Source organism: Rhodobacter sp. SGA-6-6 (assembly GCF_011043545.1).
In the GTDB taxonomy this organism is placed as follows: domain Bacteria; phylum Pseudomonadota; class Alphaproteobacteria; order Rhodobacterales; family Rhodobacteraceae; genus Pseudogemmobacter.
Genome location: NZ_JAAKGP010000002.1, coordinates 168,018 through 278,090, shown reverse-complemented (window position 1 = coordinate 278,090; position 110,073 = coordinate 168,018). Strand labels below are relative to the sequence as shown.

General features: G+C 69.4%; 106 protein-coding genes (2 of these 106 running past the window's edge). 61 read left to right on the top strand and 45 right to left on the bottom strand.

Features of this window, described 5'->3' with window-relative positions; genetic code table 11:
* From G5B31_RS04610 to cobU, 4 genes are all read right to left on the bottom strand, one after another.
* Window positions 1-1,453, bottom strand: the 5' portion of a protein-coding gene (locus G5B31_RS04610) for a YifB family Mg chelatase-like AAA ATPase (protein WP_165014229.1). The gene continues 59 nt to the left of window position 1, outside the view; the window shows 1,453 of its 1,512 coding nt (coding positions 1-1,453); the start codon lies at window positions 1,451-1,453; its stop codon lies off the left edge, out of view.
* Window positions 1,454-1,542: 89 nt separating this feature from the next.
* A complete protein-coding gene (locus G5B31_RS04605; protein WP_165014228.1) occupies window positions 1,543-2,415 on the bottom strand; it encodes a glutathione S-transferase in 873 nt (290 codons plus the stop codon).
* Window positions 2,416-2,488: 73 nt separating this feature from the next.
* A complete protein-coding gene (locus tag G5B31_RS04600) occupies window positions 2,489-3,052 on the bottom strand; it encodes a histidine phosphatase family protein (RefSeq protein WP_165014227.1) in 564 nt (187 codons plus the stop codon).
* Window positions 3,049-3,576, bottom strand: coding sequence for a bifunctional adenosylcobinamide kinase/adenosylcobinamide-phosphate guanylyltransferase (gene cobU / locus G5B31_RS04595; protein ID WP_240904287.1), 528 nt, complete (start codon window positions 3,574-3,576; stop codon window positions 3,049-3,051). Before cobU ends, G5B31_RS04600 begins: the two co-directional genes overlap by 4 nt.
* A gap of 109 nt (window positions 3,577-3,685) precedes the next feature.
* Between cobU and G5B31_RS04590 the strand changes: the two genes are divergently transcribed.
* From G5B31_RS04590 to G5B31_RS04575, 4 genes are all read left to right on the top strand, one after another.
* The gene (locus G5B31_RS04590; RefSeq protein ID WP_165014225.1) at window positions 3,686-4,471 is read left to right on the top strand and encodes a ChaN family lipoprotein; all 786 of its coding nucleotides are present in this window, start codon (window positions 3,686-3,688) and stop codon (window positions 4,469-4,471) included.
* A gap of 62 nt (window positions 4,472-4,533) precedes the next feature.
* Complete coding sequence (gene coaBC / locus G5B31_RS04585) at window positions 4,534-5,730, top strand: bifunctional phosphopantothenoylcysteine decarboxylase/phosphopantothenate--cysteine ligase CoaBC (RefSeq protein WP_165014224.1); 1,197 nt, start codon at window positions 4,534-4,536, stop codon at window positions 5,728-5,730.
* Between the two features lie 58 nt (window positions 5,731-5,788).
* On the top strand, window positions 5,789-6,268 hold the full coding sequence (dut, locus tag G5B31_RS04580) for a dUTP diphosphatase (protein WP_165014223.1): 480 nt from the start codon (window positions 5,789-5,791) through the stop codon (window positions 6,266-6,268).
* Entirely contained in the window at window positions 6,265-7,296 is a 1,032-nt protein-coding gene (locus G5B31_RS04575) for a molybdopterin-synthase adenylyltransferase MoeB (protein WP_165014222.1), read from the top strand. The genes dut and G5B31_RS04575 overlap by 4 nt, the downstream gene beginning before the upstream one ends.
* On the opposite strand, the gene G5B31_RS04570 is transcribed toward G5B31_RS04575, so the two are convergent.
* Complete coding sequence (locus tag G5B31_RS04570) at window positions 7,280-8,791, bottom strand: endonuclease/exonuclease/phosphatase family protein (RefSeq protein ID WP_165014221.1); 1,512 nt, start codon at window positions 8,789-8,791, stop codon at window positions 7,280-7,282. The genes G5B31_RS04575 and G5B31_RS04570 overlap by 17 nt on opposite strands.
* Before the next feature lie 65 nt (window positions 8,792-8,856).
* Between G5B31_RS04570 and G5B31_RS04565 the strand changes: the two genes are divergently transcribed.
* The gene (locus tag G5B31_RS04565) at window positions 8,857-9,600 is read left to right on the top strand and encodes a hypothetical protein (RefSeq protein ID WP_346763879.1); all 744 of its coding nucleotides are present in this window, start codon (window positions 8,857-8,859) and stop codon (window positions 9,598-9,600) included.
* Between the two features lie 37 nt (window positions 9,601-9,637).
* Here G5B31_RS04565 and G5B31_RS04560 read toward each other — a convergent pair whose 3' ends face one another.
* Window positions 9,638-10,432 carry a class III extradiol ring-cleavage dioxygenase gene (locus G5B31_RS04560; RefSeq protein WP_165014220.1) on the bottom strand — a complete coding sequence of 265 codons (795 nt, stop codon included), beginning with the start codon at window positions 10,430-10,432 and terminating at the stop codon, window positions 9,638-9,640.
* Between the two features lie 164 nt (window positions 10,433-10,596).
* Here G5B31_RS04560 and G5B31_RS04555 point away from each other — a divergent pair, with 164 nt between their 5' ends.
* From G5B31_RS04555 to G5B31_RS04545, 3 genes are all read left to right on the top strand, one after another.
* The gene (locus tag G5B31_RS04555) at window positions 10,597-11,385 is read left to right on the top strand and encodes a transporter substrate-binding domain-containing protein (protein ID WP_165014219.1); all 789 of its coding nucleotides are present in this window, start codon (window positions 10,597-10,599) and stop codon (window positions 11,383-11,385) included.
* Between the two features lie 43 nt (window positions 11,386-11,428).
* Window positions 11,429-12,232: an amino acid ABC transporter permease gene (locus G5B31_RS04550; RefSeq protein WP_165014218.1), complete on the top strand. Its 804-nt coding sequence runs from the start codon at window positions 11,429-11,431 to the stop codon at window positions 12,230-12,232.
* A 118-nt stretch (window positions 12,233-12,350) separates the two neighbouring features.
* Window positions 12,351-14,360, top strand: coding sequence for a M3 family metallopeptidase (locus G5B31_RS04545; protein ID WP_165014217.1), 2,010 nt, complete (start codon window positions 12,351-12,353; stop codon window positions 14,358-14,360).
* A gap of 30 nt (window positions 14,361-14,390) precedes the next feature.
* Here the strand turns inward: G5B31_RS04545 and G5B31_RS04540 are convergent, their stop codons facing one another.
* Window positions 14,391-15,356, bottom strand: coding sequence for a GlxA family transcriptional regulator (locus G5B31_RS04540; RefSeq protein WP_165014216.1), 966 nt, complete (start codon window positions 15,354-15,356; stop codon window positions 14,391-14,393).
* A 72-nt stretch (window positions 15,357-15,428) separates the two neighbouring features.
* On the opposite strand from G5B31_RS04540, the gene G5B31_RS04535 reads away from it, so the two are divergent.
* From G5B31_RS04535 to G5B31_RS04505, 7 genes are all read left to right on the top strand, one after another.
* Window positions 15,429-16,343, top strand: coding sequence for a 3-keto-5-aminohexanoate cleavage protein (locus tag G5B31_RS04535; RefSeq protein WP_165014215.1), 915 nt, complete (start codon window positions 15,429-15,431; stop codon window positions 16,341-16,343).
* 44 nt (window positions 16,344-16,387) lie between these two features.
* A complete protein-coding gene (locus G5B31_RS04530) occupies window positions 16,388-16,717 on the top strand; it encodes a hypothetical protein (protein WP_165014214.1) in 330 nt (109 codons plus the stop codon).
* 80 nt (window positions 16,718-16,797) lie between these two features.
* Window positions 16,798-17,145, top strand: a complete 348-nt coding sequence (locus tag G5B31_RS04525; protein WP_165014213.1) for a hypothetical protein — start codon at window positions 16,798-16,800, stop codon at window positions 17,143-17,145.
* A complete protein-coding gene (locus G5B31_RS04520; RefSeq protein ID WP_165014212.1) occupies window positions 17,135-18,604 on the top strand; it encodes a carnitine 3-dehydrogenase in 1,470 nt (489 codons plus the stop codon). The genes G5B31_RS04525 and G5B31_RS04520 overlap by 11 nt, the downstream gene beginning before the upstream one ends.
* Window positions 18,605-18,608: 4 nt before the next feature.
* On the top strand, window positions 18,609-19,772 hold the full coding sequence (locus G5B31_RS04515) for an acyl-CoA dehydrogenase family protein (RefSeq protein ID WP_165014211.1): 1,164 nt from the start codon (window positions 18,609-18,611) through the stop codon (window positions 19,770-19,772).
* 264 nt (window positions 19,773-20,036) lie between these two features.
* Entirely contained in the window at window positions 20,037-22,022 is a 1,986-nt protein-coding gene (locus G5B31_RS04510) for an acetate--CoA ligase family protein (protein ID WP_165014210.1), read from the top strand.
* A 3-nt stretch (window positions 22,023-22,025) separates the two neighbouring features.
* Entirely contained in the window at window positions 22,026-22,826 is an 801-nt protein-coding gene (locus G5B31_RS04505) for a carnitinyl-CoA dehydratase (protein WP_240904285.1), read from the top strand.
* Here G5B31_RS04505 and G5B31_RS04500 read toward each other — a convergent pair.
* Window positions 22,751-23,845, bottom strand: coding sequence for a sulfotransferase (locus G5B31_RS04500; RefSeq protein WP_165014209.1), 1,095 nt, complete (start codon window positions 23,843-23,845; stop codon window positions 22,751-22,753). The genes G5B31_RS04505 and G5B31_RS04500 overlap by 76 nt on opposite strands.
* A 207-nt stretch (window positions 23,846-24,052) precedes the next feature.
* On the opposite strand from G5B31_RS04500, the gene G5B31_RS04495 reads away from it, so the two are divergent.
* Entirely contained in the window at window positions 24,053-25,666 is a 1,614-nt protein-coding gene (locus tag G5B31_RS04495; RefSeq protein WP_165014208.1) for a GMC family oxidoreductase, read from the top strand.
* Between the two features lie 266 nt (window positions 25,667-25,932).
* Here the strand turns inward: G5B31_RS04495 and betC are convergent, their stop codons facing one another.
* Window positions 25,933-27,450: a choline-sulfatase gene (gene betC / locus G5B31_RS04490; protein ID WP_165014207.1), complete on the bottom strand. Its 1,518-nt coding sequence runs from the start codon at window positions 27,448-27,450 to the stop codon at window positions 25,933-25,935.
* Window positions 27,451-27,728: 278 nt separating this feature from the next.
* Between betC and G5B31_RS04485 the strand changes: the two genes are divergently transcribed.
* From G5B31_RS04485 to G5B31_RS04465, 5 genes are all read left to right on the top strand, one after another.
* Window positions 27,729-29,321, top strand: a complete 1,593-nt coding sequence (locus G5B31_RS04485; protein WP_165014206.1) for an ABC transporter substrate-binding protein — start codon at window positions 27,729-27,731, stop codon at window positions 29,319-29,321.
* 10 nt (window positions 29,322-29,331) lie between these two features.
* A complete protein-coding gene (locus G5B31_RS04480) occupies window positions 29,332-30,288 on the top strand; it encodes an ABC transporter permease (RefSeq protein ID WP_165014205.1) in 957 nt (318 codons plus the stop codon).
* Window positions 30,285-31,100, top strand: coding sequence for an ABC transporter permease (locus tag G5B31_RS04475; RefSeq protein WP_165014204.1), 816 nt, complete (start codon window positions 30,285-30,287; stop codon window positions 31,098-31,100). Before G5B31_RS04480 ends, G5B31_RS04475 begins: the two co-directional genes overlap by 4 nt.
* Complete coding sequence (locus G5B31_RS04470; RefSeq protein ID WP_165014203.1) at window positions 31,093-32,730, top strand: ABC transporter ATP-binding protein; 1,638 nt, start codon at window positions 31,093-31,095, stop codon at window positions 32,728-32,730. The genes G5B31_RS04475 and G5B31_RS04470 overlap by 8 nt, the downstream gene beginning before the upstream one ends.
* A 108-nt stretch (window positions 32,731-32,838) precedes the next feature.
* Window positions 32,839-33,666: an alkaline phosphatase family protein gene (locus tag G5B31_RS04465; protein WP_165014201.1), complete on the top strand. Its 828-nt coding sequence runs from the start codon at window positions 32,839-32,841 to the stop codon at window positions 33,664-33,666.
* A 60-nt stretch (window positions 33,667-33,726) separates the two neighbouring features.
* Here G5B31_RS04465 and G5B31_RS04460 read toward each other — a convergent pair whose 3' ends face one another.
* Window positions 33,727-34,470 carry a class II aldolase and adducin N-terminal domain-containing protein gene (locus tag G5B31_RS04460; RefSeq protein WP_165014199.1) on the bottom strand — a complete coding sequence of 248 codons (744 nt, stop codon included), beginning with the start codon at window positions 34,468-34,470 and terminating at the stop codon, window positions 33,727-33,729.
* Between the two features lie 168 nt (window positions 34,471-34,638).
* Between G5B31_RS04460 and G5B31_RS04455 the strand changes: the two genes are divergently transcribed.
* Window positions 34,639-35,070, top strand: coding sequence for a hypothetical protein (locus G5B31_RS04455; RefSeq protein ID WP_165014198.1), 432 nt, complete (start codon window positions 34,639-34,641; stop codon window positions 35,068-35,070).
* A gap of 66 nt (window positions 35,071-35,136) precedes the next feature.
* Here G5B31_RS04455 and G5B31_RS04450 read toward each other — a convergent pair whose 3' ends face one another.
* Complete coding sequence (locus G5B31_RS04450) at window positions 35,137-35,343, bottom strand: cold-shock protein (protein ID WP_165014196.1); 207 nt, start codon at window positions 35,341-35,343, stop codon at window positions 35,137-35,139.
* Between the two features lie 147 nt (window positions 35,344-35,490).
* Entirely contained in the window at window positions 35,491-35,670 is a 180-nt protein-coding gene (locus G5B31_RS04445; RefSeq protein WP_165014194.1) for a hypothetical protein, read from the bottom strand.
* A gap of 389 nt (window positions 35,671-36,059) precedes the next feature.
* Between G5B31_RS04445 and G5B31_RS04440 the strand changes: the two genes are divergently transcribed.
* Window positions 36,060-36,455, top strand: coding sequence for a transposase (locus G5B31_RS04440; protein WP_240904283.1), 396 nt, complete (start codon window positions 36,060-36,062; stop codon window positions 36,453-36,455).
* Between the two features lie 49 nt (window positions 36,456-36,504).
* On the opposite strand, the gene ettA is transcribed toward G5B31_RS04440, so the two are convergent.
* Window positions 36,505-38,160, bottom strand: a complete 1,656-nt coding sequence (gene ettA, locus G5B31_RS04435; protein ID WP_165014192.1) for an energy-dependent translational throttle protein EttA — start codon at window positions 38,158-38,160, stop codon at window positions 36,505-36,507.
* Window positions 38,161-38,233: 73 nt separating this feature from the next.
* Between ettA and G5B31_RS04430 the strand changes: the two genes are divergently transcribed.
* Together G5B31_RS04430 and dacB are read left to right on the top strand one after the other, a co-directional pair.
* The gene (locus G5B31_RS04430; RefSeq protein ID WP_165014190.1) at window positions 38,234-38,833 is read left to right on the top strand and encodes a nicotinate-nucleotide adenylyltransferase; all 600 of its coding nucleotides are present in this window, start codon (window positions 38,234-38,236) and stop codon (window positions 38,831-38,833) included.
* 110 nt (window positions 38,834-38,943) lie between these two features.
* On the top strand, window positions 38,944-40,380 hold the full coding sequence (dacB, locus tag G5B31_RS04425; RefSeq protein ID WP_165014812.1) for a D-alanyl-D-alanine carboxypeptidase/D-alanyl-D-alanine-endopeptidase: 1,437 nt from the start codon (window positions 38,944-38,946) through the stop codon (window positions 40,378-40,380).
* Window positions 40,381-40,398: 18 nt separating this feature from the next.
* Here the strand turns inward: dacB and G5B31_RS04420 are convergent, their stop codons facing one another.
* Window positions 40,399-40,818: a tellurite resistance TerB family protein gene (locus tag G5B31_RS04420; RefSeq protein ID WP_165014188.1), complete on the bottom strand. Its 420-nt coding sequence runs from the start codon at window positions 40,816-40,818 to the stop codon at window positions 40,399-40,401.
* A gap of 109 nt (window positions 40,819-40,927) precedes the next feature.
* On the opposite strand from G5B31_RS04420, the gene G5B31_RS04415 reads away from it, so the two are divergent.
* Complete coding sequence (locus tag G5B31_RS04415) at window positions 40,928-42,511, top strand: lysine--tRNA ligase (RefSeq protein WP_165014186.1); 1,584 nt, start codon at window positions 40,928-40,930, stop codon at window positions 42,509-42,511.
* 336 nt (window positions 42,512-42,847) lie between these two features.
* On the top strand, window positions 42,848-45,139 hold the full coding sequence (locus G5B31_RS04410; protein WP_165014184.1) for a right-handed parallel beta-helix repeat-containing protein: 2,292 nt from the start codon (window positions 42,848-42,850) through the stop codon (window positions 45,137-45,139).
* Between the two features lie 67 nt (window positions 45,140-45,206).
* Here G5B31_RS04410 and G5B31_RS04405 read toward each other — a convergent pair whose 3' ends face one another.
* Entirely contained in the window at window positions 45,207-45,707 is a 501-nt protein-coding gene (locus G5B31_RS04405; RefSeq protein ID WP_165014182.1) for a HugZ family protein, read from the bottom strand.
* 112 nt (window positions 45,708-45,819) lie between these two features.
* Between G5B31_RS04405 and G5B31_RS04400 the strand changes: the two genes are divergently transcribed.
* Window positions 45,820-47,457 (top strand): SulP family inorganic anion transporter, encoded by a 1,638-nt coding sequence (locus G5B31_RS04400; protein WP_165014180.1) that lies wholly within the window; start codon window positions 45,820-45,822, stop codon window positions 47,455-47,457.
* A 60-nt stretch (window positions 47,458-47,517) separates the two neighbouring features.
* Here G5B31_RS04400 and G5B31_RS04395 read toward each other — a convergent pair whose 3' ends face one another.
* The 3 genes from G5B31_RS04395 to fabA are packed head-to-tail and all read right to left on the bottom strand — an operon-like array spanning window position 47,518 to window position 50,094.
* Complete coding sequence (locus tag G5B31_RS04395; RefSeq protein ID WP_165014178.1) at window positions 47,518-48,306, bottom strand: enoyl-ACP reductase; 789 nt, start codon at window positions 48,304-48,306, stop codon at window positions 47,518-47,520.
* A 32-nt stretch (window positions 48,307-48,338) separates the two neighbouring features.
* On the bottom strand, window positions 48,339-49,568 hold the full coding sequence (fabB, locus tag G5B31_RS04390; protein ID WP_165014176.1) for a beta-ketoacyl-ACP synthase I: 1,230 nt from the start codon (window positions 49,566-49,568) through the stop codon (window positions 48,339-48,341).
* A gap of 16 nt (window positions 49,569-49,584) precedes the next feature.
* Window positions 49,585-50,094: a bifunctional 3-hydroxydecanoyl-ACP dehydratase/trans-2-decenoyl-ACP isomerase gene (fabA, locus tag G5B31_RS04385; RefSeq protein ID WP_165014174.1), complete on the bottom strand. Its 510-nt coding sequence runs from the start codon at window positions 50,092-50,094 to the stop codon at window positions 49,585-49,587.
* 157 nt (window positions 50,095-50,251) lie between these two features.
* On the opposite strand from fabA, the gene irrA reads away from it, so the two are divergent.
* Window positions 50,252-50,668, top strand: a complete 417-nt coding sequence (irrA, locus tag G5B31_RS04380; RefSeq protein WP_165014172.1) for an iron response transcriptional regulator IrrA — start codon at window positions 50,252-50,254, stop codon at window positions 50,666-50,668.
* Window positions 50,669-50,726: 58 nt separating this feature from the next.
* Window positions 50,727-51,518 carry a DUF72 domain-containing protein gene (locus G5B31_RS04375; protein WP_165014170.1) on the top strand — a complete coding sequence of 264 codons (792 nt, stop codon included), beginning with the start codon at window positions 50,727-50,729 and terminating at the stop codon, window positions 51,516-51,518.
* 98 nt (window positions 51,519-51,616) lie between these two features.
* On the opposite strand, the gene G5B31_RS04370 is transcribed toward G5B31_RS04375, so the two are convergent.
* Window positions 51,617-52,486 (bottom strand): RNA methyltransferase, encoded by an 870-nt coding sequence (locus tag G5B31_RS04370; protein ID WP_165014168.1) that lies wholly within the window; start codon window positions 52,484-52,486, stop codon window positions 51,617-51,619.
* A 141-nt stretch (window positions 52,487-52,627) separates the two neighbouring features.
* Here G5B31_RS04370 and miaB point away from each other — a divergent pair, with 141 nt between their 5' ends.
* From miaB to G5B31_RS04350, 4 genes are all read left to right on the top strand, one after another.
* Complete coding sequence (gene miaB / locus G5B31_RS04365) at window positions 52,628-53,929, top strand: tRNA (N6-isopentenyl adenosine(37)-C2)-methylthiotransferase MiaB (RefSeq protein WP_165014166.1); 1,302 nt, start codon at window positions 52,628-52,630, stop codon at window positions 53,927-53,929.
* A gap of 210 nt (window positions 53,930-54,139) precedes the next feature.
* Entirely contained in the window at window positions 54,140-54,682 is a 543-nt protein-coding gene (locus G5B31_RS04360) for an OmpA family protein (RefSeq protein ID WP_346763878.1), read from the top strand.
* 2 nt (window positions 54,683-54,684) lie between these two features.
* The gene (locus tag G5B31_RS04355) at window positions 54,685-55,107 is read left to right on the top strand and encodes a hypothetical protein (RefSeq protein ID WP_165014164.1); all 423 of its coding nucleotides are present in this window, start codon (window positions 54,685-54,687) and stop codon (window positions 55,105-55,107) included.
* Between the two features lie 244 nt (window positions 55,108-55,351).
* Complete coding sequence (locus tag G5B31_RS04350; protein WP_394352111.1) at window positions 55,352-56,362, top strand: PhoH family protein; 1,011 nt, start codon at window positions 55,352-55,354, stop codon at window positions 56,360-56,362.
* 15 nt (window positions 56,363-56,377) lie between these two features.
* Here G5B31_RS04350 and G5B31_RS04345 read toward each other — a convergent pair whose 3' ends face one another.
* The 11 genes from G5B31_RS04345 to hemN all read right to left on the bottom strand — a co-directional run bounded on the left by G5B31_RS04345 (window position 56,378) and on the right by hemN (window position 67,593).
* On the bottom strand, window positions 56,378-57,346 hold the full coding sequence (locus G5B31_RS04345) for an ABC transporter permease (RefSeq protein ID WP_165014162.1): 969 nt from the start codon (window positions 57,344-57,346) through the stop codon (window positions 56,378-56,380).
* Window positions 57,346-58,446, bottom strand: coding sequence for an ABC transporter permease (locus G5B31_RS04340; RefSeq protein ID WP_165014160.1), 1,101 nt, complete (start codon window positions 58,444-58,446; stop codon window positions 57,346-57,348). The genes G5B31_RS04345 and G5B31_RS04340 overlap by 1 nt, the downstream gene beginning before the upstream one ends.
* Window positions 58,446-59,990 carry an ABC transporter ATP-binding protein gene (locus G5B31_RS04335; RefSeq protein WP_165014158.1) on the bottom strand — a complete coding sequence of 515 codons (1,545 nt, stop codon included), beginning with the start codon at window positions 59,988-59,990 and terminating at the stop codon, window positions 58,446-58,448. The genes G5B31_RS04340 and G5B31_RS04335 overlap by 1 nt, the downstream gene beginning before the upstream one ends.
* A gap of 115 nt (window positions 59,991-60,105) precedes the next feature.
* Window positions 60,106-61,101: a BMP family protein gene (locus G5B31_RS04330; RefSeq protein WP_165014156.1), complete on the bottom strand. Its 996-nt coding sequence runs from the start codon at window positions 61,099-61,101 to the stop codon at window positions 60,106-60,108.
* 173 nt (window positions 61,102-61,274) lie between these two features.
* Complete coding sequence (gene rimI / locus G5B31_RS04325; protein WP_165014154.1) at window positions 61,275-61,688, bottom strand: ribosomal protein S18-alanine N-acetyltransferase; 414 nt, start codon at window positions 61,686-61,688, stop codon at window positions 61,275-61,277.
* Window positions 61,685-62,350, bottom strand: a complete 666-nt coding sequence (tsaB, locus tag G5B31_RS04320; protein WP_165014152.1) for a tRNA (adenosine(37)-N6)-threonylcarbamoyltransferase complex dimerization subunit type 1 TsaB — start codon at window positions 62,348-62,350, stop codon at window positions 61,685-61,687. Before tsaB ends, rimI begins: the two co-directional genes overlap by 4 nt.
* 7 nt (window positions 62,351-62,357) lie before the next feature.
* Window positions 62,358-62,921, bottom strand: a complete 564-nt coding sequence (locus G5B31_RS04315) for a NifU family protein (protein ID WP_165014150.1) — start codon at window positions 62,919-62,921, stop codon at window positions 62,358-62,360.
* Between the two features lie 94 nt (window positions 62,922-63,015).
* Complete coding sequence (locus tag G5B31_RS04310; RefSeq protein WP_165014148.1) at window positions 63,016-63,162, bottom strand: hypothetical protein; 147 nt, start codon at window positions 63,160-63,162, stop codon at window positions 63,016-63,018.
* A gap of 374 nt (window positions 63,163-63,536) precedes the next feature.
* Complete coding sequence (locus G5B31_RS04305; RefSeq protein WP_165014146.1) at window positions 63,537-63,920, bottom strand: diacylglycerol kinase; 384 nt, start codon at window positions 63,918-63,920, stop codon at window positions 63,537-63,539.
* Window positions 63,921-64,007: 87 nt separating this feature from the next.
* Window positions 64,008-65,798, bottom strand: coding sequence for a S1C family serine protease (locus G5B31_RS04300; RefSeq protein WP_165014144.1), 1,791 nt, complete (start codon window positions 65,796-65,798; stop codon window positions 64,008-64,010).
* A gap of 439 nt (window positions 65,799-66,237) precedes the next feature.
* Window positions 66,238-67,593 (bottom strand): oxygen-independent coproporphyrinogen III oxidase, encoded by a 1,356-nt coding sequence (hemN, locus tag G5B31_RS04295; protein WP_165014142.1) that lies wholly within the window; start codon window positions 67,591-67,593, stop codon window positions 66,238-66,240.
* Between the two features lie 66 nt (window positions 67,594-67,659).
* On the opposite strand from hemN, the gene fnrL reads away from it, so the two are divergent.
* A complete protein-coding gene (gene fnrL, locus G5B31_RS04290) occupies window positions 67,660-68,406 on the top strand; it encodes a transcriptional regulator FnrL (protein WP_165014140.1) in 747 nt (248 codons plus the stop codon).
* Window positions 68,407-68,665: 259 nt separating this feature from the next.
* Here fnrL and G5B31_RS04285 read toward each other — a convergent pair whose 3' ends face one another.
* Window positions 68,666-69,511 (bottom strand): universal stress protein, encoded by an 846-nt coding sequence (locus tag G5B31_RS04285; protein ID WP_165014138.1) that lies wholly within the window; start codon window positions 69,509-69,511, stop codon window positions 68,666-68,668.
* Between the two features lie 225 nt (window positions 69,512-69,736).
* Here G5B31_RS04285 and ccoN point away from each other — a divergent pair, with 225 nt between their 5' ends.
* The 8 genes from ccoN to ccoS all read left to right on the top strand — a co-directional run bounded on the left by ccoN (window position 69,737) and on the right by ccoS (window position 77,798).
* A complete protein-coding gene (gene ccoN, locus G5B31_RS04280) occupies window positions 69,737-71,344 on the top strand; it encodes a cytochrome-c oxidase, cbb3-type subunit I (RefSeq protein ID WP_165014136.1) in 1,608 nt (535 codons plus the stop codon).
* A 15-nt stretch (window positions 71,345-71,359) separates the two neighbouring features.
* Window positions 71,360-72,109: a cytochrome-c oxidase, cbb3-type subunit II gene (gene ccoO, locus G5B31_RS04275; RefSeq protein WP_165014134.1), complete on the top strand. Its 750-nt coding sequence runs from the start codon at window positions 71,360-71,362 to the stop codon at window positions 72,107-72,109.
* 15 nt (window positions 72,110-72,124) lie between these two features.
* Complete coding sequence (locus tag G5B31_RS04270; protein WP_165014132.1) at window positions 72,125-72,319, top strand: cbb3-type cytochrome c oxidase subunit 3; 195 nt, start codon at window positions 72,125-72,127, stop codon at window positions 72,317-72,319.
* Between the two features lie 2 nt (window positions 72,320-72,321).
* The gene (gene ccoP / locus G5B31_RS04265; RefSeq protein ID WP_165014130.1) at window positions 72,322-73,200 is read left to right on the top strand and encodes a cytochrome-c oxidase, cbb3-type subunit III; all 879 of its coding nucleotides are present in this window, start codon (window positions 72,322-72,324) and stop codon (window positions 73,198-73,200) included.
* A gap of 327 nt (window positions 73,201-73,527) precedes the next feature.
* On the top strand, window positions 73,528-74,964 hold the full coding sequence (gene ccoG, locus G5B31_RS04260) for a cytochrome c oxidase accessory protein CcoG (RefSeq protein WP_346763877.1): 1,437 nt from the start codon (window positions 73,528-73,530) through the stop codon (window positions 74,962-74,964).
* 3 nt (window positions 74,965-74,967) lie between these two features.
* Window positions 74,968-75,420, top strand: a complete 453-nt coding sequence (locus tag G5B31_RS04255; RefSeq protein ID WP_165014126.1) for a FixH family protein — start codon at window positions 74,968-74,970, stop codon at window positions 75,418-75,420.
* Between the two features lie 3 nt (window positions 75,421-75,423).
* Window positions 75,424-77,640 carry a heavy metal translocating P-type ATPase gene (locus G5B31_RS04250; protein WP_165014124.1) on the top strand — a complete coding sequence of 739 codons (2,217 nt, stop codon included), beginning with the start codon at window positions 75,424-75,426 and terminating at the stop codon, window positions 77,638-77,640.
* Window positions 77,640-77,798 carry a cbb3-type cytochrome oxidase assembly protein CcoS gene (ccoS, locus tag G5B31_RS04245; RefSeq protein ID WP_165014122.1) on the top strand — a complete coding sequence of 53 codons (159 nt, stop codon included), beginning with the start codon at window positions 77,640-77,642 and terminating at the stop codon, window positions 77,796-77,798. The genes G5B31_RS04250 and ccoS overlap by 1 nt, the downstream gene beginning before the upstream one ends.
* Window positions 77,799-77,827: 29 nt before the next feature.
* Here the strand turns inward: ccoS and G5B31_RS04240 are convergent, their stop codons facing one another.
* The 3 genes from G5B31_RS04240 to G5B31_RS04225 all read right to left on the bottom strand — a co-directional run bounded on the left by G5B31_RS04240 (window position 77,828) and on the right by G5B31_RS04225 (window position 81,383).
* Window positions 77,828-78,502, bottom strand: coding sequence for a fumarylacetoacetate hydrolase family protein (locus G5B31_RS04240; protein WP_165014120.1), 675 nt, complete (start codon window positions 78,500-78,502; stop codon window positions 77,828-77,830).
* Window positions 78,502-80,478, bottom strand: coding sequence for a serine hydrolase (locus tag G5B31_RS21150; protein ID WP_346763876.1), 1,977 nt, complete (start codon window positions 80,476-80,478; stop codon window positions 78,502-78,504). The genes G5B31_RS04240 and G5B31_RS21150 overlap by 1 nt, the downstream gene beginning before the upstream one ends.
* A 200-nt stretch (window positions 80,479-80,678) precedes the next feature.
* Complete coding sequence (locus G5B31_RS04225; protein WP_165014118.1) at window positions 80,679-81,383, bottom strand: HAD family hydrolase; 705 nt, start codon at window positions 81,381-81,383, stop codon at window positions 80,679-80,681.
* A 126-nt stretch (window positions 81,384-81,509) separates the two neighbouring features.
* Here G5B31_RS04225 and clpS point away from each other — a divergent pair, with 126 nt between their 5' ends.
* From clpS to G5B31_RS04210, 3 genes are read left to right on the top strand one after another with little or no spacing between them, the layout of a single operon-like run.
* Window positions 81,510-81,875, top strand: coding sequence for an ATP-dependent Clp protease adapter ClpS (gene clpS / locus G5B31_RS04220; protein ID WP_276616103.1), 366 nt, complete (start codon window positions 81,510-81,512; stop codon window positions 81,873-81,875).
* An 18-nt stretch (window positions 81,876-81,893) separates the two neighbouring features.
* Entirely contained in the window at window positions 81,894-82,874 is a 981-nt protein-coding gene (locus G5B31_RS04215; protein ID WP_165014116.1) for a class I SAM-dependent methyltransferase, read from the top strand.
* Between the two features lie 11 nt (window positions 82,875-82,885).
* Entirely contained in the window at window positions 82,886-83,698 is an 813-nt protein-coding gene (locus tag G5B31_RS04210; RefSeq protein ID WP_165014114.1) for an SDR family NAD(P)-dependent oxidoreductase, read from the top strand.
* Between the two features lie 18 nt (window positions 83,699-83,716).
* Here G5B31_RS04210 and G5B31_RS04205 read toward each other — a convergent pair whose 3' ends face one another.
* Window positions 83,717-84,118: a hypothetical protein gene (locus G5B31_RS04205; RefSeq protein ID WP_165014112.1), complete on the bottom strand. Its 402-nt coding sequence runs from the start codon at window positions 84,116-84,118 to the stop codon at window positions 83,717-83,719.
* 123 nt (window positions 84,119-84,241) lie between these two features.
* On the opposite strand from G5B31_RS04205, the gene hemF reads away from it, so the two are divergent.
* Both hemF and G5B31_RS04195 read left to right on the top strand, forming a co-directional pair.
* A complete protein-coding gene (gene hemF / locus G5B31_RS04200; RefSeq protein ID WP_165014110.1) occupies window positions 84,242-85,108 on the top strand; it encodes an oxygen-dependent coproporphyrinogen oxidase in 867 nt (288 codons plus the stop codon).
* A gap of 45 nt (window positions 85,109-85,153) precedes the next feature.
* Window positions 85,154-85,510 (top strand): hypothetical protein, encoded by a 357-nt coding sequence (locus tag G5B31_RS04195; RefSeq protein WP_165014108.1) that lies wholly within the window; start codon window positions 85,154-85,156, stop codon window positions 85,508-85,510.
* 121 nt (window positions 85,511-85,631) lie between these two features.
* On the opposite strand, the gene G5B31_RS04190 is transcribed toward G5B31_RS04195, so the two are convergent.
* Genes G5B31_RS04190 through hemE form a run of 3 tightly spaced genes read right to left on the bottom strand, consistent with a single transcriptional unit; the run spans window position 85,632 to window position 88,490 of the window.
* Complete coding sequence (locus tag G5B31_RS04190; RefSeq protein ID WP_165014106.1) at window positions 85,632-86,531, bottom strand: EamA family transporter; 900 nt, start codon at window positions 86,529-86,531, stop codon at window positions 85,632-85,634.
* Window positions 86,531-87,454, bottom strand: coding sequence for an SdiA-regulated domain-containing protein (locus G5B31_RS04185; protein WP_165014105.1), 924 nt, complete (start codon window positions 87,452-87,454; stop codon window positions 86,531-86,533). Before G5B31_RS04185 ends, G5B31_RS04190 begins: the two co-directional genes overlap by 1 nt.
* A gap of 4 nt (window positions 87,455-87,458) precedes the next feature.
* Entirely contained in the window at window positions 87,459-88,490 is a 1,032-nt protein-coding gene (hemE, locus tag G5B31_RS04180; protein ID WP_165014103.1) for a uroporphyrinogen decarboxylase, read from the bottom strand.
* A 193-nt stretch (window positions 88,491-88,683) separates the two neighbouring features.
* Between hemE and G5B31_RS04175 the strand changes: the two genes are divergently transcribed.
* From G5B31_RS04175 to G5B31_RS04165, 3 genes are all read left to right on the top strand, one after another.
* On the top strand, window positions 88,684-89,172 hold the full coding sequence (locus G5B31_RS04175) for an ABZJ_00895 family protein (protein WP_165014101.1): 489 nt from the start codon (window positions 88,684-88,686) through the stop codon (window positions 89,170-89,172).
* 335 nt (window positions 89,173-89,507) lie between these two features.
* Complete coding sequence (gene hemC / locus G5B31_RS04170; RefSeq protein WP_165014799.1) at window positions 89,508-90,434, top strand: hydroxymethylbilane synthase; 927 nt, start codon at window positions 89,508-89,510, stop codon at window positions 90,432-90,434.
* A 4-nt stretch (window positions 90,435-90,438) separates the two neighbouring features.
* A complete protein-coding gene (locus G5B31_RS04165; protein ID WP_165014099.1) occupies window positions 90,439-91,167 on the top strand; it encodes a serine/threonine protein phosphatase in 729 nt (242 codons plus the stop codon).
* A gap of 77 nt (window positions 91,168-91,244) precedes the next feature.
* Here G5B31_RS04165 and G5B31_RS04160 read toward each other — a convergent pair whose 3' ends face one another.
* Together G5B31_RS04160 and G5B31_RS04155 are read right to left on the bottom strand one after the other, a co-directional pair.
* Window positions 91,245-93,770, bottom strand: a complete 2,526-nt coding sequence (locus G5B31_RS04160) for an ABC transporter permease (RefSeq protein ID WP_165014097.1) — start codon at window positions 93,768-93,770, stop codon at window positions 91,245-91,247.
* Entirely contained in the window at window positions 93,767-94,435 is a 669-nt protein-coding gene (locus G5B31_RS04155) for an ABC transporter ATP-binding protein (protein ID WP_165014094.1), read from the bottom strand. The genes G5B31_RS04160 and G5B31_RS04155 overlap by 4 nt, the downstream gene beginning before the upstream one ends.
* On the opposite strand from G5B31_RS04155, the gene G5B31_RS04150 reads away from it, so the two are divergent.
* A complete protein-coding gene (locus G5B31_RS04150; protein WP_165014092.1) occupies window positions 94,434-95,129 on the top strand; it encodes an arylesterase in 696 nt (231 codons plus the stop codon). The two genes, G5B31_RS04155 and G5B31_RS04150, sit on opposite strands and share 2 nt — an antisense overlap.
* An 89-nt stretch (window positions 95,130-95,218) precedes the next feature.
* On the top strand, window positions 95,219-96,625 hold the full coding sequence (locus G5B31_RS04145) for an FAD-binding oxidoreductase (RefSeq protein ID WP_165014090.1): 1,407 nt from the start codon (window positions 95,219-95,221) through the stop codon (window positions 96,623-96,625).
* A 74-nt stretch (window positions 96,626-96,699) separates the two neighbouring features.
* On the opposite strand, the gene G5B31_RS04140 is transcribed toward G5B31_RS04145, so the two are convergent.
* From G5B31_RS04140 to G5B31_RS04130, 3 genes are read right to left on the bottom strand one after another with little or no spacing between them, the layout of a single operon-like run.
* Entirely contained in the window at window positions 96,700-97,494 is a 795-nt protein-coding gene (locus G5B31_RS04140; RefSeq protein ID WP_165014088.1) for a 3-methyl-2-oxobutanoate hydroxymethyltransferase, read from the bottom strand.
* On the bottom strand, window positions 97,494-97,805 hold the full coding sequence (locus G5B31_RS04135; protein WP_165014086.1) for a MocE family 2Fe-2S type ferredoxin: 312 nt from the start codon (window positions 97,803-97,805) through the stop codon (window positions 97,494-97,496). The genes G5B31_RS04140 and G5B31_RS04135 overlap by 1 nt, the downstream gene beginning before the upstream one ends.
* 9 nt (window positions 97,806-97,814) lie before the next feature.
* Window positions 97,815-98,927, bottom strand: a complete 1,113-nt coding sequence (locus G5B31_RS04130; RefSeq protein ID WP_165014084.1) for a fatty acid desaturase family protein — start codon at window positions 98,925-98,927, stop codon at window positions 97,815-97,817.
* A 131-nt stretch (window positions 98,928-99,058) separates the two neighbouring features.
* Between G5B31_RS04130 and G5B31_RS04125 the strand changes: the two genes are divergently transcribed.
* From G5B31_RS04125 to iolG, 7 genes are all read left to right on the top strand, one after another.
* A complete protein-coding gene (locus tag G5B31_RS04125; RefSeq protein ID WP_165014082.1) occupies window positions 99,059-100,090 on the top strand; it encodes a LacI family DNA-binding transcriptional regulator in 1,032 nt (343 codons plus the stop codon).
* A gap of 134 nt (window positions 100,091-100,224) precedes the next feature.
* Window positions 100,225-101,034, top strand: coding sequence for a TIM barrel protein (locus tag G5B31_RS04120; RefSeq protein ID WP_346763875.1), 810 nt, complete (start codon window positions 100,225-100,227; stop codon window positions 101,032-101,034).
* Window positions 101,035-101,117: 83 nt separating this feature from the next.
* Window positions 101,118-102,056, top strand: coding sequence for a sugar ABC transporter substrate-binding protein (locus G5B31_RS04115; protein ID WP_165014080.1), 939 nt, complete (start codon window positions 101,118-101,120; stop codon window positions 102,054-102,056).
* 110 nt (window positions 102,057-102,166) lie between these two features.
* Entirely contained in the window at window positions 102,167-103,276 is a 1,110-nt protein-coding gene (locus G5B31_RS04110) for an ABC transporter permease (RefSeq protein WP_165014078.1), read from the top strand.
* A gap of 4 nt (window positions 103,277-103,280) precedes the next feature.
* The gene (locus tag G5B31_RS04105; protein ID WP_165014076.1) at window positions 103,281-104,042 is read left to right on the top strand and encodes an ATP-binding cassette domain-containing protein; all 762 of its coding nucleotides are present in this window, start codon (window positions 103,281-103,283) and stop codon (window positions 104,040-104,042) included.
* On the top strand, window positions 104,035-104,817 hold the full coding sequence (locus tag G5B31_RS04100) for an SDR family oxidoreductase (protein ID WP_165014074.1): 783 nt from the start codon (window positions 104,035-104,037) through the stop codon (window positions 104,815-104,817). Before G5B31_RS04105 ends, G5B31_RS04100 begins: the two co-directional genes overlap by 8 nt.
* A 22-nt stretch (window positions 104,818-104,839) precedes the next feature.
* A complete protein-coding gene (iolG, locus tag G5B31_RS04095) occupies window positions 104,840-105,844 on the top strand; it encodes an inositol 2-dehydrogenase (RefSeq protein WP_165014072.1) in 1,005 nt (334 codons plus the stop codon).
* 72 nt (window positions 105,845-105,916) lie between these two features.
* On the opposite strand, the gene G5B31_RS04090 is transcribed toward iolG, so the two are convergent.
* Together G5B31_RS04090 and G5B31_RS04085 are read right to left on the bottom strand one after the other, a co-directional pair.
* Window positions 105,917-108,010, bottom strand: coding sequence for a caspase family protein (locus G5B31_RS04090; RefSeq protein WP_165014070.1), 2,094 nt, complete (start codon window positions 108,008-108,010; stop codon window positions 105,917-105,919).
* 17 nt (window positions 108,011-108,027) lie between these two features.
* The gene (locus G5B31_RS04085; protein WP_165014068.1) at window positions 108,028-108,615 is read right to left on the bottom strand and encodes a hypothetical protein; all 588 of its coding nucleotides are present in this window, start codon (window positions 108,613-108,615) and stop codon (window positions 108,028-108,030) included.
* Window positions 108,616-108,803: 188 nt separating this feature from the next.
* Here G5B31_RS04085 and G5B31_RS04080 point away from each other — a divergent pair, with 188 nt between their 5' ends.
* A protein-coding gene (locus tag G5B31_RS04080) for a S1C family serine protease (RefSeq protein ID WP_240904317.1) crosses the window boundary here: on the top strand, window positions 108,804-110,073 show its 5' portion. Its footprint extends 116 nt past the window's final position; only the first 1,270 of its 1,386 coding nucleotides appear in the window; it begins with the start codon at window positions 108,804-108,806; the stop codon falls past the right edge of the window.

Sequence of the window (110,073 nt, the reverse complement as noted above, 5' to 3'; positions counted from 1 at the left end):
CCTGCGGCGCGCCGTCGAGGTCGGCGATGGTGCGGGCGACGCGCAGGACGCGGTGGTAGCCGCGGGCGGAGAGGCCCATCCGTTCGGCCACCTTCACCAGCAGCGCCTTGCCTTCGGCATCGGGGGTGGAGGTTTCCTCCAGCAGTCCGCCCTCCATGTCGGCATTGACCCGCAGGCCGGGGTGATCGCGGAAGCGTGCCGCCTGCACCTCGCGCGCCGTTGCCACCCGGGCGGCGATGGCGGCGGAGGTGTCGCCGGAGGCGGGCAGGTCGAGGTCGGTGAAGGCGACCGGCGGCACCTCGACCCGCAGGTCGAAGCGGTCCATCAGTGGCCCCGAGATGCGGCCGAGGTAGTCCTCGCCGCAGAGGGGCGCCTTGCCGCAGGCGCGGGCCGGGTCGGTCAGGTAGCCGCAGCGGCAGGGATTGGCGGCGGCGACCAGCAGGAAGCGGCAGGGATAGCGGATATGGGCATTGGCGCGGGCGATCATCACCTCGCCGGTCTCCACCGGCTGGCGCAGGGTCTCCAGCACGGCGCGGGAGAATTCGGGGAATTCGTCCATGAACAGGACGCCGTTGTGGGCCAGCGAAATCTCCCCCGGCTTCGCCCCCTTGCCGCCGCCGACGATGGCGGCCATCGAGGCGGTGTGGTGCGGCTCGCGGAAGGGGCGCTGGCGCGAGATGCCGCCTTCGGAAAGCAGCCCTGCCAGCGAATGGATCATCGAGGTCTCCAGCGCCTCGGCCGCGGTCAAAGGCGGCAGGATGCCGGGCAGGCGGGCGGCCAGCATCGACTTGCCGGACCCCGGCGTGCCCACCATCATCAGGTGGTGCCGCCCGGCGGCGGCGATCTCCAGCGCCCGCTTGGCGCGTTCCTGGCCCTTCACCTCGCGCAAATCGCGGCCCGGCGGGCCGGCGGTGACCTCGCCCGCCGCCGCCGGGGGCAGAGCGGCCTGGCCGGTGTAGTGGCGGACCACCGCGTTCAGCCCGTCGGCCGCCAGCACCTCGGCGGCGCCGACCCAGGCGGCCTCGGCCCCGCAGGCGCGGGGGCAGAGCAGCGCGCGGTCCTCCTCGGCCGCGGCCATGGCGGCGGGCAGGGCGCCGGCGACCGGCATCAGCCGGCCGTCCAGCGACAGCTCGCCCATGGCGACGGTATGTTCGACCTCGTCCTTCGGGATGATCTCCAGTTCCGCCAGCAGCGCCAGCGCGATCGGCAGGTCGAAGTGGGAACCCTCCTTGGGCAGATCGGCGGGCGAGAGGTTCACGGTGATCCGCTTCTGCGGCAGCGCGATGGACAGCGCGGCGAGGGCGGAGCGCACCCTTTCCCGCGCCTCGGACACCGCCTTGTCGGGCAGGCCGACCAGGCTGAAGCCGGCGGAGCCGGTGGTGACGGAGCACTGCACCTCGACCATGCGGGCCTCGACCCCCTCGAAGGCCACCGTATAGGCGCGCGCGACCATGATCCCTCCGCAACTCCGGTTAACGGGTAGCGGGGGAATGGTTAAGAAAGTGTGAGCGGCGGCGGGAGGAGACTGATTTTCGACGAAAATCAGGGGCGGTAGAGCGCCATGAATTGCGGCCAGGCCTCGGGGTCGGCTGCGGTCTTGTCTCGGCAGAAGGCATTGCAGAAGCCGAAGCGGCGGCCCGCCAGTTCCAGCACATGAGTGACGGGCTTGCCGGAATAGGGGCAGGTGGCGTTCTCGGCCTCGGCCCCTTGGACGGCGCGGGCGGCCAGTGGCTGGGGGCCGGGCCAGTCGCGCCGGGGCCAGTCGCGGCGGTAGAAGTCCTGGTCCGGGCCGTCGACCAGCCCCATCGCCCGCCAGCGGCGGAAGGAGGGATGGGCGAGATGGGCGTTGACGTAGAGCATCGCCTCGGCCCCGACGGGCAGGTTGTAACCGGCGATGCGGGCGGCGACCGGCGCGAAGAAGGCGTCGGCGGCGGAATATTCGCCGCAGAGCCAGGGGGTTGTCGTGCCGGTCGTCGCGTGGGCCCAGGACCACAGGGTTTCGAGGCGCGCGAGGTCGGCCAGCACTTCGGCCGGCGGGGCGCAGTCCTGATAGAACACCCGCAGGTTCATCGGGCAATGGTTGCGCAGCGCGGCGAAGCCGGCGTGCATCTCGGCTGCCAGCGCCCGGGCGGTGGCGCGGGCCCTGGGGGCCTGCGGCCAGATCCCGGCTTCGGGGTGGCGCGTTGCCAGTTCCTCGGCGATGGCGATGGTCTCGGGGACCACGCTGCCCTCGGGCGTGCGCATCACCGGCACGGTGCGGGCCGGGGGGAAACCGGCCAGAAGCGCGGGCAATTCGTCGGTGTAGAGCCGGGCGCTGCGGGTGCGGACCGGGATGCCGAAGGCGTCGAACAGCAGCCAGCCGCGCAGGCTCCAGCTGGAATAGGCGCGGTCGCCGATCGCGAGGTCGTAGGTCATGGGCCTCTCCGTTTCGCGGCAGGCTAGGGCGGCGGCGCCCCCGGGGCCAAACGATCAATGGTGACGCCGGTCATCACGGCCGGTGATTGATGGCGAAGGTCTGCGGCGGCGTCAGGGTCAGGGTGGTGACGGAAAGCGGCTCGATCCGGTGGGCGAAGACGGCCTCGGCCGTCAGTCCCGCGGCCCGTTGCAGGGCCGAGAGGATCGGGCCGAAATGGGCGACGACGATGATCTCGGGCGCCGTGCCTTGCAGGCGGTGGAGCGCTGTCAGGGTGCGGGCGGAAAGGTCGTTCCAGCTTTCGCCGCCGGGGGGGCGGACCTCGCCGGGCGTTTCCCAGAAGGCGCGGATCAGCGCGGGCTCCTCGGCTTCCACCTCGTCGTGGCGGCGGGTTTCCCAGCGGCCGAAGTGGATTTCCCGCAAGCCCGGGTCGTGCGGCAGCCGCCGGCGGCCGGCCAGCGCATCGGCGGTGGCGACGGCGCGGTAGAGGTCGGACGAGATCACCGGGGCCTCCGCGGGCAGGTGGGCGGAGAGGCGGGCCAGCGCGGCGGCATCCGACAGGTCGGCGGGCAGGTCGGTCCAGCCGACCATGCCCCTGGCATGGGTCGGGCCGTGGCGGACCAGCCAGAACCGGGTCATGGCAGCCGTCCCTTCAGCGCCAGCGGCAGGCCGCAGAGGACGGCGACCACCAGCCCCGCCTCGCCCGCCAGCCGCTGGTTCAGCCGCCCCTGCTCGTCGCGGAACCGGCGCGACAGCGGATCGGCAGGGACGATGCCCCAGCCCACCTCGTTGGTGACGCAGATCGCGGGGGCGGGACAGGCGCGCAGCGCCTCGGCCAGCCGGGCGGTCTCGGCCTCAAGATCATGGCCGGCCAGCAGGTGGTTGGTCAGCCAGAGCGTCAGGCAGTCGACCAGCACCACCTCCTCCGCCCGTGCCTGCGCCAGCGCGGCGGCAAGATCCAGCGGCGCCTCCACCGTGACCCAGCCCTCGCCCCGCTGGGCGCGGTGGCGGGCGATGCGCTCCGCCATCTCGGCGTCGAAGGCCTGCGCGGTGGCGATGTAGCGGCGGGGGCGGCCCGAGGCCGTGGCCAGCGCCTCGGCATAGCCCGACTTGCCGGAACGCGCGCCGCCGGTCACCAGCGTCAGTCGGGGCAGGTCGGGCAAGGCGGGCTCCTTCGGCAGGGGTGGTCCGGGTATAGCCGGGCGGGGGCCGCGGGCGGAAGGGGCGATTGCCGCTTGAGCCCGCGCCGCGGCCCGTGCATGACTGCGCGGCATGAAATGGATGATCGCGCTGACGCTGGCCCTGTTGGCCGGCCCCGGGATGGCGGAGGTAGTTCCGCCGCCGGGGATGGATGTCTATGTGTTGGGCGAGGTGCACGACAACCCCGCCCATCACGCCGAGCAGGCCCGGCTGGTGGCGCTGATCGCGCCGAAGACGGTGGTCTGGGAGATGCTGACCCCGGAACAGGTGGCGGCGATGGCGGGCGTGGACCGGACCGACCGCGCGGCCATGGCGCAGGCGCTGGACTGGGCGAACTCGGGCTGGCCGGATTTCGCCCTGTATCACCCGATCTTAGCGGCGGCGGGCGAGGCGGCGCATCGCGGCGCCACGGTGCCGCGGCCCGATCTGCGCAAGGCGATCGGCGAAGGGGCGGCTGCGGCGCTTGGCGACAGGGCCGAGGGCTGGCCGATGGGGCCGCTGGCGCCGGCGGAGCAGGAGGCGCGCGAGGCCGAGCAGCGCGCGGCGCATTGCAACGCCCTGCCCGAGGACCTGCTGCCCGGCATGGTCGAGGCGCAGCGGATGCGCGACTGGTCGCTGGCCGCGCTGGCGGTGGCGGCGGTCGAGGCCGGGAAGGGGCCGGTGGTGGTGATCACCGGCTCGGGCCATGCCCGCAAGGACAGCGGCGCCCCCGCCCTGATTGCGGCGGCGCACCCGGAGGTGACGGTCTGGAGCCTCGGCCAGATCGAGGGGGCGCCCGAGGGGGACGAGCCCTATGACGCGGTGCAGACCGCCCCCGCGCCGGAGCGGGAAGACCCGTGCCGGGCGTTCTCGGGCTGAGCGCGGCGGTTGAGTTCGGGCCGGGCCGGGCCTAACCTGCCGGCCGCAAGATGAGGTGCGGGATGCTGGCCGGAAAACGGGTGCTTCTGATCATCGGCGGCGGGATCGCGGCCTACAAGGCGCTGGACCTGATCCGGCGGCTGCGGGAACGCGGGGCAAGCGTGCGGGCGGTGATGACCGCCGCGGCACAGCAGTTCGTCACGCCGCTGTCGGTCGGGGCGCTGACGGCGGATCACGTCTTCACCGATCTCTTCGACCGGCAGGACGAGCAGGACGTGGGCCATATCCGGCTGGCGCGCGAGGCCGAGCTGATCGTGGTGGTGTCGGCCACCGCCGACCTGATGGCGAAGCTGGCGCAGGGGCTGGCGAACGACCTGGCCTCGGCCGTGCTGCTGGCGACCGACCGGCCGGTGCTGATGGCGCCGGCGATGAACCCGCGGATGTGGGCGCATCCGGCGACCCGGCGCAACCATGCGCTGCTGGCACAGGACGGCGTGCGTTTCGTCGGCCCGAACCGGGGCGAGATGGCCGAGAGCGGCGAGGCCGGGATCGGCCGGATGGCCGAGCCGCTGGAGATCGTCGCGGCGGTGGAGGGCCTGCTGGCCTCGGGTCCGCTGGAAGGAAAGCATGTGCTGGTGACCTCCGGCCCGACGCATGAGCCCATCGACCCGGTGCGTTATATCGCCAACCGCTCCTCGGGCGCGCAGGGCACCGCGCTGGCGGCGGCGCTGCGCGATCTGGGGGCAAGGGTGACCTTCGTCACCGGCCCGGCCGCGGTCCCGCCGCCCGCAGGGGTGGAGGTGGTGCGGGTGGAGACGGCCGCCCAGATGTTGGCGGCGGTGCAGGCGGCGCTGCCGGCGGATGCGGCGGTGATGGCGGCGGCGGTGGCCGACTGGCATGTCGCCAATGCCGGCGCGCAGAAGATGAAGAAGGACGGCTCCGGCAAGGCTCCGGCGCTGGTCTTCGCCGAGAACCCGGACATCCTGGCCGCAGTGTCGCAGGGCGTGCCGCGGCCGCGGCTGGTGGTGGGCTTCGCGGCGGAGACCGAGAAGGTGGTGGAACACGCGATGGCCAAGCGGGCGCGCAAGGGCTGCGACTGGATCGTGGCGAACGACGTCTCGCCGGCCACCGGCATCATGGGCGGGGCGGAGAATGCGGTGGTGCTGATCGGCGCCGAAGGGGCGGAGGAATGGCCGCGGATGGGCAAGGACGAGGTGGCGCGGCGGCTGGCGGCGCGGATCGCGGAGGCGCTGGCATGAGGGCAAAAATCCTGGAAGATTTTTGCAGGAATTTTCCAAAATTCCTGCCGGTTGCCCGATGACCCCGGTCGTCCGCATCCTGCGCGAGGACTGGGCCGACCCGTCCCTGCCGCTGCCCGCCTACCAGACCGCCGGCGCGGCGGGCGCCGACATCTGCGCCAATTTCCCGCCCGGGACCCGGGCCGGGGGCCTGACGCTGCAGCCGATGCAGCGCGCTATCTGCCCGACCGGGCTGCGGGTGGCGATCCCCGAGGGGTTCGAGATGCAGGTCCGGCCGCGGTCGGGGCTGGCGACCAGGCACGGCATCACCCTGCCGAACACCCCCGGCACCATCGATTCCGACTATCGTGGCCCCTTGGGCGTGGCGCTGGTCAACCTCGGTGCCGAGCCCTACACCATCCGCCACGGCGACCGGGTGGCTCAGGCGGTGATCGCGCCGGTGGTGCGGGCGGGCTTCTTGGTGGTCGAGGCGCTGGATGCGACCGAGCGGGGCGAGGGCGGCTTCGGCTCCACCGGATTCTCGGTGCCGGGCAGATGATCGGCCTCCTCGGCTTCGCGGCGATCTGGGGCTTCGGGCTCTGGCGCGGGGCCGGGCGCGGGCTGCTCTGGACGGCGACGGCCATCTGGTGGGGGGCGATCCTGCTGGCCCATGCGCCGGGGATCGGGGCCGAGGGGCTGGTCGGCGGCGATTTCCGGGCTTGGCTGGTCTTCGGCCTGCTGGCGGCGCTGGTCTGGCTTTACGCCACCGTCTTCCGCGCGGTGAAGGCGCGGGCGGCCCCTCCTGCCGTCGCGGCCCCCGCTGCGGGGTTCTCCGAGACCGAACTGAACCGCTATGCCCGCCATATCTTCCTGCGCGAGATCGGCGGGCCGGGGCAGGCGCGGCTGAAGGCGGCGAAGGTGCTGGTCGTCGGCGCGGGCGGCCTCGGCTCGCCGGCGCTGCTCTATCTGGCGGCCAGCGGCGTGGGCACCATCGGGGTGATCGACCCCGATGTGGTGGAGGCCTCGAACCTGCAGCGGCAGGTGATCCACAGCGACGCGCGGATCGGGATGCCGAAGGTGTTCTCGGCCGAGGCGGCGATGAAGGCGCTGAACCCCTTCGTCGCGGTGCGGCCCTATCACCGGCGGCTGGAGGCGGGGATCGCCGCCGATCTGGTGGCGGAGTATGACCTGGTGCTGGACGGCACCGACAATTTCGACACCCGGGACCTGGTGAACCTGGCCTGCGTCAGGGCGGGCAAGCCGCTGGTGGCGGGGGCGATCACCCAATGGGAGGGGCAGCTTTCGGTCTGGGACCCGGCCCGCGGCGCGCCCTGTTCGGCCTGCGTCTTCCCCGAGCGGCCGGCCCCTGGGCTGGTGCCGACCTGCGCCGAGGCGGGCGTGGCCTCGCCCCTGCCCGGCATCATCGGCGCGATGATGGCGGCGGAGGCGGTGAAGCTGATCACCGGCGCGGGGGAGCCGCTGCGGGGAAGGCTGATGATCCACGATGCGCTTTACGCCGAGACCCGGGTCATCGGCGTGAAGCGGCGACCGGATTGCCCGGTGTGCGGCGCTATTCCGTCACCGTGAAGGGAGTCTCGGCCAGGACGACATAGTGATCGTCGGCCATCAGCCGCAGCAGATAGTCGCCGGGCGCCAGCGTGTCGTAGTAGAGGTCCGGCGTCAGCGTCATGCTGCCGTCCAGCACCGCGCCGGTATAGGCGAAGGCGAGGTAGTTGTAGACATTCGGGTCCCCCGCCGCGAAGACGCCGATCCAGTCGTATTTCAGCCCCGGCGCGCCGGTCCAGCTGACGGTGACGGATTCGCCCGCCTTGACCGTGGGGCTGGCGGTGGAAAGCGTCGGCTTGCCGTCGTGGCCTATCACCGAAAACCGGATGCGGGCCTGTTCCGTCCCGGCCTCGCCGATCAGCACCGCGTCCCAGGGGCCGGGCGTCAGGCCGAGGGTAGAGAGGCGGAAGGCGCGGTTCCAGGACGGCGTCAGCCCCTCGACCGAAGTGACGGTTTCTGCCGCAGGATCGCCCCCGCGCGGCACGATGCGGACGCCCCAGGTGGCATCGCCGGGCAGATAGCCGCGGACGAGGAAGGTGCCGCCTTCCGGCACCAGCCGCGGCTCCACCGCCAGGAGGGCGGGGGCCGGGGCGGGGGTGACGGTCAGGTCGGCGATGACGGCGCGGTGGTCCGAGGGCCAGGGCGCGAAGCCGCGGTCTACGTCCGGGTTGCCGGGCTCGCCCCAGAGCTCGGCCCCGCGGACCTCGGCATTGGCGGCGAAGATGTAGTCGATGCGGTCCAGGCTTTCGCCCTCCACCTGCAGGGGCCAGGGGAAGCCGGGAGAATAGCTGATCCCGGGCCGCGCCACCGGGTCCGGGTGGGCGGTGCGGAAGGCGTCGGCGAAGCCTGCGGTCTCCATCCTCTGCGTCACCGGCCAGGGCAGGGCGATGCTTTGCTGCGGGCGCGATCCCTTGGCGGTCTCGGTCCAGTCCAGATGCGAGGGGCTGTTGAAATCGCCGGTGACGACGACCGGGATGCCCTTGGCGACCAGCGGCTCCATCCCCGCGGCATAGGCGTCGATCTCGGCCAGCCGGACCTCGTTTTCCGCCGCCAGCACCTCCTCGGGCGTGGCGCCGTCGCGCAGCAGGTCGGGGCCGTAGGGGTCGGAGGACAGGTGCAGGTTGCCGAGCGCGATCACCTGCCCGGGCGCGACCATGGCCCAGACATGCGGCGCATCGGCGTCCAGCCCGGCGAGGGGATAGGGGGCCTGGCCTTCCTCGGTCCGCTCGCCCAGCTTGGGGTCGAACAGCGGAACCCGGCTGATGATGTGGCGGCGCAGGTCGACGTAGGGGTAGCCCGCGGCGGCGGCGATGGCCGCGGTCTGGCCGTCGGGTTCCTGCAGGCTGACGATGTCGGCATCGGCCGCGCGGATGACTTCGATCAGCTGCGGCTGGCTGACCTGCACCCCGCCATACCAGATGTTGAAGGACATGATCCGCAGGTCCACCTCACCCTCGGCAAGGGCGGGGGTAGCGAGCAGGGCAAGGACGGCGGGGGCAAGGAGGGAACGGGCCATTTGCGTCTCCGGTGCTGTCGGTGACAGAGTGGAGGCGGAAGACCGGCCTGGGAAGAGGGTTTCTGGTGCGATTTGTGCTACACGGGGCGGCCGTCCTGACCCTGACGGCGATCACCCAGCTGGGCGGTATCGCCTGGGTTGTGGCGCTGGCTTTCCGGCGCCGGCGGTGGGCGGCGTTCCTGTTGGCCTACGGGCTGCTCTGGGCCGTGGCGCAGCTGGCCGCGCCGCAATTGGGCCGGGAGCCGATCCCCTGCCGGGGCGGGCCGCTGCGGATGCAGTCGGCCTTCTACTGCGTCACCCTGCGCAACTTCGTCAGCCCCGAGCTGCGGGAGGTGGCGCAGCGGGCCGCCGAGCGGGTGGCGCGGGACCACCCGGGCACGGTGACGCTGGCGCTGGACGGCAATTTCCCCTTCCTGTCCGGCTTCCCGATGATCCCGCACCTGAGCCACGGCGACGGCGACAAGCTGGACTTCGCCTTCTTCTATGCCGACGAGCGCGGCTATGCGGTGGGTCGGACGAAGTCGCCCATCGGCTACTTCGCCTTCGAGCGGGCGGGGGAGGAGACCTGCCCGCCCGCCTTCCCCACCTTCCGCTGGGAGATGCGCTGGCTGCGGCCGGCGATGGCCGGGCTGGAGTTGGAGCCGGAACGCACCGCGGCGCTGCTGCGGGCGCTGTTGTCCGACACGCGGGTGGGCAAGGTGTTCCTGGAGCCGCCGCTGGCCGCCCGCCTGGGGGTGTCGGGCGGCAAGCTGCGCTTCCAGGGCTGCCGGGCGGCGCGGCACGACGACCATATCCATGTCCAGCTGTGAGGCGGGGACACGATTTTCCGGCGAAAAATCGGGCGCTTCAGCCGAAGCGGTAGCTCGATGCGGTGACGCCGCCGAACAGGTCCTTGTCGTGGTAGACCATGGTCGCGGGCTCCGCTTCCGCCGCGCCGAGGGCGGCGAAGAGAGGGACGAGGTGATCCTCCTCCTTGTGGCAGACCCGGGCATAGGGAGCTTCTTCCCAGCGGATCAGCCGCTCGGTCCGTTCGGCGGCGGGCAGGGCCAGGGTCTCGGCCAGCCAGGCGTCGAAAGCCTCGGACGGGACCTTGGCCTGCGGGCCGAAGAGCCGCAGGTTGTGGTAGGAAAGGCCGGAGCCGAGGATCAGCACGCCTTCGTCGCGCAAGGGCGCCAGCGCACGGCCGAGGGCGAAATGCTCCTTGGGGCTATAGCCGCGGCGGAGCGAGACCTGGAACAGCGGCATCGAGGCGTCGGGATACATGACGAAGGCGGGGACGAAGCAGCCGTGGTCGTAGCCCTGCCGGTCATCCAGCCGGGCGGGCAGGCCTGCGGCGCGGATCAGGTCAGCGGCGCGCTGCGCCAGATCGGGCGCGCCGGGGGCGGGATAGGTGATCTGGAAGGTGTGCGGCGGGAAACCGTGGTAGTCGTAGACCATCGGCGGACAGGCCGAGGACATGACGGCGAAACTGTCGTCCTCCCAATGGCCCGAGATCATCAGGATCGCCTTCGGGCGCTCGGGCAGGTCCTTGACCATCTGCACGAAGCTGGCCTCCAGATTGGCGAACATCGCCCGCCAGTCGGGCATCCAGGGCCAGGGGCCGCCGCCGTGGCTGATGAAATAGCTGGGCATCCGGGGCATCGCCGCTTCTCCTTTGCTGCTGCGCCAAGGATGGGGCCGGCGGGGCCGCCGCGCAATCCGGCAGCACCGGCGGGGGATGGTGCGCAGATGCACAGGCGGGCGGCCGCTTGCAAGCCGCCCCGGCCTTGCCCATAGTCGCGCGGAACCTGACGGGAGCCTGACCCATGAAACTGACCGCTGCCCTCGGCGCGCTCGCGCTGTCCTTCGCCGCCACGGCCACCTTCGCCCAGGACCTGCCGGACCTCGGCGGCCAGGAGATCACCGTGGTGACCGAGAATGCCTATCCGCCGCTGCAGTTCCTGGACAAGGACGGCAACGCCGTCGGCTGGGAATACGACGCCATGGCCGAGATCGCCAAGCGGCTGAACGCCACGGTGAAATACGAGAACACCAGCTGGGACGCGATGATCCCCGCGGTGGCGGAAGGCCAGTACGACCTTGGCATGACCGGCATCACCATCAACGACGAGCGCAAGGAGAAGGTGGACTTCTCCGACGCCTACATGCGCTCGGAAATGCTGATGATCGTGCGGGCGGACGAGACCCGCTTCACCGACGCCGCCGGCTTCGCCGCCGACCCGAACCTGCTGGTTTCGGCGCAGCCCGGCACCTCGCCCTTCTATGCCGCGGTCTACGAGATCCTGGACGGCAACGAGGAGAACTCCCGCATCATCAAGTTCGAGACCTTCGGCGCCGGGCTGGAGGCGCTGAAGACCGGCGACGTGGACCTGACGCTGTCGGATTCCACCGCGGCCAACGGCTATGTCGGCGCCTCGAACGGCACGCTGAAGATCATCGGCGCGCCGCTGGCGGCCGAGGATTTCGGCTTCATCTTCCCGAAAGGGTCGGAGCTGGTGGCGCCGGTCAATGCCGCCATCGCCAGCATGAAGGCGGACGGCACCCTGGATGCGCTGAACCAGAAGTGGTTCGTCGACTACAAGATGGGCGAATGAGCCCGCGGGCCCCGGGGCGACCTGAACCCCCGGGGCCGGTCCGATGACGCCGAACCCGAAGCCCGAAAAGGATTTTCCCTGGTGGCTGGCGATCCTTGCGGTCACCGGCCTCTGGCTGTTGTGGGAGATGCTGTCGGACGAGACCTACCGTGCGGCGCTGCGGACCCTGGGCAAGGGGGTCTGGATCACCATCGGCGTCTCGGTCTTCGCCTATCTCGGCGCCTGCCTGATCGGGCTCGGGCTGGCGGTGATGGGGCTGTCGCGGCATGTGGTGCTGCGCCAGATCGCCCGGCTCTATATCGAGATGATGCGGGGGGTGCCGATCCTGGTGCTGCTGCTCTACGTCGCCTTCGTGCTGGTGCCGGGGCTGGTGCAGGCGGCGAACTGGGTGGCGACCGCCTTCGGGGGAGAGCCCGTGCTGCGGACCCGCGATGTGCCGCTGCTGTGGCGGGCGGTGCTGGCCTTGATGCTGGCCTATTCCGCCTTCCTGGCCGAGATTTTCCGGGCCGGGTTGCAGGCGGTGGACAAGGGCCAGGTGGAGGCGGCGATGGCCCTTGGCCTGAACGGTTGGCAGCGCTTTCGCCACATCGTCTTTCCGCAGGCCTTCCGCATGATCCTGCCGCCGCTCGGCAACGATTTCGTGGCGATGGTGAAGGACAGCTCCTTGGTCGCCGTGCTGGGGATCGGCGACGTGGCGCAGCTGGCGAAGGTGACGGCGGCGGGGAACTTCCGCTATTTCGAGACCTACAACGTGGCGGCGCTGATCTATCTGGTGATGACCATCGGCCTGTCGCTGCTCTTGCGCCGGTTCGAGGCCAGGATGCGGACGCGCGGGCGGGAGGCGTAGGCAGCGGGGGTTTCACACCCCCCAGTCCATTGGTTTCTCGAACCGATGGCGAAACCAATGGACTACCCCGTGGAGTATTTGGGCCAAGATGAAGGGCCTTTCCGAAGGAGACATAGCGATGAACATATTGCTGGAGAAATGGGACACGCCCTTCGGCCTGCCGCCCTTTGCGTCGATTCGCGACGAGGATTTCGCGCCGGCCTTCGACGAGGCTTTGTCACGCGCCCGGGCAGCGGTTGCCGGGATCGCAGAGGGGGAGGCGGCGGATTTCGCCGGGGTGATCGAAGGGCTGGAACTGGCGGAGGCTGATCTCGACCGGGTGGCGGGGGTCTTCTACAATCTCGCCGGGGCGGATTCCAACGACGCGCGCGAGGCCTTGCAGCGCGATCTGGCGCCGAAGATGAGCGCGTTTTCCAGCGAGATCACCAACAACAAGGCGCTCTGGGCAAAGATCGAGGCGCTTTGGCAGGGGCGCGAGGGGCTGGGGCTGACGGCGGAGCAGTTGCGGGTGCTGGAACTGTATCGGCGGATGTTCCTGCGCTCGGGCGCGGCGCTGGAGGGCGCGGCGGCGGAACGGCTGACGGCGGTGAAGGCGCGGCTCGCCGTGCTGGGGACGCGGTTTTCCCAGAACCTGCTGGCGGACGAGCGCAGCTGGTTCATGGAACTGGCCGAGGCCGATCTGGAGGGCCTGCCGGGCTTCGTGGTCGAGGCGGCGCGGGCGGCGGGGGCCGAGCGCGGCCTCGGTCCGGTGGTGACGCTGAACCGCAGCCTGATCGTGCCCTTCCTGCAGTTTTCGCCCCGCCGGGCCTTGCGGCAGAAGGCCTATGAGGCCTGGGTGGCGCGGGGGGCGAACGGCGGCGAGACCGACAACCGGGCCATCGCCGCCGAGATTCTGGCGCTGCGGGCGGAGCGGGCGGCGCTTCTCGGCTATGCTGATTTCGCCAGCTTCAAGCTGGAGCCGGAGATGGCGAAGACTCCTGCGGCGGTGCGCGACCTGCTGATGCGGGTCTGGCAGCCGGCCCGGGCCAAGGCGCTGGAGGATGCCGCGGTGCTGGAGGCGATGCTGCGCGCCGACGGCCTGCCTGCGCCGCTGGAGCCTTGGGACTGGCGCTACTATTCCGAGAAGCGGCGCAAGGCCGAGCATGACCTCGACGAGGCGGCGCTGAAGCCCTACCTCTCGCTCGACGCCATGCTGGGGGCGATGTTCGACTGCGCGCATCGGCTGTTCGGGCTGGAGTTCCGGCAGATCGAAGGCCCGTTCTACCACCCGGATGTGCGGGGCTGGGAGGTCACCCGGCGCGGTGAACACGTCGCGGTCTTCCTGGGCGATTATTTCGCGCGGGGATCGAAACGCTCGGGCGCCTGGTGTTCGGCGATGCGGTCGCAGCGCAGGCTGGGCGGCGACCAGCGGCCCATCGTGGTGAATGTCTGCAACTTCGCCAAGGGCGATCCCTGCCTGCTGTCCTACGACGACGCCCGCACGCTGTTCCACGAATTCGGCCATGCGCTGCACCAGATGCTGTCGGACGTGACCTATGGCTTCATCTCCGGCACCTCGGTCGCCCGCGATTTCGTGGAGCTGCCGAGCCAGCTCTACGAGCATTGGCTGGAGGTGCCGGCGGTGCTGGAGGCCCATGCGAAGCACTACCGGACCGGGGAGCCGATGCCGGCGGACCTGCTGAAGCGGCTTCTGGATGCCGGGACTTACGATCAGGGCTTTGCCACGGTGGAATTCGTCGCCTCCGCCATGGTGGACCTGGAGTTCCACAGCGGCCCGCCGCCGGCCGATCCGATGCAGAAACAGGCCGAGGTGCTGGAGGCGATGGGGATGCCGCGGGCGATAAGGATGCGCCATGCCACGCCGCATTTCGCCCATGTGTTCTCGGGCGACGGCTATTCCGCCGGATATTACAGCTACATGTGGTCCGAGGTGATGGACGCCGACGCCTTCGCCGCCTTCGAGGAGACCGGCGACCCCTTCGACCCCGCCACCGCCGAGAAACTGGAGCGCTTCATCCTCTCGGCCGGCGGGTCCGAGGAGGCCGAGGCGCTGTATCTGAAGTTCCGCGGCCGGATGCCGGGGGTGGAGGCGCTGCTGAAGGGCCGGGGCCTGTTGGACGCGGCGTAAGGACACGATCTTTCGGCGAAAGATCGGGCGTCAGGGCCGTCGCAGCGCGCCGGGCGGCTGGCCGAAGGCCTTGCGGAAGGCGCGGCTCAGCGTGGCGGGGCTGGTGAAGCCGGTGCGCAGCGCCACCTCGGCCAGCGGGTGCTGCGTCTCGGCCAGCATCCGGCGGGCGGCCTGCAGCCTCAGCGCGAGGCCATGGGCGCCCGGCGTGGTGCCGAAGGCCTGGCGGAACAGCACCTCCAGCCGCCGGGGCGACAGGCCGACCGCCGCCGCCGTCTCGGCGGTGCTTTCCGGCGCGTCCAGCCGCGCCTCCATCCGCGCGGCGGCGCGGGCGACGCGGGGGTCCATCGCCGGGTCGGTTCCGGGACGGGAGAGCTGCGGCTCCCCGCCGGGGCGGACGGTGGACAGGAAGGACAGCGCCACCTGCCGCGCCAGCCCGGCGCCGTGGCGGGCGCGGATCAGGTGCAGCATGAAGTCCTGCGCCGGGGCCGCGCCGCCGATGGTCACCCGGTTGCGGTCGATGACATAGCGGTCGGGCACCACGTCTATCTCGGGGTGGCGGGCGGCGAGGTCCTCCTGATCCTCCCAATGCACGGTGGCCCGGTGGCCGTCCAAGAGCCCCGCCCGCGCCAGCACCCAGGGGCCGGCGTCGATGCCGCCGACCAGGGCGAAGCGCGGCGCGATCCGGCGCAACTCGCGGATCAGCGGCCGGGTCGCCACCTCGTCCAGCCGGTAGCCGGCGATGACGATCAGCGCCTCGGCCCCCTCGGCCGCCGCCAGCGGACCGGAGGAGGGCAGCGACAGCCCGCAGGTCAGCGGTGCCGGCGCCCCGTCCGGGGTGACCACGCGCCAGCGGAACGCCTCCTGCCGCAGCTGGCGGTTGGCGTTGCGCAAGGGGTCCAGCGCCGAGGCGACTTCGAGGATCGAGGCCTGCGGCAACACCAGAAGGGCGATGGTCAGCGCCGCGCGCGAGGGCGTGAAGATTGCATTTTCCGTCATGGGAATTGCGTAATATGCCAAGCACGCCTTGCCAAGGGGGCTATGGTATCCGCCAGACCGAGGGAGGATTCCATGCCGCTGACCATGAACCGCGAAGTCTTCATCACCTGCGCCGTCACCGGCTCGGGCGGCACGCAGGACCGTTCCCCCCATGTGCCGCGCAGCCCGCAGCAGATCGCCGAAAGCGCCATCGCCGCGGCCAAGGCTGGCGCCGCGGTGGTGCATTGCCACGTCCGCGACCCCGAGACCGGCAAGCCCGCCCGCGATCCGGCGCTGTATCGGGAGGTGACCGAGCGCATCCGCGACTCGGACACCGACGTGGTGCTGAACCTGACCGCCGGCATGGGCGGCGACATGCTGTTCGACGGCACCGAGGCGATGAACCGGATGTCGCAGAAATCCGACATGGCCGGCGCGACCGAACGGGTTCAGCATGTGGTGGAATGCCGGCCGGAGATCTGCACGCTGGACTGCGGCACGATGAACTTCAACGAAGCCGATTATGTGATGGTCAACACGCCCGGGATGCTGCGCGACATGGCCAAGCGCATGGTCGACAGCGGCGTAAGGATCGAGATCGAGGCCTTCGACACCGGCCACCTGTGGTTCGCCAGGACCCTGGCGGAAGAGGGGATCATCCCCGACCCGGTGCTGGTGCAGCTGTGCATGGGCGTGCCGTGGGGGGCGCCGGACGACCTGAACACCTATCTGGCGATGGTCAACAACGTGCCGAAGCACTGGCACTGGTCGGCCTTTGCCCTCGGCCGCAACCAGATGCCCTATGTCGCCGCGGCGGTGCTGGGCGGCGGCAACGTGCGGGTGGGGCTGGAGGACAACCTCTGGCTGGACAAGGGCGTGCTGGCGACCAACGCGCAGTTGGTGGAACGCGCGGCGACGATCATCGAGAACCTGGGCGCAAGGGTGATCACCCCCGCCGAGGTGCGGGCGCGGCTGAAGCTGGAGAAGCGGGCGCCGGCGGGGAAATAGCCGAGCCTCCGGCGGGAGCATTCGGGTCAAGGAAGGGGCGGAAGATGCGAGGAGCATGGATCGGCATGGCGCTGGCTTTCGTGCTGGCCGGCTGCACCGAGGAGCCGCCCGTCCTGCCGGAAGGCAAGCCGCTCTCGGCGGCGGAGCGGGCGGAGTGCCTGGCCGCGGGCGGCTCGGTCGGGCGCGGCGGGATGCTGCCGGACGAGATCTGCATCCGGCCGCTGAAGGATGCGGGCAAGGCCTGCACCATGGCCGCCGATTGCGAGGGGGTGTGTCTGGCCGAGAGCCGGACCTGCTCCAAGGTGACGCCGCTGTTCGGCTGCTACGAGTTTCTGGACGGGCAGGGCCGGCAACTGGCGATCTGCGTGGATTGACGCCCGGAGGTGCGGGACAACAGGGAAGGATGGCGCGAATGGCGCGGAAGGCTGCGATGATCGGGCATACGAGGTTCTGAATGTCGACGACGATTGTCCAATCGGGCATTGCTGCTGCCGTGGTTCTCGGGGCGGTTTTTGGCGCGGCCTTGGGCTATCGGCGGCAGTTCAAGCTGCTCGTCTTTCATCTTGCGGCTGTTCTGACGGTGGTGGTCTGGGCCTGGCTCGGCGCCGGTCGAACGCTCCATCCGGATTATGCGCTGGCCCCGGCGGGCGGTGATCTGCGTCTTTTCCTCGCCCTGACGGGCGGCTCCTATGTCCTGCCTGTTCTGGGACTGGCGGCCATGGTCGGAGCATGGGTTTCATTCATCCGGGCCGGTTCACATGGACCTCGGCCCACGAGCGGGAAGATCGGTAATGACGAATAGAAAAGCGGCAATCATCGGGGGAGGGGTCATCGGCGGCGGCTGGGCCGCGCGGTTCCTGCTCAACGGCTGGGACGTGGCAGTGTTCGACCCGGACCCCGAGGCCGAGCGGAAGATCAATGCGGTGCTGTCGAACGCGCGGCTGGCGCTGCCGGCGCTGTCGGACGTGCCGATGCCTCCCGAAGGGAAACTCAGCTTCGCCGGGACCATGGCCGAGGCGGTCGAGGGCGCGGAATATGTGCAGGAATCGGTCTCGGAACGGATCGAGCTGAAGCACAAGGTCTATGCCCAGTTGCAGCAGGCCAATCCCGGGGTGCTGATCGGCTCCTCCACTTCCGGCTTCAAGGCCAGCGATCTGCAGAAGGGGTCTCCTGCGCCGGAAAACATCATCGTCGCGCATCCGTTCAACCCGGTCTACCTGCTGCCCTTGTCCGAGGTCTCGGGGTCGGAGAAGAACCCGCCTGCCACCGTCGAGAAGACGGTGCAGATCATGAAGGACATCGGCATGTTCCCGCTGGTGGTCCGCCACGAGATCGACGCCTTCATCGGCAACCGCTTCCTCGAGGCGGTCTGGCGCGAGGCCCTGTGGATGCTGAAGGACGGCATCGCCACCACCGAGGAGATCGACGAGGCGATCCGCATGGGCTTCGGCCTGCGCTGGGGCCAGATGGGCCTGTTCGAGACCTATCGCATCGCCGGGGGCGAGGCCGGGATGCGGCATTTCATGGCGCAGTTCGGCCCGACGCTGAAATTCCCCTGGTCCAAGCTGATGGACGTGCCCGAGTTCAACGAGGAACTGGTCGACCTGGTGGCCAGCCAGTCCGACGCGCAATCCGGCATGTATGGCATCCGCGAGCTGGAACGCATCCGCGACCAGAACCTGGTGGGCTTCCTGCGGGTGCTGAAGGAGCGCAACTGGGGCGCCGGCAAGGTGCTGCGCGAACATGACGAGGCACGGGCGGCGGCCTTCCATGCCCAGACCGACTCGGCGCCCAAGGCCGAGCCGCTGGTGATGGCGCATATGCAGGTGCTGCCGGGCTGGATCGACTACAACGGCCACATGACCGAAAGCCGCTACTACTTCGCCAATTCCGAGACCATCGACGCCTTCCTGCGGCTGATCGGCGCCGGGATGGACTACGTTACGGCAGGGCACAGCTACTACTCGGCCGAGACCCACATCCGCCACCTCGGCGAGGCGCGCCTGGGCGACCGGCTGACCGGCACCTTGCAGATCATTTCGGCCGACGAGAAGCGCTTCCGGTCCTTCGTGCGGGTGATGCGGGGCGAGGACTGCGTCGCCACCATCGAACAGCTCTGCCTGCATGTGGACATGAAGGCGGGCAAGACCGTGGCCGCGGCGCCGGAGGTCTGGGCCAAGCTGAAGGCGATTGCCGAGGCCCATGCGGGGCTGCCGCTGCCGGAAGGCGCGGGCCGCGCCATCGGCCAGAAGAAGGGGTGAGGCGATGGATTTCGGGCTGAACGAAGAACAGCGGATGATCGTCGACACCACGCGGGCCTTCGTCGAGGCGGAGCTTTATCCGCACGAGCAGGAGGTCGAGCGGACCGGCGTCCTGCGCGAGGATCTGCGGCAGGAGTTGCAGGCCAAGGCCATGGCGGCGGGTCTCTACGCCGCGAACATGCCGGTGGAGGTGGGGGGCGCCGGCCTCGATACCCTGACCTGGCTGCTTTACGAAAAGGAACTCGGCAAGGCCAATTACGCCCTGCACTGGACCACGGTTTGCAGACCCTCGAACATCCTGATGGCCTGCGAGGGCGAACAGCGCGACCGCTACCTGTTCCCCTGCGTCCGCGGCGAGCGGCACGACTGCCAGGCGATGACGGAACCCGGCGCGGGGTCCGACCTGCGCGGGATGAAGTCCTTCGCGCGGGAAGACGGCGGCGATTTCGTGCTGAACGGCACCAAGCACTTCATCTCCCACGCCGATGTGGCGGATTTCGCCATCGTCTGGGTGGCGACCGGGGAAGAGGACACCCCGCGCGGCAAGAAGAAGCTGATCACTGCCTTCCTGGTCGACAAGGGCACCCCCGGCTTCACGGTGCGCGACGGCTACAGGAACGTCAGCCACCGCGGCTACAACAACATGATCCTGGAGTTCGACGAGTGCCGGCTGCCGAAGAGCCAGATTCTCGGCGAGGTCCACAAGGGCTTCGAGGTGGCGGGCAAATGGCTGGGCGCGACCCGGCTGCAGGTGGCCTCCACCTCGCTCGGCCGGGCCGAGCGGGCCTTGGGGCTGGCGCTGGCCTATGCGGCGGAGCGCAAGCAGTTCGGCCAGCTGATCGGCAAGTTCCAGGGGATTTCCTTCAAGCTGGCCGACATGGCGCTGGAGCTGAAGGCGGCGGAGCTGCTGACCCGCGAGGCGGCGTGGAAATACGACCAGGGCACGGTGACCGAGGCCGACATGTCGATGGCCAAGCTGAAGGCCACCGAGGTGCTGGCGATGATCGCCGACGAGGCGATCCAGATCCACGGCGGCATGGGGCTGATGGACGAACTGCCGCTGGAACGGATCTGGCGCGACGCAAGGGTGGAGCGGATCTGGGAGGGCACCTCGGAAATCCAGCGCCACATCATCAGCCGGGAAATGCTGCGGGCGCTGGGGGCCTGAGGACGGCCTGCTGCATCGACGGCCGGGGGGCCAGCCCCCCGGACCCCCCGGGATATTTAGAGACAGATGAAAGGATTTGTTAACCTTGGTCTGCAAAGCTGATTCCACGGTACAGGCGGGGACGCCGATGACCGTGACGGGTGAAACCCTGCCTCGGTCCGCCGGGGCAGGGCGCCTTTCTTCCCCTTTCATCTGTCCCCAAATATCCTCGGGGGTCCGGGGGCAGACGGCCCCCGGCGCTTTCCGCCGGGCCGGAGGCTGCAGATGACGCGCCTCGACCGTCTGCTCCGCCCGCGCCACATCGCTGTTCTGGGCGCCAGCTGGGCGCTGAACGTCATCGAGCAATGCGGCAAGATGGGCTTTGCCGGGCCGGTCTGGCCGGTGCATCCGACCAAGGCCGAGATCGGGGGCCTCAAGGCTTACCCCAGTCTCGCCGACCTGCCGGAGCCGCCGGATGCCACCTTCATCGGCGTCAACCGCCATGCCACGCTGGAGGTGGTCGAGGACCTGCGCCGGATCGGCGGCGGCGGGGCGATCTGCTTCGCCTCCGGCTGGACCGAGGCCGGCGAGGCCGGGTTGCAGGAGCAACTGGTCGCGGCGGCGGGGGAGATGCCGATCCTCGGGCCCAACTGCTATGGCGTGATCAACTATCTCGACGGCGCGCTCTTGTGGCCCGACCAGCACGGCGGCGTCCGGGTCGACCGGGGCGTGGCGCTGGTCAGCCAATCCTCGAACATCGTCATCAACCTCGGGATGCAGGCGCGGGGGCTGCCGGTGGCCTATGTCGCCTGTCTCGGCAATGCCGCTGTCGTCGGCCTGGCCGAGCTGACCGGGGCGCTGCTGGACGATCCGCGGGTCACGGCGGTGGGGCTTTACATCGAGGGGATCGACGATGCCCCGGCCTTCGCCGCGCTGGCCGAGAAGGCCCGCGCCATGGGCAAGGGGGTGGTGGCGATCAAGTCGGGCAAGACCGAGCTTTCCCGCACGGCCGCCGCCTCGCACACCGCTTCGCTGGCGGGGGGCGGGGCGGCCTCCAGCGCCTTCCTGCGGCAGATCGGGGTGGCGGAGGTGAACACGCCCTCGGAACTGATCGAGACGCTGAAGATCTTCCACCTGCACGGCCCGCAGATCGGCCGCCGCATCTGCTCGCTGTCCTGTTCGGGCGGCGAGGCCGGGCTGGTCGCCGATCTGGCGGCGCCGTTCGGGATCGACTTCCCGGCCGTGCCGCAGGCGACGCACGACCGGCTGTTCGCGGTGCTGGGGGAAATCCCCACCATCTCCAACCCATTGGATTACCACACCTTCATCTGGGGCGACGGGCCGAAGACCACCGAGGTCTTCACCGCGATGCTGGAGGCCTACGACGCCGGCATCTACATCATCGACACGCCGCGGACCGACCGCTGTTCCGACGACTGGTATCGGCCGGCGCTGAACGCCATCGTCGCGGCGCAGAAGGCCACGGGCAGGATCGCCTTCCCGGTCGCCTCGATGGCCGAGAACTTCGGTGAAGGGCGGGTGGCGGAGATGCGCGAGCAGGGGGTCTGCGCACTCCTGGGGCTGGAGACCGCGCTGGCGGCGATCCGGGCGGCGCAGACCCCGGCCGGGCTGCCGGGCTGGCGGCCGGCGCAGGCGCTGCCGCCGCGCGAGGCCGCGATGCTGAGCGAGGCCGAGGGCAAGGCGTTGCTGGCGGCGGCGGGGGTGGCGGTGCCGCGGTCGGTGACGGGGGCGACGTTGCAGACGCTGGACGTGGCGGGGTTGACCCCGCCCTATGTCCTCAAGGGCCTCGGCTTCGCGCACAAGACCGAGGCGGGGGCGGTGCGGCTTGGGCTGGCCTCGCTGGAAGGCCAGCAGGAGATGCCCGGCGCTGCCGGCTATCTGGTGGAGGAGATGGTGACCGGCGCGGTGGCCGAGGTCCTGCTGGGCCTGCGCCGCGATCCGGTCTATGGCGTCACCCTGACCCTCGGCATGGGCGGCGTCACCGCCGAGGTGCTGGCCGATACCGTGACACTGGTGCTGCCCGCGACGGCGGAGCAGGTGCTGGAGGCGATGCGGCACCTGCGGCTCTGGCCGCTCCTGGACGGCTACCGCGGCCGGCCGAAGGCCGACATGGCCGCCGTCGCCGGGATCGCCGTCCGGCTGGGCGCGCTGATGCTGGCCGACGGCACGCTTGAGGAAATCGAAATCAACCCCGTCCTCGTCCGGCCCGAAGGGGCCGTGGCGGTGGATGCGCTGATCAGGAAGGTCTGAGACATGCCCATGGAAATGCGAACCGAAGGTCCGGTGAAGACGCGGCGCGAGGGCGCCATCCTCGAAGTCACCCTCGACAGGCCCAAGGCCAATGCCATCGACCTGAAGACCAGCCGGGTGATGGGAGTGGTGTTCCGCGACTTCCGCGACGACGACTCGCTGCGGGTCTGCATCGTCCGCTCCGAAGGCGAGAAGTTCTTCTGCCCCGGCTGGGACCTGAAGGCCGCGGCCGATGGCGATGCGGTCGACGGCGACTACGGCGTCGGCGGCTTCGGTGGGTTGCAGGAACTGCCCAACCTGAACAAGCCGGTGATCATGGCGGTGCAGGGCATCTGCTGCGGCGGCGGGCTGGAACTGGCGCTGTCGGGCGACATCATCCTGTGTTCCACCACCGCCACCTTCGCCCTGCCGGAAATCCGTTCGGGCACCGTGGCCGATGCGGCCAGCATCAAGCTGCCGAAGCGCATTCCCTATCACGTGGCGATGGACCTGCTGCTGACGGGCCGCTGGTTCGACGCCGAGGAGGCCTTCCGCTGGGGCCTGATCAAGGAAATCTGCCAGCCGGATCAGCTGCTTGCCAAGGCCTGGGATCTGGCGCGGCTGCTGGAATCGGGGCCCCCGCTGGTCTATGCCGCGATCAAGGAGGTGGTGCGCGAGGCCGAGAACATGCGCTTCCAGGACGCGCTGAACCGGGTGACCAAGCGGCAGATGCCGACGGTGGACCGGCTCTATTCCTCCGAGGACCAGCTGGAAGGTGCCCGCGCCTTCGCCGAGAAGCGCGACCCGGTCTGGAAGGGCAGGTGATCGCGCTGCAAGGCGGCCAGCGCCCGGGTGCCCGGTGCGCAGGCCGCCTCCAGCCGCTGCCGCTCGGCCTCCGGCAGGGCGGCGGCGCGTGACGGGCGCGGCTGCGGCAGGCGGGCGGCCTTGGCCACCCAGCCCTCCGGCGCGCTGCCGGTCAGGAAGCGGCCCAGCCGGGCGATCTGCGCCTCCGGTTCCCGCACCAGCGCCTCGTAGCTGAGATACATCCGCCGCCCCTCGGGCAGGTGGAGGAACTCCTCCACCCCCTGCCGGATCATCCGCGCCCAGAAGCCGCCGGCCATCGCCACGTCGGGCTGGCGGTCCAGCAGCGGCTGCTGCGGCACCAGCGACCCCAGCCGTTCCAGCCAGGGCCAGAACCGGGCACGGCCGTAGTGGCGGTCGGGGTGCAGCAGGTCCAGCCCCAGGCGGCGCAGCCGGTGCTCCATGTGGATCGCGTAGCGGGTGGCGGGATAGTCGCGCATCGACAGCGCGGTGTCCGGTCCGTCCCGCGTCAAGAGCACGAAGCGCGCCCGCGGGAACAGCCGCGCCAGCGTCCGGGTGGCGGTCATCGATCCGCCCGAGCGTTCCACCCAGGAGGTCCGCCCCATCCGGCGGGCCAGCGCGGCGAAGGCGTCGTGGTAATGTGCGGCCGAGCTTTGCTCCGGCTGGCGCAGCACCTGCTCGCCCAGCCAGTCGAACAGGTCGTCCGGCCGGTCGGTCAGGTGCGGCAGGGCGACCGCCAGCAGCGGCGGGCAGCGCCAGGGGTCGTGACGGGGGTTCTCGACCCGGCCGTAGAGGAATTCCTTCGGTGCCTCGTCCGGGTTGCCGATCAGCATCCCGGTCGGGTTCGGCTCCGCCAGCCCGCGCCAGAACCGCGCCGCATTCATCTTCCCGGGCAGCAGCGCATGCGAGGCGGCGGTGCTGAACACCTCGGACAGGCTGAGGATGTCGGGATGCTGGTTCAGGATGTCCGAGACCAGCGTCGAGCCGCAGCGCGCCGTCCCCAGGATGAAGGCCCCGTCCATTGCAAGCTCCTGTCCGTTCCCGCCGGACAAGGCTGCATCGTATTCGCCCCATTGCGTCAAGCCGGGTATTCCTTCCCTGTTTGCGACATCCGCTGTCGCCCTTGGTCGAGGCTGCCGCCCCGGGCCGGATTACCACGGGTCCGGCCTCCCCTCTCCCCAACTCGGCCAGCCGGGGGGAGTTCCCGGGAAGGGCCGCCGGAGAGCCGCATGGAAGAAACCGATTACATCATCGTCGGCGCCGGGTCGGCCGGCTGCGCGCTGGCCTACCGGCTGAGCGAGAACGGCAGGCACCGGGTGACGGTGCTGGAGGCGGGCGGTTCGGATCGGCGGTTCTTCGTGCAGATGCCGCTGGGATACGGCAAGCTGTTCTACAACCCGGCGGTGAACTGGATGTATAGCGCCGAGCCGGACCCCGGGCTGAACGGCCAGCGCGACCATATCCCGCGCGGGCGCATCCTCGGCGGGTCGTCCTCGATCAACGCCATGGTCTGGATCCGCGGCCACCGCGCCGATTACGACGAATGGGGCGCGGAAAACCCGGGCTGGGGCTGGGACGAAGTGCTGGCCGCCTACCGGCAGATCGAGGACAACGAGGCCGGCGGCAACGACTGGCGCGGCAAGGGCGGGCCGCTTTACATCAGCCGCAACCGCAAGGGGCTGCACTGGCTGGTCGAGGATTACATCACCGCCTGCGGCGAGGCGGGGCTGCCCTACAATGACGATTTCAACGGCGAAAGCCAGGAAGGCGCCGGGACCTACCAGATGACGATCCGCGGCCGCCGCCGCAACTCCGCCGCCCGGGCTTTCCTGCGGCCGGCGATGCGGCGGAAGACCCTGAGCGTGGTCACCGGCGCGCAGGTGACGCGGGTGCTGCTGGAGGGCAACCGGGCGGTGGGGGTGGAATACCTGCGCGACGGCCGGCGGCACCTGCTGCGGGCGCGGGCGGAAGTGATCCTGTCGGGCGGCGCGATCAACACCCCGCAACTGCTGCAACTGTCCGGCATCGGGCCGGGCGGGCTGCTGCAGGAGATGGGCATCCCGGTGGCGGTGGAGAACGCCAATGTCGGCGCGCATCTGACCGACCATCACGGCATCAACTACACCTGGAAGATGAAGGTGCCGACCTACAACAACATCCTGCGGCCCTGGTTCGGCAAGGCGCTGATGGGGATGTGGTATCTGGCCCTCGGCGGCGGACCGCTGGCGAAGTCGATCAACCACGGCGGCGGCTTCTTCCGCACCAGGCCCGATCTCGACCGGCCGAACATGCAGCTCTACATGCAGGCGTTTTCGACCCTGCTGCCGAGGGCGGGGGAGCGGCCGCTCTTGACGCCTGATCCCTTCCCCGGCCTGTCGCTGGGGCTGTCGAACTGCCGCCCGACTTCGCGCGGGCATGTCCGCATCGCCTCACCCGACCCGCTGGCGCATCCGGAGATCGTGGCGAACGCCTATTCGACGGCGGAGGATGTGGAGGAGATGCTGCTGGCGGTGAAGTTCCTGCGCCGGATCGCGGCGCAGCCCAGCTTCGCCCGCTGGGTGGAAGAGGAACTCCGCCCCGGCCCGCAGGTGCAGAGCGACGAGGCGCTGATCGACGACTTCCGCCAGCGCTCGGGGACCGTCTACCATCCCTCCTGCACCGCAAGGATGGGGCCGGACCCGGCGGCCTCGGTGATCGACGCGCGGCTCAGGGTGCATGGGGTGGAGGGGCTGCGGGTGGCCGATGCCTCCAGCTTCCCCAACCTGATCGCCGGCAACACCAACGCGCCCTCGATCTTGGTCGGCTGGAAGGCGGGGGAGATCCTCCTGAAAGACGCCCGCTGAGGGAGCCGCCTCGGGGGGCATCGAGCCCCCGCTCGGCGGCACTGCCGCGGGACGGTTCTGCAAGGGTGTGCCGGTTGAAGCCGCGGATGCCTCCGGCGGGGATATTTATTGTCCAGAAAGAGGAGAGGGCCTTTGTCCTCTTTCTGGACTTAAATATCCTCAGGGGGGTTGGGGGCAGAATGCCCCCATCAGTCCGACAGCAGCCCCAAGCGACTCCATCAGCCGCAACGAAAAGGAATGCGGCGGCAGCCGCGCCTCTGGATGCCTCACTCCCCGCGCGGGAAGCGTTTCGACTCTTCCAGCAGGTTCAGGTCCATATGGTTGCGCATGTAGCGCTCCGAGGCGGCGCGCAGCGGCTGGTAGTCCCAGGGGTAGTAGCTGCCGTTGCGCAAGGCCTCGTAGACCACCCAGCGGCGGGCCTGGCTTTGCCGCACCTCGGCGTCATAGGCCGCAAGGTCCCAGCGGGCATCGGCCAGCGCGCGGAAATGCGCCAGAACCTCGGCGGCGCGTGGGTCGGCGGCGAGGTTCGTCTCCTCCTCCGGGTCGTTGGCCAGGTCGAACAGCTGCTCGGGGTCGGCCAGGCAGCGGGTGTATTTCCACGCCCCCTGCCGCAGCGCCACCAGCGGCGTGATCGAGCCTTCGGCGGCATATTCCATCGCCACCGGCGTCGTCCGCATGCCGCCCTTCGCCAGCGGCAGCAGCGACTCGCCGTCGGTCCAGGGCATCACCTCCGTCATCGACACCCCGGCCAGGTCGCAGAGCGTGGGCGTCAGGTCGATGGTGGAGACCGGGTCCTCGACCAGCCGCGGCTCCAGCCCCCCCATCGACTCTGGCGCTGCGATCATCAGCGGCACCCGGGCGGAGCCCTCGAAGAAGTTCATCTTGAACCACAGGCCGCGCCGGCCCAGCATCTCGCCATGGTCGGAGACGAAGACCACGATCGCCTCCTGCCGGGTCGCCTCCAGCGCGGCGAGGATCTCGCCGATCTTGTCGTCGACATAGGAGATATTGGCGAAATAGCCCTGGCGCGAGCGGCGGATGTGGTCGGGCTGCACGTCCAGCCCGCGCCAGTCGCAGGCCTCCAGCAGGCGCTGCGAATGCGGGTCCTGCTGCTCGAAGGACAGCGCCTCGGGCGGCTCCAGCTCGGGGGCGCCTTCGTAGAGGTCCCAGTATTTGCGCCGGGCGACGAAGGGGTCGTGCGGGTGGGTGAAACTGGCGCAGAGGCACCAGGGCCGGGGATCGGCCCCGCGCGACAGGTCGTAGATCTTCTGCACCGACTGGAAGGCCACGTCGTCGTCGTATTCCAGCTGGTTGGTGATCTCGGCCACCCCCGCCCCGGTGACCGAGCCCATGTTGTGATACCACCAGTCGATCCGCTCGCCCGGTTTCCTGTAGTCCGGGGTCCAGCCGAAATCCGCGGGGTAGATGTCGGTCGTCAGCCGCTGCTCGAAGCCGTGCAGCTGGTCGGGGCCGACGAAATGCATCTTGCCCGAGAGGCAGGTCTGATAGCCCGCCCGGCGCAGGTGGTGGGCGAAGGTCGGGATGTCCGAGGTGAACTCGGCCGCGTTGTCGTAGACCCGGGTCCGCCGCGGCAGCTGGCCGGACATGAAGCTGGCCCGCCCCGGCGCACAGAGCGGCGAGCCGGTGTAGCTGTTGGCGAAGCGGACCGAGCGTGCCGCCAGTTTCCGCAGGTTCGGCACCTTCAGGAACTCCGCCGGGCCATCGGGGAACAGGGTTCCGGTCAGCTGGTCCACCATCAGGATCAGGATGTTCGGGCGGGTCATCGGGGGCTCCGGTCTTGGCGCTGCGGGGCGCAGGTTAGCCGCGCCCGGGAGGCCCGATAGCACGGAACGGACGCAACGATGCAAGGAAACGAAGTGCCGGGCGAAAGGGCCGCACCGCTTTTCGGACGGGCCCGGAGGGGAAGCGGGGTTTCACGGCAGGAAATGTAACCGGGGAGCGCGAAAAGGTTTGCCCCGCGGCGGGCTTCGCGGTTTATTGATTCCCGAGTCAACAAAAGAATCCCCCGGAAAACGCCGGGACTGCAACAGGGAGAACGGACATGTCTGACGCAAGCCAGCGGCTGGACCACATGATCGAGGACGTGCGGCGCGGACGCATGACGCGGCGTGAATTCGTCGGCCGCACCACGGCGCTGGGCGTCTCGGCAGCGCTTGCGGGCGCGCTTTACACCAAGGCCGCCCACGCCGAGCCGAAGAAGGGCGGGGTCATCCGCGCCGGTCTCGCCGGCGGCGAAAGCACCAACACGCTGGACCCGGCGCTGGCCGCCTCGGTCGTGCCGCAGGTCGGCAACGCGCAATGGGGCGAGCAGCTGGTCGACATGATGCCCGACGGCTCGGTCGAGATGCGGATCGCCGAGGAAGTGTCCTCCTCGCCCGATTCCAAGGTCTGGACCTTCAAGATCCGCCAGGGCGTGGAATTCTCCAACGGCCAGACGGTGACGGCCGAGGACGTGATGGCGACCTACAAACGCCACACCGACGAGAATGCGCAATCCGGCGCGCTGGGGATCGTCAAGGGCATCGCCGAGATGAAGGCCGAGGGCGACAAGCTGGAGCTGACGCTGGAAGCGCCTTCCGCCGACCTTCCCTACCTGCTGACCGACTACCACCTGATCATCCAGCCCGGCGGCGGCTACGACAACCCGACCGCGGGGATCGGCGCCGGCCCCTATATCCTGGAAACCTTCGAGCCGGGCGTCCGCTACGCCTACAAGAAGAACCCCAACTACTTCGACCCCAACACCGGCCATGCCGACGAGGTCGAGATCCTGTCGATCAACGACAACACCGCCCGGACGGCCGCGCTGCAGGCGGGGCAGGTCCACATGATCAACCGGGTGGACCCGAAGATCGTGGAACTGCTGAAGGGCGCGCCCGGGGTGCAGGTGCGCCGCGCGGTGGGCCGCGGGCATTATGTCTTCATCATGCATGTGGACAAGGCGCCCTTCGACAACAACGACCTGCGGATGGCGCTGAAATACGGCATCAAGCGGCAGGAGATGGTGGACAAGATCCTCGGCGGGCTCGGCTCGGTCGGCAACGACTTCCCGATCAACGCGGCCTATCCGCTGTTCGACGACAGCATCGAGCAGCGCGAATACGACGCGGCCAAGGCCAAGGAATATTACGACAAGTCCGGCCACGACGGCAGCCCGATCATCATGCGCACGGCGCCCGGCGCCTTCCCCGGTGCGGTGGATGCGGCCAACCTCTTCGCGGCCTCGGCGCAGGCCGCCGGCATCCCGCTGCAGGTGCAGCTGGAACCGGACGACGGCTACTGGACCAACGTCTGGAACGTCGAGCCGTTCTGCGCCAGCTACTGGGGCGGCCGGCCGGTGCAGGACCAGATGTATTCCACCGCCTATCTGTCCACGGCGGAATGGAACGACACCAAGTTCAAGAACGCCAAGTTCGACGAGCTGCTGATGGCGGCGCGGGCCGAGCTGGACCAGGACAAGCGCAAGGGCATGTATTCCGAGATGGCCCATATCGTCCGCGACGAGGGCGGCCTGATCCTGCCGATGTTCAACGAATTCGTCGCCGGTGTCAGCGACGCGCTCGGCGGCTGGGTGGACGATCCCAACGCCGAGATGATGAACTACCGCGCGCCGTCGAAGTGCTGGCTGGCCTGAGGCCCCGCCGGTGCATCCGATCCTGAAACTGCTGGTCCAGCGCATCGCGCTGGGCCTCCTTCTGCTCTTCGCCGTTTCGGCGGTGATTTTCCTGGGGGTCGAGGCGCTGCCGGGCAACACCGCGCAGGCGATCCTCGGCCAGTCGGCCACGCCGCAGGCTGTGGCCAACCTGGAGGCGAAGCTGGGGCTGGATCAGCCGCCGCTCACCCGCTATTTCTCCTGGCTCGGCGGCATCCTGACCGGCGACCTGGGCAAGGCGCTGACCAACGGCGCCGACATCGCGCAATCCATCGGCCAGCGGCTGGGCAACACGCTGTTCCTTGCCGGCTGCGCCGCCGCCATCGCGGTGCCGCTGGCGATCATCCTGGGTCTGGTCGCGGCGCGCTATGCCGGGAAATGGCCGGACAAGGTGATCTCGGGCATCACGCTGTCGACGATCAGCCTGCCGGAATTCGTCGCCGCCTATTTCGTCATCTACCTGCTGACGCAGCTGTTCCCCATCTTCCAGCCGGTCGCCATGGTCTTCCCCGGCATGGGCTTCTGGGCCAAGCTGCACGCCGTGGCGCTGCCGGTGATCGTGCTGGTGCTGGTGGTGCTGGCGCATATGATGCGGATGACCCGCGCGGCGATCCTGAACGTCATGCAGTCGGCCTATGTCGAGACGGCCGAGCTGAAGGGCCTGTCGCCGATGACGATCATCTGGCGCCATGCCTTCCCCAATGCCATCGCGCCCGTCGTCGCCGTGGTGATGCTGAACCTGGCCTATCTGGTGGTGGGCGTGGTCGTGGTCGAGGTGGTCTTCGGCTACAACGCCCTTGGACAGTATCTGGTCGACCATGTGACCAAGCGCGACCTGCCGGTGGTGCAGGCGGTGGGGCTGATCTTCGCCGCGGTCTACATCTTCCTAAATATGGCGGCCGACATCATCGGCATCCTGGCCAACCCGCGGCTGAGGCACCCGAAATGAGGATACCCTTCTCTGCCCTCGTCGGGATGGTGCTGACCGGCGGCTTCCTGTTCATCGCGGTCTTCGCCCATTTCATCGCCCCCTATCCGATCGACGCCCCGGTCGGCGGGGTCTGGGAAAGCCCCTCGGCCAGCTTCTGGCTGGGCACCGACACCATCGGCCGCGACATCCTTTCGCGGCTGATCTACGGCGCGCAGATCACCATCTTCGTGGCGCTGGCCTCCTCGGTGCTGGCCTTCTCGCTGGGGTCCTTCCTCGGCTTCCTGGCCGCGGTGAAGGGCGGGTGGGTGGACCAGCTCTTGTCGCGCGCTGTCGACCTGGTGATGGCGATCCCGGCGCTGATCGTGGCGCTGGTGCTGCTGTCGGTGCTGCCCTTGAACCTGACCGTGCTGATCCTGGTGATGGGGGTGCTGGATTCCACCCGCGTCTTCCGGCTGTCGCGCGCCGTCGCCGCCGATATCGCGGTGATGGATTATGTTGAGGCGGCGAAGCTGCGCGGCGAGAAGGGCAACTGGGTGATCTTCCGCGAGATCCTGCCCAATGCCCTGTCGCCGCTGGTGGCCGAGTTCGGCCTGCGCTTCATCTTCGCGGTGCTGTTCATCTCCACGCTTTCCTTCCTCGGCCTCGGGGTGCAGCCGCCGCTGGCGGACTGGGGCGGCATGGTGAAGGAGAACAAGGACGGGCTGATCTACGGCAAGTCGGCGGCGCTGCTGCCTGCCGGGGCCATCGCCGCGCTGGCGATCAGCGTCAACCTGGTCGCGGACTGGATCCTGACCCGCACCTCCAGCCTGAAAGGGGGCCGCGGTGGCTGACGACCTGCTTCTCGACATCAAGGGCCTTGTCATCGAGGCCACCGCCTATCCGCCCGGCGAGCCGCCGAAGGAGGTGACGCTGGTCCATGGCGTCGACCTGCAGTTGCAGCGCGGCCGGGTGCTGGGGCTGATCGGCGAATCCGGCGCCGGCAAGTCCACCATCGGCCTGTCCGCCATGGCCTATGGCCGCGGCGGGGTGCGGCTGACCGGCGGCACGATCCGGCTGAACGGGCGGGAAATCCGCACCGCGGGCCCGCAGGCGCTGCGCGCCCTGCGCGGCAAGGAAGTGACCTATGTCTCGCAATCCGCCGCCGCCTCGTTCAACCCGGCCAAGCGGCTGATGGAGCAGGTGATCGAGACCTCGCTGTCCCATGGCATCATGGGCAAGGCCGAGGCCGAGGCGCGGGCGCGCGCTCTGTTCCGCAAGCTGGGCCTGCCCAACCCGGACACTTTCGGCGAGCGCTATCCGCACCAGGTTTCCGGCGGGCAGTTGCAGCGGGCGATGACGGCGATGGCTTTGTGCCCGAAGCCCGATCTGGTGATCTTCGACGAGCCGACCACCGCGCTGGACGTGACCACGCAGATCGACGTGCTGGCCGCGATCAAGGAGGCGATCCGCGACACGCAGGTCGCTGCGCTCTACATCACCCACGACCTGGCGGTGGTGGCGCAGGTGGCCGACGACATCATGGTGCTGCGCCACGGCCGGATGGTGGAACTGGGCACCACCGACCAGATCATCAACGCCCCGCGCGAGGATTATACCCGGGCGCTGGTCTCGGTCCGGTCGCTGGAACATGCCGAGAAGACCCCGGCGCCGCCGGTGCTGCAGGTCGCCAATGTCACCGCCCGCTACCGCGGCACCAATTTCGACGTGCTGAAGAACGTCAGCATCGACCTGCCGGCCGGCCAGACCCTGGCAGTGGTGGGCGAATCGGGATCGGGCAAGTCGACGCTGGCACGGGCGATCACCGGCCTTCTGCCGCCGACCTCGGGGCGGATCACCTTTGCCGGGCGGGTGCTGTCGAACGACGTGAAGGGCCGCAGCAAGGACGACCTGCGCGAGATCCAGATGATCTATCAGATGGCCGACACCGCGATGAACCCGCGGCAGACCGTCGGCACCATCATCGGCCGGCCGCTGGAGTTCTACTTCGGCCTGAAGGGGGCCGAGCGCGACCGGCGGGTGCAGGAGCTGCTGGACCAGATCGAGATGGGCAAGGGCTTCGCGCAGCGCTATCCGGCGGAGCTGTCGGGCGGGCAGAAGCAGCGGGTCTGTATCGCCCGGGCGCTGGCGGCGAAGCCGAAGCTGATCATCTGCGACGAGGTGACCTCGGCGCTGGACCCGCTGGTGGCGGACGGCATCCTGAAGCTGCTGCTGAACCTGCAGGCCGAAAGCCATGTGGCCTATCTGTTCATCACCCACGACCTGGCGACCGTGCGGGCGATTTCCGACAAGATTGCGGTGATGTTCAAGGGCGCGGTGGTGCGCTACGGCCAGAAGAGTGACGTGCTGGCGCCGCCCTATGACGATTACACCGACCTGCTCTTGTCCTCGGTCCCCGAGATGGAACTGGGCTGGCTGGAGCGGGTGATCGAGCATCGCAGGATGGCCAGTGCGGGCAACTGATCCGGTGGCCCGCGCCGATTTCTGCGCAGAAATCGGGCCGAAATCCGCGCGGATTTCGGGGCGGAGTTTGCGCAAACTCCGCGGTGTTGGGGGGAGCGGTCCCGGGACATGAAGCTGCTGCTGATCATCCTCGACGGCGTGCCGTGGCGGAACTGGCGGCGCCTTTTCGGCAACCTCGAAGGCTGGGTCGAGCAGGGCGAGGCGCGGGTGCGGCGGATGCGCTCGGTCCTGCCCTCGACCTCGGCCAGCTGCTATGCCTCGATCCACACCGGCCTGCCGCCGCAGGTCCACGGCATCTGGGACAATGCCGACATCCGGCGGCTGGAGTTTCCCGATGTCTTTTCCGAACTGACGCGCGCCGGGAAGAAGACCGGGGCGGTCACCCATTCCTACTGGTCGGAATTCTTCAATCGCGCGCCCTTCGACGTGGTGCGCGACATCGAATACGACGAGCCGGAGGGGCCGATCACCCATGGCCGGTTCCACACCATGAAGGGCTATGGCCACGCCAACCAGATGACGCCCGCCGACCACGACCTGTTCGGCACCCTGACCCGGCTGGCCGAGGTGAAGGGCATCGACTACGGCATCCTCCACACCTGCACGCTGGACAGCATGGGCCACCGTTTCCACCACGACTGCGAAGAGATGGACCACGCCTGCTTCGTGATGGATGGCCAGCTTGCGCCCTTCATCCACCGCTGGCGCAGGGCGGGATACGAGGTGATCGTCACCGCCGACCACGGCCAGGACGCCCGCGGCCACCACGGCGGCACCGGCGAGGACCAGCGCGACTTCGCCTTCTACTACTTCGGCGCGGCGCAACTGCCGCCGCCGGACGTTGTGCTGGACCAGCTGGCGCTGGCGCCCTCGATCCTGGCGCGGATGGGTGTTGCGGTGCCGCCGACGATGAAGGCGACGCCGTTTTTCACCTGAACCTCGTCGGGGACTTCGTCTCCTCCTCGGGCGAGGAGGGACGAAGTCCCCGACGAGCGGTCAGGACGCGTAGTCCGGCGCCTCGGCGTCCAGCACTGCCTTGATCTCGCGCAGGTGGTTCTCGGCGTAGCCGGGGTAATCCTCCCATTCCCGCGCGGTCTTCTCGGCCACCTCGTCCGACAGCACCCGCAAGGGCCTCCCGGTCTGCAGCGCGCGGATATAGGTCTCGGCCGCCCGCTCGAAGTAATAGAGCCGGTTGAAGGCCTCGGCCACGGTGCGGCCGATCACCAGCACGCCGTGGTTGCCCATGATCATGGTGCCGATCTTCGGGTCCTGCAGCATCTCGGCGCAGCGCGCGCCCTCGTCGCCGAAGGCCATGCCGCCGTAATGGTCGTCCACCACGTAGCGGCCGAAGAACATCGCGGTGTTCTGGTCGATCGGCGGCAGCCTCGAATCGGCCAGCGCGGCCAGCACCGTGGCGTGGATCGAATGCACATGCATCAGGCAGCGGGCGTGCGGGCAGGCGCGGTGGATCGACCCGTGCAGCCCCCAGGCGGTGGGGTCCGGCGCATCCGGCCGGTCCATCGTCGCGGGGTCGTTGGCGTCCAGCTCCAAGAGGCCCGAGGCGGTGATCCGGCTGAAATGCCGCCCGTTCGGGTTGATCAGGAAGCGCGTCCCCTCGGGGTTCACCGCCAGCGAGAAATGGTTCGACACCGCCTCGTGCATGTTCTCGCGCACGGTCCAGCGGAAGGCGGCGGCGAGGTCCACCCGCTCGGCCCAGTTGGTGAGGTTGGCGTGTTTCATCGGGACTCTCCTGCCGGTTTCCGCCGCCAGTCTGCGCGGAAACGCGGACCCGGGCAACAGCGTCGGAATTGTGGCGGCCTGTCCTTAAAATTCCCGGAAAAGCCCACAGTTTCAACTCAAGCGTCGGGCAGGATGGCGACATGCCGAAAAGGGGCGAAGGAGGCAGCCATGCAGGTCACCCATGATTTCGATACCGCCGCGGCCTTGCCGGTGGGCTGGGGCGTGCGGGTGCTTCTGCTGTCCGCGGCCGAGCGGACGCCGCTGCAGGACCGCATCGCCGGGCTCGGCGGCATCGTCGAGGTCGAGACCGAGGTCTATGCCGCCCTGGCCGCGATGATCGACGATCCGATGGGCTACGGGCTGTTCGTGATGGAATGCGACGGGCTTGGCGGGATCGAGGCCGGGAGCCGCGCGGCGAAGACGCTGGCGGCGGTGAAAAGCCGGGTGCCGGTGATCCTTGTCAGCGCCGAGCATACCGCCCAGGTCTTCCCGCAGGAACGCAACGCCCCGGTCTGCCTGAGGGCACCCTTGTCGGCGGTGTCGCTGCGGGTGGGATTCGAACATGCGCTGCGCGACCGGCTGATGTGGCGCGCGGCCTGAGGTTTCCGACATGCGAAAGGGCGGGCCGCTATGGCCCGCCCTTTGCTTTTTCCGTCGCGCCCGGCCTCAGGCCAGCGAGAGGTTGGTCGCCGATTCGCGGCCGTCACGGCCCGATTCGATGTCGAAGGTGACCGGCTGGCCGTCCTTCAGGCTGGTCAGGCCGGCGCGCTGCAGCGCGGTGATGTGGACGAACACGTCCTTCTTGCCGCCTTCCGGGGCGATGAAACCATAGCCTTTGGTTTCGTTGAACCATTTCACGGTGCCCTTGGCCATCGTGATGTCTCCTGTCGTGGTGCCGCCCGCGGGAGTGCGGCGGCCTGGCGCAGTCAGCTGTGGTCGAGGCTGTGCCGATGGTCGGAGACAGGTCGAGAGATAACGTCGCAATCTGCTTTATGGGGCTTTTTCACCCCAAAATCAAGATCACGCGCGGAGGGGGGCGGACTGGGGCAGCCGCGACCAGATCAGGCCAAGGATCGTGGCGGCGATGCCGACCGAGGTCCAGAGCAGCAGCGCGGTGAGGAGGGAGCCGCCGAGAAGCAAGGAGACCAGCGCCACCAGAAGGCCCAGAGTGCCTGCTGCGATGGTGAGGATGGCGGCCATTGCGGTCTCCTGTTCCGAGGCGGTCAGGAAAGCCCGGGAATGGGGCGGAAATGCGGCGCGCTCGCGGAAAGGTTGCAGGATGCGCGCGCCGCAAGGGGTGCCCGGGCCGCAAGGACTGCGGCCCGGGGTGTCAGAACACGTCGAAGAGGTAGAGAAGGATGATGATCGGGATCGGGATGCCGATCAGCCAGGCGAGTGCGCCTTTCATGGGATGCTCCTCCGATTGGGTTCGGAGGAATAACGCGGGGAGGGCGGGAGGGGTTCCGCGAAAGGGGCGGTTAACCCTTGTCGTGGCAGGCTGGAGGAATGCCGAACTACATCAGGCCGAAACGGACAGGGGCGCGGGTGTTCTTCACGGTCTGCCTGGCCGTCGGGGCGGCGACCTGCTTATGCGCGAGGTGGCGGCCCTGCGGCGGGCGGTGGCGGCGACAAGGGCGGAGCGGCCGTTCGGGATCGCGGCGTGGGTCGTGTTGCCGGATCATCTGCATTGCGTATGGGCAATGCCGGAAGGAGACGGCGACTTCTCGACGCGATGGGGCGCGATCAAGGCGCGGTTCACGCGGGAGGTGAAGGAGGCGGTGGGGTGGAACCCCACCCTACCGCGCTCGCCGAGCAAGATCGCCAAGGGGGATGCCGGGATATGGCAGAGGCGGTTCTGGGAACACCACATCCGCGACGAGGACGATTTCGCGGCGCATGTCTGGTATTGCCACATCAATCCGGTGAAGCACGGGTTCGTTGCTCGGCCGGAGGATTGGCCGTATTCGTCGGTGCATTGGCGGTAGGGTGGGGTTCCACCCCACCGATCCCGCAACGGTGGGGTGGAACCCCACCCTACCTCGAAAACTTCTTGTATTTCACCCGCTTCGGCTCGATCGAATCCGGGCCGAGACGGCGCACCTTGTCTTCCTCATAGGCCTCGAAGTTGCCCTCGAACCATTCGACATGGGCGTCGCCCTCGAAGGCCAGGATATGGGTGCAGAGGCGGTCGAGGAAGAAGCGGTCGTGGCTGATGATCACCGCGCAGCCGGCGAAATCCTCCAGCGCCGCCTCCAGCGCTTGCAGGGTTTCCACGTCCAGGTCGTTGGTGGGTTCGTCGAGCAGCAGGACGTTGCCGCCGCGGCGCAGCAGCTTGGCCATGTGCACCCGGTTGCGTTCGCCGCCGGACAGGAGACCCACCTTCTTCTGCTGGTCGCCGCCCTTGAAGTTGAACGCCCCGCAATAGGCGCGGGAGTTCATGGTGGCGTCGCCGAGTTCCAGCACCTCCAGCCCGTCGGAGATTTCCTCCCACACCGTCTTGTTGGCATCCAGCGCGTCGCGGGACTGGTCGACATAGGCCAGCTTCACCGTGTCGCCCAGGGTGATGGTGCCGGCGTCGGGTGTCTCCTGCCCGGTGATCATGCGGAACAGGGTGGACTTGCCAGCGCCGTTCGGGCCGATCACGCCGACGATGCCGCCGGGGGGCAGGCTGAAGGACAGGTCCTCGATCAGTTGCTTGTCGCCGAAATGCTTCGCCAGCCCCTCCACCTCGATCACCTTGCCGCCGAGGCGGGGGCCGTTGGGGATGATGATCTGGGCGGTGGTGATCTTCTCGCGCTCGGACTGGCTGGCCTTTTCCTCATAGGCCGCGATCCGGGCCTTGGACTTGGCCTGACGGGCCTTGGCGCCGGCGCGGATCCATTCCAGCTCGCGCTCCAGCGATTTCTGCGTCGCCCGGTCCTCGCGCGCTTCCTGCGCCAGCCGCTTGGCTTTCTGCTCCAGCCAGGCGGAATAGTTGCCCTCGTAGGGAATGCCGCGGCCGCGGTCCAACTCGAGAATCCAGCCGGTGATGTCGTCGAGGAAATAGCGGTCGTGGGTGACGATCAGGATCGTGCCCTTGTATTCGATCAGGTGCTTTTGCAGCCAGGCGATGGTCTCGGCATCCAGGTGGTTGGTCGGTTCGTCCAGCAGCAGCATGTCCGGCGCTTCCAGGAGCAGCTTGCACAGCGCGACCCGGCGGCGTTCGCCGCCCGAGAGGGTTTCCACGTCGGCATCGTCGGGCGGGCAGCGCAGGGCTTCCATCGCCACGTCCACCTGCGAATCCAGGTCCCAGAGGTTCTCGGCGTCGATCTGGTCCTGCAGGGCGGCCATCTCCTCGGCGGTCTCGTCCGAGTAGTTCATCGCCAGTTCGTTGTAGCGGTCGAGCTTGGCCTGCTTGGCCTTCACCCCCTCCATCACGTTGCCGCGCACGTTGAGTTGCGGGTCGAGCTGCGGCTCCTGCGGCAGGTAGCCGACGGTGGCGCCCTTGGCGTGCCAGGCTTCGCCGGTGAAATCCTTGTCGATCCCGGCCATGACACGCAGGAGCGTGGACTTGCCCGAGCCGTTGACGCCGACGACGCCGATCTTGACCCCGGGCAGGAAGTTCAGGCGGATGTTCTCGAACACCTTCTTGCCGCCCGGATAGGTCTTGGACACGCCGTCCATGTGGTAGACATACTGGTAGCTGGCCATGGCGGGACTCCCTTTTCCGGCGGACCGGGATCAGATAGCGGGATTGCGGGCGAAGGGCAACGAAGGGAAGGCGATGCGGGCGGGACTTCCGAAAGCGCGGCCGGGGATGGTGATCGGCCTTCTGGGCGGCTCCTTCGATCCGGCGCATGAGGGGCATGTGCATGTCACCCGCGAGGCGCTGAAGCGGATGGGGCTGGACCGGGTGTGGTGGCTGGTCAGCCCGGGCAATCCGCTGAAGGCGCGGCAGCCGGCGCCGATGGCGGCGCGGATCGCGCAGGCGGAGCGGATGCTGGGGGGCGACCCGCGGGTGGTGGTGACCGACATCGAGGCGCGGCTGGGGACGCGCTTCACCGCCGACACCATCCGGCGGCTGCGGCGGATGTATCCCGGCGTCAGCTTCGTCTGGCTGATGGGGGCGGACAACCTGGCGCAGTTCCACCGCTGGGACCGCTGGCGCGACATCATGGCGATGGTGCCGGTGGGGGTGCTGGCGCGGCCGGGCTCGGGCCTTGCGGCGCGGCTGTCGGTGGCGGCGCAGGTGTTCCGCGGCCACCGGGTCGGACGGGGCGAGAACCTCGGCAGCCGGAAGGGGCCGGCCTGGGTCTTCGTCAACGTGCCGATGAACGACGCCTCGTCTTCCGAGATCCGGGCGAAGGGCGGGTGGAAGGGCTGACCGCTCACCCCGGCGTGACTGGTGCAGGCGGCGGGGAATCCGCTAGAAGGGCTGCATTGATCCATGGGGGACTCGATTTGATCGACCGGCGGTATTTTCTGGCGGGGCTGATGGCGGGGCTGGCCTCGCCCGCGCTGGCCGAGGTGATGGAACGCTCGCCGCGGCCGGTGGCGCGGGGCAAGATCGCGGCCTCCTCCGGCTCGGCCGCGCCGGGGTTCGAGGCGCTGATCGCGGCGGCGAAGCTGGGCGGCACGGTGGGCTTCGTGGTGGCCGATGCGGCGACCGGCGCGGTGCTGGAGGCGCATGAGCCGCAGGCCAAGCTGCCCCCCGCCTCGGTCGCCAAGGCGATCACCGCGCTTTACGCGCTGGAGAAGCTGGGGCCGGGGCATCGCTTCGTCACCCGGGTGCTGGCGACCGGGCCGGTGAAGGGCGGGGTGGTGCAGGGCGATCTGGTGCTGGCGGGCGGCGGCGACCCGACCTTGCAGACCGACAACCTGGGCGACCTGGTGGCGCGGCTGGCCAAGGGCGGGCTGAAGGGCGCGACGGGGCGGTTCCTGGTCTGGGACGGCGCGCTGCCGCGGCTGAGGACGATCACCGACGACCAGCCGGTGCATGTCGGCTACGACCCGGCGCTGTCGGGGCTGAACCTGAACTTCAACCGGGTCTATTTCGAGTGGAAGAAGGCCGGCGGCGACTGGAAGGTCGGCCTGGACGCGCGGGGCGAACGCTTCGTGCCGGCGGTCTCCGGCATCACCGGGCGGGTGGTGAAGCGGGAGAGCCCGCTCTTCACCTACGACCAGTCGCCGGGGCGCGAGGACTGGACGGTGGCCTCGGCCGCGCTCGGCAAGGGCGGCAGCCGCTGGCTGCCGGTGCGCCAGCCGGCGGCTTACGTCGCCGAGGTGTTCCGGGTGCTGGCCCGCGCGCAGGGGATCGACCTGCCGAAGGGCGATGTGGTGGCGAGGATGCCCGGCGGCACCGAGATCGGCCGGGTAGAAAGCGAGCCGCTGACCGAAGTGCTGCGCGACATGCTGAAGTTCTCGACCAACATCACCGCGGAATGCTGCGGGCTGACCTCCAGCCATGCGGCGAAACTGGCGGCCTCGGGCCGGGCGATGACGGATTGGGCGGCGCAGCGGCTGGGGATGACGTCCAGCTTCGCCGACCATTCCGGCCTCGGGGCGGCGTCGCGGGTGACGGCGGCGGACATGGCGAAGGCGCTGGTGGCGGCGCATCGCGGCGGCCTGGGGCTGAAGCCGATCCTGCGCGACGTGGGCATGAAGGACGCCGAGGGCAAGGAGATCAAGGGCCATCCGGTGAAGGTGCTGGCGAAGTCGGGGACGCTGAACTTCGTCTCGGGCCTGGCCGGGCATATCGTGCCGCCGGGCGGCCGCGAGATGATCTTCGCCATCTTCACCGGCGACCCGGCGCGGCGCGATGCGGTGCCGGTGGCGCAGCGCGAGGGGCCGGAGGGGGTGTCCGGCTGGACCAAGCGGTCGCGGCGGCTGCAGGGGCAGCTGATCAACCGCTGGGCGGGGCTTTACGCCTGAGGGTGGCGTGTGCCCCTATCAAGGCTGCATATGCCTTACCCTTGCCCCCCATTCGATCGCGGCGGCGTGCAGGCGGTCGATGTGGAGTTCCTCGCGCACTTCCTCCAGCATCCGCAGTTCCACTTGGCTGTGGCGGCCGTCCGAGGTGACCACGTCGCAGGCCAGCGCATAGGCGGTCTCGTAAAGCCGCTCGGGCAACGCCTCGCGGATCAGGCCGAACAGGGCGTCGAGCCCGTCCTCTTCCTCGAACAGGTCGAAGATGGTCTGGCTGACCCGGCGGATGCGGTCGGTGTCGTAGGCGGCGAAGATCGGCATGTGGTTGACCATGCGCTGGATCGCCACCAGTTCCGCCGTCCGCATGTTCTGGTCCGAGGCCGAGCAGGCCACCATCACGGCGACAAGCGCATCCTGCGCGGACATCGGGGCGGTGTCGGACATGGGCCTCTCCTTTGCGGTTGGGCCGGAGATTATTGACCCCGGCGGCGGGCGGCAATAGAGGACGGGGCGTCCGCGGCGCGGTGTCCCGGGCGTTTCAGGAGTGGAAAGCATGACTTCCCTGCGCGATGCGGCGATGAATTCGAAGGCCTGGCCCTTTGAAGAGGCCCGCGCGGTGCTGAAACGCTTCGGCGGCAAGGACCCGAAGAAGGGCCATGCCCTGTTCGAGACCGGCTACGGCCCGTCGGGCCTGCCGCATATCGGCACCTTCGGCGAGGTGGCGCGGACGACGATGATCCGCCGGGCCTTCGAGATCATCTGCGACATCCCGACCCGGCTGATCTGCTTCTCGGACGACGTGGACGGGATGCGCAAGGTGCCCGAGAACGTGCCGCAGCAGGAGATGCTGAAGGCCAACCTTCAGCGGCCGCTGACCTCGGTCCCCGATCCGTTCGGGGAATACGAAAGCTTCGGCGCCCACAACAACGCCATGCTGCGGCGGTTCCTGGACACCTTCGGCTTCGAATACGAGTTCATCTCGGCGACCGATTTCTACAAGTCCGGCCGCTTCGACGACACGCTGAAGCTGGCGGCGGAGCGGTATGAGCAGATCATGGAGATCATGCTGGCCTCGCTGCGCGAGGAGCGGCAGCAGACCTATTCCTGCTTCCTGCCGATCCATCCCGAGACGGGGCGGGTGCTCTATGTGCCGATGAAGCATGTCGACAAGGCGAACCACACCATCACCTTCGACGACGAGGACGGGCGGGAATGGACGCTGCCGGTGACCGGCGGCCATGTGAAGCTGCAATGGAAGCCCGATTTCGGCGCCCGCTGGGCGGCGCTGGACGTGGACTTCGAGATGTATGGCAAGGACCATTCCACCAACACGCCGATCTACGACGGCATCTGCGAGGTGCTGGGGGGCCGCAAGCCGAACCACTTCACCTACGAGCTGTTCCTGGACGAGCACGGCCAGAAGATCTCCAAGTCCAAGGGCAACGGGCTGACCATCGACGAATGGCTGACCTATGCGGCCTCGGAAAGCCTGTCCTACTTCATGTATCAGAAGCCGAAGACGGCCAAGCGGCTGTGGTGGGACGTGATCCCGCGGGCGGTGGACGAATATCACCAGCAGCTGAAGGCCTTCCCGGACCAGACGGTGGAACAGCAGGTCAGCAACCCGGTGTTCCATATCCACGACGGCAAGCCGCCGGAGTCGAAGATGGTGGTCAGCTTCGGGATGCTGTTGAACCTGGCTTCGGTGGCCGGCGCCAAGGACGCCAAGGGACTGTGGGGCTTCATCCGCCGCTATGCGCCGGAGGCCTCGCCCGAGACGCATCCGGACCTGGACGCGGCGGCGGGCTATGCCGTGCGATACTTCGCCGACAAGATCGCGCCGACCCGGGTGTTCCGCCTGCCCTCCGACACCGAGCGGGCGGCGATGGAGGATCTGGTGGCGCGGCTGAAGGCCTGGGACGGGGGCCTCGACGACGAGGCCTTGCAGTCGATGGTCTTCGCGGTCGGCAAGGAACATGGCTTCGAGCCGCTGCGCGACTGGTTCAAGGCGCTTTACGAGGTTCTGCTGGGCGCCAGCGACGGTCCGCGCTTCGGCGGCTTCATCGCGCTTTACGGCGTCGAGGAGACCGTGGCGCTGATCGAGAAGGCGCTGGCGGGCGGGCTGGTCTCGGGCTGAGACTTCCGGGCGGCCGGTGGTGGCGGGGTGAACCCCGCCCTACGATACCGACGATTGTTCTGGGTAGGGCGGGGTTCACCCCGCCACTCTCCGGCTTCCGCATCCATGTCATCCGCGAAAGCGGGGACCCATCTCTGAAAGCGGCCTTCCGGGTCCCCGCTTCCGCAGGATGACAGTTGCGGAAGGACACTCCGTTGCGCCCCTCCGCCCTGTCCCGAACGCTCCCCACAGGCGCGGTTAACCCCCTGTTGATACCTCCCTTGCCCCAAGGCGCGGGGTGCGGTGTCTGTCCGTTTCCCGCCGCCCGTGATCCGGGAAGAGGCAAGGGATACCGACATGAACAAGGCGATTACCGAAGGGCTGGTTCTGATGCCGCCGGCTTTCGCGGCCGGGCTGAACCTGTGGTCCAGCAACAACGGCCGCCCGGGCGATGCGTCCTGGCAGGGCGCGGCCAATGCGGCGCTGGTGACCAACGACCAGGACTTCGGCGGCTGCCTGGAGATGCAGAAGACCAACGCGACCCAGAAGCTGCGCTGCTTCACCCAGACGCCGCTGCGCCCCGACATGTATCTGCGCATCTCGGCCCGGGTGAAGGCGGTGGCGGGCAACCTGCCCTCGGTCCGCATCGCCGCCTGGGTGGGGACGCTGGCCGAGACCAATGTCGGCGGCAGCATCGTGCAGGCCGGGCCCGCGGTGACGCTGACGCAATACGGCGAGGTGGTCACCGTCGAAGCCATCGTCGGGGCCGGCGCCCGCACCGGGGTGACCATGGCCTGGGGCGCCTCGGCCGCCTTCGCCCATGTCGGGCTGGACCTGACCGGGGCGAACGGCGGCACGGTCCGGATCGACGACCTGGTGGTGGAGGATGTCACCGGCGTCTTCCTGCGCGACATGATGGACATGGTGGACGTGCGCGACTACGGCGCCAAGGGGGACGGCACCACGAGCGACGTGGCGGCCTTCCTGGCGGCGGATGCGGCGGCGGCGGGGCGGACGATCCTGGTCTCCTCGGGCAGCTACCATCTGCCGGGGAACCTGACCATCAATTCGCCGATCCGCTTCCAGGGCACGGTGGTGCAGCCGGCCGGCAACCGGCTGGTGCTGACCCGCAACTTCGACCTGGAGACCTATTCCCGCGCCTTTGGCAGCGATCTGGAGGGGTTCCGGCGGGCCCTGCAGGCGCTGTTCTACTTCAGCGACCATGTGACCTTCGACATGTCGGGCCGGCGGGTCGATCTGGACGGGCCGATCGACGTGGCGGCGCTGTCGGGGCTGACCTCCTTCGCCAACCGACGGGTGCTGCGCAACGGATCGCTGAACGCCGTCACCTCCACCGCCTGGACCAGCGAGACCGTGACCTCGGTCGGCACCTATGCGATCACCAGCTCCACCCGGCTGAGCGGGGTGGCCAATGTGGCGAACATCCCCGTCGGCGCGCTGGTGCAGGGCACCGGGGTCGGCCGCGAGGTCTATGTGAAGTCGAAGAACGTCGGCGCCGGCACGATCGAGCTGTCGCAGCCGCTCTATGGCGCCGCGGGAACGCGGACCTATACCTTCACCCGCTTCAGATACCTGCTGGATTTCAGCGGCTTCTCGCTGCTGTCGCGGTTCGAGATCCAGGAGGTGGAGTTCAACAGCCTCGGCCTCTGCTCGGGCGTGCTGCTGCCGATGGCGGGGTCGGTGTTCCGCTTCGACAGCTGCACCTTCAACCGGCCGAAGGACCGCGGTGTCACCTCGGCCGGGACCGGCTGCCAGGGGATGTTCATCGACTACTGCCAGTTCCTGTCGAACGAACAGTCGCTGGACGCGCAGAACCGCAGCACTATCGCGGTGAACGTGCAGGCCAACGACGTGAAGTTCCGCAACAACCGCATCGTGCGCTTCAAGCATTTCGCGGTGATGAACGGCACCAGCCACATGATCTGCAACAACCACTTCTTCCAGGGCGACGACGCGCCGGCGGGGGTGCGGCTGGCGGGGCTGGTCTTCACCCAGACCAACGTGGCGACCGTGGTCTCGGGCAACTACATCGACAACTGCTTCATCGAATGGGGCAACGAGCACGACCCCGAGCCGGGCTTCAACAACGAGTTCTCCTTCGGCGGGCTGAACGTGGTGGGGAACATCTTCATCGCCTCGGACGTGAGCAGCGCCTTCCGCTGGCTGGTGGTGAAGCCCTATGGATCGGGTCATTTCCTGAACGGGTTCAGCCTGGTGAACAACACCTTCCGGGTGTTCAACGCCACGGTGGACCGGGTGGAGATGGTGGACACCTCCTTCGCCGGGCTGGATTTCACCCGTTCGCGCAACGTGCGGGTGGAGGGGAACACCTACAACCAGGTGGCGCAGACGATCCAGAACCCGATCGTGGTCAGCCACAGCCAGAACACCGCCGCCGATACCTGGGTGCTGGATGCCGGGGGCTACATCCCCTTCGGCGGGCGCATCCGCATGGTGGAAAGCGTGATGCCGGAAGGGGCGATCACCACCGCGGCCAATGCGGCGCGCTACGTCTTCCCGAATGCGCTGCCGGGGCAGGGGGCGGGGGGCGTGCAGGCCCATCTGCGCTGGGGCGAGGCGGTGAAGGGCAAGGTCGCCGCGGTGATCCGGATGGACATGCCGGCCTGAGCCGGCGGCGGGCGAGGCGTTCAAGGGGCGGTCCTGCGGGGCCGCCCCTTCGGCATTCCCGGCGGGGTCAGCCCTTCAGGTCCTCGGCGCTCAGCCGGAAGGCGCGGGCGAAGCCGCCGTTCAGCAGGCCAGACTGCGGCACCAGCCGCACGAAGGAGAAGTCCGGCAGGTCGATGTAGACCGTGGCCTTCGGGTTCCGCTCCAGCCAGCGGGCGCGCAGGGCGGCGCGGTCCGGCGCGTCGGCGGGGACGAACTCCGCCCTTGCGCGGATCATCAGGCGGGGGTGCGTCATCGGGTCGCCCTTCGGCCCGACCTCGCCCACCATCAGCGCGCAATCGGGGTTTTGCCGCAGCGCCCGCGTATGCGGCGCGAGGCCGGAGACCAGCGTCATCGGCCCGGCTTCGGGATCGCGCGCGAAGGCGATCCGGCTGATTCCGGGGGCTCCGGTGTCGGGATCGGTCCAGGCCAGCGCGGCATGGCCGGTGTTCAGAAGCGACAGCGCCTCGGCCCGGGCCTCGGCATCGGCATCTGCCACGGGATCGCGGCGGGAGGGGGGGGCGGCGGACATGAGTTCTTCCGTTGGTGATTGACAGCGGGGTGGCTGGGGAGTCATCTGGCGGCATTCAAGCACCATGACCGGCCGGCGATTACTGGCGCACTCCCTTGGCTTGGACGCGAAGATGACCGACAGAGCGCGGGGCCACAATGGCCTGACCGACTTTCTGCCCAAGATCGTGACGGTCTGGCAGGAAGGATACCGCCTTTCCGACCTCAAGGCCGATGCGCTGGCCGGGCTGACCGTCGCCATCGTGGCGCTGCCCTTGTCGATGGCCATCGCCATCGCCAGCGGGGTGGGGCCGGAGCGCGGGCTCTACACCGCCATCGTCGGCGGCTTCCTGGTCTCGGCCCTCGGCGGCAGCCGGTTCCAGATCGGCGGGCCGGCGGGGGCCTTCATCGTGCTGGTCGCCGCCTGCACGATGCAGACCGGGGTGGAGGGGCTGATCCTCGCCACCTTCCTGTCCGGCTTTATGCTGATCGTCGCCGGGGCGTTGCGGCTGGGGACCTACATCAAGTTCATCCCCTATCCGGTGACGGTGGGCTTCACCGCCGGGATCGGCATCATCATCTTCTCCAGCCAGATCAAGGAACTGTTCGGCCTGACCCTGCCCGGGGCGGAACCGGCCGAGATCCTGCACAAGCTGGAGGCGCTGTGGGCGGCGCGGGGCACGGTGACGCCGGCCGCCTTCGGCATTGCCGCGCTGTCGGTGGCGGTGATCATCGGCTTGCGGCGCTGGCGGCCGCATTGGCCGGGGATGCTGATCGCAGTGGTGCTGACCTCGGTCGTGGCCGCCGGGCTGGCCCTGCCGGTCGAGACCATCGCCAGCCGCTTCGGCGCCCTGCCGAACCTGCCGCCGATGCCCGCCCTGCCGGCGCTGTCGCGCGCGGCTTTGGCCGAGGCCGCGCCCTGGGCGTTTTCCTTCGCCCTCCTCGGCGCCATCGAGTCGCTGCTCTCGGCGGTGGTGGCCGACGGCATGTCCGGCGCGCGGCATCGGTCGAACGCCGAGCTGATGGGGCAGGGGGTGGCCAACATCGGCTCGGCCCTGTTCGGCGGCTTCTGCGTCACCGGCACCATCGCCCGCACTGCGACCAACGTGCGCGCCGGCTCCCGCGGGCCGGTCTCGGGGATGCTGCACGCGCTGTTCCTGCTGGCGGTGATGGTCGTCGCCGCGCCGTTGGCCGGCTATATCCCGCTGGCCGCGCTGGCGGGGGTGCTGGCGGTGGTCAGCTGGGGCATGATCGAGAAGGAGGAGCTGTGGACCCTGGTCCGCGGCTCGCGCGGGGATGCGCTGATCGTGGTCAGCACCTTCCTCCTGGTGGTGTTCCGCGACCTGACCGAGGGGATCATGGTCGGCTTCGCGCTGGCCGGGCTGGTCTTCATCAAGCGGATGTCGGACGGCACCGCGCTGGAGGCGCCCGAGGGCGAGGGCGCGGTGCAGCGCGACGACCTGATCCTCTACCGGCTGCACGGCCCGTTCTTCTTCGGCTCGGCGGCGCAGGTGGGCGGCGTGCTGGACCGCATCGCCGACCGCCCGCGCCGGTTTGTCATCGACTTCGGCGATGTGCCGATGATCGACAGCTCCGGCGCCCGCAGTTTCGAGGTGCTGGCCCGCAAGCTGGAGCGCAAGGGCGGCCGGCTCTGCATCCTCGGCGCCCGCCCGGCGGTGCGGAGGGTGCTGCTGGCGCAGGGATTGAGGGAGCCGCTGGTGAGGTATCTGGCGGATTTGGGGGAGGTGGAGGCGGGCGGGCCGGTGGGGTGAAACCCCACCCTACGCGAACGGTCCTTATGTAGGGCGGGGTTCACCCCGCCGGCCCCTGCCTCAAAGGTTCTCCGCCTGCGGGAAGCCCAGGACGTGATAGCCGCCGTCTACGTGGATGATCTCGCCCGTGGTCGCGGCGCCGTAGTCGGAGCAGAGCCAGACTGCGGTGCCGCCGATGGTCTCCAGCGTGGCGTTCGACCGCAGCGGCGCGTTCTCCTCGGTGTGGCGGAAGGTCGCCCGCGCCCCGCCGATGGCCGAGCCGGCCAGCGTCTTCATCGGGCCGGGGGAGATGGCGTTGACGCGGATCTTCTGCGGGCCGAGGTCATTGGCCAGGTAGCGCGTGGCCGATTCCAGCGCCGCCTTCGCCACCCCCATCACATTGTAGTTCGGCGAGACCCGGTTGGAGCCCTGGAAGGTCAGGGTGATCAGCGCCCCGCCGTCCGGCATCAGCCCTTCCGCCCGCCGCGCCACGTCGATGAAGCTGAAGCAGGAGATGTTCAGCGAATTCAGGAAGTTGCCCTTGGTGGTGTTGATGAACCGCCCGGTCAGCTCGGTCTTGTCGGAGAAGGCGATGGCGTGGATCACGAAGTCCAGCCTGCCCCAGCGGTCCTTCAGCGAAGCGAAGCAGGCGTCCAGGGACGCCTCGTCCGTCACGTCCACGTCCACCAGCACGTCCGACCCGACCGAGGCTGCCAGCGGCTGCACCCGCTTGCCGAATGCCTCGCCCTGGTAGGAGAAGGCCAGCTCCGCCCCTTCCGCCGCCAGCGCCGAGGCGATGCCCCAGGCGATGGAGCGGTCGTTCGCAACCCCCATCACGAGGCCGCGCTTGCCTTTCATAAGGTCTGCCATCCTGGCCCCCTTGAAATGGATCCGTTGAAAACTCAGCCGAGGTATTTCGACATGACCAGGGTGGCGTTGGTGCCGCCGAAGCCGAAGGAATTGGACAGCACGCCGTCGATCTCCACCCCCTCGCGCAGGGTGGTGACGATCTCGCCCGGGTCCAGGTTCGGGTCGGGGGTGACGACGTTGGCGGAAGCGGCGATGAAGCCCTTCTGCATCATGATCAGCGAATAGATCGCCTCATGCGCGCCGGTGGCGCCCAGGCTGTGCCCGGTCAGCGACTTGGTGGAGGCGATGGGGGGCGTGGTGCCGCGGCCGAAGACGCGGCGGATCGCCTCGACCTCGGTGATGTCGCCGACGGGGGTGCTGGTGCCGTGGCTATTGATGTAGTCGATCCGGCGGCCTTCGGGCAGGGTGGACAAAGCCACCCGCATCGACCGCTCGCCGCCCTCTCCCGAAGGGGCCACCATGTCGTGGCCGTCCGAGGTGGCGCCGTAGCCGGTGACTTCGCCGTAGATCTTCGCGCCGCGGGCCAGGGCGTGATTCAGCTCTTCCAGCACCACCACGCCGCCGCCGCCGGCGATGACGAAGCCGTCGCGGGTGGCGTCATAGGTGCGGCTCGCCGTCTCGGGCGTGTCGTTGTATTTCGACGACATCGCGCCCATGGCGTCGAACAGGCAGCTGAGCGTCCAGTCCAGCTCCTCGCCGCCGCCGGCGAAGACCACGTCCTGCTTGCCCATCTGGATCAGCTCGGTGCCGTTGCCGATGCAATGCGCGCTGGTCGAGCAGGCCGAGGTGATCGAATAGTTCACGCCCTTGATGCGGAACGGCGTGGCGAGGCAGGCCGAGACGGTGGAGGACATGCCCTTGGTCACCCCGAACGGCCCGATCCGCTTCGGGCTGCCGGTCTCGCGCACCACGTTGTGGGCACGGAAGAAGCTTTTCGTCGAAGGCCCGCCGGAGCCGACGATGATGCCGGTGCGGTCGTTCGAGACCTCGGAGTCCGTCAGGCCGCTGTCGGCGATGGCCTGCCGCATGGCGATGAAGGTATAGGCCGCCCCGTCGCCCATGAAGCGCAGGTCGCGCTTGTCGATATGGTCCTCGACGTTCAGCTTGACGGTGCCGTGGACCTGGCTGCGGAAGCCGTGCTCGGCATAGTCGGGGGCGAAGACGATGCCGGATTTCCCCGCCCGCAGCGAGGCTTCCACTTCGGCGGCATCGTTGCCGATGGGCGAGACGATGCCGATCCCGGTGATGACGACGCGGCGCATGGGATTCTCCTTCAGGTCAGCTCGCCGAGAGGGCGACCTTCATGTCCTTGACCAGATAGATGGTTTCGCCATCCGCCTCAACTCGGCCGTCGGCCACGCCCATGGTCAGGCGGCGGGTCTGCACCGCCTTGGTGAAATCGACGTAGTAGGTCAGCATCCTGCGGTCCGGCCGCACCATGCCGGTCAGCTTGACCTCGCCGACACCGAGCGCATAGCCGCGCCCCTGCCAGCCGCGCCAGCCGAGGTTGAATCCGGTCAGCTGCCACAGCCCGTCGAGGCCCAGGCAGCCCGGCATGATCGGGTTGCCGGGGAAGTGGCAGGCGAAGAACCACAGGTCCGGGGTGATGTCGAACTCGGCCACCACATGGCCCTTGCCATGCTCGCCGCGGTCCTCCGAGATGTCGGTGATGCGGTCCATCATCAGCATCGGCGGTTCCGGCAACTGGGCGTTGCCCGGCCCGAACAATTCCCCCCGGGCGCATTTCAACAGGTCTTCCTTGTCGAAGCTGGTCGGATAAAGACCCATCGGCCGCGCATCCCCTCTGCGTAAGATTGTTGCCAACCCGTGTAACAGAGGCATGGAAGGCTAAGCAAGGGCGGGGCGTTGCACCCCGGGGGCGGAATCCGATTGATTCGGCGCCCCCGGGTTTTATATATGTCCTTATGGGCAACGGGTTTGCGACATGACTCCGGTGGCGGAAAAGCGGGGGGCCGACTGGCTGGCGCACGGCGGGTTGCGTCCGACGCGGCAGCGGCTGGCCCTGGCCGGCCTGCTGGTCGGCGACGGCGAGGACCGCCATGTCACCGCCGAGGGACTTTATGCCGCAGCCAGTTCTGCCGGTGAGAAGGTCAGCCTCGCCACCGTCTACAACACCCTGCGGGCCTTCTGCGAGGCCGGGCTGATGAACGAGGTGGTGGTGGACGGGTCGAAAAGCTACTTCGACACCCGCATGGACGACCACCCGCATTTCTACTGGGAAGACAGCGCCACCCTGACCGACGCCCCGAAGGACGAGTTGAAGATCACCGGCCTTCCCGCCGCGCCGGAGGGCACCGAGATCGCCAGGGTCGACGTGGTGATCCGCCTGCGCCGGCGCTGAGCCTTCGCACCATCCCCGATTTCGGCTAGGCTGGTCCTCTCGGCAAAAGGGGCAGGCCATGGCAGGCAGGATCTTCATCGGCGTCGGCGGCTGGACCTACGAGCCCTGGCGCGGCAGCTTCTACCCCGAGGGCCTGGCTCAGAAGCGGGAACTGGACCATGCCAGCCGCGTGCTGACCTCGATCGAGGTCAACGGCACCTATTACGGCTCGCAGAGGCCCGAGAGTTTCCGCAAATGGCACGACGAGGTGCCCGAGGGCTTCGTCTTCGCGCTGAAAGGCCCGCGCTTCGCCACCAACCGCCGGGTGCTGTCCGAGGCGGGCGAGAGCATCCAGCGCTTCCTCGACAGCGGGGTGGTGGAGCTGGGCGACAAGCTCGGCCCGATCAACTGGCAGTTCATGGCGACGAAGAAATTCGATCCGGAGGATTTCGAGGCCTTCCTGAAGCTGCTTCCCGCCTCGCACCAGGGCCGCAAGCTGCGCCATGCGGTGGAGGTGCGCCACGACAGCTTCCGCACGCCGGAGTTCACCGATCTGGCCCGCGCCCATGGCGTGGCGGCGGTGATCGCGGCGGACAGTGAATTCCCCCAGATCGCCGACCCGACCGCGCCCTTCGTCTATGCCCGGATCATGGGCACGGCGGAGGACGAGCCGCTCGGCTACAGCGAAAGGGCGCTGGACCTCTGGGCCGAGCGGGCGAAGGTCTGGGCCGAGGGCGGCTGCCCGGAGGGTCTGGATTATGTGGGCGACCCGAAACCCTCCGGCCCGCGCGACGTGTTCCTTTACGTCATCAGCGGCCACAAGGTGCTGAACCCGCAGGCCGCGATGGCGCTGATCGAGCGGCTGGGGTGAACGGGGCGGCGGGGTGAACCCCGCCCTACGACGCGCCGGGTCTTCCCGGTAGGGCGGGGTTCACCCCGCCGTGCCCCGCCGGCCGCCGCGCCACGGTGTCAGAACCACTGCCCCGGCTCCATCAGCCCAAGGTCCATCAACTGCTGGCTGTGCCAGTCGAAGGGGACCGAGTTGTGCCAGCGGAAGTTCTGGATGTCGAAGCGGCTGCCCGGGTTGGTGCGCAGCGCCTTGGCGGTGCGGAACGAGCAGACCGCCGCCGTCAGGTTGTTGTGCCAGGGGCAGGCGAAGGTGTTCAGCTCTTCCTCGTTGAAGGTGAAGTCGGGGCGCAGCCGCAGCCCCTTGCGGGTCTTGAAGATCGAGATGCGGTCGATCTTGCGCCGGGTCCAGGGGATGTGCTCCTCGAACCGCCAGCGCAGGCCGCCGAAGAAATCCATCTGCCGGTCCTTCTCGGCCCAGTTCTTCTCGGCGTCCTTGCGGGCCAGCGCGTAATAGCCCGAGCGGTCGAGATGGGCATCCTCCAGCGACACCGCATTGCCGTGGGTGTCCAGGTCGCTGGCGTAGAGGTCGACGACATAGGTCAGCATCGCCTCGCGCCGCTCCTCGGCATGGAAGGCCAAGAGGTCGCGGACCGAGCGCGATTCGCAGAACGGGAAGAACAGGTATTCGGCGTTGTAGCAGTAGTAGAGCCAGATCCCCGGCGCGGCGTCGTTGACCCGGTTCACCGCCTCGGACAGGGCGGCGTCGGCATAGACGTCGTGCAGGACGTGGTGGACCCTGGCCTCCAGATCGGCCGGCAGCGCCATGTCCTCGGGCGCCAGCAGCATCACGGTGCGGAAGCCGCTTTGCAGGTGGTGGCGCAGGGTGCTGTCGATCTCCACTGCGTCCTCGGCCATGATCATGGCGACAGGGCCCTTGGCCAGGGCCGGGCCGGCGGTGCCGATGAAGGTCTCCAGATCCTTGTAGCGCATCATGTTCCTGCCGCCGGGGCCATTCCCCGCGGGGCCGGGCCGATCGGTTCCAGAATCGGTGAAGTCTTCGTGCATGGCAAGGGGGTGGCGTTGCCGTGGCGGGCAGCGGGGTGTAAAAGCCGGGCCGCAGGAGGCGCGGGAATGGCCGATCCGAAGAAACTGTTCATCAAGACCTACGGGTGCCAGATGAACGTCTACGACAGCGAACGCATGGCCGAGGCCATGGGCGCGCAGGGCTATGTCCAGACCGAGGTGCTGGAAGAGGCGGACATGGTGCTGCTGAACACCTGCCATATCCGCGAGAAGGCCAGCGAGAAGCTTTATTCCGACCTCGGCCGGCTGAAGCCGCTGAAGGCGGAGCGGCCCGGGCTGAAGGTCGGCGTCGCCGGCTGCGTGGCCCAGGCCGAGGGCGAGGAGATCCTGAAGCGGATGCCGCTGGTCGACATCGTGGTCGGGCCGCAAAGCTATCACCGCCTGCCGGCGATGGTGCGGGCCGAGGGCCGGGTGGTGGACACCGATTTCCCGGCCGAGGACAAGTTCGAGCACCTGCCCGCCCGCAAGGCGCTGCGGGGGCCGACGGCTTTCCTGACCGTGCAGGAGGGCTGCGACAAGTTCTGCGCCTTCTGCGTGGTGCCCTATACCCGCGGCGCCGAGGTCTCCCGCCCCGCCGAGCGGCTGCTGCGCGAGGCGCGCGACCTGGTGGACCGCGGGGTGCGCGAGATCACCCTGCTGGGCCAGAACGTCAACGCCTACCATGCCGGCGGCTGGACCTTGGCCCGGCTGATCCGGGAACTGGCCGGGATCGAGGGGCTGGACCGCATCCGCTATACCACCAGCCACCCCAACGACATGGCCGAGGACCTGATCGCCGCCCATGCCGAGGTGCCGCAGCTGATGCCCTACCTGCACCTGCCGGTGCAGTCGGGCAGCGACCGCATCCTGAAGGCGATGAACCGCAAGCACACAGCGGACCATTACCTGCGGCTGGTGGAGCGCATCCGGGCGGCGCGGCCCGACATCCTCTTGACCAGCGACTTCATCGTCGGCTTCCCCGGCGAGACCGAGGCCGATTTCGAGGCGACGATGGCGCTGGTGCGGCAGGTGGGCTACGGCGCCGCCTTCAGCTTCAAGTATTCCGCCCGCCCCGGCACCCCGGCGGCGGAGAAGGCTCCGGTGGCGGCGGAGGTGGCCGACGAACGGCTGCAGGCGCTGCAGGCGCTGATCACCGCGCAGCAGCAGGCGGCGCAGGCGGCGATGGTGGGGCAGGAGGTGGCGGTGCTTTACGAAAAGACCGGCCGCCGCCCCGGCCAGATGGTCGGCAAGTCGCAGCACCTGATGGCGGTGCATGTCGAGGACGCGGCGGGCCGCATCGGCGATCTGGTCCGCGCCCGCGTCTCAGCTTCGGCGCCGAACTCGTTGGCGGCGGTCAGGATTCCGGATTGACCTTGGGTCAGCCGCAAGGTTTCCGGCGGCGAAACAATCTGTCCTTATCCACAGGATATTGTGGGTAACTGCGGACGGACCGCCACATAAATGCCCAAATCTCCAAGAATCCCCTTTACTTCGCAGGGGTCGGACGGCAATTCTCGGACCAGCTGTCACATAGTGGTGAAGGGGGCTCTGGCTGTGAACGGGTATTCACGCGCAGTGCGGATGATGTTGGGAGGGCTGGCGCTTGCGGCCGGCCTGGGTGGGGCTTCGGTCGCCCTGGCGCAGGAATCCCCTGTCGTCACCGGCAAGATCGAATGGGGCGTCTGGATCGACGACGACGGCTGTATGCACTGGTGGGCCGACGGCGGCCTGGAAGGCTACATGGTGCCGCGCCGCGACCCGAAGACCGGCAAGCCGGTCTGCCTGAAGAAGAACACCTGCCTGGTCGAGAACACCGACACGCTGTTCGCCACCGACAGCGCCAAGCTGACGGCCTCGGGCCGCGACCGGCTGCGCCAGTTCTTCAGCCAGGCGGGCGCCTTCGGCTATGCCATCTACGGCCATACCGACAGCCGCGCCTCGGACGAATACAACATGAGCCTGTCGAAGCGCCGCGCCCATGCGGTGGCGGAAGTGGCCCGCTCGGTCGGCGCCTCGGTCGAGCGTGAGCTTGGCTTCGGCGAACGCCAGCCGATCGCCTCGAACGGCACGGCGGCCGGGATGGCCAAGAACCGTCGCGTCGAAATCGTTTGCTATCGGTGGTGACAATGATGCAGAGCTACATGAAACTCGGCGCCCTCCTTGCCGCCCCGCTGCTGCTCGGGGCCTGCGTGGAAGACGGCCTGCACCGCTACCGCGGCCCGGACGACGTGATCGCCACGGGCGTGGACAAGGGCCGCGACACGGGGGTGCTGGTGAACGGCCGCGCCGCCATCGCCTACGACCCGGACGGCTGCCAGAACTGGATCATGGACGACGGGGTCGAGGGCTATTCCAGCCCGCGCTACGACCCGGCCTCGGGCCTGCCGGTCTGCAACAACCACTTCCCGCCGGGCACTGTGATCCGCGAATACCAGACCCGTTCGGAAGGCATCGCCGACTGGACCCCCGGCCCCGGCATCAAGACCGTGGTGGTCAAGCGCTGCCCGGCCGGCACCACGGCTGACGCGAACGGCGTCTGCACGCGCTGAGCCGCCGCCGACACACCGCCCCTTCGGGCGCCGCTTCCGGGCCGCAGCCGCCAGCTGCGGCCCGTTTCCGTCCTGGGGGCGGGATTTTCGCCATTCCCCCCGTCCTCCTCTTGTCTTCGCCCGTCATCGTCACAATTTCTACAGCATGACCCGCAAGATATGGGGGTGCCTGCAAAAATCCTTGCCAGATCGCGGGGTGTGGCGCAGGCTCCTGTCATGGGCCCTCTGAACAAAGGAGATCCTTTTGGGCATCAGCGCGCTGACCCCCCCGACCAGCCCCGAGGACATGGTGGAAACCACCCTCGAATTTCCCGACAACCGGTTGCTGATCGACCTCTGCGGAGAGTTCGACCGCAACCTGGCCCAGGTGGAGCACCAGATGGGGGTTCACATCCTGCGGCGCGGCAACCGTCTGGCGGTGATCGGCGACAAGGGCGCGCGGGAGCAGGCTGCGGCGGTGCTGCGCAGTCTCTACGCCCGGCTGGAGGCGGGGCGCAGCCTCGGGGCCGGCGACATCGACGGCGCGATGCGGATGGGCCGCCCGGTGACCCCCACGGGCGAGGGCGAGCAGATCGAGCTGTTCAACCCCGGCATGGAGTTGCGCACCCGCAAGAAGCCGATCGAGCCGCGGACCGAGGCGCAGAAGGCCTATGTCGCCAACCTGTTCAGCCATGAACTCGGCTTCGGCATCGGCCCGGCGGGGACCGGCAAGACCTACCTGGCGGTGGCGGTGGGGGTGACGATGTTCATCTCCGGCGCGGTCGAGAGGATCGTTCTCAGCCGCCCGGCGGTGGAGGCGGGCGAACGCCTCGGCTTCCTGCCCGGCGACATGAAGGAGAAGGTCGATCCCTACATGCAGCCGCTCTACGATGCGCTGAACGACTTCCTGCCGGCGAAGCAGGTGGAAAAGCTGATGCAGGAGAAGCGGATCGAGATCGCGCCGCTGGCCTTCATGCGCGGGCGCACCCTGTCGAACGCCTTCGTGGTGCTGGACGAGGCGCAGAACGCCACCTCGATGCAGATGAAGATGTTCCTGACCCGCCTGGGCGAAGGCAGCCGCATGGTGATCACCGGCGACCGCACCCAGGTCGATCTGCCGCGCGGCACCGTCTCGGGTCTGTCCGAGGCCGAACGCATCCTGAAAGGGGTTAAGGGCGTCAGCTTCAACTACTTCACGTCGAAGGACGTGGTGCGCCACCCGCTGGTCGCCCGCATCATCAACGCCTACGAGGCCGACGAGGCCACGGCGGGCTGAGCCGGGTTTCCCGGCTCAGCGCTCCTTCACATAGGGCTCGCCCCCCGCCCGCGGCGGGATCGCCTTGCCGACGAAGCCGGCAAGGACCAGCACCGTCAGCACATAGGGCAGGGCGGTCAGGAAGGGCACCGGCACCTTGACCTGCACCACCGCCTCCACCACGTCGGGGCGGTTGGCCAGCGCCTGGAAGAAGCCGAACAGCAGGCAGGCCCACATCGCCGCCACCGGCCGCCACTTGGCGAAGATCAGCGCCGCCAGCGCGATATAGCCGCGGCCCGCCGTCATCTCCTTGCCGAAGCCCGCCTGCAGCGCGGTGGCCATATAGGCCCCCGCAAGGCCGCAGAGGACGCCGGTCACCATCACCGCCGCATAGCGCAGGCCGACGACGCTGACGCCCGCGGTGTCCACCGCCGCCGGGTTCTCTCCCACCGCGCGCAGGCGCAGGCCGAAGCGGGTGCGATACAGCACCCACCAGGTCAGCGCCACCACCGCGAAGGCGGCATAGACCGGCAGCGGGTGGCCCGAGATCACCTCGTCGTAGAACGGGCCGATCACCGGGATCGCCCGCGCCTCTTCGGCGAAGGGCAGGGCGATCGGCTGGAACCGCGCCGGGCCGTTCAGCGGCGGGGTGCGGCCGCCCTGGCCGAACATGCTTTGCGCCACCAGCACGGTCAGGCCGGAGGCGAGGAAGTTCAGCGCCACGCCCGAGATCAGCTGGTTGCCGCGGAAGGTGATCGAGGTCACGCCATGGATGGCGGCGAAGACTAGCGAGCCGCCGATCCCCGCCAAGAGCCCCCACCAGACCGATCCCGAAAGCGCCGCCGCCGCGCCGGCGCACATCGCGGCGGCCAGCATCTTGCCTTCGAGCCCGATGTCGAAGATGCCGGCGCGCTCGGAGTAAAGCCCGGCGATGCAGGCCAGCATCAGGGGCGTCGCCAGCCGCAGGGTGCTGTCCAGCATCTGCAGGAAGGTGGCGTAATCCATCACGCGGCCTCCATCGTTCGCGGCCGGAACAGGGCGAAGATCCGCACCAGCAGCATCCGCACCATCACGTCCAGCGCTCCGGTGAACAGGATCACCAGACCCTGCACCACGATCCGCATCTCGATCGGGATCTTGGTCCAGAGCCCGAGTTCCGCCCCGCCCTGGAACAGGAAGCCGAACAGCAGCGCCGCCAGCACCACGCCCAGCGGGTGGTTGCGCCCCATCAGCGCCACCGCGATGCCGATGAAGCCGGCGCCGGAGGCCGAGTTGCCTAAGAGACGCTCGGCCTCGCCCATCACGTTGTTGATCGCCATCATGCCGGCCAGCCCGCCGGAGATCAGCATCACCACCATGATGACGAAGGTCGGGTTGATCCCGGCATAGCGGGCGCCGGCCTCGGACTTGCCGAAGGCGCGGATCTGGTAGCCGAGGCGGGTGTGCCACAACAGCACCCAGACCAGCACCGCCATGGCGAGCGCGATGAACAGGGTGACATTGGCCGGCACCGCCTTGGTGAAGACCAGGTTCAACAGCGGAATGTCGTTCAGCGCCGGCAGGTGGGTGGCGGGCGGGAAATTGGCCGAGGCCGGATCGGCCTGCCCCACCGGCTTCAACGTGTTGACCAGAAGGTATTGCAGCAGGCTGGCGGCGATGTAGTTGAACATGATCGTGGTGATCACGATATGGCTGCCGCGCTTGGCCTGCAGCCAGGCCGGGATCGCCGCCCAGACCGCCCCGAAGGCCGCTGCCGAGGCCGTGGCGCCGATCAGCGCCAGCGACCAGTGCGGCCAGGGCACGAACAGGCAGGCCAAGGCCACGCCGAGGCCGCCGAGCAGCGCCTGCCCCTCGCCGCCGATGTTGAACATGCTGGCATGGAAGGCGACGCAGACCGCCAGCCCGGTAAACATGAAGCTGGTGGCGTAATAAAGCGTATAGCCCCAGCCGTAGGCGTTCATCACCGAACCCTGCACCATCACCGTGATCGCCTCCCACGGGTCCTGCCCGATGGCCAGGATCACCAGCGCGGCGATGGCGAAGGCGAGGATCAGCGAGACCAACGGGACGAGCGCGACATCGGCCCAACGCGGCAAACGGTCCATCACGCGGCCTCCCCTTTTCCGGTGATCCCGGCCATCAGCAGGCCCAGTTCGCGTTCGTCGGTGGTGTCGGGGTCGCGGAAGCCCATGATCTTTCCGTCGAACATCACCGCGATGCGGTCCGACAGCGACATGATCTCGTCCAGTTCCACCGAGACCAGCAGCACCGCCTTGCCGGCGTCGCGCAGCGCGATCAGCTGCTTGTGGATGAACTCGATGGCGCCGATATCCACCCCGCGGGTGGGCTGGCCGACCAGCAGCAGGTCGGGGTCCTGCTCGAATTCGCGGGCCACCACGATCTTCTGCTGGTTGCCGCCCGAGAAGCTTTTCGCCTGCAGTCCGGGGATCGGCGGGCGCACGTCGAAGGTTTCCATCTTCTTCGCGGTGTCGGCGCGGATGGCGGCGTTGTCCATCAAGAGCCGGTTCTTCTGGTATTCCGGTTCGTTGAAATAGCCGAAGGCCATGTTTTCCCAGGCGGTGAAGTCCAGGATCAGCCCGTGGTGGTGGCGGTCCTCCGGCACATGGGCGATGCCGGCGCGGCGGCGGCTCTGCCCGTCGGCGCCCTTGCCCGACAGCGGCAGCGGCTGGCCCTTCAGGGTGACGGCGCCGGTGGCGCGGATCATGCCGCCAAGCGCCTCCATCAGTTCGGACTGGCCGTTGCCGGCCACCCCGGCGATGCCGAGGATCTCGCCGGCGCGGATCTCGAAGCTGACGCCCTTCAGCCGCTCGACCCCGTGTTCGTCCTTCACCCTCAGGTCCTGGACGGACAGCACCACCGCGCCGGGGCTGGCGGGGGCCTTCTCGACCTCCAGCAGCACCTTGCGGCCCACCATCAGCTCGGCCAGCTGCTCGGGGCTGGTTTCGGCGGTCCTGACCGTGTCCACCATGGTGCCGCGCCGCATGACCGAAACGTTGTCGGTGGCCTCCATGATCTCGCGCAGCTTGTGGGTGATCAGAATGATGGTTTTCCCTTGGGCCTTCAGACCCTTGAGGATGCGGAACAGGTGGTCGGCCTCGGCGGGGGTCAGCACACCGGTGGGTTCGTCCAGGATCAGGATGTCGGCCTGGCGGTAGAGCGCCTTCAGGATCTCGACCCGCTGCTGGTGGCCGACCGACAGGTCCTCGACCAGCGCGTCGGGGTCCACGTCCAGTTCGTATTCCTGCGACAGCTCGGCCAGCGTCTTGCGCGCCTTGGCGAGGCTGGAGTTCAGCATCGGCCCGTCCTCGGCGCCGAGGATGACGTTCTCCAGCACGGTGAAGTTCTGCACCAGCTTGAAATGCTGGAACACCATGCCGATGCCGGCGCGGATGGCGCTCTGGCTGTCGGGGATGGCGGTGGGCTTGCCGTTGATCAGGATCTGCCCGGCATCGGCGCGGTAGAAGCCGTAGAGGATGCTCATCAGCGTCGACTTGCCGGCGCCGTTCTCGCCGATGATGCCGTGGATGGTGCCGCGCGGCACGGCGATGTTGATGTCGCGGTTGGCCTGCACCGGGCCGAAGGCCTTGGAGATGCCTTTCAGCTCGATGGCATAAGCGCCGTTTTCCATGCAGCTTCCCCCGTCCCGCAGGCCGCCCGCCGCTTTTGTCGCGGCTTCGGCGGACCTTGCAAAATGTGCCGCGCCAGAGACCCGGCGCGGCACCGAGATTGCCCCTGTCGGGGGATCAGAACGTCGCGGCCGGGCAGGTGTCGTCCGACATGTAGTCGTGGACCACGATCTCGCCCGCCTTGATCTTGGCGGCGGCTTCGTCGACCGCGGCCTGCATCTCGGGCGTCACCAGGGCGGCGTTGTGCTCGTCCATCGCATAGCCGACGCCCTCGTTCGCCAGGCCCATGACGTTGATGCCGGGGGTCAGCGCCTCGCCTTCCTTGAAGGCCTCGTAGACCGAGTTGTCGACGCGCTTGACCATCGAGGTCAGGACCGAGCCGGGGTGCAGGTAGTTCTGGTTGCTGTCGACGCCGATGGACAGGATGCCCTCGTCCGCCGCCGCCTGCAGCACGCCGATGCCGGTGCCGCCGGCCGCGGCATAGATCACGTCGGCGCCTTGCGCCTTCTGGCCCTTGGCCAGTTCCGCGCCCTTCACCGGGTCGTTCCAGGCGGCGGGGGTGTCGCCGGTCCAGTTGATGATCAGCTTGGCGTCCGGGTTGGCCGCCTTCACGCCCTGGGCATAGCCGCAGCCGAACTTGCGGATCAGCGGGATGTCCATGCCGCCGATGAAGCCCACCGTGCCGGATTTCGAGGCCATGGCGGCCATGATGCCGACCAGGTAGGAGCCTTCATGTTCATTGAACACCACCGACTTCACGTTCGGCGCGTCCACCACCATGTCGATGATGGCGAACTTGGTGTCGGGGAAGTCGGGGGCCACCTTGGCCAGCACGTCGCCGAAGGCGAAGCCGGTCATCACCACCGGGTTGGCGCCGGCCTCGGCCAGGCGGCGGAGCGCCTGCTCGCGCTGCGCCTCGTCCTGCATCTCCAGTTCCTTGTAGGTGCCGCCGGTTTCCTTGGCCCAGCGTTCGGCGCCGTTGAAGGCGGCCTCGTTGAAGGATTTGTCGAACTTGCCGCCGAGGTCGAAGATGATCGCCGGCTCGGCCAGCGCGGCGCCGGCCATCAGGGCCAGGGTGGCGGTCGCCCCGGCAAGGGATTTCATCAGGGTCATGGGTAGCTCTCCCGGTTGATAATGCGCAGCGCCGCCCTGTCCGCCGGGAAGGCCCGGTCGCGGGCGGATCATGGGCCAGATTAGTCGGGAAGGCCCCCGGGGGGTCAAGTCGGATTCGCGTGATCGGCCGGCGTTTCCTGACGCTTTGGTCAGGAAGTGCGGCTTCCCCTGCGTCAGAGGTCGCGCGCCATGACTACGGCGTCGATGCGCGTGCCTTCGGGGGTGGCGTAATAGCCGCGGCGGCGGCCGGCGGCGGCGAAGCCCGCCGATTCGTAAAGCGCGATGGCGGCAGGGTTTTCGGCGCTGACCTCCAGGAAGGCCCGCCCCGCCCCGCGCAGCCGCGCCTGGTAGAGGAAGCGCGCCACCAGCCTGCGGCCGAGGCCGAGGCGGCGGCTCTCCGGCGCGACGGCAAGGGTCAGCAGTTCCGCCTCCCCCGCCACCGCCCGGCCGAGCAGGAAGCCGGCGTCGCCCTCGACCAGCAGGAAGGCCAGCGGGTCGGACAGGAAGCCGGCGAAATCCGCCTCGCTCCACGGCGGCGGGCTGCGGAAAGAGCGCCGGTGCAGCGCGGCAAGCGCGGCGGGGATCACGGCAGGATCACCGGAGGCGGGTCTGACGGCGGGGCGGCGTCGGCGGCCTTCAGGTAGAAGGGGGCGGGCGGCGGGCCGGGGGTGCGGGTCGCGGCGATGCGGGCGATGGCCTCGGCGATCGGCATCGCCGGGGGCAGGGCGGTGTCGCCCGCCGCGCTGCCGGTGGCAGGGCCGGCGAAGGGGGCAAGGGGCTCCAGCCGCGCCGGGCCGCCCGGGAAGTCCTGCACATAGGCCAGTCCCTGCCGCGCATCCTCGATCACCCGCAGCGGCCGGGGCAGGCCATGGGCCAGCGCCTCCAGCCGGGTGACGCCGACCGCGGGGATGTCCAGCGCCAGCGCCAGCCCGCGGGCGGTGGCGACGGAGATGCGGACGCCGGTGAAATTGCCGGGGCCGATGCCCACGGCGATCCGCCGCAGGTCGGCCCAGCCGATGCCCCCCTCGGCCAGAACCTCTTCCAGCATTGGCACCAGCCGTTCGGCCTGGCCCTTCTGCATCGGCTCCTCGCGGCCGATCACGCGGCCGCCCGGCAAAAGCAAGGCGGCGGCGCAATGCGCCGCCGATGTGTCGAAGGCCAGAAGCGGCAACTCCTCCTGCGTCTTCGACTTGTCGTCGCCGGACACCGCCCCGCGAGGAGCGACCCGAAGGGAGCGGGGAGCCGGCATCGAGAGATCAGGCGGCGACCGGCCGCACCTCGGTCACTTCGGGGATGTAGTGCCGCAGCAGGTTCTCGATCCCCATCTTCAGCGTCAGGGTCGAGGAGGGGCAGCCGGCGCAGGCGCCCTGCATGTGCAGGTAGACCACGCCGCGGTCGAAGCCGTGGAAGGTGATGTCGCCGCCGTCCTGCGCCACCGCCGGACGGACGCGGGTGTCGAGCAGTTCCTTGATCTGGCGCACGATGTCGGCGTCTTCACCCGAATGCTCGGCATGGCCGCCGCTCGTCGCGCCATTGCCCTCGATCACCGGAGCGCCGGACTGGTAATGCTCCATGATCGCGCCCAGGATGGCGGGCTTGATGTGCTGCCATTCCACGTCCTCGGCCTTGGTGACGGTCACGAAGTCGTTGCCGAAGAAGACGCCGGTCACGCCGCCCGCCGCGAAGATGCGGCGCGCCAGCGGCGATTTCGCCGCCGCTTCCTGCCCCGGGAAATCGGCCGTGCCGGTTTCGAGCACGGTCTGTCCCGGCAGGAACTTCAGCGTGGCGGGGTTCGGGGTGGATTCGGTCTGGATGAACATGGGCTATCTCCGGCCAGTCCCTTCGGATATGCGCCCCGCCCCGCCCGCTGTCAAGGCAAGGGCCCTGCGGGCAGGGGCAAGGACCCTGCGGGTTTCAGCCACGGTCGGCGCCGAAGTAGGCATACATCTGTTCCAGCGCGGTCAGCGCGCGCAGCTGGACGTTGCGCAGGATCGCGCGTTCCTCGGCGTGATAGGCCACGGCGGGATTGGTCTTCGCCTGGATGCGGGGGCGGGCAGACATCGGTCTGGTCCTTTCAGAGATGGTCTCTCCCTCGCCCGGCAATATGGCCCTTTCTGCACCGCAGAAAAACCGGCACGGACGCAGCCCTGCCATGCTGCGGGTGCATGGCCCCCCGGTTTGGGCGGTTCGGGATTTTCCGGCTTCCTTGGCGAAGGCACGTGTCTTCGCCACAGCGCCACGTTTCCCCCTTCTCCCGGCCGGGCCTCAAAGGCCCGGCCAGCGCCCGCCCCGCCCTTGGGCCAGGCGCTTCTCGCCCGCCGGGGCGGGCGCTGGCCTCTCGGGGGTATGTGCCGCATCGTCTTCGGTTGATCCGCCGCGCACGGGCGGGGCGAGGCAGTGCCTCGCCTGATCCCGCCCGGGGCCAAGCCGGGAAACTATCCCCAGACCAGCACCGCGATGAAATAAAGCCCGTTCATCGCCGCCACGCAGGCCACCGCCAGCGAGCCGAGGTCCTTGGTGTCTTTGGCGAACTGCGACCAGCCGGGCGAGAGATGGTCCACCAGCACCTCCAGCGCGGTGTTCAGCGCCTCGACCGCCACCAGCAGCAGCACCAGCCCCGCCATTCCCGCAAGCGCCGGCCCCGAAGCGCCGCAGAGCGCCAGCACGGCCAGCGCCAGCCCCCCGAAGACGGCCTCCTGCCGGAAGGCGCTTTCCCGCGCCAGCCGCCTCAGCCCGGCGGCGGAATAGCCCGCTGCAGCCAGGAAATGCGCCAGCCCGCCCTTGCGGCCGGGCTTGCGGGGGGAAGGATCGGCACTCATCGGGGCACTGTCTCGCAACGGAACGGCAGGTCCGCCGCAGGATCGCGGCTTCCGCGGCGGATGTCCATCATCCGCCGTTCCCGCCCGTCACTCGTAGCAGTAGAGCGGCACCACCGCGTTCGACACCCCGTCCGGCACGCCGCCGGTAACGTCGCCGCCGCTGCCCTCGCCCTGCGGCTTCACCCAGCGGTTGGTGGCCAGGAAGGTCAGCAGCGGCCCGGTCGGCACCGCGAAGTTCATGTTCTGCGGCAGGCTGCCGGTCTCCTCCAGCACCGCGATGTCGTCGATGCGGCTGACCACCACGCCGATCACCGCGCCCTTCTTGTTCAGCAGCGGCCCGCCCGAGTTGCCGGGCTGCACCGGCGCCGTGATCATCACCCGGTTCGAGGAGCCGTCGATGCCGCGCAGCGCGCTGACATTGCCGCTGGTCACGGTCAGGCCCTGGTCCAGGCTGGTGTAATAGGGATAGCCGAGCGCGGTGACCGTCTCGCCCAGCTTCGGCACCTCCAGCGCCGAGAGCTTCAGCCAGACCCCCGCATCCGGCGCGCCGGCCAGCATGGCCAGGTCCAGCGTGGAATCGCTGGCCTTCACCTCCAGCGGCGTGCCGTCCACCATCGCCACCGCGCCGCAGCCCTCGACCACATGGGCGGCGGTGACCAGCACCGTCGGCGCGATGTAGAAGCCGCTGCCCGAGCCCTTCAGCGTGCCGGTGACCTTGGGCAGCGGCTCGCTCGGGGCGGGGGTGGGGGCGGTGGCGCCGGGGCTGGCGACCGGCAGGCTGCCCGGCTCGCGCACCGGGGCGGGGCCGGGATTGCCGACGCCGATCACGCCGCCGGGATCGGGCGTGGCCGGGCTGCCGAGGGGCGGGGCGGTGGCGCCGCCCGGATCGGGCGCGACGGGGGCGGCGGGGCCGGGGCTGCCCAGTGGCGGCGTGGCGGGCTCGTTCCCGGCGATGGTCACCGGGCCGCCCGGATCGGGCTGCGGTTCGGGCTCGGGCTCGGGGTCCGGCATGTCGGCCACGCCCGGCGCCGTCGGCCGGCGCACCTGGTCCTTGGGCCCGTTGCCGTCCGAGGCGGTGGAGGGCGCCGCGGCATTGACGCCGCCGTTGATCACCTGGTCGATCACCCCGCCGTCCGTCCACATCAGCGAGGCCGGGCTGCCGCCGACCGTCATCGAGGCCGCCATCAGGTTCAGGTGGTAGAAATATTCCGGCCAGACCACGATGGAGACGGTGGACCAGCTGCCGTTGTAGAAGTCCGACCGGGCATAGGCCACCATGTTGTCCTCGATGGTGACCGAGGTGATCCAGAGCTGGTTGTCGCTGTATTGGTAGGGGTCCGATCCCTGCACCGCCTGGCCCATGAACCAGTCGTGGATGTTCTTCATCCCCGGTTGGTCGGTGAAGCGGACCATGACGGAAAAGCCGCTGTCGTCGGACAGGAACTCCACCGCATCCTTGTTGTCGACCGATTTCAGCAGGGTGAACGGATGCAGGTAGGAGGTGTTGGTGGTCTCGGAATAGAACAGCTGCCAGCCGTTCTTGACCCGCTCGTCCTCCAACTTCATCACCAGCCGGTTCAGGTGGCGGTAGAGCGGGCGCGAGGCGCCTTCCTCGCGCTGGACCCAGGCCTGCAGCGCGGCCTGGGCGTCCTGGTTCCAGATGCCGTCGGTATAGCCGTAGTAGTCGCCCGAGAAGGCCAGCGCCGCCTGCACGGTGGCGATGTCCTCGCGGCTCATCGGCGCGGGATCGAAGGGCTGGTCGATCCAGCCCTGCGCCTGCGCCTGCGGCGCGGCCAGGAAAAGGCCGAGGGCGATCAGCAGGACGGACAGAAGGGCGCGCATGGCGGCGGTCTCCGGGGTTTCGGGCGATGCCGCCATGCTGCCCCGCTTCGGGCGGTTTGAAAAGGGATGTTTCCGTGATCGGGGGTCGGGAATGCCTGCGAGGGGGGCGGGGGGGCGGCGGCGACGGGGACGGAAGGAATTGCTGCGCCCCCTGCTGGCCGGGAGGGTGAGCCCGTAGCTGCCATCGGAATGGAGCCTGCGCGCAGCCCCCGATGAAGCTCCGGCCGGATCAACAGGCGCGGAACGCGCCCCCGGCCAGCGCCCGACCGCCCCCCGGGCGGGCGCTTCTGCGCCGTCGGCTTCCGCTCCAGCCGGAGGAGAGGCCGCACCATAAAGCGCCTGCTACGCGCCGTGGAGGCGACCACCCGCGGTCGGGCGCCGGCCTCTGTTGTGCGGGGATGACCGCAATGTCCTGCGAAGCGGACATTCTTCCTCGACAGTGCCGCATCCCGACAGCAAGGTCAGGTGCGCCCCCTCAGATCGCCGCCGAATGCTGGGCCTTGGACTGGTCGTAGGCGTCGAAGGCGCGGGCGATCATGCGGGTCAGGGGGCGGCCCTTCACCGGGATCGACAGCACGCCGTCCTGCAGCGCCACCATGTCCTCGAACCCGGCGGCGGCGCTGCGGAACAGGCCGTCCACCCAAGCCGGCGTCACGCCGAAATCGCGCATCAGTTCCGCGCGGTCGACCCGGAAGTCGCACATCAACGCCTCGATGATCCGGCCGCGGACCAGATCCTCGGCCCCGAAGACATGGCCGCGGTGGGTGCTGAAATGCCCCGCCCGGATCGCCTTGGTATGGACGGCGGTGGCCGAGGCGTTCTGGGCATAGCCCTGCGGGAAGCGGCTGATCGACGAGGCGCCAAGGCCTATCAGCGCCGGCGCGGTGTCGTCGGTATAGCCCTGGAAGTTGCGCCGAAGCTTGCCGGCCTTCTGCGCCACCGCCAGCCCGTCCGTGGGGCGGGCGAAATGGTCGATGCCGATCTCGTCGTAGCCGTCCCAGAGGAACAGCTGCCGGGCGGTCTCGAACAGGCCCAGCCGTTCCCCGGGCGTTGGCATGGAATCCGAGGGGATCATCTGCTGCCGCCGGCTCATCCAGGGCACATGGGCATAGCCGTAAAGCGCCACCCGGTCGGGCGAGAGGGAAAGCAGCTTCTGCACCGAATCCGCGATCCGCTCGGGCGTCTGGTGCGGCAGGCCGTAAAGGATGTCGGCGTTCAGGCTGCGGACGCCGCGGGCGCGGATGCGCTCGGCGATGTCGCGTGTCAGCCCGTAGCTCTGCTCGCGGCCTATGGTCTTCTGGATTTCCGGGTCGAAGTCCTGCACCCCGATCGAGGCGCGGTTCATGCCCGCAGCGGCCAGCGCGTCCAGGCGGGCGTCGTCGACCTCGTTCGGGTCGATCTCGACCGAGAATTCGCCGCCCTCGGCCATCGGGGCCACGTCGAAGATCGCCTCGGCCAGGGCATGGACCTCGGCCGGGGGCAGCATGGTGGGGGTGCCGCCGCCCCAGTGCAGCCGCGACAGCCGCACCCCGCGCGGCAGGTGCCGGGCGAGAAGGGCGATCTCGGTCTTCAGGGTCTGGGCGTAGGCGATCACCGGATCGTCCGACGAGGTGCCCTGGGTCCGGCAGGCGCAGAACCAGCACAACCTGCGGCAGAATGGCACATGCAGGTAGAGCGAGATCGCCGAACCTTCGGGAATCGCCTCGATCCAGTGGGTGAAGGTGCCGGCATCCACCCCGCCCGCGAACTGCGGCGCGGTGGGATAGGACGTATACCGGGGCACCCTCGCGTCAAAAAGACCGAGGCGCGTGAGTTGCGCATCGACTGTCATGCGACTACCTTTAGGCGCGTCGGGGGCTCCGGTCCTTGATGCAGATCAAGGGGCGAAAGGGCGGACATGGGATTGCAGGTTGGCTTGGGGGCGCATCCCGAATGCGGCGATTGCCCCATCCGGCACCGTGCCGTCTGCGCCCGATGCGAGACGGACGAACTCGCCGCGCTGGAGCAGATCAAGTATTACCGCAGCTACCAGGCCGGGCAGACCATCACCTGGTCGGGCGACCGGATGGATTTCGTCGCCTCGGTGGTGACCGGCATCGCCACGCTGACCCAGACCATGGAGGACGGGCGGCGGCAGATGGTGGGCCTGCTGCTGCCGTCGGATTTCGTCGGCCGGCCGGGCCGGGTGACCGCGGCCTACGACGTGACGGCGACGACCGACGTGCTGATGTGCTGTTTCCGCAAGAAGCCCTTCGAGGAGATGATGGGCAAGACCCCGCACATCGCCGAGCGTCTGCTGGAGATGACGCTGGACGAACTGGATGCGGCGCGGGAATGGATGCTGCTTCTGGGCCGCAAGACGGCGCGGGAGAAGATCGCCTCGCTGATCGCCATCATCGCCCGCCGCCACGCGTCCTTGCACCTTCGGCGGACCGGCGGCAGCATGGTGGTGGACCTGCCGCTGACCCGCGAGGAGATGGCGGATTACCTGGGGCTGACGCTGGAGACGGTCAGCCGCCAGATCTCGGCCCTGAAGAAGGAAGGCGTGATCAGCCTGGAAGGCAAGCGCCACGTCACCATCCCGGATTTCGACCGCCTGCTGGAAGAGGCGGGCGACGACAGCGACGGCGGGATGCTGGCCTGAGCCATATGGCGCGGCTGCCGCCGCATTCCTTTTCGTGATGGCTGGCGGAGGCTCTTGCGGCTGCTGTCGCCTGATGGGGGCATTCTGCCCCCAAACCCCCTGAGGATATTTGTGGCAGGTGAATTTGGAAGAAGAGCGCTTCTTTCTTTCACCTGCCCCTAAATATCCCCGCCGGAGGCAAGCCCGAGCCGGTTGCGCGCTTGCGCGCAGAGGCGAGTGGAAAGGCTTGCAGCCGCGCTCGCGCGGCTGCGCTATTCCTTCAATGTGCCATGAACACCGGGATTTCCGCCTGTTCCAGCATGTTGCGGGTGGCGCCGCCCAGGATCGCCTCGCGGAAGCGGGAATGGCCGTAGGCGCCCATCACCAGGAGGTCGGCGTCGAGGTCGCGGCAGGCGCGGTGCAGCACGTCCGAGATCCGCGGCAGGGTGCGGGCCAGCACCGAGACCTCGGCCTTCACCCCGTGGCGCACCAGCAGCTGGCACAGCAGCCCGCCCGGGTCCGACCGTTCCGGCCCGTGCGGCGGCGGGTCGATCACGGTGATCGTCACCCTTTCGGCCTGTTTCAGGAAGGGCAGCGCCCGGCGGGCGGCGACCATCGCCTCGCGGCTCTGGTTCCAGGCCAGCACGATGTGGCGCGGCACCGGGGCCTTCAGCCCGCTCTGCGGCACCACCAGCACCGGGGCCATGCCCTCGAACATCGCGGCCTCGATCACCGCCTCCGACTCGGGGCCGGAGGTCTCGGCATAGGGTTTCGGCAGCACCACCAGGTCGGCATAGCGGGCGCGGGCGGCCACCAGGTCGGTCAGCGCGCCCATCTGGGTCACCGCCGTCTCGACGGCCGAGCGCAGGCCGGGCCCCTGCGCCGCCAATGCCTCCTTCACCGCCTTCTCGTTGGCGCGGGCCTCCTGCTCGGCCCGGTCCATGGCGACCTGCAGCACCACCGCGCCGGCGCCGACGTAGGAATAGCCGACCTGGGTCCGGTCGACGCCGAGCGCCAGCGCGTCGAGATGGGCGTCGGCCTTCAGGCAGATCGCGGCGGCTGCGGCCACGGCGGCCCCGATCCGGTCGGGCGCGGTGGCAACGGTCAAGAGTGACTTGTAGGCCATGGATGCCTCCTGAGGTTGCATTGACGGAAACCATGCTAGGCTCCCATCAGGCCCCCTTGCGTTGACCGAGGTCAAGTCTGTCGCATGATGCTGTTGATGCAGATCAAGGAATGATGATCGCCGCGACTGCAAGAAGCACCCTGTCGAGAATTCCGTTCCGGGGGCCTGAGTCGCTGACGGGGCTCCTGTCTGCCGGGCGGGACATAAAAGACGAAGGGACGCAAAATGTGGGATTACGTCAAACTGATCGCGCTGGGCGTGATCGCGGTCGCCGCCGCGATCGCGGCCAATTACGCGCGCGATCTGGCCTTCATGGTGAACGCGATCGAAGTGATGCTGGTCTCCGCCATCGCCTTTCTGGTGGTGCTGCGGGGCGTCGGCGATCCGAAGGTGGTGAACCGGGGCGAATACAATGATGGCATCATCCGCTGGGGGGTCTTCCTGACCGCCTTCTGGGGAGTCGTCGGCTTCCTGGTCGGCGTGGTCATCGCCGCCCAGCTGGCTTGGCCCTGGCTGAATTTCGAGGCGCTGCAGGGCATCGGCAACTTCGGCCGGCTGCGGCCGCTGCACACCAGCGCGGTGATCTTCGCCTTCGGCGGCACGGCGCTGATCACGACCGCCTTCTACGTCGTGCAGCGCACCAGCGCCGCGCGGCTCTGGGGCGGCAACGCCCTGCCGAACTTCGTCTTCTGGGGCTGGCAGACGGTGATCCTGCTGGCGGCGACCTCCTATGTCCTGGGCGGCAGCCAGGGCAAGGAATATGCCGAGCCGGCCTGGCACATCGACATCCTGATCACCGTGGTCTGGGTGGGCTTCCTGGCGGTCTACGCCGGCACGATCATGAACCGGAAGGAGCCGCATATCTACGTGGCGAACTGGTTCTACCTGTCCTTTATCATCACCATCGCCATGCTGCACCTGATCAACAACATGGCGATCCCGGTCTCCATCGTCGGCAGTTCCTCGGTGCAGGTCACCTCGGGCGTGCAGGATGCGATGATCCAGTGGTGGTATGGCCACAATGCCGTGGGCTTCTTCCTGACCGCGGGCTTCCTGGGGATGATGTATTACTTCGTGCCCAAGCAGGCCGAGCGTCCGGTCTACAGCTACAAGCTGTCGATCATCCACTTCTGGGCCTTGATCTTCCTCTACATCTGGGCCGGCCCGCACCACCTGCACTACACCGCGCTGCCGGAATGGGCCTCGACCCTGGGCATGGTGATGTCGGTGATCCTGTGGATGCCCAGCTGGGGCGGCATGATCAACGGCCTGATGACGCTGTCGGGCGCCTGGGACAAGCTGCGCACCGATCCGGTGATCCGGATGATGGTGGTTTCCATCGGCTTCTACGGCATGTCGACCTTCGAGGGCCCGATGATGTCGATCAAGGCGGTCAACAGCCTGTCGCACTACACCGACTGGACCATCGGTCACGTCCATTCCGGCGCGCTCGGCTGGAACGGCATGATCACCTTCGGCGCGCTCTACTTCCTGACGCCGCGGCTGTGGAACCGGGCCGGTCTCTACAGCCTGAAGCTGGTCAGCTGGCACTTCTGGCTCGCCACCATCGGCATCGTGCTCTACGCCTCGTCGATGTGGGTCTCGGGCATCATGGAAGGGCTGATGTGGCGCGAGGTCGATGCCAACGGCTTCCTGGTGAACGCCTTCGCCGACACCGTGGGTGCGAAATATCCGATGAACGTGGTGCGGGCGCTTGGCGGGGTGATGTATCTCTCCGGCGGCCTGATCATGGCCTACAACCTCTGGATGACGGTCAAGGCGCAACCGGCGAAGGACGCCGTGAACGCCAACGACTTCGTTCCGGCCGAATAAGGGAGGGGATGAGAAATGGCTCTCCTTGACAAGCACAAGGCTATCGAAACCCATGCCACGCTTCTGATGGTCCTGGCCTTCCTGGTCGTGACCATCGGCGGCCTCGTGCAGATCGTGCCTCTGTTCTACCTGGAAAACACCATCGAGGACGTGAAGGGGATGCGCCCCTACACGCCGCTGGAACTGGCCGGCCGCGACATCTACGTCCGCGAGGGCTGCTATGTCTGCCACAGCCAGATGATCCGCCCGATGCGCGACGAGGTGGAGCGCTACGGCCATTACTCGCTGGCGGCGGAGTCGAAATACGACCATCCGTTCCAGTGGGGGTCGAAGCGGACCGGGCCGGACCTGGCCCGGGTCGGCGGGCGCTATTCCGACGAATGGCACCGCGACCACTTCTTCGACGCCAAGCAGGTGGTGCCGGAATCGCTGATGCCGCCCTACGGCTTCCTGTTCGACCGCGAGATCGACGGCAGATACATCCGTGACTCGCTGGAGACCAGCGCGCTGGTCGGCGTCCCCTATACCGAGGAGATGATCGCCAGCGCCCAGGCCGACTTCGTGGCCCAGGCCGACCCGAACGCCGATTCCTCGGGCCTGCAGGAACGCTATGGTTCGGCGGCTTTCGAGGGCGGCAAGGACGTGAACGTGCGCAACTTCGACGGCCAGCCGCAGCTGACCGAGGCCGATGCGCTGATCGCCTATATCCAGGTGCTGGGAACGATGGTCGACTTCTCGACCTTCATCCCGGACCCGACGCGCTGAGCGGGGGAGGGAGAGATGGAAATCTATACCTTCCTGCGCCACATGGCGGACAGCTGGGGGATGCTGGCGATGCTGCTCGGCTTCCTCGGCATCTGCCTCTGGGCCCTGCGCCCGGGCAGCCGGCCGCTGCATGACGAGGCCGCAAATTCGATCTTCCGCAACGACGCTGCGCCTGCGGAAGCCTCGCAACCCGACTGCAAGGAGGCGTGACCATGTGCGCCAAGAAAGTGACCAAGACGCAGCGCGAGGTTCCGACCACCGGCCATGAGTGGGACGGGATCCAGGAGTTCGACAACCCGATGCCGCGCTGGTGGGTCTGGGTGTTCTACGGCACCATCGTCTGGGGCCTGTGGTATACCATCGCCTATCCGGCCTGGCCGATGATCTCCAGCGTGACCCAGGGCTACCTGGGCTACAACGCCCGCGACAACGTGGCGGCCGAGATCAAGCGCTTCGACGACGCCAACGGCGAGATCAAGGCAAAGCTGGTCGCCGCCGACCTGAACGCCATCGGCAGCGACGAGGCGCTGGCCGGCTATGCGCAGCGGGCGGGGCAGGCGGTCTTCATGACCAACTGCTCGCAATGCCACGGCGCCGGGGCGGCGGGGGTGCAGTCGCTGGGCTACCCGAACCTGCTGGACGACGACTGGCTCTGGGGCGGAACGATGGAGGACATCCACCTGACCGTCACCCACGGCATCCGCAACACCACCGACGGCGACGCCCGCTATTCGGAAATGCCGAAGTTCGGCGTGGACGAGTTGCTGGACGACACCCAGATCGGCCAGGTGGTGGAATACGTGCTGCAGCTTTCGGGGCAGGAGCATGACGCCGCGCTGGCGGCCGAGGGGCAGACCGTCTTCGTCGACAACTGCTCGTCCTGCCACATGGAAGACGGTTCGGGCGACCGCGCGCAGGGCGCGCCGAAGCTGACCGATGCGGTCTGGCTTTACGGCAGCTCGCGCGAGGCGATCACCCATACGGTCACCTATGCCCGCTTCGGCGTGATGCCGGACTGGAACGAGCGGCTGACCGAGGACCAGATCCGCGCCGTGGCCTTCTACGTCCACGGCCTGGGCGGCGGCGAATAGCCCTGCCCGACGGCAATCCCCGGCGGTTCCAACCGCCGCCGGGGACCGGCACCGGCGCCCCTTCCTGTTCGCGCGTTTCCGGGGGCGCCGGTGCCACCTTCCTTCCCGGGCGGGCCGCGGTCAAGCCGCGGCTCTTTCGCTGCCGCCCCAGCCCTGCGCGGCCTGCAATCCCGCCTTGCAGTCCTGCCTGCGTCAAAGCGCCCTGCGGCGCCGCGCCCCGCTGAAAATCTGTATCGGCAATGACAGAATTGACGCAGGTCAAAGTCCCGCCGCCCGTGGCCCTGCCATATGCAGGGAAAAGCAGTCCAGCCAAGCCGGAGCCATTCCGTGAGCACGCCCGATACCAATCCTCCCTCGCTTTACGCCGCGCGCGAGCCGATCTTCCCGCGCCGGGTCAAGGGCAGCTTCCGCACCCTGAAATGGTGGATCATGGCGGTGACGCTGGGGATCTACTACATCACCCCCTGGCTGCGGTGGGACCGCGGACCGAACCTGCCCGACCAGGCGGTGCTGATCGACATGGCGCACCGGCGGTTCTTCTTCTTCATGATCGAGATCTGGCCGCACGAATTCTACTTCGTCGCCGGCCTCTTGATCATGGCTGGCCTCGGCCTCTTCCTCTTCACCTCCGCCGCGGGCCGGGTCTGGTGCGGCTATGCCTGCCCGCAGACGGTCTGGACCGACCTCTTCCTCCTGGTCGAACGCTGGGTGGAAGGCGACCGCAACGCCCAGATCCGCCTGCATCGGCAGAAATGGGACGGCGAGAAGATCAGGAAGCGGCTGGCCAAGTGGGCGGTCTGGCTGCTGATCGCCCTGGCCACCGGCGGGGCCTGGATCTTCTATTTCACCGATGCGCCCGCGCTTCTGCGCGACCTGGTCACCGGAGAGGCGCATCCGATCGCCTATACCACCATGCTGGTGCTGACCGCGACGACCTTCGCCTTCGGTGGCTTCGCGCGCGAGCAGATGTGCATCTACGCCTGCCCCTGGCCGCGCATCCAGGCGGCGATGATGGACGAGGACACCATCACCATCGGCTACCGCGACTGGCGGGGCGAGCCGCGGGGCAAGCAGACCGTGGCCGGCAACGGCGACTGCATCGACTGCATGGCCTGCGTCAACGTCTGCCCGATGGGGATCGACATCAGGAACGGCCAGCAGCTGGCCTGCATCACCTGCGGCCTCTGCATCGACGCCTGCAACGAGATCATGGACAAGATCGGCAAGCCGCGCGGGTTGATCGGCTACCTCGCCCTGACCGACGAAACGCGCGAGCGCGAGGGCCAGATGCCGAAATCGGTCTGGAAGCATATCTTCCGGCCGCGGACCATCCTTTACACCACGCTGTGGTCGGCGGTCGGCCTCGGCCTGATCGTGGCGCTGTTCCTGCGCACCGAGATCGACCTGAACGTCACCCCGGTGCGCAACCCGACCTATGTCACGCTGTCCGACGGCTCGATCCGCAACAGCTATGACCTGCGGCTGCGCAACAAGCATGGCGAGGACCACTGGTTCGCCGTCTCCGCCACCTCCGACACCGGGCTCTTCACCCTGGCGCTGGAGGGCGAGGACGGGCTGAAGCTGCGCGTCCCGGCCAACGAGACCAAGTCGGTCCGGCTCTATGTCACCGCCCCTGCGGGCACCGGCGCGACGGCCGCGGCGCGGACCGATCTTCGGCTCTGGGTTCAGGACCTCGGTTCGGATACCATGCCGGGGACCGACCGCGTCAGCCACGAGACCATCTTCAACGGCAAGGGGAACTGAACCATGGCCGAGATCACCGGACGCCAGGTGGCGGTCTTCACGGTGGGCGCCTTCGGGATCATCATCGCGGTGAACCTGGTGATGGCCTGGCAGGCCGTATCGACCTTCCCGGGGCTGGAGGCGCCGAACACCTTCGTCGCCAGCCAGGAATTCGACGCCCGCCGCGAGGCGCAGGAGAAGCTGGGCTGGACCGTGGCGCCGACCCACGAGAACGGCCGCGTCAGGCTGGCGATCACCAATGCGGCCGGCCGGCCGGTCGAGGTGGCCTCGCTGCAGGTGCTGATCGGCCGCCCGACCTCGGCCCGCGACGACGTGACCCCCGACTTCGCCTTCGTCGGCGGCGTCTACGAGGCGCCGGTGGAGCTGGCCCCCGGCCAGTGGATGCTGAAGCTGGAGGCGGTGGCGCAGGACGGCACGCTGTTCGAGCAGCGCTTCGACCTGCGGGTGAAGGGCTAGACCATGGCGATTGCGGAGCGCGACATCGGCGAGGGGATGACCGGCGGGTTGTCGGCCTGCCCGGCCTGCGTCGCCGCCCCCTCGGCCGAGCGCATCGCCCAGCTGTCGGCGCAGGGCGATGCCCGGATCGTGCTGTCCCTGCCCGCGGCGCATTGCGCCGCCTGCATCTCCACCGTCGAGGGGCGGCTGGCGGCCTATCCCGGCGTGAAGTCCAGCCGGCTGAACCTGACGCTGAAGCGGGTCACCGTCGATGCCGGGCCGGAGGTTACCGCCGAGGACCTGATCGCCGCGCTGAAGGGCGTGGGCTACGAGGCGCATGAACTGGACCCCGGCCTGCTGTCGGCGACCGAGGCCGACAAGACCGCGCGCGACCTGCTGATGCGGCTCGGCGTGGCGTTCTTCTCGATGATGAACGTCATGCTCCTCTCCATCGCGGTCTGGTCGGGGGCCGAGAACGCCACCCGCGACCTGTTCCACTGGATTTCCGCCGCCATCGCCCTGCCGACCGTGGTCTTCGCCGGTCAGCCCTTCTTCAAGTCGGCCTGGGCCAGCTTGCGCGCCGGGCGGCTGGGGATGGACGTTCCGATCTCGCTGGCGCTGATCCTGGCCTCCTCGATCTCCCTGTTCGAGACCATCCATTCCGGCCACCACGCCTATTTCGACGCCGCGGTGATGCTGGCCTTCTTCCTGCTGGTCGGCCGCTACCTCGACTACCGCACCCGCGCCATCGCCCGCTCCGCCGCCGAGGAACTGGCGGCGCTGGAGGTGCCGCGGGCGACGGTGCTGGAGGACGGGGCCGAAGTGGTGAAGCCGATCTCGGAGATTGCGGCGGGCGACATCGTGGTGGTGCGCCCGGGCGGGCGGATGCCGGTGGACGGCGTGGTGATTGCCGGCACCTCGGAACTGGACCGCAGCCTGCTGACCGGGGAAAGCCTGCCGGTCTTTGCCGGCGAGGGCGCCGTGGTCTCGGCCGGCGAGGTCAACCTGACCGGGCCGCTGACCCTGCGGGTGACGGCGGCCGGCAAGGATTCCAGCCTGCACCGCATGGCCGATCTGGTGGCGGTGGCCGAGGCGGCGAAGACCCGCTACACCAGCCTGGCCGAGCGCGCCTCCAGCTGGTATTCGCCGCTGGTCCATCTGCTGAGCTTCAGCGCCTTCGGCTTCTGGATGTGGCAAACCGGCGGCGACCTGCGCTATGCCATCAACATCTCCGCCGCGGTGCTGATCATCACCTGCCCCTGCGCGCTCGGCCTCGCTGTGCCGGCGGTGGTGACGGCGGCCTCGGGCAAGCTGTTCCGCAAGGGCCTCCTGATCAAGCAGGGCACCGCGCTGGAGCGGCTGGCCGAGGTGGACACTGTTGTCTTCGACAAGACCGGCACCCTGACGCTCGGCACGCCGGAGCCGACCAACCTCGACGCCCATCCCGCGATGGCGGTCGAGGTTGCGCTGGCGCTGGCCGGCGCCTCCGGCCATCCGCTGGCCCGGGCGCTGGCCGACGGCGCAAGGGCGCGCGGGTTGCGGCCGGCGCGGGTTGAGGACCTGCGCGAGGTGCCGGGCTACGGGGTCGAGGGGGTCTGGAAGGGCCGTCGCGTCCGCCTGGGCCGCGCCGAATGGTGCGGCGCTGCCGCCTCGGTGGCCGAGACCGCGACCTGGCTCTGCACCGGGGAAGGGGAGGCGCCGCGGCCCTTCACCTTCACCGACCGGCCGCGCCCCGGCGCCGATGTGGCGGTGGGGGCGCTGCTGGCGGCGGGCAAGCGGGTGATCCTGCTGTCCGGCGATGCCGAACCCGCGGTGGCGGGGCTGGCGCAGCGGCTGGGGATCGCCGAATGGGCCTCCGGCCAGCTGCCGGCCGAGAAGGCCGCGCGGGTGGCGGGGCTGACCGCGGAAGGCCGCAGGGTGCTGATGGTCGGCGACGGGCTGAACGACACTGCGGCGCTGGCGGCGGCGCATGTGTCGATCTCGCCCGCCTCGGCGCTGGACGCGGCGCGGGTGGCCTCGGACATCGTGCTGCTGGGGCAGGACATGGCGCCCATCGCCGACGCCGTGCGGATCGGCACCCAGTCCAGCCGCAGGATCGTGGAGAATTTCCTGATCTCGGGCGGCTACAACGTGGTGGCGGTGCCGCTGGCGCTGACCGGCCACGCCACGCCGCTGGCCGCGGCGCTGGCGATGTCCCTGTCCTCGATCACCGTGACGCTGAACGCGCTGAGGCTGAAGTAATGGAAATCCTGGGCATCCTGATCCCCGCCTCGCTGTTTCTCGGCCTGATCGGGCTGGTGTTCTTCGTTTGGGCGATGAAGACCCGCCAGTTCGACGACCCCGAGGGCGACGCCAACCGCATCCTGACCAAGGACTGGGACGACCGGCCGAAACCGTAGGGGCACGATTTTTCGGCGAAAAATCGGGATCAGGCCAAGGTGACGGTGGCGGGGGCCAGCCCGTCGATCTCGACGGTGCAGGTATCGCCGCGGCTCAGCGCGCCGACGCCCGCAGGGGTGCCGGTGAAGATCAGGTCGCCGGGGGCCAGCGTCACCAGCCGCGACAGGTGCATCAGGATGCCGGGCACCGGCCAGATCATGTCCGACAGCTTCGCCTGCTGCCGCACCGCGCCGTTCACAAGGCAGCGGATCACGCCGTCGGCCAGCGGGCCGGGGCGGATCGGTCCCATCACGGCCGAGGCGTCGAAGCCCTTGGCCATGTCCCAGGGCCGGCGCGCGGCCTTGGCCTCGGCCTGCAGATCGCGGCGGGTCAGGTCGTTGCCGGCGGCATGGCCGAAGATCAGCCGCTCTGCGTCCTGTTCGGACAGGTTGGCCCCGCCGTCCTTGAGCGCCACCACCAGTTCCGCCTCGTAATGCAGGTCCCGGGTGGCGGGCGGGTAGGGCAGGGTGCTGCCGCTGTCCACCAGCGCATCGGCGGGTTTCAGGAAGAAGAACGGCAGTTCGCGGTCGGGATCGTTGCCGAATTCGCGGGCATGTTCGGCGTAGTTCCGGCCGACGCAGAAGATGCGGCGGACCGGGAAGCGGTCAGCCGTGCCCTCGACGGCGGCGGAGGGTTGCGGCGGCGGCGGCAGGACCCAGCCCATCACGGCCCCAGCGTTTCGCAGGAGACGCCGCGGGCGCGCAGGCGGCGGCAGGCCAGGTCGGCCTGGTCCTCGGTCAGCCCCATGAAATTGGCGTGGTAGCTGCCGCCCTTTTCCGAGATCTTCCGCAGCCCCTGGTTCAGCGTGGCGCTTTCGGCCAGCGCGACTTTCAGCAATTCGCGTTCCGCCTGGGCGCGCGAATTGTAGTCGCCGACGTTGACGCCCCAGTGACGGCCGCCCGAGCTGGACTTGGCCACCACCACCAGTTCCTCCTCCGGCGCTTCGGCGGCGGCGAGTTCGATGGTTTCCGGCTCGGCGCTGTCGAAGATCGGCGCGTTGCGGGTGGGCTTGGCGGCCACGGTCTCGACCTCTGCGACAGCGGGCGTTTCGGAGGCGGGCGATTCGGGCATCGGCGCCACCACCGCGGCGGCGACGGTTTCCACCGCCTCGACCTGCGGCGCCTCGGGCGCTTCGGCCAGCAGCACCTCTTCCGGGGCCTGCACGGTTTCCACCAGGTCCTCGACCGGCGGCGCGGCGGGCGTCTCCTCGGCGGCGGCAAGCTCTACCGGGGCCTCGGCCGCCGGCTCTTCCACCGCCGCGGTCTCCGGGCGCGCCATCGGACGCAGGGCTGCGAGGGCCGGATCGGCCACGGGCGCCTCGGCCAGTGCCACGGCCTGGGCTTCGAGCGTGTTCTCGGGCGGGGTTTCCGCTGCAGTCGCTCCGGCCAGCGCCAAGGCCTGCGCCTCCAGCGTGCCCTCGGTCGGCGGGGCCTCGGCCACGGTGACGGGTTCCTCGGCCACCGGCTCGGCCGCGGCCGATTCGCCTTGCGCCAGCGCATGGGCCTGGGCTTCCAGCGTGCCTTCCGGCGGCGGTTCGGCCAGCGCTTCGCCAAGAGCGTCGTTCACCCCCGCGGCGATGGCCAGTGCCACGGCGTCGGGGACCTCGGGCTCCACCACCGCCTCGGCCACCGCCACCGCGACGGCCTCGGCCGCCACGCCGGGCTTGGCCTTCGGCCGCGGCGAGCGCGTGACCTCGCCCGAGACCCGGATGGTCTTGGCCGAGCCGCCTTCGACGCCCGGCTCGTCCACCGGCCCGGGACCGCCGGCGACCAGCGCGTCGTCGGGCAGGGGTGCCGCTTCCGGCACCTTCTCGCGCACGTTGTTGCGGGCGGCGTTGAAGCCGATGTCCATCAGTTCCGCCATCTTGGCATTGCGCGCGGCGGTGGAGGTGCCGCCGAAGACCGTGGCGATGATCCGCTTCTTGCCGCGCTGCGCCGAGGCGGTCAGGTTGAAGCCCGCGGCCACGGTATAGCCGGTCTTGATCCCGTCGGCGCCTTCGTAGCTGTCCAGGAAGCGGGCGTTCGTATTCCGCACGGTCGCCATGCCCGCATCGGCGGTGCGGCGGGAGAAAATGTTGTAATATTGCGGGAAGTCGTAGAACAGGTGGCGGCCGAGGATGTTCATGTCGCGCGCCGTCGACAGGTGGCCCTCCTGCGTCAGCCCGTTGGCGTTCTTGAAGGTGGAGTTCCTCATGCCGAGCGCGCGGGCGGTCTTGGTCATCCGCTTGCCGAAGGCCTCGGGCGAGCCGGAGATGTGGTCGCCGAGCGCGGCGGCGGCATCGTTGGCCGACTTCACCGCCGCGGCGCGGATCAGGTAGCGCACGGCGATCTTCTGCCCGGTCTTCAGCCCCAGCCGCGACGGCGGCTGCGAGGCGGCGTATTTCGTCACCGTCACCTTGTCGTCCAGGTGCAGGCGGCCGGCCTCGATCTCCTGGAAGACGATGTAAAGCGTCATCATCTTGGTCAGCGAGGCCGGATGCAGCCTGGTGTCGGCGTTCTTTTCGTAGAGCACCTCGCCCGAGCGGGCATCCATCACGATGGCCGCGAAAGGCGCCGCCTGTGCCGGGTGGGGCAAGCCGATGGCCGCGAAGACCATGACACCGATGAGAGCGCGGAGAATCCGCCCGAGAAGCGATTTCACGTCGCCTGTCCCTTATGCCTGTAGTCGGGTCCCGTTTTCGGAACCTCGTTTCTGCCGGGGATCAGGCTAGCACAGGGGGACGAAGCAGAAAACACCTAATTTCCAAGGGCTTTGGGGGATTTCCTGATCCTGTGTCCGAAGCGCTGCGTCCGGCGGTCCGGCAGGGAAGATATGGGGGTGTCCAGGCGGACGCCCCCAAGTTATGGGGCACGTTTTTGCAGCCCCTCCACATGCCCGGGCAGGGCCGACAGGTCGGCGAGGCTGGCATAGCGCGGGTGGCCCTGCGGTTCATCGGCGGATTCCAGCGCCCAGGTCAGGCCATGCGGCACATAAGCGCCGAAGCCGCCGGCCTCCAGCGCCGGAATCACGTCCGACTTCAGCGAGTTGCCGACCATCAGCGCCTGCGCCGCGCCGGTGCCGTGGCGGGCGAAGACGGCGTGGTAGGTCGCGGGCGTCTTGTCCGAGACGATCTCCACCGCGTCGAACAGGTCGCCCAGGCCGGATTGCGCCAGCTTGCGCTCCTGGTGCAGCAGGTCGCCCTTGGTGATCAGCACGATGCGGAAGTCGTCCGCCAGCGCCTCGACCGCCTCGCGGGCATGGGGGAGGAGCTCGACCGGATGGTCCAGCATCGCCCGCCCCGCGCCGAGGAGTTCCGAGATCACCGAGGCCGGGACCCGGCCTTCCGTCACCTCGATCGCGGTCTCGATCATCGACAGGGTGAAGCCCTTCACCCCGAAGCCATAGGCGCCGATGTTGCGCCGCTCCGCCGCCAGCAGCCGCTCCATCAGGGCGCCTTGCTCGGCATGGTCGCGCAGGAGGTCGGCGAAACGCTCCTGCGTCAGGCGGAAATAGGCCTCGTTCTGCCAGAGCGTGTCGTCGGCGTCGAATCCGATGGTGGTCAGCATGGGCGTCCCTTTCCGCCCCTGAATGCCTCCTGCCGCCGGCCCTTGCAATCCCGCCCCTTTTCGTCCCGGGAAAAGAGGCTATATTCCGGCCACGCCCCGGAAACCCGTGCCTTGCAGGAGCAGCCCTTGACCCTTCGTCCCGCCAGATCCTCGGCCGGCGACCGCGCCTCCAGCAGCGGCGGCGCACCGGGCAACGGGCAGGACACCTCGCTTCTGGCCAAGCCGAAGCCGAAGACGCAGCGGCCGCCGATGTATAAGGTGATGCTGCTGAACGACGATTACACCCCGATGGAATTCGTCGTCCATGTGCTGGAGCGGTTCTTCGGCATGTCCCATGCCCAGGCCTTCGACATCATGCTGACGGTCCACAAGAAGGGCCTTGCCGTGGTCGGCGTCTTCAGCTTCGAGGTGGCCGAGACCAAGGTGGCGCAGGTGATGGATTTCGCCCGCCGCCACCAGCACCCGCTGCAATGCACGATGGAAAAGGAATAGGGCCGCCGCGCCCCTCCCATGCGATCCGAACGGCTTGAGAAGGCGCTGCAAGACGGCGCATGGGTGCTGCCCGGGGGGCGGATCGGCGTCTGGCGGCCGCGGGCGGGCGACGACCTGTCGATCCTTCCGAAGGACCGGGTCACGGTGCTGACCGGCTTCCGGCCCGACCACGACTGGTTCGCGGCGCAGGGGTATTCCATGGAGCCGTCGCCCCCCTATGCGGGGGCACTGGTCTGCCTGCCGCGGGCCCGCGACCATGCCCGCGCCCTGCTGGCCGAGGCCGCGGCCTCGGTGGTGCCGGGCGGGCCGGTGGCGGTGGACGGGCAGAAGACCGACGGCATCGAAAGCGTGCTGAAGGAATTGCGGGCGCTGGTCCCGCTGGGCGAGGCGCTGTCCAAGGCCCATGGCAAGCTGGCGGTCTTCCCCGCCGGGCCGCAGCTGGCCGGATGGGCGGCGCGGGAGACCCGGATCGAGGGCGGCTTCCTCACCCGACCCGGGGTGTTCTCGGCCGACGGGCCGGACCGCGGCTCGGCGCTGCTGGCGGGGCTGCTGCCGGCGAAGCTGGGGCCGAAGGTGGTCGATCTGGGGGCCGGCTGGGGCTACCTGTCCCGCGCGGTGCTGGCCCGCGAAGGGGTGAAGCGGCTGGATCTGGTGGAGGCCGAGCGCGACGCGCTGGACTGCGCCCGGGCCAACATCTCCGACCCGCGGGCGCAGTTCCACTGGGCCGACGCCACCCGCTTCCGCCCCGAGCATCTGGCCGAGACCGTGGTGACGAACCCGCCCTTCCACAGCGGCCGCGATGCCGATCCCGCGCTCGGTCTGGCCTTCATCGCCGCCGCCCGCGGGATGCTGGCCCCGGACGGAGCGCTGTGGCTGGTCGCCAACCGCCACCTGCCCTATGATGCCGCGCTGACCGCCGCCTTCCTGGCGGTGGAGGAGATCGGCGGCGACAGCGCCTTTCGCGTGATCCGTGCCACCCGCCCGCGCCGGCGGCCCTGAACGAGGTTCCCATGTCCCTTTCCGTCTCCGGCAAGACCGCCATCGTCACCGGCGCCGCCAACGGCATCGGCCTGGCCATCGCCCGCCACCTGCTGGACAAGGGCGCCCGGGTGATGTGCGCCGATGTCGACGAGGCCCGGCTGGAGGCCGAGGTCGGCGAGGAGGCGCGGGCCGAGGGTGCGGTGCGGCTGTTTGCCGGCGACCTGACCCAGAAGCTGACCATCGCCAACCTACTGTCCGCCACCGTCGACGCCTTCGACCGCGTGGACATCCTGGTCAACGCCAGCCGCCGCTTCGCGCCCTCGGACCCGCTGAACCCCGAAGCCGACGGGGTGGAAGTGATGTGGCAGCAGAACCTGATGACCGCGCTGCGGATGAGCCAGATGGCCGCCCGCCGGATGATCCAGGCCGCCGAGAGGGCGGGGGACGAGGAGGGCGCGCCGCTCGGCTGTATCGTCAACCTGTCCTCGCTGGCCGCGGGGACGACGCAGCCCGGCCTGCTGGGCTATTCCATCGCCATGGCGGCGGTGGAGCAGATGACCCGCAGCCTGGCGGTGGAGCTGGCGCCGAAGGGGATCCGGGTCAACGCGATCTCCTTCGCCTCGGTGATGAGCGCCAGCCTGCAGGGCGCATTGCGCGAGAACCCCGACTGGCACGACCGGCTGGCGGCGGGCACGCCCTTGGGTAGGATCGCCGGGCCGGACGAACTGGCCGAGACGGTGCAATACCTGGCCTCGGACGCGGCGCGCTTCGTCACCGGGCAGGTGATCCGCGTCGACGGCGGGCGCGGGCTCTGCGACCGGGTGGCCGCGCCGGCCTATTGATCATCACTCGGGATACTGTCACTCGGGATACTGGGCCTTGCATTGCGCGATCACCGGCTCCGCCGCGCGCAGCAACTGCCGGCGCTTGTCCTTCAGCTGCGCCAGCTTGCGCGCCTCCAGGTCGAGGTCGATCGACTTCGGCACGGTATAGGTGCGGGTCTCGGTGTCCGGGCACATCGTCCGGCGCGGCGGCTGCGGATTGCCGTTGGCATCGGGCGGCGAGGGCAAGAGGCAGGGCACGAAGGTGCGGTATCTTTCCGTCCGTTTCTCCAGCGCATAGCCGCGCTTCAGGTTGGCCTCGGATTCGGCGATCAGCCGCTCCACCGTGCGCAGGTCGCGGGTGTTGCGGGCGATGCATTGTTCCTGCGGCGTGCCGCAGGCGGCGACAAGGAGAAGGGTCAGGGGAAGAAGACGTTTCATTCCGGGCGACTCGCATTGGGGGTTGCCGCGAGTCTAGCCCCGGCGCAGGGCCATGCCAAACGCCGCGTTGGCCGGGACGGCAAGCGGTGGTAGGAGAGGCCCGGGCGGCAGCAGGAGGCGGCGATGGAGACGGATTTCGAGGCGCGGAAGGACAGGGCGGCCACTTGGTTCCATGCCCTGCGCGACCGGATTGTCGAGGCTTTCGAGGGGCTTGAGGCTAGGGCGACCGCGCCGGGCACGCCCCCCGTGCGCTTCGAGGTGACGCCGACCACCCGCCCGGATGGTGGCGGCGGCCTGATGTCGGTGCTGCGCGGCGGCCGGGTTTTCGAGAAGGTCGGCGTCAACTGGTCGGCGGTTCATGGCCGATTGGGGGAACGCGCACAGGCCGCGATGGCGGCGCGCGGCGTGCCGGGGATGGCGCAGGACCCGCGGTTCTGGGCCAGTGGGATTTCCCTCGTCGCCCATATGGCCAACCCGCATACGCCCGCCGTTCACATGAACACCCGGATGTTCTGGACCCCGGGGGCCTGGTGGTTCGGCGGCGGCGCCGACCTGAACCCCTGCATCGAATATGCCGAGGACACCGCCCATTTCCATGCCGAGATGAAGCGCGCCTGCGACGCCCATGCGCCGGACTACTACCCCCGCTTCAAGGCCTGGGCGGACGAATATTTCTTCGTCCCCCACCGCGGCCGCGCCCGTGGCGTCGGCGGCATCTTCTACGACGACCTGAATACCGGCGACTGGGAGGCCGACTTCGCCTTCACGCAAGCCGTGGGCGAGGCCTTCCTGCCCGCCTTCCTGCCGGTGACCGAACGGCGGCTGGGGACCCCCTGGGGCGAGGCCGAGCGCGAGGTGCAGCTGGTCCACCGCGGGCTTTATGCCGAATACAACCTGGTCTACGACCGCGGCACGAAATTCGGGCTGGAGACGGGCCATGACGCCAATGCGGTGCTGATGAGCCTGCCGCCGGTGGCGAAATGGCCGTGACGGGCTGATTTTCGGCGAAAATCAGGAGGGAAGGAAGGGGCCGGGATGGCGGATATCGTGGTGAAGGCGGCCTATGGCTCGGTCGTCGAGGATGACGGGATGCTTTTCGTCGGCTTCGCCGAGGGGGAGGGCGAGGACGAGCCCTATGTGCTGTTCCGCCAGCCGCTCGGCGGCGGCCCGGTCTGGCTGGAGGTCAACGACGAAAGCTTCGGTGCCGAGGATGCGGTGGAACGGGTGACCGAGGGGCCGAAGGGGCTGGAGATCGCCCTGCGCCCGGGCAAGGCCGCGGCCTTCGGCTATGCCGGCTCGGTGGCGGTGCGGATCGGCCCGGGCTGCGAGGATGCCGCAGAGGCGCTGGAGGCGCTGCGGGGGATGCTGGGCGGGGCGATGATGGCGGGGTGAACCCCGCCCTGGGGGGGTGCGGATGAACACCCGTCCCGGGTCAAGCCCGGGACCTCTCTTTCCAGCGTTCCGCGGTTTGGGGCGAGGTCCCGGGTCAAGCCCGGGACGGGTCTGGTGGTTGCTACGGCGACGCCCGCAGCAGCAGGACCACGCCCGCCAACAGCAGCGCGATCCCGCCCATCTGCCGCGCCGTGGTCCGCTGGCCGAAGGCGAAGCGGGCGACGGCCAGCGCCAGCACCACCTCCACCAGCGCCAGGGTGCGGACATTGGCGGCGGTGGTCAGCGAGAAGGCGATGAACCAGAAGGCCGAGGCCAGCGCGCCGAGGAAGCCCGCCGCCAGCGAGGGCGCCCAGGACCGGAAGCTGCCGGTCAGCGCCGGGCGGGCGCGCAGCCAGAGCCAGAGGCCGAGCACCAGGCTCTGCACCGCCAGCGACAGCGCCAGCATCGCCAGCGCCCGGATCAGGAAGCTGCCCTCGGGCAGGGCGGTGATGCCGCCGCGGAAGCCGATGGCGGCCAGCCCGAAGGCGAAGCCGGCGGCCAGCCCCGGCACGGCGGGGCCGATCCCGGTCAGCATCGCCCGGCTGCCGCCGGGCTTCAGCGTCAGCACCAGAACCCCGGCCACGGCCACCGCGATGGCGCCCAGCATCGGCCAGGTCAGCGGATCGCCCAGAAGCAGCCAGCCCGCCAGCGCCACCAGCACGGGTTCGACCTTCAGCCAGGCGGTCACCAGCCCGAAGCCCTGCGACCGCATCGCCTGCAGCATCATCGCCGTGGCGGTGATCTGCGCGAGCGCGCCGGTGACGGTCCAGGCCAGTGCCGGCAGCGTCAGCCGCGGCAGAGCCTCGCCGGTGATCCAGAGCGCGAGGGCCAGGAACAGGCAGGCGAAGGGCAGGCCGAACAGGAAGCGGGTGTTGGCCGCCCCCAGCGTGCCCAGCCTCGCCGTCAGCCCGGACTGGGCGGCGTTGCGCCCCGTTTGCGCCACCGCCCCCGCCAGCGTGGCCCAGGCCCAGAGGGGCAGCATCAGCCGCCCTTCGCCCAGAGGGCGGCAGGCTGGCCGTCCAGCCGGTAGAACAGGTTCGGCTCCGAGACGATGTAGATCTCGCCCGCCGCGCCGACCGCCACGCCCTCGGCCTGCGGAATGCCCTCGGCCAGCCCGGCCCATCCGCGCCAGAGCGGCAGGACGCTGACGATCTCGCCCTCCGGCGCGTATTCGTAAAGCGCGGCGTTCATGTGGCTGAGGAGGACCAGGTTGCCGGTCGCCTCGTGCAGGGTGACCGAGGACAGGTCGGCGGCCAGGAAGGCATGGCCCGCCGAGGGCGCCCATTCGTGGATGCCGAGCGCCATGCTGCCCCCGGCCAGCGTCTCCTCGATCCCGGTGACGGACAGCACCCGCACCGGCCACATCTCCTGCACCAGCACCAGCCGGTGCCCGGCGGCATCCCAGGAGACGCCCTCGAAGCCCATGTTGTCCTGCGCGGCGAAGTCCAGCGTCAGATGCGGCGCCTGCGCGATGTCCAGCGCGGTGGTCGCCGGGGTGATCGTCACCCAGGACAGCCGGTCCCGCCCCTCGTCTGCGATGATGAAGCGGTCGCCGCCGACATGGGTGATGCCCTCGGGGTCCTCGGCGCCCTGCAGCGGGAAGCTGCGGAGAAGCCGGCCCTCGGGCGACAGCTCGGCCACCTGCGGCGGGCGGTTGGTGACGGTGAACAGCGTGCCGGTCGCGGCCGAGAAGGTCAGGCCGGAGACGTTGTCCGACAGCCCCTCGATCTTCCGCGCCTCGACGGCGGCACGGTAATGCGGCAGCCAGAGGCCCTTGTCCTGCCATTCGGCGCGCTGGCCCTGCATGGCGATCCAGGCCTGCGCCAGCCCGGCCAGGCCGGTGGCCCAGAGACCGGCACAGACGGCGGCCAGCGCCAGGACGGCAAGGAGAAGCCAGCGGCGCATGGGATCAGGCGGACCGGATGGTGTCGAGCATCAGCTGCACGTTGGCCGGGTCGGCATCCGGCGTGATGCCGTGGCCGAGGTTGAAGATATGCGGCCCGTTGCGGAAGGCGTCGACCACCCGCCGGGTCTCGCGCACCAGCGCCTCGCCCCCGGTCACCATGTGGCGCGGGTCGAGGTTGCCCTGCACGCAGCCGCCGGGCTGGACATGCTCGGCCGCCCATTCCGGGGTGACGGAATTGTCCACGGCGACGCAATCGGCGCCGGTGGCGGCGGCGAAGCCGATGTATCCCGGCCCGGCCTCGCGCGGGAAGGCGATGACGGGCAGGCCGGGGTGCTGGTCCTTCAGCGCCGAGATGATGCGCGCGACCGGCTTCACCGCGAAATCGGCGAAGTCCTGGCCTTTCAGGGAGCCGGCCCAGCTGTCGAACAGCTTGATCACCTCGGCCCCGGCCTCGACCTGGGCGGAGAGGTAGAGGATCGTCGCCTCGGTGATGCGGTCGATCAGCGCCTCGAAGGTGGCGCGGTCGGCGGCCTTCAGCGCATGGGCGCCGGCCTGGTCGTCCTTGCCGCGGCCGGCGATCATGTAGGTGACCACGGTCCAGGGTGCGCCGGCGAAGCCGATCAGCGTGGTTTCCTTCGGCAATTCGCGCGACAGGATGCGCAGGGTCTCGTAGACCGGGGCCAGCGTGTCGTGGATCGCCCCGGCCGGGCGCAGGGCGGCGACCTGCGCCGGGGTGGTGGTGGTCTCCATCCGCGGGCCCTCGCCGGCCTCGAACCACAGTTTCGGGCCGAGGGCCTGCGGCAAGAGCAGGATGTCGGCGAACAGGATGGCGGCGTCGAAGCCGAAGCGGCGGATCGGCTGCAGCGTGACCTCGGCGGCAAGGTCCGGCGTGTAGCACAGCGACAGGAAGTCGCCCGCCTGCGCCCGGGTGGCGCGGTATTCCGGCAGGTAGCGGCCCGCCTGCCGCATCATCCACACCGGCGGCACCGGCAGCGTCTCGCCGGCAAGGGCGCGCAGGATGGTCTTCTGGCTCATGGTCTTCCCCGGATCGTGCTGCCCCTCCGCCTGACGCGAAAGCCGTTGCTTTGCAAGCCCCCTCGGCCGGGGCGGCCGGAAACGCGCCGCAATGCCGCGGCGGGTGGGGAGACCTTTACCCCGGGTCGAAGGCGGGTTGCGCCCGGACGCCGGGCCGGGCAGGAAGACATCCCGCAGTTGCAAGGAGTTTCCGATGTCCGACCCGATTTCCCCCGCCCCCCGCCTGTCCGGTGCGAAGCTGACCGGCATGTTCCTGGCCTTCCTGGTCGGCGGCATCCTGCTGGTCTGGCTGCTGTTCTGGCTGGCGGAGCGGTTCCTCGGCTTCTCGCCGCAGTCGAACGCCATGGGCTTCCTGGTGCCGATCTTCGCGGCGATGGCCGTCGGGCAGGTCTGGTATCAGCGCGAGGGCGCGCGGCCCGCCTCGGGCCGGGCCTGGGCGATGGCGGTGCTGTGGACGCTGCTGACGCTGGCGGTCCAGATCGGGTTGCTGGTGCTGGCCTGGAAGGCCGGCCTGCTGACCGAGATGCTGGGCAGCAGCCCCACCGACGAGGACCTGAAGATCTTCGCCCTGGTCCTGCTGGGGATCGGCGTCTTCCAGGTGCTGGCGATGCGGGTGATGCTCTGGGCGGCCTTCCGCGGGGCGGCGAAACAGGCCGAGCGCAAGGCGAAGCTGGCGCGCTAGGAGATCGGCATCCGCCGTTTCTTGCCCGGTCTCTCTGGCGAAGGCCATCGCCTTCGCCACCGCGCAACGCTTCCCCTTGTCCGGCCGGGCCCTCAAGGCCCGGCCAGCGCCCGCCCGCCCCTCGGCGGGCGCTTCTCGCCCGCCCGGCCGGGCGCTGGCCTCTCGGGGTTCAGGGCTGCACCGTCTCCGGTTGAACCGTTTCGCACGGGCGGGGGCGAGGCAGTGCCTCGCCTCATCCCCGCCCGGGCCTGGCGGAGAGGTGATGGCACGGCTGCGGCGCGGCGGACAGTTGCCCTTGCGCCCCCGCTGCGCTAGGCCAAGGCATCATGAGCGACATGCCCTCCCCCGACCGCCCGCTGAAGATCGGAACCCGCGGCTCTCCGCTTGCGCTGTGGCAGGCGCATGAGGTGCGGCGCTGCCTGATGGCGGCCTTCGCCCTGCCCGAGGCGGCTTTCGAGACCGTGGTGATCAAGGTCACTGGCGACCAGATCCAGGACAAGGCGCTGCGCGAGATCGGCGGCAAGGGCCTGTTCACCCGCGAGATCGAGGAGGCGTTGCAGGACGGCGCCATCGACATCGCCGTCCATTCGATGAAGGACATGCCGACGCTGCAGCCCGAGGGGCTGGTGCTGGACTGCTATCTGGAACGCGCCGACGTGCGCGACGGCTTCGTCAGCCCGCGGGCGGCGCGGCTGCAGGACCTGCCGCAGGGCGCGGTGGTCGGCTCCTCCTCGCTGCGGCGGCGGGCGCAGCTGAAGCTGCGGCGGCCGGACCTGCAGCTGGTGGAGTTCCGCGGCAACGTCCAGACAAGGATGCGCAAGCTGGAGGAAGGGGTGGCGGACGCCACCTTCCTGGCCATGGCCGGGCTGACCCGGCTGGGCATGGCGCATGTCGCCCGCTCCGCCATCGCGCCGGAGGAGATGCTGCCGGCCTGTGCCCAGGGTGCCATCGGGGTGGAGCGGCGTGTCGGCGATACCCGCGTGGCGGCGATGCTGGCGGCGATCCATCACGGGCCGACCGGGCTGCGGCTGGCGGCGGAGCGGGCCTTCCTGACCCGGCTCGACGGTTCCTGCCAGACGCCGATCGCCGGGCTGGCGGTGCTGGAGGGCGACAGGCTCTGGCTGCGCGGGGAAATCCTGCGGCCGGACGGCAGCGCCTCGGTCGCGGGCGAGGTCCGCGGGGCCGCGGGCGATGGCGCCGCCATGGGCGTGGCGCTGGCCGGGGAGCTGCTGGGCCGGGCAGGCCCGGGCTTCTTCGGCTGAAGGCATGGCCGACCCCGATCTGGAACGGGCGGTGGAGGAGGCGCTGGACCAGCCTCCGGCCCGGGTGCGGCCGCTGGAGCTGGCGGACGGGCGGCGGTTCTGGCTGAAACGGGTGGAGCGCCTGGCGGGCCGGATGCGGCTGCAGAAGGGCGACCCGGCCCGCAGCTTCGCCGCCGAGCGCGAGGGGATTCGGGCCTTGCAGGCGCAGGGCCTGCCGGTGGCGGGGGTCGAGATGGAGGGGCCGGGCTGGATCGTCCTGCCCGACGCCGGCCCGGTGCTGCCGCAGGTGGTGGCCGATCCGGGCCTTGCCGAGGCCGGGAAGCTGCGGGCGATGGAAGCGGCGGGGCAGGCGCTGGCGCGGCTGCATCTGGCGGGCATGGTGCATGGCCGCCCCGCGGTGCGCGACATCTGCTGGGACGGCGCGCAGGTGCGGTTCATCGACCTCGAACGCTTCCGCGCCGCGCGGCCGGGCGGGCTGCGGCAGGCGGCGGACCTGATGGTGCTGGCGCAGAGCGCTTTCGCCCGCTGGCCGGAGGACGCCCGCTGGCTGGAAGCCGCCTTCGCCGGCTATCGTGCGGAGGGGCCGCCGGGGGCCTTGGCCCGGGCGGGGCGGCTGGCGCTTCTGCTGGCGCCGCTCGGCTGGCTGGGGCGGGCGCTGCTTCTGTTCCGGCCGCAAAGCCGGGAGTTGCGGGCGCTGACGCTGGTGCTGCCCTGGCTGCGGCGGCAGGGGTAGGCCGTGGTGGGGTGGAACCCCACCCTACCGGAAGTCGACGTAGCGTGGGGTTCCACCCCACCAATGCCGACGGTTTCCTAATCCTGCGCCCGCAGCACCTGCGCCGGACGGGCCGACAGCGGCCGTGCGGCGAAGACGAGGCCCGCCAGCAGCGTGGCGATGATCCCCCCCGCGACGATGGCCAGCGCCGAGACCGGCTCGAAGACGTAATCCGTCTCCATCACGAAGCGCATCACCGCCCAGCCGGCGATGCCGCCCGCCGCCACCGCGACCACCCCCGCCGCCGCCCCCAGCAGCCCCGCCCGCAGCGCGAAGCTGATCAGGATGCGGGCGCGGGTGGCGCCTAGGGTTTTAAGGATCGCGGCCTCGTAGATGCGGGCCCGTTCGCCCGCCGCCGCCGCGCCGATCAGCACGATGAAGCCGGTCAGCAGCGTTCCCGCCGCCGCCCAGGCGGTGGCGGTGGCGATGGCCGACAGCGCCTCGGCCACCCGGTCCACCGCCTCGCGGATGCGGATGGCGGTGACGTTGGGCCAGGTCTTCGTCACCTCGCGAAGGATCGTCGCCTCGGCCTCCGGCGGCGCGTAGACGGTGGCGATATGGGTATGCGGGGCGCCGGCCAGCGCGGAAGGGTTCAGCGTCATCACGAAGCCCATGCCGGCGTTGGAGAAATCCACCTCGCGGAAGGAGGTGACCACCGCGGTGATGTCGCGGCCGAGGATGTTGACGGTGATCCGGTCGCCCAGTTTCAGCCCCATCTCCGCGCCTTCCGTGGCCGAGAAGCTGATTTGCGGCTCGCCGGTATAATCCTCGGGCCAGAAGGTCCCGGCGGTGATCCGGGTCTTCTCGCCCGGGGTGGCGGCATAGGTGATGCCGCGGTCGCCGCGGACGACCCAGTGGTCGCCCGCCACCTCGCGCGCCGGGCGGTCGTTGATCCTTGTGATCACCCCGCGCAGCATCGGCGCGGTCTCGGTGCCGGTGACGGCGGGATTGGCGGTCACCCGGTCGAGGAAGGGGCCGATCTGGTCGGGCTGGATATCGACGAAGAAGAAGGCCGGGGCGCGGTCGGGCAGGTCGGTGGCGATGGCGCGGCGCAGGTTCCAGTCGATCTGGCCGGTGGCGGCCAGCACCGAGAGCCCGAGGCCGAGCGACAGGATCACCGGCAGCGCATCGCCCTGCGGGCCGCCGATGGCCGAAAGGGCGGCGCGCAGCGCGGGGCGGCCGCGGGCGGCAGGGCTGCGGGCGAGGCGGCGGGCGGCAAGGCGCAGGCCGAGGGCGGCCAGCGCCAGCACCGCCAGCGCGGCGAGGATGCCGCCGGCGGTGCCGAGCGCCAGTTCCGGGATGCCGGAGGCCAGCGTGGCGGTGCCGACCAGCGCCGCCGCCAAGAGCGCCAGCACCACCAGCCAGCGCGCGCGCGGCCAGTCGCGGGTGCCGCTGCCGCCGCGGTAAAGCGCGGCGGGGCGGATGCGCTCGGTCCGGGCCAGCGGGATCAGGGTGAAGATCAGCGCCGCCAGCGCGCCGTAGAAGGCGGCTTCGGCCAGCGCCCCGGGCGAGAGGCCGATGGTGGCGGGGAAGGGCAGCGAAGCCTCGATCAGCGGCGCGGCCATGAGCGGCACCAGCGCGCCCAAGGCGACGCCGATCAGGATGCCGAGGGCGGCAAGGATCGCCGTCTGCGCCAGGTAGATGCGGAAGATCAGCCCGCCCGACGCCCCAAGCGTCTTCAGCGTGGCGATGGTGGCGGTCTTGCCGTCCAGATGGCTGCGGATGGCGGCCGAGATGCCGACCCCTCCCACCGCCAGCCCGGCCAACCCGACCAGCACCAGGAAGCTGCCGATGTTGGTCACGAAACGCTCGATACCCGGGGCGGCGTTGCGGCTGTCGGTCCAGCGCATCCCCTTGTCGCGGAACCGCGTCTCGGCCTGTTCCTCGAGGGCGGCGAGATCGGCGCCTTCGGGCAGGGTCATCCGGTAGCGGGTTTCAAACAGCGAGCCGGGGACGAGCAGGCCGGACTCGGCCAGCGCCGCGGTCCGCACCACCGTGCGGGGCCCGAGGGTGAAGCCGGTGGAGGCGCTGTCGGGTTCGCGGACCAGCGCGGCGGTCAGCCGGAATTCCTGCGTGCCGAGGCGGAAGCTGTCGCCGATGGCAAGGCCGAGGCGTTCCACCAGCACCGGGTCCATCACCGCGCCGGGCAGGCCCTCGGTCCCGGCCAGCGCCTGCTCTACCGGGATCGGCGGCTCCAGCACCGCCGCGCCGGTCAGCGGCCAGGCGGCATCCACCGCCTTGACCTGCGTCAGCGCTTCGTCGCCCTCGATCACCGCCATCGAGCGGAAGTCGTAGACCTCGGAGGAGGCGGTGGCGATGCCGTCGATGAAGGCCAGTTCCCCGGCATCGGCGGCGCGGTAGGTGAAGCGCATCTCGGCGTCGCCGCCCAGAAGGACCGCGCCCTGATCGGCCAGCCCGGACTGGATGCCGGCGCGCAAGGTGCCGACCCCGGCGATGGCGGCGACGCCGAGGGCGAGGCAGGCGAGGAAGACCCGGAAGCCGCGGATGCCGCCGCGCAACTCGCGCCGGGCGATGCGGAATGCCAGACCGAATTGGGGGCTCATGCCAGCCGCCCGTCGGCCAGCCGGATCACCCGGTCGCAGCGCTCGGCCAGTTCCGGCGCATGGGTGACCAGCACCAGCGTGGCGCCGTGGCGGTCGCGCAAGCCGAACAGCAGGTCCATGATCGCCGCGCCGGTGGCACCGTCGAGGTTGCCGGTCGGCTCGTCGGCCAGGAACAGCGCCGGCCGCGGCGCCGCGGCCCGGGCCAGCGCCACCCGCTGCTGCTCGCCCCCCGACAGCTGGCTTGGATAATGGTCGATCCGGGGGCCGAGGCCCACGGCTTCCAGTTCCGCCCGCGCCCGGTCGAAGGCATCGGCGGCGCCCGCAAGCTCCAGCGGGATCGCCACGTTCTCCAGCGCGGTCATCGTCGGGATCAGGTGGAAGGACTGGAACACCACCCCCATGGTGTCGCGGCGGAAGCGTGCCAGCGCATCCTCGTCCATCGCGGTCAGGTCCTGGCCGAGGGCGCGCACCTCGCCGCCGGTGGCGCGCTCCAGCCCGCCCATCAGCATGAGCAGCGAGGATTTGCCGGAACCGGAGGGGCCGACCAGCCCGATGGTCTCGCCCCGGTTGACGGCAAGCGTGATGCCCCGGAGGATGTCGACCGGCCCGGCATTGCCGGCAAGGGTCAGGCGGGCGTCGGTCAGCGCAAGGACGGGAGCGGACATGGGGAACTTTCTGCAAGGCGGCGTCGCCCTGGTCTATGGCGCATTGCGGGCCGCCTGCAATGTCACGATTGCGTTGGTCTTTTCCGTCGCTGTGGCTGTGGCAGAGCCGCTGACGGTGGTGGCGCTCGGCGACAGCCTGACCGCGGGCTACGGGTTGCCGCCGGAAGAGGGGCTGGTGCCGCAGCTGGAAAGCTGGCTCCGGGACCACGGCGCCGATGTGGTAGTGCAGAACGCCGGCGTCTCGGGCGACACCACCGCGGGCGGGCTGGCGCGGGTGGACTGGGCGCTCGGCCCCGAGGCGGATGCGCTGATCGTCACGCTGGGCGGCAACGACATGCTGCGCGGGCTGTCGCCGTCGGAGGTGCGGGCCAATCTGGACGCGATCCTGACGGCGGCGGATGCGAGGGGACTGCCGGTTCTGCTGGTGGCGATGGCGGCGCCGGCAAATTTCGGGCCGGACTACAAGGCAGAGTTCGATGCGGTCTACCCCGATCTGGCCGCGGCCCATGGCGCGTTGCTGGCGCCGGATTTCTTTGCCGGCTTCGTGGGCGCCGGGGGCTCGATGACCGATCCGGCCAGCTATGCCGGCTGGATGCAGGCCGATGGCATCCACCCCAATGCCGAGGGGGTGAAGCTGGTGGTGGAAGGGCTGGGGCCGAAGGTGCTGGAGCTGCTGGCGAAGGCCGGCGGCTAGGGTTGCTCGTCGAGCACTTCGTGCACTCCTCGTCGGGGTGACGACGAGTGCACGACGTGCTCGAGGAGGGTGCGAGGAAAGGAAGAGGGATGGCGCTTCTGGACGATCTGGCCGCGGTGGTGGGGGCGGGGCAGGTGCTGACCGGGCCCGATGCGGCGCGCTACGCGCGGGACTGGATGGGGCGCTATCACGGCGCGCCGCTGGCGGTGGTGCGGCCGGGCTCCACCGCCGAGGTCTCGGCCTGCGTCCGGCTGGCGGCGGCGGCCGGGGTGCCGGTGGTGCCCATCGGCGGCAACACCGGGCTGGTCGGCGGCACCATGACGGACGGCGGGCTGATGGTCAGCCAGGAGCGGATGAACCGCATCCGCGCGCTGCGCCGCGACGCCCGGCTGGTGGTGGCCGAGGCGGGCGTGGTGCTGCAGCGCATCCACGAGGCGGCCGAGGCGGAGGGCCTTTACTTCCCGCTCTGGTTCGGCGCCCGCGGCTCGGCGATGCTGGGCGGCGCGCTGTCGACCAATGCGGGCGGGTCGAACGTGCTGCGCTACGGATCAACCCGCGGGCTGTGCCTGGGGCTGGAGGTGGTGCTGGCCAACGGGCGGGTGCTGGACCTGATGTCCGAACTGCACAAGGACAATTCCGGCTACGACCTGAAGCAGCTGTTCATCGGCGCCGAGGGGACGCTGGGGATCGTCACCGCGGCGGTGATGAAGCTGGTGCCGAAGCCCCTGGCCCATGCCACCGCCTGCGTCTCGGCCCGGTCCTTGCCGCAGGCTTTGGGCCTGCTGAACCGGATGCAGGAGGCGACGGGCGGCCGGGTCGAGGCCTTCGAGTTCATGCCGCGCAGCTATTCCGAACGGCTGGCCGCGGTGCGGCCCGACCTTGGCCTACCCTTCGCCGCGGTGCCGGAGGTGACGATCCTGATCGAGGCGGCGACCACGGTGGCCGAGGAGGCGGCGCCCGATGCCACGGGCGGGGTGCCGTTGGTCGCGCGGCTGGAGCAGGTGCTGGCGGCGATGCTGGAGGAGGGGCTGATCGAGGATGCGGTGGTGGCGCGGTCCGAGGCGCAGCGGCGGCGGATGTGGGAACGGCGCGAGGCGGCGGCGGAGATCTGCGTCGGGCTGGAGCCCGCGGTGGAATGCGATGTCTGCGTGCCGGTGGACCGGGTGGCCGATTTCCTCGACCGGGCCGAGGCGCGGCTGAAGGCGCTGGACCAGGGCTTCCGCAGCCTGACGGTGGCACATCTCGGCGACGGCAACCTGCATTACAGCGCCTTCCCCAGCCGCGACGATGCGGCGTTGAAGGAGGCGGCGATGGAGGTGGTCGAGGACGTGGTGCAGGAGCTTGGCGGGTCGTTCAGCGCCGAGCATGGCATCGGCCTGTCCAAGCTGTCCTCGATGCGGCGGCGCAAGGACCCGGTGGCGCTGGAGGTGATGCGGGCGGTGAAGGCGGCGCTGGACCCGAAAGGGGTGATGAACCCCGGCAAGGTGGTGCCCTGAGGCCGGCCGCCGGGGGGCCGTCTGCCCCCCGGACCCCCCGAGGATATTTGGGGACAGATGAAAGGCGGGGCGGGTTATTGCCCGTCCAGCCAGTCGCGGAAGCTGTCCACCACGGCGGGGTCGCAATCGACCAGATGCTGCGGGGCGGGGTAGTCGCCCTCGTGCACGTCCCGGGCGAAGCGGGACATCGCGTCGATGCGCAAGGCTTGCAGCCTGTCGTATTCGGCGGCGAAATCGGCGTAGACCTTGGCGTGGCGCGGGACATGGCCGCGGGTCTGCCCGAGCACGTCGTCGCTGAACAGGTATTGCGCATGGCCGCCGCGGCCGGCGCCCATCGAGATCAGGAACAGGCCGGTCTTCTCGGCGATGGCCTGGGTGATCGAATGCGGCACCACCTCGATCTCGGCGGCGAAGGCCCCGGCCTCCTCCAGCGCGCGGCACTGGTTCCAGACCAGCTGCGCGGTTTCCAGCGTCTTGCCCACGGCCTTGAAGCCGCCGGTCCAGGTGCGTTTCGACGGGATCAGCCCGACATGGCCGCAGACCGGCAGGCCGTGGTCGGCCAGCGCCCGCACCGTGGCGAGGCTGCCGGAACAGTAGAAGCCGTCCGCGCCTTGCGCGTAGAGGGGAAACGCCCAGCGGAGGAAATCCTCGGTTCCGCCGATCTCGTAGAAGTTCTGGCCGGGGAAGGCGAAGCAGTCCGGCGCCGCCTCGCGGAAGCGGCGGTCGTGCAGCATGGCGGGCGGGACCGACAGCAGCTCCACCCCGGCGCGGGCGGCGGCCTCGGCCTCTTCGATCGTCTCCACCCGCAGCATGGCGAACTGGTGGCGGCCGCGGGCGTCCATCAGGTCGCGGACGGTAAGCCGGGCCATCAGGGCAGGTCCACCCAGACCTGGCCGGCCTCGACCTTCACCGGATAGATGCGCAGGGCCTCGCAGGCGGGCAGGCGCTTCGCCTCGCCTGTGCGGTAGTCGAACTGGCCGTTGTGCTTGGGGCATTCGACCAGGTGGCCCATGACCAGGCCGTCGCAGAGATGCACGTTTTCATGCGTGCAATGGCCGGCGGTGGCGTAGAACGCGCCCTCGGGCGAATGGTAGAGGGCGAAGCTCTGGCCGGCGTGGTCCCAGCGGATCAGGTCCTCGGGGTCGATGTCGTCGGTCGTGCAGGCGGCGGTCCAGGTCATGTCGTCCTCTTATTCGGCAGGCAGGGCATTCGGGGCGGGCGCGGCCGGGGCCGGGGTACCGGGCGAGATCGCGTGGAATTCCTCGCGGTAGGGCCGGGCGGTCGGCGGCAGCTCGCGCTTCAGGAAATAATCCTCGTAGGCCAGCTGGCGGCGGAAGGCGGGCCACATCTCGCGGAACCCCTCGGCGATGGAGCGGTTGGGCGCCGGCAGGTCGTGCCGGATCGCCTCGTGCAGCTTCGGCAGGGCGTGGAAGGGCACCATCGGGAACATGTGGTGTTCGACATGATAGTTCATGTTCCAGTAGATGAAGCGGCTGATCGGGTTCATGTAGACGGTGCGGCTGTTCAGCCGGTGGTCCACCACGTTGTCGGCCAGCCCGCCGTGCTGCAGGAGCCCGGTCATCACATGATGCCAGGCGCCATACATCCGCGGCAGGCCGATCACCATCAGCGGCAGGATCGAGCCCATCCAGAAAGCCAGCGCCACGGTGGCGGCGTAGATCGACAGATGGATGATCGCCACCCGCTGCACCTTGCCCCATTCGGTCTGCGGCACGAAGGTGCGCTCCTCGGGGTTGGGGCCGAGGAGGGCGTTGTAGACCAGGTTCGGGAAGAACCTGATCACGTCGATCACGCCGAAGAAGTTGAGGACCAGCTTCGCCAGTTCCGGCGGCCGCATCACCGCGATCTCGGGGTCGCGGCCGACGATATAGGTGTCGGTGTGGTGGCGGGCGTGGCTCCAGCGCCAGGTGGCGGAGTTGCGCATGATCATGAAGCTGGCGATCTGGTAGACCGCGTTGTTCATCCAGGGCGTCTTGAAGGCGGTGCCGTGGCTGCATTCGTGCCAGCGCGAATCGGAGGCCGAGCCGTAGAGCGTGCCGTAGACCAGCCAGAACGGCGCCGATGCCCAGGAGGGCCAGAGCCAGATGGCGATGGTCACGCTGACCAGCATGGTGCCGTAAAGGAGGAGGGTGTCGCGGATCGCCGGCGCATCGCTGCGCTGCATCAGGTCCTTCATCACCTTGCGCGGCACTTCGCTGTGATACCATTCGGCCGCGGCAAGTCCGGTCTCGACGGCACGGGCGCCATCGGGGCCCAGCAGGCTGTAATCGCGTTTCGGCATGGCGGCCTCCCTCTCTGCCGGTGAAAATAGAAGATTCGTTCCATTCCGGGCAGGGGCGGACTGGAAAGTCACGTCATGGCGCGTCATCCTTGGCTGGAGGAGATGACGAAGAATCGTCAGAAGGGGGCGGCATGGCGCGGCGACCGGGATTGCGGCAACTGGCGGCGGCGGCGGGGGTCAGCCTCGCCACGGTGGACCGGGCGCTGAACGGGCGGCAGGCGGTGAAGCCCGAGACGCGGGCGCATCTGGCCGAGGTGGCGGCGCGGATCGGCCATCCGGCGGCGGCGCGGCTGGCCGGCGGCGCGGCGCTGCTGCCGGAGGTGACCTTCGGCATCGTGCTGCACAAGCAGGGCCAGGATTTCTACAAGGCCTTCGCCGAGGAACTGCACCGCGCCGTGGCCGCGGCGCCGGGGGTGCGCGGGCGGCTGGTGCTGGAGTTCAGCGTCAGCCAGTCGCCGTCCGACATGGCCGGGCTGCTGCGGCGGATGGCGGGGCGCTGCGACGTGCTGGCGGCGACCGCGGTCAACCACCCCGAGGTGACGGCGGCGGTGGAGGAGCTGCGCAGCCGCGGGCTGGCCTGCTTCTCGCTGCTGTCGGAATTCGCGCCGGGGGCGCGGGCGGGCTATCTGGGGCTGGACAACCTGAAGGTGGGGCGCACCGCCGGCTGGATGATCGGGCTGGCGGCGAAGGCTCCGGGCAAGGTGGCGGTCTTCGTCGGCGGCCACCGCTGGCACGGGCACGAATTGCGCGAGGCGGGCTTCCGGTCTTACCTACGCGAGGCGGCGCCGGGGCTGGAGGTGCTGGAGACCCTGGTCAATCTGGAAACCCGGCAGCTGACCTACGAGGCCACGCTGGCGCTGATCGCCCGCCATACCGACCTGCGCGGCATCTATGTCGCCGGCGGCGGCATGGAGGGCGCCATCGCCGCGGCGCGCGAGGCGGCACGGCCGGGGGATGTGGCGATGGTGGTCTCGGCGCTGACGCCCGAGTCGCGGGCGGGGCTGGCCGAGGGGGTGGTGACGCTGGTCACCGACACGCCGCTGCAGAAGCTCTGCGCCGAACTGGTCGCCCGGATGGCGCGGGTGGCGCTGGAAGGCGCGGCCGCGGCGGGCGAGGGGCAGCATTTCCTGCCGCCCGACCTGCACGTCCGCGAGTCGATCTAGGCCAGATTTGGAATTTTTCAGTTGCCTTGGTGCAAAAATGGAATATCAATTCCATAAGGGGCGCGGGGAGAGCGGCCCGAATCTGTTGTGCCGGGGTCCGTCCGGCCTCACCATCGAAGTCTTCCGGGGGAACCGTGACGCTGCCTTTTGCCCTGAACCACATGACCGCGCCGAACCTCGGCTGGGAGCCCTTCCTGGACCTGGCCCGCGACCTCGGCTGCGTCGGGGTGGAGTTCCGCAACGACCTGAAGACCCCGCTGTTCGGCGGCGCCGATCCGGCGGCGGTGAAGGCTGCGGTCGAGGCGCGGTCCTTGCGCTTCCTGGCGCTGGCCGAGGTGAAGATGTTCAACGACTGGTCCGACGCCAAGGCGGCGGAGGCCGAGGCCCTGATGCGGATCGCCGTGGCGGCAGGGGCCGAGGCGGTCAGCCTGATCCCGCGCAATGACGGCGTGGCGACCGGCCGCGCCGACAGCCGCCGGGTGACCGAGACCGCGCTGCGGGAGATCCTGCCGATGCTGAAGGCGCATGGGCTGAAGGCGATGGTGGAGCCCCTGGGCTTCGCGGTCTGCAGCTTGCGCTACAAGGATGTGCTGGCCGATTGCATCGACGCCGTGGGCGGGGCGGGCACCTATCACATGGTGCACGACACCTTCCACCACGCGCTGGCCGGCTTCGGCCCGATCTTCCCGGAGCTGACCGGGATCGTCCATGTCTCGGGCGTCAGGGACGCGATTTACCTCGACGACATGCGCGATCCGCATCGGGTGCTGGTCGATGGCGACGACCTTCTGGGCAATGTCGCGCAGATCCGGGCGCTGCGGGCCGCCGGCTATGCCGGGCCGGTCAGCTATGAACCCTTCGCGCCGCAGGTGCACGCGCTGGCCGATCCGGCCCCGGCGCTGCGGGCCAGCATGGATTTCATCCGTTCGGGCGTGGAGGCCTGAGCGATGGACTGCCGCGCCGGAACAGGCGCGGTCCGGCAGGGAGAGAGCGGTGTGCCGGACACCGCATGGAGGAGGAGAAGACCATGAAGAAGATCATGCTGGCAGGCGCCGTCTCGCTGCTGGGGACGACCGCGATGGCCGATGGCGTCGGCGTGTCGATGGCGCTGTTCGACGACAACTTCCTGACGGTGCTGCGCAACGGCATCCAGAGCTATGCCGATGCCAACGGCATCCCGGTGCAGATCGAGGATGCGCAGAACGACGTGGCCAAGCAGCTGGATCAGATCAACAACTTCATTGCCTCGGGCGTCGATGCGATCGTGGTGAATCCGGTCGACACCTCGGCCACCCAGGCGATGTCCGATGCCGCGGCGGCGGCGGGCGTGCCGCTGGTCTATGTCAACCGCCAGCCGGTGAACCTGGACAACCTGCCCGACAACCAGGCCTTCGTCGCCTCGAACGAGGTGGACTCGGGCACGCTGGAGACCATCGCGCTGTGCGACAACTGGGCGGCCGAGGGCAAGACCGAGGTCAATGTCTACGTGCTGCAGGGCGAGCTGTCGAACCAGGCGGCGGTGCAGCGGACGCAGGACATCTATGACGTGATCGAGGCCGGCAAGTGCAAGGTCAAGATCAACGTCATCGACCAGCAGACCGCCAACTGGAGCCGCGACCAGGCGCAGAACCTGATGACCAACTGGCTGTCCACCGGGGCGGCTTTCGATGGCGTGATCTCGAACAACGACGAGATGGCGATCGGCGCGATCCAGGCGATGAAGGCGGCGGGGATCGACATGGCGACCGTGCAGGTCGGCGGAGTCGACGCGACGCAGGACGCGCTGGCGGCGATGCAGGCGGGCGACCTGGACGTGACGGTGTTCCAGAACGCCAAGGCGCAGGGTGAGGGCGCGCTGAACGCCGCCGTGGCGCTGTCCAAGGGCGAGGCGGTGGACCAGACCGTCTGGGTGCCGTTCGAGCTGGTGACCCCGGCCAACGTCGCCGACTACCTGGCGAAGAACTGACTTCGGGCAGGGCGGGGCGGCAGCGATGCCGCCCTTCCTCCTTCCGGCCTGCCGGGCACGCGCCCCGGGCCGGGACCGATCAATGATACCGAAGGGGGAGGATTGATCCCGTGACTCAGGCAACGCATGGGCTGGGCGGCCTCAGATACGATCCGGCCAAGCGCAACCGCGCCCCGGAATGGAACGTCCTCGGCGCGCTGGTGCTGATCGTGCTGGTCTTCGAGCTGCTGAACCGGATGAACGGCACCTCGTTCCTGTTCAACATGCGCGACACCGGCGGGCTGTTCAACCAGGCCCGGCTGGACATCATCGTGCTGCAGGTGGCGATCACCGGCATCATCGCGCTCGGCGTGACGCAGGTGATCATCCTCGGCGGCATCGACCTCTCCTCCGGCTCGGTCGTCGGCGCCACGGCGATGATCGTGATGAGCTTCGCGCAAACCGAACTGGTGAACGGCAACCCCAATCCCAAGGCGATCTTCGGGGCATGGGCCATGGACCTGCCGGTGATCGTGCCCATTGCGGTGGGGCTGGCCTGCGGGCTGGCGGCGGGGCTGATCAACGGGCTGCTGGTGGCCTATACCAAGATCCCGCCCTTCATCGCCACGCTGGGGATGATGGTCTCGGCCCGCGGCGTCGCGAAATGGTGGTCGAACGGCCAGCCGGTGTCGTTCCCGACCGAGACCTACGGCAGCCTCGCCAACGGCGACATCCTCGGCACCCTGACCTTCGGCCTGGTCAGCTGGCCCGGGCAGAATCCGGCGGTGGTCTTCGCGGTGCTGGCGCTGCTGTTCCAGATCGCCATGATCCGCACGCTTTACGGCAAGCGCTGCTATGCCATCGGCAGTAACGAGGCTGCTGCGCGGATGTCGGGGATCAATGTCGACCGCCACAAGGTGCTGGTCTATGCCATCGCCGGGATGCTGGCGGCGGTGGCGGCGATCCTTCTCACCTCGAAGAACCTGACCGCGCAGGCGGGCATGGGGGTGATGTATGAACTGGACGCCATCGCCATGGCGGTGATCGGCGGGGTATCGCTGGCCGGGGGCCGCGGCTCGATCATCGGCACCGTGCTGGGGGCGATGATCTTCTCCACCATCATCTCGGGTTTCACCTCGATCCGGCTGGACGCCTACTACCAGGAGATGGTGAAGGGCGCGATCATCGTCGGCGCGGTGGTGCTGGACCAGTGGCGGCAGCGCAAGCGGATGCGGGGGTAGGACGATGGCGAGGGTCATTCTGGAAACGCGCGGCCTGACCAAGCATTACGGCGGGGTCCATGCGCTGGAGGACGCGGATTTCATCCTGCACGAGGGCGAGCATGTCGCCGTGGTCGGCGACAACGGCGCCGGCAAGTCCACCTTCGTCCGTCAGGTCACGGCGGTGGAGCAGCGCTCGGCCGGCGAGATCTTCTTCGACGGCCAGCAGGTCGCATTCTCCGGTCCGCTGGAGGCGCGGGAGGCCGGGATCGAGACGGTGTTCCAGACGCTGGCGCTGGCCGACGATCTGGACGTGCCCTCGAACCTGTTTCTGGGGCGCGAGCTGTTCAGGTGGCGCTTCGGCCCGTTCAGCTGGCTGGACCGCAAGACCATGCGCGACCGCACCATGGAGGCGCTGAAGACCACGGCGGTGAAGATCCCCAATGTCGACAACCCGATCCGCAACATGTCGGGCGGGCAGCGGCAATGCGTCTCCATCGCCCGGACGGCGGCCTTCGCGTCCAAGCTGGTGATCATGGACGAACCCACGGCGGCGCTTGGCGTGCAGGAGACGGCGCAGGTCGAGAACATCATCCGCGGGCTGAAGGAGCGCGGCATCCCGATGATCCTGATCAGCCACAACCTGCGGCAGGTCTTCGATCTGGTGGACCGGATCGTGGTGTTCCGCCGCGGGCGCATCGTCGCCTCGCTGCGGAAGGAAGAGACCGACGGCAACGATATCGTGAGCTACATCACCGGGGTGAAGGGGGGCGAGGTGAATGCCTGACCACCGCGACACCGTGGCGGTGATCGCCGGGGGGACGCAGGGCCTTGGCCTTGCCATCGCCGCGCGGCTGGCGGCCGAGGGCTGCACCCGGCTGGTCATCGCCGGCCGGCGGCGGGCCGAGGGCGAGGCGGCGGCCGAGGGGCTGCGGGCGCAGGGGGCGGAGGCCGTCTTCGTCGCCGCCGACATGGGCGTGGTCGAGGATGCGGTGGCGCTGGTCGACCGTGCGGCCGAACGCTTCGGCCGGGTCACCGCGCTGGTCAACGCCGCGGCGACCACCGAGCGCGGGTCGATCCTCGACTGCTCGCCGCAGGATTTCGACCGGCATATCGCCGTCAACACAAGGGGACCGTTCTTCGCGCTGCAAAGGTTCGCGCAAAGGGCGGTGGCGCAGGGCCATCCGGCGCAGGCGGTGAACATCCTGTCGATGGTGGTCCATTGCGGGCAAAGCTATCTTGCGCCCTATTCGGCCTCGAAGGCGGCGCTGGCGAATGTGACGAAGAACGCGGCGCAGGCGCTGCGCGGCCATCGCATCCGGGTCAACGGCATCAATTGCGGCTGGATGGACACGCCGGGCGAGGATGCGGTGCAGCGCCGCTTCCACGGCGCGCAGGACGGCTGGCTGGAAGCGGCCGAGGCGCGCCAGCCGATGGGAATGCTGGTCAAGCCCGGGCATGTGGCCGGGCTGGCCTCTTGGCTGTTGTCCAGCGACTCGGGGGTGATGACCGGGGCGCTGGTGGATTTCGATCAGAACGTCGCCGGGGCTTATCCCGAATGAGGGGCCCGGAGTAAGGAGCAAGATGACGATCAGATTTGGCCTTCTTGGCGCGGGGCGCATCGGCAAGGTTCACGCCAGGGCGGTGACCGGCGATGCCGATGCGAAGCTGGTGGCGGTGGCCGACGCCTTCCCCGCCGCTGCGCAGGCGATCGCCGGGCAATACGGCTGCGCGGTGCGGTCGATCGACGCGATCGCGGCGGCAGACGACATCGACGCGGTGGTGATCTGCACCCCCACCGACACCCATGCCGACCTGATCGAGCAATTCGTCAGGGCCGGCAAGGCGGTGTTCTGCGAGAAGCCCATCGACCTGAGCCTCGCCCGGGTGAAGCGATGCCTCGATGTGGTGCGCGCCGAGAAGGGCACGCTGATGGTCGGCTTCAACCGCCGCTTCGACCCGCATTTCCGCGCGGTGCGGGCCGAGATCGACCGGGGTTCCATCGGCGAGGTGGAGATGGTGGTGATCACCTCGCGCGATCCCGGCGCGCCGCCGGTGGACTACATCAAACGCTCGGGCGGCATCTTCCGCGACATGACCATCCACGACTTCGACATGGCCCGCTTCCTCTTGGGCGAGGAGGTCGAGGAGGTGGTGGCCACCGCGGCGGTGCTGGTGGACCCGGAGATCGGCAAGGCCGGGGATTTCGATTCGGTGCAGGTGATGCTGCGCACCAAATCCGGCCGGCAGGCGGTGATCTCGAACAGCCGCCGCGCGACCTATGGCTACGACCAGCGGATCGAGGTGCATGGATCGAAGGGCATGGCGGCGGCCGAGAACCAGCGGCCGGTCTCCATCGAGGTGGCGAACGGCTCGGGCTACACCCGCCCGCCGCTGCACGACTTCTTCATGACCCGCTACACCGAGGCCTATGCCGCCGAGATCGCCGCCTTCATCGCGGCCATCGGCGGCAAGGGCAAGGCGGAGCCCTCGGGCGAGGACGGGCTGATCGCGCTGGCGCTGGCCGATGCGGCGGTGAAGTCGGTGGCCGAGAAGCGTGTGGTCAACCTGGCCGAAGTGCTGGCCTGACCTCTCGTCGTTCGACTTCGTCTCCTCCTCGTTTCTCCCCCGAGGAGGGACGAAGTCTCCGACGAGGCCGGTCTATTCCGCCGGCCTCGTCCGCACTTCCATCTGCAGGATCACCGGCACCGGCCCGGTGTCCTCGCCGCCGCCCGACAGCGGCACCGCGCCGCGGGTGGTCTCGCCGAAGCCGGCCTCGGCCAGCAGGCCGCCGATGCTGTCGTCGGGCCGCTCCTCGCCGCCGACCTCGCGCGTCATGTCCAGCGCGTCCTGCGCCAGGAAGCTGAGGTTCTCGACCGGCGTATGCTGCTTGGCCGGGGTGACGACCACGATCATCCGCTCCTGCCCCAGCTTGTCGCCGCCGATGGCGAAGAGCCCGCGCTTCAGTTCGTCCCCCGGCAGCACCCGTTCGGCCGCCCAATGGGTGATGGAATAATCCGCGCCGACGTAAAGCACGTTCACGTCCACCGGCTGGTCGCTGTTGTTCTTCGCCAGCACATGCACCTCGTCCGCCGGCAGGAGCACCGGCACCGGCGAGAACGGCAGCGGCGTCAGCGCCGGGTTCTCGGCGTTGCGGGTCAGCATCTCGACCTCGACATCCAGCCCGCCGCCATCGCCGACCGCCGCGCCCAGCTTCATCAGGTTCAGCGCCCGGGCCATCATCGACAGCGTGTCGCCCAGGGTCAGCGCCAGGTCCTCGGCCGACTTGTCGCCGGAGGATACCGAGGGCGTGGAGGCCAGGTCCTCGGCCAGGCCGGTGGAGGGCAGCACCCAGATCGCATCCGGGCGCGGGCTGTCGGGGATCACCGCCAGCCGCAGGTCGGCCTCGGCGCCGGGCTCCACGAAGACCAGCCGTGGGCCGACCACCTCCTGCAGCACGGCGAGTTCCTCCAGCAGCGCATCGGCGGGGGCCGATCCGGCCGGCGGCAGCGCCACGGTCAGGGTGAAGTCCACCGCGTCGTCCAGCTTGCGCAGCATCAGCCCCTTCGGCAGTTCGGCCGGCAGCGCCTTGCCTTCATGCTCCACCGGCACCGCGGTGGTTGTGAAGGTGTCGGTCTTCGCGACCTTCACATAGCCGAGCGCCGCATCGGTCTCGTCGGCGGCCGAGGCCATCACCGCAAGGATGTCGCCCTCGGAAATGCCGTGCAGTTCGCCGGCCGGGATGGTGAAGCCCTCGCCTTCGGCCGTGGCCTGCCATTGCGTCACCGGCGCGCCGGCATCGCCCGAGAAGGCCACGGCGTCCAGGTCGCCCTCGAACAGCGGCGTCGATTTCGCCAGGTTCTTCACCGCGTATTTGCGCAGCACCTCCTCGGCGATCTGGCCGTAGGTGGCGCCGGGATGTTCGGCGATGGTCTCGAACAGGGTGTAGGTGAAGACGCCATGCGGCTTCCTGTCCGGCTTGCCCTTGGGCAGCTTCTTCTCCGGCGTCACCTCGTTGGTCTGGGCGGCGTAGAAGGCGACGAAGGCGCCGTCGCCGCCGGCGGCCACATCGACCGGCGGCTCTTCCGCGGCGCGCGGGTCCTCGATGCTGCGGCTCAGCACGTCCTCCATCGCCTCGGCATCCATGCCGAGGACCGAGGGGTCCAGCTGCCGCAGCCGCACGTCGTCGTCGCCGGTGTCCACCGCCCGGGTGGCGGTGCCGGAGTGGCAGCTGTCGAACACCACCCAGACATCGGCGCCCTTGGCCCGCAGCGCATCGACCATGGCGCCGATCTCGTCATCGACCAGCGCATTCTCGACATGGCCGACGCTGTCGTTCCACTGACCGATGTCCACCGGCAGGAACAGCTCGTCCAGCCCGTCCAGCTCGTTCGGGTCGTCGGTGGCCGGGGCCTGGGTGCCGTGGCCCGAGAAATGCAGGTAGATGAAATCCCCCGGCTGCGCCTTGGCGGTCAGCTCGGCGAAGGCGGCGCGGATCGCCTCCAGCGTGGCGGGCTCCACCCCCTCCACCCCGTCGGTCAGCATCGTCACATGATCGGCGGCGAAGGGCACCGGCGCCTCGGTCAGCAGGTAGTCGCGCACCATCTCGACATCGTTCTTGGGGCCGTTCAGCCACCAGCGCTCGTCGAGGTTGCGGTATTCGTTGGCGCCGATCAGCAGCGCGTAATTCTCGCGCGCAAGGGCGGGCATCGCGCAGAGGGCCAGGGCCGAGGAGAGGAGGAGCTTGCGGAACATCGGGGAAATCTCCGGGATCAATTGGTCATCAGGGCGTAATCGGCGGGCACGGAGCCGGCATTCTCGATCTTCAGGACGAAGGCGCCGTCCTCGGCCGGGGTCCAGCCGCAATAGGCGATGTGGCTCTGGTCGCCGTCAGTGCAGACGACATGGCCCGCCGCGTCAAGCACCGTCAGGTTCAGGTCGGCGCCGGGGGCGGCCTCGACATAGACCTCGGCATATTCGCCGCCGCGGAAGGGCATCGGCGCCCGGGTCTCGGCCTCGCCCGCCGGCAGGGCGGCGAGGTGGTAGACCGGGCCGGAGGCGACGCCCTTGTCCCTGTCGGCGCGCAGGTCGCCGATCAGCGCCATGAGTGCCGGATCGCCCGCCGCCAGCGCCTCGGCCTCGGCCAGGATCGCGTCGGCGGACAAGGGCAGGTCGGGCGGCAGGCCCGCCTCCTTGCGCAGCTGCGCGGCGGTGATCAGGATCAGCGGGTCGCCCGCCGCCAGTCCGGCGGCATGGACCCGGGCCGACAGTTCGGCGGTCTTCAGCGGGCCGATTCCCTCGGCCCCCGCGGGCAGGGCGGAGAGGGCGAGAAGGGCGACGATCCGGTTCAGGGCAAGCATTTCGGTATCCGTTGGACCTTGGTTGCGGCCGAAGATGAGGCCCGCGGACGGCCCTGTAAACGCACAATTCTTTCATGACCGTCTTTGTCATGTGACCCCGGCGCCGCGGCCCCCTACCTTCCGCTGCATGAGGCAGGACCGGGAACGACCGGCGCCCCGGATGCAATCAATCAGGAACCTGAAACGTGATGCTTTCGAAGACCGATACCCGGCGTGCCAGCCGCAAGGGGCTGTGGCACAGGCTGACGATGGCGGCCCTTCTGGGCCTGATGCTGGCGCTTCCCGCCGCCCGTTCCGCGCTGGCCGAGGCGCCCGCGGCCGCGGCGCTGGACAGCGCGATGGACACGGTGCTGACGGTGCGCAGCGCCGATGCCTCCGACCGCTTCCTCGGCTCCGCCTTCCTCTGGGGCGAGGAGGCCGAGGTCGCCGTCACCAATGCCCATGTGGTGGGCGAGGCCGAGGAGGTCCGCCTGGTCGACCGCCACGGCAACGAGGAGACCGGCCTGGTCATCGCCCGCGACACCCTGCGCGACGTGGCGGTGATCTCGGTCGGTCCGGGCAAGGATGGAAAACCGCGGCGCGGCCTGGTGCCGGCGGCGGACCCTGCCGGGCTTGGCCTCGAGGTCTTTGCTCTGGGGGCACCCCTCGGCGTGGAGTTCACGCTGACCGAGGGGCTGATCTCGGCCGAGGCCCGGCAGGTGGATATCGCCGTGCCGATCCTGATGCTGCAGCACGACGCGGCGGTGAACCCGGGGTCCTCGGGCGGGCCTCTGGTGGATGCGGCGGGGCGGCTGGTCGGCATGAACAGCCAGATCGCCGACGGCAGCCGGATGTTCGTCGGCATCGCCTATGCGATCCCGGCGGGCGATCTGGACCGCATCGTCACCGGCCTGATCGAGGAGACGCTGGCGCCCTTCCCCCAGCTGGGCCTGAAGGCGCGGCCGGTGGACCGCAAGGTCGGCGCCATGCTGGGGCTGGACCCGCAGGGCCTCTTGGTCGACGGCACGGTGAAAGGCGGGCTGGCCGAGGCGGCGGGGCTGAAGGCGGGCGACGTGATCCTTGCGGTGAACGGCGCCGAGATCGCCCGCCCCGGCGACTTCGCCTTCCTGCTGGAGGCGGCGCAGGGGGGCGAGACCGCCGCCCTGACCGTGCTGCGCGACGGGACGGAGCAGGAGATCGCGCTGGCCTTCGCCCTGCCGGAGGCCGAGGAGACCGCCATCGGCATCAAGCTGCGCGACTTCGACGCCAAGGCGCAGCCGGAGCGGGTCGCCAGCTACCGCCTTGCCGCGCTCGGCGTGATCCTAGGCGAGGACGGCCGGGTGAAGGAGATCACCGAGAACTCGCCGGGCCTTTTCGCCGGCCTCGGCCGCGGCGACCGCATCCTGGCGGTGAACGGGGTGGAGATGGACGCCGCCGCGCTGGAGGCGCTGGAACTGACCGAAGCCACGATGCTGCTGG

Excerpts from the sequence above, each read along its gene's own strand:
- G5B31_RS04140 (WP_165014088.1), bottom strand. The coding sequence starts at position 97,494 with ATGGCCCGGCTTACCGTCCGCGACCTGATGGACGCCCGCGGCCGCCAC.
- G5B31_RS04315 (WP_165014150.1), bottom strand. The coding sequence starts at position 62,921 with ATGTTCATCCAGACCGAATCCACCCCGAACCCCGCCACGCTGAAGTTC.
- G5B31_RS04550 (WP_165014218.1), top strand. The coding sequence starts at position 11,429 with ATGACGCCGAACCCGAAGCCCGAAAAGGATTTTCCCTGGTGGCTGGCG.
- G5B31_RS04305 (WP_165014146.1), bottom strand. The coding sequence starts at position 63,920 with ATGAGTGCCGATCCTTCCCCCCGCAAGCCCGGCCGCAAGGGCGGGCTG.
- G5B31_RS04400 (WP_165014180.1), top strand. The coding sequence starts at position 45,820 with ATGACCGACAGAGCGCGGGGCCACAATGGCCTGACCGACTTTCTGCCC.
- ccoN (WP_165014136.1), top strand. The coding sequence starts at position 69,737 with ATGTGGGATTACGTCAAACTGATCGCGCTGGGCGTGATCGCGGTCGCC.
- fabA (WP_165014174.1), bottom strand. The coding sequence starts at position 50,094 with ATGGGTCTTTATCCGACCAGCTTCGACAAGGAAGACCTGTTGAAATGC.
- G5B31_RS04190 (WP_165014106.1), bottom strand. The coding sequence starts at position 86,531 with ATGCTGCCCCTCTGGGCCTGGGCCACGCTGGCGGGGGCGGTGGCGCAA.
- G5B31_RS04575 (WP_165014222.1), top strand. The coding sequence starts at position 6,265 with ATGATCGGCCTCCTCGGCTTCGCGGCGATCTGGGGCTTCGGGCTCTGG.
- G5B31_RS04530 (WP_165014214.1), top strand. The coding sequence starts at position 16,388 with ATGCGAGGAGCATGGATCGGCATGGCGCTGGCTTTCGTGCTGGCCGGC.
- G5B31_RS04340 (WP_165014160.1), bottom strand. The coding sequence starts at position 58,446 with ATGGACCGTTTGCCGCGTTGGGCCGATGTCGCGCTCGTCCCGTTGGTC.
- G5B31_RS04360 (WP_346763878.1), top strand. The coding sequence starts at position 54,140 with ATGATGTTGGGAGGGCTGGCGCTTGCGGCCGGCCTGGGTGGGGCTTCG.
- G5B31_RS04410 (WP_165014184.1), top strand. The coding sequence starts at position 42,848 with ATGAACAAGGCGATTACCGAAGGGCTGGTTCTGATGCCGCCGGCTTTC.
- G5B31_RS04535 (WP_165014215.1), top strand. The coding sequence starts at position 15,429 with ATGCCGCTGACCATGAACCGCGAAGTCTTCATCACCTGCGCCGTCACC.
- G5B31_RS04205 (WP_165014112.1), bottom strand. The coding sequence starts at position 84,118 with ATGAAACGTCTTCTTCCCCTGACCCTTCTCCTTGTCGCCGCCTGCGGC.
- G5B31_RS04540 (WP_165014216.1), bottom strand. The coding sequence starts at position 15,356 with ATGACGGAAAATGCAATCTTCACGCCCTCGCGCGCGGCGCTGACCATC.
- G5B31_RS04115 (WP_165014080.1), top strand. The coding sequence starts at position 101,118 with ATGAAGAAGATCATGCTGGCAGGCGCCGTCTCGCTGCTGGGGACGACC.
- G5B31_RS04135 (WP_165014086.1), bottom strand. The coding sequence starts at position 97,805 with ATGACCTGGACCGCCGCCTGCACGACCGACGACATCGACCCCGAGGAC.
- G5B31_RS04195 (WP_165014108.1), top strand. The coding sequence starts at position 85,154 with ATGGCGGATATCGTGGTGAAGGCGGCCTATGGCTCGGTCGTCGAGGAT.
- irrA (WP_165014172.1), top strand. The coding sequence starts at position 50,252 with ATGACTCCGGTGGCGGAAAAGCGGGGGGCCGACTGGCTGGCGCACGGC.
- G5B31_RS04085 (WP_165014068.1), bottom strand. The coding sequence starts at position 108,615 with ATGCTTGCCCTGAACCGGATCGTCGCCCTTCTCGCCCTCTCCGCCCTG.
- G5B31_RS04130 (WP_165014084.1), bottom strand. The coding sequence starts at position 98,927 with ATGCCGAAACGCGATTACAGCCTGCTGGGCCCCGATGGCGCCCGTGCC.
- G5B31_RS04270 (WP_165014132.1), top strand. The coding sequence starts at position 72,125 with ATGGAAATCTATACCTTCCTGCGCCACATGGCGGACAGCTGGGGGATG.
- G5B31_RS04300 (WP_165014144.1), bottom strand. The coding sequence starts at position 65,798 with ATGGCGGCATCGCCCGAAACCCCGGAGACCGCCGCCATGCGCGCCCTT.
- G5B31_RS04395 (WP_165014178.1), bottom strand. The coding sequence starts at position 48,306 with ATGGCAGACCTTATGAAAGGCAAGCGCGGCCTCGTGATGGGGGTTGCG.
- G5B31_RS04375 (WP_165014170.1), top strand. The coding sequence starts at position 50,727 with ATGGCAGGCAGGATCTTCATCGGCGTCGGCGGCTGGACCTACGAGCCC.
- hemE (WP_165014103.1), bottom strand. The coding sequence starts at position 88,490 with ATGAGCCAGAAGACCATCCTGCGCGCCCTTGCCGGCGAGACGCTGCCG.
- G5B31_RS04225 (WP_165014118.1), bottom strand. The coding sequence starts at position 81,383 with ATGCTGACCACCATCGGATTCGACGCCGACGACACGCTCTGGCAGAAC.
- G5B31_RS04545 (WP_165014217.1), top strand. The coding sequence starts at position 12,351 with ATGAACATATTGCTGGAGAAATGGGACACGCCCTTCGGCCTGCCGCCC.
- G5B31_RS04485 (WP_165014206.1), top strand. The coding sequence starts at position 27,729 with ATGTCTGACGCAAGCCAGCGGCTGGACCACATGATCGAGGACGTGCGG.
- G5B31_RS04155 (WP_165014094.1), bottom strand. The coding sequence starts at position 94,435 with ATGTCCGCTCCCGTCCTTGCGCTGACCGACGCCCGCCTGACCCTTGCC.
- G5B31_RS04560 (WP_165014220.1), bottom strand. The coding sequence starts at position 10,432 with ATGCCCCGGATGCCCAGCTATTTCATCAGCCACGGCGGCGGCCCCTGG.
- fnrL (WP_165014140.1), top strand. The coding sequence starts at position 67,660 with ATGGGATTGCAGGTTGGCTTGGGGGCGCATCCCGAATGCGGCGATTGC.
- G5B31_RS04100 (WP_165014074.1), top strand. The coding sequence starts at position 104,035 with ATGCCTGACCACCGCGACACCGTGGCGGTGATCGCCGGGGGGACGCAG.
- G5B31_RS04125 (WP_165014082.1), top strand. The coding sequence starts at position 99,059 with ATGGCGCGGCGACCGGGATTGCGGCAACTGGCGGCGGCGGCGGGGGTC.
- G5B31_RS04145 (WP_165014090.1), top strand. The coding sequence starts at position 95,219 with ATGGCGCTTCTGGACGATCTGGCCGCGGTGGTGGGGGCGGGGCAGGTG.
- G5B31_RS04370 (WP_165014168.1), bottom strand. The coding sequence starts at position 52,486 with ATGCGCTACAAGGATCTGGAGACCTTCATCGGCACCGCCGGCCCGGCC.
- G5B31_RS04445 (WP_165014194.1), bottom strand. The coding sequence starts at position 35,670 with ATGGCCGCCATCCTCACCATCGCAGCAGGCACTCTGGGCCTTCTGGTG.
- G5B31_RS04150 (WP_165014092.1), top strand. The coding sequence starts at position 94,434 with ATGGGGAACTTTCTGCAAGGCGGCGTCGCCCTGGTCTATGGCGCATTG.
- G5B31_RS04465 (WP_165014201.1), top strand. The coding sequence starts at position 32,839 with ATGAAGCTGCTGCTGATCATCCTCGACGGCGTGCCGTGGCGGAACTGG.
- G5B31_RS04500 (WP_165014209.1), bottom strand. The coding sequence starts at position 23,845 with ATGGACGGGGCCTTCATCCTGGGGACGGCGCGCTGCGGCTCGACGCTG.
- G5B31_RS04175 (WP_165014101.1), top strand. The coding sequence starts at position 88,684 with ATGTCCGACCCGATTTCCCCCGCCCCCCGCCTGTCCGGTGCGAAGCTG.
- ettA (WP_165014192.1), bottom strand. The coding sequence starts at position 38,160 with ATGGCCAGCTACCAGTATGTCTACCACATGGACGGCGTGTCCAAGACC.
- G5B31_RS04185 (WP_165014105.1), bottom strand. The coding sequence starts at position 87,454 with ATGCGCCGCTGGCTTCTCCTTGCCGTCCTGGCGCTGGCCGCCGTCTGT.
- iolG (WP_165014072.1), top strand. The coding sequence starts at position 104,840 with ATGACGATCAGATTTGGCCTTCTTGGCGCGGGGCGCATCGGCAAGGTT.
- G5B31_RS04460 (WP_165014199.1), bottom strand. The coding sequence starts at position 34,470 with ATGAAACACGCCAACCTCACCAACTGGGCCGAGCGGGTGGACCTCGCC.
- G5B31_RS04420 (WP_165014188.1), bottom strand. The coding sequence starts at position 40,818 with ATGTCCGACACCGCCCCGATGTCCGCGCAGGATGCGCTTGTCGCCGTG.
- betC (WP_165014207.1), bottom strand. The coding sequence starts at position 27,450 with ATGACCCGCCCGAACATCCTGATCCTGATGGTGGACCAGCTGACCGGA.
- G5B31_RS04555 (WP_165014219.1), top strand. The coding sequence starts at position 10,597 with ATGAAACTGACCGCTGCCCTCGGCGCGCTCGCGCTGTCCTTCGCCGCC.
- G5B31_RS04285 (WP_165014138.1), bottom strand. The coding sequence starts at position 69,511 with ATGGCCTACAAGTCACTCTTGACCGTTGCCACCGCGCCCGACCGGATC.
- G5B31_RS04405 (WP_165014182.1), bottom strand. The coding sequence starts at position 45,707 with ATGTCCGCCGCCCCCCCCTCCCGCCGCGATCCCGTGGCAGATGCCGAT.
- G5B31_RS04440 (WP_240904283.1), top strand. The coding sequence starts at position 36,060 with ATGCGCGAGGTGGCGGCCCTGCGGCGGGCGGTGGCGGCGACAAGGGCG.
- G5B31_RS04590 (WP_165014225.1), top strand. The coding sequence starts at position 3,686 with ATGAAATGGATGATCGCGCTGACGCTGGCCCTGTTGGCCGGCCCCGGG.
- coaBC (WP_165014224.1), top strand. The coding sequence starts at position 4,534 with ATGCTGGCCGGAAAACGGGTGCTTCTGATCATCGGCGGCGGGATCGCG.
- G5B31_RS04455 (WP_165014198.1), top strand. The coding sequence starts at position 34,639 with ATGCAGGTCACCCATGATTTCGATACCGCCGCGGCCTTGCCGGTGGGC.
- G5B31_RS04165 (WP_165014099.1), top strand. The coding sequence starts at position 90,439 with ATGGCCGACCCCGATCTGGAACGGGCGGTGGAGGAGGCGCTGGACCAG.
- ccoO (WP_165014134.1), top strand. The coding sequence starts at position 71,360 with ATGGCTCTCCTTGACAAGCACAAGGCTATCGAAACCCATGCCACGCTT.
- G5B31_RS04415 (WP_165014186.1), top strand. The coding sequence starts at position 40,928 with ATGACTTCCCTGCGCGATGCGGCGATGAATTCGAAGGCCTGGCCCTTT.
- G5B31_RS04570 (WP_165014221.1), bottom strand. The coding sequence starts at position 8,791 with ATGGCCCGTTCCCTCCTTGCCCCCGCCGTCCTTGCCCTGCTCGCTACC.
- G5B31_RS04255 (WP_165014126.1), top strand. The coding sequence starts at position 74,968 with ATGGCCGAGATCACCGGACGCCAGGTGGCGGTCTTCACGGTGGGCGCC.
- G5B31_RS04250 (WP_165014124.1), top strand. The coding sequence starts at position 75,424 with ATGGCGATTGCGGAGCGCGACATCGGCGAGGGGATGACCGGCGGGTTG.
- G5B31_RS04475 (WP_165014204.1), top strand. The coding sequence starts at position 30,285 with ATGAGGATACCCTTCTCTGCCCTCGTCGGGATGGTGCTGACCGGCGGC.
- G5B31_RS04090 (WP_165014070.1), bottom strand. The coding sequence starts at position 108,010 with ATGTTCCGCAAGCTCCTCCTCTCCTCGGCCCTGGCCCTCTGCGCGATG.
- G5B31_RS04495 (WP_165014208.1), top strand. The coding sequence starts at position 24,053 with ATGGAAGAAACCGATTACATCATCGTCGGCGCCGGGTCGGCCGGCTGC.
- G5B31_RS04335 (WP_165014158.1), bottom strand. The coding sequence starts at position 59,990 with ATGGAAAACGGCGCTTATGCCATCGAGCTGAAAGGCATCTCCAAGGCC.
- G5B31_RS04430 (WP_165014190.1), top strand. The coding sequence starts at position 38,234 with ATGCGGGCGGGACTTCCGAAAGCGCGGCCGGGGATGGTGATCGGCCTT.
- G5B31_RS04355 (WP_165014164.1), top strand. The coding sequence starts at position 54,685 with ATGATGCAGAGCTACATGAAACTCGGCGCCCTCCTTGCCGCCCCGCTG.
- hemN (WP_165014142.1), bottom strand. The coding sequence starts at position 67,593 with ATGACAGTCGATGCGCAACTCACGCGCCTCGGTCTTTTTGACGCGAGG.
- G5B31_RS04525 (WP_165014213.1), top strand. The coding sequence starts at position 16,798 with ATGTCGACGACGATTGTCCAATCGGGCATTGCTGCTGCCGTGGTTCTC.
- fabB (WP_165014176.1), bottom strand. The coding sequence starts at position 49,568 with ATGCGCCGCGTCGTCATCACCGGGATCGGCATCGTCTCGCCCATCGGC.
- G5B31_RS04605 (WP_165014228.1), bottom strand. The coding sequence starts at position 2,415 with ATGACCTACGACCTCGCGATCGGCGACCGCGCCTATTCCAGCTGGAGC.
- hemC (WP_165014799.1), top strand. The coding sequence starts at position 89,508 with ATGCCCTCCCCCGACCGCCCGCTGAAGATCGGAACCCGCGGCTCTCCG.
- dacB (WP_165014812.1), top strand. The coding sequence starts at position 38,944 with ATGGCGGGGCTGGCCTCGCCCGCGCTGGCCGAGGTGATGGAACGCTCG.
- G5B31_RS04330 (WP_165014156.1), bottom strand. The coding sequence starts at position 61,101 with ATGACCCTGATGAAATCCCTTGCCGGGGCGACCGCCACCCTGGCCCTG.
- G5B31_RS04510 (WP_165014210.1), top strand. The coding sequence starts at position 20,037 with ATGACGCGCCTCGACCGTCTGCTCCGCCCGCGCCACATCGCTGTTCTG.
- G5B31_RS04215 (WP_165014116.1), top strand. The coding sequence starts at position 81,894 with ATGCGATCCGAACGGCTTGAGAAGGCGCTGCAAGACGGCGCATGGGTG.
- ccoP (WP_165014130.1), top strand. The coding sequence starts at position 72,322 with ATGTGCGCCAAGAAAGTGACCAAGACGCAGCGCGAGGTTCCGACCACC.
- G5B31_RS04520 (WP_165014212.1), top strand. The coding sequence starts at position 17,135 with ATGACGAATAGAAAAGCGGCAATCATCGGGGGAGGGGTCATCGGCGGC.
- G5B31_RS04105 (WP_165014076.1), top strand. The coding sequence starts at position 103,281 with ATGGCGAGGGTCATTCTGGAAACGCGCGGCCTGACCAAGCATTACGGC.
- G5B31_RS04210 (WP_165014114.1), top strand. The coding sequence starts at position 82,886 with ATGTCCCTTTCCGTCTCCGGCAAGACCGCCATCGTCACCGGCGCCGCC.
- ccoS (WP_165014122.1), top strand. The coding sequence starts at position 77,640 with ATGGAAATCCTGGGCATCCTGATCCCCGCCTCGCTGTTTCTCGGCCTG.
- hemF (WP_165014110.1), top strand. The coding sequence starts at position 84,242 with ATGGAGACGGATTTCGAGGCGCGGAAGGACAGGGCGGCCACTTGGTTC.
- miaB (WP_165014166.1), top strand. The coding sequence starts at position 52,628 with ATGGCCGATCCGAAGAAACTGTTCATCAAGACCTACGGGTGCCAGATG.
- G5B31_RS04310 (WP_165014148.1), bottom strand. The coding sequence starts at position 63,162 with ATGTCTGCCCGCCCCCGCATCCAGGCGAAGACCAATCCCGCCGTGGCC.
- G5B31_RS04345 (WP_165014162.1), bottom strand. The coding sequence starts at position 57,346 with ATGGATTACGCCACCTTCCTGCAGATGCTGGACAGCACCCTGCGGCTG.
- G5B31_RS04160 (WP_165014097.1), bottom strand. The coding sequence starts at position 93,770 with ATGAGCCCCCAATTCGGTCTGGCATTCCGCATCGCCCGGCGCGAGTTG.
- G5B31_RS04450 (WP_165014196.1), bottom strand. The coding sequence starts at position 35,343 with ATGGCCAAGGGCACCGTGAAATGGTTCAACGAAACCAAAGGCTATGGT.
- dut (WP_165014223.1), top strand. The coding sequence starts at position 5,789 with ATGACCCCGGTCGTCCGCATCCTGCGCGAGGACTGGGCCGACCCGTCC.
- G5B31_RS04240 (WP_165014120.1), bottom strand. The coding sequence starts at position 78,502 with ATGGGCTGGGTCCTGCCGCCGCCGCCGCAACCCTCCGCCGCCGTCGAG.
- G5B31_RS04600 (WP_165014227.1), bottom strand. The coding sequence starts at position 3,052 with ATGACCCGGTTCTGGCTGGTCCGCCACGGCCCGACCCATGCCAGGGGC.
- G5B31_RS04505 (WP_240904285.1), top strand. The coding sequence starts at position 22,026 with ATGCCCATGGAAATGCGAACCGAAGGTCCGGTGAAGACGCGGCGCGAG.
- tsaB (WP_165014152.1), bottom strand. The coding sequence starts at position 62,350 with ATGCCGGCTCCCCGCTCCCTTCGGGTCGCTCCTCGCGGGGCGGTGTCC.
- G5B31_RS04515 (WP_165014211.1), top strand. The coding sequence starts at position 18,609 with ATGGATTTCGGGCTGAACGAAGAACAGCGGATGATCGTCGACACCACG.